The sequence below is a fragment of the Nocardia sp. BMG51109 genome (assembly GCF_000526215.1).
Classification (GTDB): Bacteria; Actinomycetota; Actinomycetes; order Mycobacteriales; family Mycobacteriaceae; genus Nocardia.
The window spans coordinates 7747543-7862885 of record NZ_JAFQ01000004.1 but is presented as its reverse complement, the minus strand read 5'-3'; the positions used below and the strand labels follow the sequence as shown (position 1 = coordinate 7862885).

The window sequence follows — 115343 nt, the reverse complement described above, 5'->3', positions numbered from 1 at the left end:
TCACCGCGTCGCCGATGGCGTCCACCGGATCCCGGTCGACGATGCGCGGGTCGTCGTCCTCGTCCGGCGCTTCGTCCCCGTTCGGTGCCTCGTCCTCGTCGGCCGCCGGAACCTCCAGTGCCAGCGGGCGATACCGGACCTCCACCGGATACGACCGCCCCGACACCTCGACGATCGGTGCGGGCGTTCCCTCCTCGTCGGCGAAGTGCCGCGCGAACAGCTCCGGATCGATCGTGGCCGAGGTGATGATCACCTTCAGGTCCGGCCGCTCGGGCAGCAGCCGCTTCAGGTATCCGAGCAGGAAGTCGATGTTGAGGCTGCGCTCGTGCGCCTCGTCGATGATGATCGTGTCGTAGCGGCGCAGCAGCCGGTCGCGCTGGATCTCGGCGAGCAGGATGCCGTCGGTCATCAGCTTGACCAGGGTGCGCTCGGACGCCTGATCGGTGAACCGCACCGTGTAGCCGACCACATCGCCCAGCTCGGTGCCCAGCTCTTCGGCGATGCGCTCGGCGACCGTGCGCGCCGCCAGGCGGCGGGGCTGGGTGTGCCCGATCGTGCCGCGGATGCCGCGGCCCAGTTCGAGACAGATCTTCGGGATCTGGGTGGTCTTACCGGAGCCGGTCTCACCGGCCACCACCACGACCTGGTGTGCGGCGATGGCCGCGGCGATATCGTCGCGTCGGGCCGACACCGGCAGTTGTTCGGGGAATCCGATCGCGGGGACGGCGGCCCGCCGGGCCGCGATGCGCTGCTCGGCGGTGCTGATCTCGGCCTCGAGGGTGCCGAGGTCGCCGCCGCGGGCCTTGTCGAGCCGCCGGCGCAACCGGTGTTCGTCGCGGATCGAGAGATCGGCCAGGCGGGTGCGGAGCTCGCGGGGAAGGGCGGCTGTCCTGGACATTGCACCGTCCAGCCTAGCGAAGCCGCCGCCGTGACCTGGTACGGAGGGTCCACACGGTGATCACTGATCGGTTGCTATCGGGCCGGATCGGTTCCGTGTGTACTGATCGGTATGTCAATATCGGGGCATGGCCACTCGCTCCGGAACGCCCCCGTGGGTCCGCGCGCTGCGCATGCTCTCCGTGTTGGCCGGGATCGTGGCATTAGTCCGTTCTCGGGTTCGTGCGCTGGTTGCCGCCGTATTCTCCGCGGCCCGCCGCGGGGCCGGCCGGATACGCGACGGCGGTCACCGAGAACCGCTCGCGGGTTCGCCCTGAGTCCGGGCCGACCGTCGCGGGATCGGCCGACAATGTTAGCCACGGATATGCCGCAATTCGTAGATATCGCCCGTGGCCGTGCGAAGATCGGATCATGGTCGCCGCAGGTGCGCCGCCGTGGGTCCGGGCCCTGCGGATCGGGTTCGGGGTGCTGGGAGTCGTTGCGCTGGTCTGGATTCCGGTGCGCGACCTCGGTGCGAGCACATTCTCACTGGGTAACTACCTGAGCTATTTCACGATCGAGTCGAATATTCTCGGTGTCGTGGTGCTGCTGGTCGGCGGCCTGTGCGATCCCCGGAACCTGGGCTGGCAGCTGGTCCGTGGCGCGGGCGCGCTGTACTTGTTGATCACGGGCCTGGTGTACGCCGTCCTGCTGTCCGGCGCCGATGTCATGCTGCGCGACCGATGGATCGACGACATCCTGCACCGGGTGCTGCCGATCGTGCTGGTGGCCGACTGGCTGCTGATACCGGCCCGGTTGGCCGTGCGCGCCGGGCTCGTCGCCGGCTGGCTGGGCTATCCGGCGGCGTACGGGGTGTACAGCCTTGTCCGCGGTGAGCTCGTCGACTGGTACCCCTACCCGTTCCTGGATCCGCGTGTGCAGGGGTACCCCTCGGTGCTGATCGGGTTCATCGTGCTGGCGGCGGTGTTCACGCTGCTGGCGGTGGCCTTGGCCGGGGCGGGCATGTTGTTTGCCGGGCGGGGACCGGCGGGGCCGGCCGGGACGTCCGCCCGCACCGATGGGTACGGCCGTCCAGGTCACCGGTAGTCTGGCGGCGCGGCACCCGCGTCGAACGACGACCGGAACGGCTGGTCGGTGACCTGCCGGCAACGGTGGGGTGCGTCACGGTTCCCGGGTGTCGCCGACGGATTGCGGCGGACGTGGCCCGCATCCGGTGAGGCGCGAGGAGAGGAGCCCGAGATGGGCGCGTTGTGGCACGGTTTCGCCGACATGGGGGCCGTCGAGCGCGACGGTGCGTTCGTGGTGGCCCGCGGTGAGGGCGCCTACATCTGGGACCAGGCCGGCACCCGGTACCTGGACGCCACCGCCGGCCTGTGGTTCACCAATGTCGGCCACGGCCGCCGCGAGATCGCCGACGCGGTCGCGGCGCAGCTGTCCGACCTCGCGCACTATTCCAACTTCGGCGACATCACGGCACCGGTCACGCAGCGGCTGGCCGAGCGCCTGGCGGACCTGGCGCCGGTGCCGGGCAGCCGGATCCTGTTCACCTCCGGCGGCTCCGACTCCGTCGACACCGCCGCCAAGCTGGCCCGGCGGTACTGGCACGAGCAGGGCAAGCCGGAGAAGACGCTGATCGTCGGCCGCCGGCTGGCCTATCACGGCATGCACGTCGCGGGCACCGCGCTCGGCGGTATCGGCGTGAACCGGGAGGGCTACGGCGAGTTGATGCCCGACGCCCGGACCGTGGAGTGGGACGAGCCGCGGGCGCTGCGGGCGCTGATCGGCGAGGTGGGCGCCGAGCGCATCGCGGCGTTCTTCTGCGAGCCGATCATCGGGGCCGGCGGCGTGTACCTGCCGCCCGAGGGTTACCTGGCCGAGGTGCGCCGGCTGTGCCGCGAGCACGACATCCTGTTCGTCGCCGACGAGGTCGTCACCGGATTCGGCCGGATCGGCGGATCCTGGTTCGCCTCTTCGCGATTCGGCCTGGAGCCCGATCTGATGACCACAGCCAAGGGCCTCACCTCGGGCTACCTGCCGATGGGCGCGGTGTTCGTCGCGCCGCGGGTGGCCGAGCCGTTCTTCTCCGGCGGGGTGTGGTTCCGGCACGGCTACACCTACGGCGGGCACGCGGGTTCGGCGGCGGCCGCGATGGCCAACCTGGACATCCTCGAGCGCGAGGATCTGCTGGGCGCCAGCAAGAATCTGGAGTCGCTGCTGGAGGAACACCTCTCGCCGCTGGCCGCCCATCCGCGGGTCGCGGAGGTGCGCAGCGGTCTGGGCGCGGTCGCGGCCGTCCAGATGGCCGATCCGGCCGAGGGCCCGGCAATGGTGAAGGCGCTACGCGCGCAGGGTGTTTCGGGACGAGCCGCGGGGCAGGGCGCGTTGCAGATCTCGCCGTCCTTCGTGATCTCCGAGGAGCAGGTCGCGGAGCTGGCGGCGGCGTTCGGGCGCGCGCTCGGCTGATCCCGCCGGCGGCGGAATCGCCCGGTGCCGAGCGTCTTCGGGCGGTGCCGAGCGTACCGGGATTCGGCGTCACAGTGGCAACGTCATGAAAACGCTGTTCGGGTCGTCGGTGTAGTCGGCGAACGGGGCGCAGCGCCGGAATCCGTGCCGCTCGTAGAGCCGGTGTGCGGGCGAGAAGTAGTGCTGCGCACCGGTTTCCAGGCTCAGCCGCGTGTAGCCGCGGTTCCGGGCGGTGTCGAGGAGATGGCGCAGCAGCAGCGCGCCGACGCCGCGCCCCCGGTGGTCGCGGGCGGTGCGCATCGACTTGATCTCACCGTGGGCCGGATCGAGCTCCTGCAGCGCCGCGCACCCGGCGAGTCGCTCGCCGTCCCACGCCGACCAGAACGACACCTCGGGCTTGCGCAGTCCGTCGAGGTCCAGTGCGTGCATGCTGTCCTCGGGGGAGGTCGCCCGCATATCGCGGAGATGCTCCTCGAGCAGCCCGATCACCTCGGCCCCGGTCAGGTCGTCCGGCACGATCCGCATGGCGGCACGGTATCCGGCGCCCTGCCGCACGTCGACGGGACCTGCCGGTGGCGAGCCGGTCAACGGAGACCAAGGGCAGTGAGGCGGCAGTCCGGGGGCAGCGTTGCCGACGGCGAAGGGCCTACCTGGACCTATGGCCGGTGCGACCATGGTGGGACCGGCTCGGCGGCGAGAGGTGGTGGGTGTGGGCGCTGTGGTGCAGAGCGAGATGCTGCGCTGGGGTGTGGCCGCCGCGTTCGTGGTGACGGCCGTGCTCGTGGGGACACGGTTCGTGACCGCGGTCCCGGACTGTGCGGAGGGGAGAGCGGGTGCCCCGCCGGCGGTGGCCGATCGCGAATCGGAGGCGGCGCACCTGCTCATGTGCCTGGTGATGCTCGCGATGCTGGTGCTGCCGAGCACGGTGTCCGCTGCCGTGCACGGTGTGCTCACCGCGATGGTCGTCGTGTACTCGGTGCTGCTGGTGGGCCGGATCGCGCAGCGCCGTGCTGCCGTACCGCCGGTATCCGGCGGCCGAGTGGGCGCGCTGGCCTACCACGTGGTCGCCGCGGCGGCCATGCTGTGGGCGATGTCGGGGCATACCCACGGGGGCAGGCACGACGCACCGGCGCTTCCGGTGTCGCTACTGGCGGCCCTGTTCGCCGCCGATGCCCTGCTCATGCTGACGCCGGGGGCGAAAAACCTGCTGCGCCATGCTCTTCCGCATGCGCCCGGCCGAGCCGCCATGGCCCCGCACATCGTCATGGACCTCGGCACGGCCTACATGCTCGTCGCCGCGGTCGTCGGCTGACCCCTCGCACCCCGAGCACCGGCGATGTCACGAACACCTCTTCGACCTCCCCGGCCCGAGGGTGTCGTAGCCCTGTGCCCGGCGGGGATCGATATCGTTACGCGACGGGCCGGTCAGACGACGACGGCTCGATCGGCGACCGTGCGGCCGCCCAGGCGCACCCACCCGTCGGAATTCCATTCGGTGAACAGCTGGGAGCCTTCGCCCTGGGTGATGATCAACCCGCGGCGCAACCGTGCGGTGAGGGCGATGGCGGCGGCGCCGGTGGCCTCGTCCTCGGCAACACCCATGGCGGGGGCGAACATTCGGGTGCGCACCGCGCCGCGGGCCTCGTCGGTCCAGGCCCAGACGTAGTGCTGGCCGTCGGGGAAGTCGGCCGGGTCCAGCGTCGCGATGAGCCCGGCCTCGTCGAACTCGTGAAAGGCGAACACCGGGGCCCATTCCGCGCGGGCCTCGACCCAGGTCATGCCGTTCACCGGCGCCACCGCGACCGGGCCGGCCGGCACCCGGAGCACCTCGACCGGCGTGCCCTGTTCGGACAGCCACCACGCGGTGCCGACGGTCGGATGACCGGCGAAGGGCAGCTCGACGGCCGGGGTGTAGATCCGCATTCGTGCCGTGCCCTCGTCGGGTTGTTCGACGACGACGGTCTCGCTGTATCCGGCCCGTGCCGCCAGCGCCTGATGGTCGACATCGACGACGTCGCCCGCGCGGGCGATGCCCAGCGGATTGCCGAACCGGCCCGTCGCATCGGTGAAGACCCGAACCACCTCGATCTGCGTGCCGTCGCTCTCGAGTCCGCCCATGGTGGTTCAGCCTACGCGCGGCGGAACGCACGATCCGCCACGCGGGTGCGCAACCGCCGCACGGCCGAGTGTGATCGCGGCACGGATGTTCGCCGCACACGAAAGTGCCCCGCCCCGAACGTTTGTCGGGGCGGGGCACCGGTATACCGAATCAGACGGCGGCCGTGGCCAGCGCCTCGGTGGACTGCACCGCCTGGCCGACACCGGCGACGATGGCGGCCACCCGCAGCGCCTCGAAGATCGCCTCGCGCGACACGCCCGCCTCGCGCAGCGTGTGCTCGTGCGCCTCCAGGCAGTGCTGGCAGCCGTTGATCGACGACACCGCGAACGACCACAGTTCGAAGTCGGCCTTGTCGACACCCGGATTGCCGATGATCTGCATGCGCAGCCCGGCCCGCAGATCGTCGTAGCGGCCCTCCAGGAATGCCCGGCCCCGGTAGAACACGTTGTTCATGCCCATGATCGAGGCAGCGCCGAGGGCGGCGTTGTACGCCTCCGCCGACAGCGTGTCGGCGGCCTCGTCCGCGATCTCGCGCAGCGTGGTGGCCGAGCGGGTGGCGGCGGCGGTAGCCAGCAGGGTTCCCCACAGCTGCTGCTCGTTCAGCACGGTGGACCGCGCGATGGACGAGAGGTTGAGCTTGAGGTCCTTGGCGTACTCGGGAAGGGAGTTCTTCAGATTCTCGACGGTCACAGCCGGGACGTTCCTTTCGGCTCTCAGACGCTCGCGGCCAGCAGCTCGCCGGCGTCGATGGTCGGGTCACCCTTCTTCCAGTTGCAGGCGCACAACTCGTCGGACTGCAGCGCGTCCAGCACGCGCAGCACCTCGTCGACGTTGCGGCCCACGGAACCGGCGGTGACCGACACGAACTGGATCTCGTTGTTCGGGTCGACGATGAAGGTGGCGCGGTCGGCGACGCCGTCGGCGTTCAGCACGCCGGTGGCGGCGACCAGCTCGCGCTTGAGGTCCGACAGCATCGGGAACGGCAGGGTCTTCAGGTCCTCGTGCTGGGCCCGCCACTGGAAGTGCACGAACTCGTTGTCGACCGAGGCGCCGAGCACCTGGGCGTCGCGGTCGGCGAACTCGTCGTTCAGCTTGCCGAACGCGGCGATCTCGGTCGGGCACACGAAGGTGAAGTCCTTCGGCCAGAAGAACACGATGCGCCACTTGCCCGCGTAATCGTCGCTGGAGACCTGGGTGAAGTAATCGTCGGGCTGCTGAGCGTTCACCTTGGACAGATCGCCACCGATCACCGCGGTCAGGTTGTAGGCGGGGAACTGGTCGCCGATGGTCAGCAGGGCCATGCTTTCTCCTTCTTCGTTTGTCTTCGGATTGCCGTGCGAAGTGTTCACTGTCGATCTTGCCCGGACGCCGGTAAAAGGTAAAGGTGATCAGTTGCACTACACTGATAGGCGTGACTGATCAGACTTATCAGCCCACCCTGTCACAGCTGCGTGCGTTCGTGGCGATCGCGGAGTATCGCCATTTCGGCACCGCGGCCGCCCGGCTGTCTGTGAGCCAACCCACGTTATCGCAGGCGTTGGCATCACTGGAAAACGGCCTGAGACTGCAGCTGATCGAGCGCAGCACGCGCCGGGTCCTGGTGACCTCGGCGGGGAAAAAGCTACTGCCGCAAGCGATGGCGACGCTCGAGGCGGCCGACCGGTTCGTGGCGTCGGCCTCCGGCGGCGGGCTCGGCGGCACGCTGCGGCTCGGCCTGATCCCCACGGTCGCCCCGTATGTGCTGCCCACCCTGCTGCCGGAACTGCGCCGGCGGTTGCCCACGCTGGTGCCGCACGTGATCGAGGATCAGACCGCCCGCCTGCTGGACGGGCTGCGCACCGGCATGCTGGACGTCGCGCTGATGGCGCTGCCCAGCGAGGCCGCCGGGCTCGTCGAGATACCGCTCTACACCGAGGAATTCGTGCTGGTCACACCGCACGGACACGAACTGTCGGGGCGGCGCGACGTGGCCCCGTCGGCGCTGGAGGATCTGCCCCTGCTGCTGCTCGACGAGGGGCACTGCCTGCGCGACCAGACCCTGGAGCTGTGCCGGTCGCAGGACGTGCGGCCGAGCCCGGTCGGCGACACCCGTGCGGCCTCGCTGTCCACCGTGGTGCAGTGCGTGGCCGGTGGGCTGGGCGTGAGCCTCATCCCCGAGATGGCGGTGGCGGCCGAAACCGCGCGCGGGACATTGGATATCGCGCGCTTCGCCCAGCCGGCGCCGGGGCGCGCGCTGGGGCTGGTGTTCCGCGCGTCGACCGCGCGCAGCGAGGACTACGAGCAACTGGCGGAGATCATTCGCAGCCGCCGCCCGTTGTGAATCCGCACCCTTGCCGGGCCGGCGCCGCCACCCCGATTGACCAGCCGGTGACCGTCTGCGAATCTCTTGACGTGCGGATTCATCATCTCAACTGCGGCAGCATGGGAATGGGTACGGTCGATCACTGCCTGCTCATCGAGACCAGGACCGGTTTGGTGCTGGTGGACACCGGGTTCGGGCTCGACAGCGTCCGCGACCCGGGGCGTCTGGTGGGTCCGGTCCGGCACCTGCTGGGCGCGAAGTTCGCCGAGCACGAGACCGCGGTCCGGCAGATCCAGGGGCTCGGTTACAACCCGGCCGACGTGCGGCACATCGTGCTCACCCACCTGGACCTCGACCACGCCGGCGGGCTGGCCGACTTCCCGGAGGCGACGGTGCATGTGCACGGGCCGGAGTTCCGCGCCGCGACCGCGGGCCGCACGACGGTGGAGCGGATGCGGTACCGGGCGGCGCAGTGGGCGCACGGCCCGCGGTGGATGGTGAACGAATTGGACGGCGGCGAGGAATGGTTCGGGTTCCGCGCGGTGCGCGATCTGCCGGGTCTGCCGCCGGAGATCGTGGTGGTCCCGCTCGCCGGGCACACCCGCGGGCACGTCGGGGTCGCGGTGGATACCGGCAGCGGCTGGCTGCTGCACGCTGGCGATGCCTTCTACCTCGACAGCGAGATCTTTCCGGCCCGGCCGCACACCCCGCTGTTCTGGCAGCTGTACGAGCTGAACGCGGTCGTGCAGGGGGCTTATCGCGAGAATCGGCGCAGGCTGGTGGAACTCAACCGCGCGCACGGACAGGAGATCACCATCTTCTGCGCGCACGATCCGAATGCGTTCGAGCGGCTGTCGGCGTCGACGGTGCGGCCGGCGGGGTGAGCCGGTCCGGCGAGGTGCCGACGCTCTCGAATCGGCCGGGTGATCCGGGTAGCGGCTCGTGCGGCCGGTACGGGTGACAGGCTACTGTCGTTGTGGCGGGTTCCGCTGTCGCACAACGATTTCGGTATGGAACCGGCGTTTCCCGGCTCCGGCGTGGTAATTGTTCTGCGGTCTTGACGTCGGCACCGGGACCGGCAGAGGGATTCGAGAGAAACGACGCGGAGGCCGTCAGCAATCGGTCAGCGCTCTCGTTCCGGTGCCGGCGGCGGGAGTGTGGGCGCAGTGCCCGGTTCGCCCCGGTTTCCGCCCGGCGCCACTTCTCCGCGACGTCTCTGGAACGGGTCCTATAAGGCATCGCATGCCGAGGTGAGCGAGTTCACGCCCCGGAGTGCCTTGGCGGTACAGGCTGATTCGGCACAGTGGATACATGTATCGCGTGTGCGGGACGAGGAGTTCGTCGAGGGACGTGGCAATAACGCAGCGAACAGATGTTCCGGTGTGGAGGGCGGCGTGAGCGCCGGGCCGGTTCCGGCGGCGGGGCGGTTCGAGCGCCTCGAGAGCGTCGGCGAGCGCCTGTTCGTGTACGGCACTCTGCAATTCGCGCCGGTTCTGGAGGAATTGCTCGGCCGCACACCGGATTCCGACTTCGCCGTGGCCCGCGGCCGGCGGGTGGCGGCACTGCCGGGGCGGCTGTATCCGGGGCTGGTGGCGCAGCCCGGCCGGATGGCCGCCGGCCTGATCCTGAACGGGCTGACCCGGGCCGAGTGGGAAGTGATCGACGCCTTCGAGGACGACGAATACGAACTGCACCGGATCCCGCTGATCGGCCGGGACGAACCGGTCCCCGCCTATGTCTGGACCGCCGAGGTCGCCCGGAACGACTGGAACGCAGAGGTGTTCGCCACCGATCACCTGGACCGCTATGTGGCGCGATTCGCCCGCCGGCCGGGCGATCGGGGCGCCGACCGATGAGCCGCGCCGCACGCTCCGCCGTCTCGCACCGGGCGGGCCGCCTCACCCCGGGAGCGCACACCAGCCGAACGGGTCAGCCGGGCGGGTCTCGCCGCGCCGAGACTTTCACCGTCGCATAACCTGGCGGCCATATCGGCCGTGCATGCTTGCGCCTTCTCCCAACCCGGAAGGCGAGCAGCACATGGAGCTCTTGGAAGTGGTCGCGACGATTTTCAGCACGGCCATGGCCGCCCTCAGCGGCAGCGCGGGCTGAGCGTTCGCGGCATGTGGTCGGTCCGCCCCGGCGGGCGGACCGACGCATACATCGACGAACTGCTCGAACGTGTACGCCCGCAGGCGGTGTGCTCGGCGACGACATGAGCGGCGCGAAATCTCGCGTGCCCCGGACGACGGGACCGGTTCGTAGGCGGGACCGCGGCGCGCAGGGATATCCGGCTCAGCGGCGGGTCAACCAGACCGCCGCGAGTGGGTAGGGAGCGATGATCGGCGTTCCGGCGACATTCAGCGTGCCCGACCACAGGCCCTGCCGCGGGTCGATGTCGTGCAGATCCAGCCCGATCGGGACGAAATCGAACGTCACATAGGTTTCGTCGGGGCCCACCGGGGTCTGGTGCCCGGACCGCGCGGACGTTCCGCAGACCAGCATGGTGGTCGTCCCGTCGACGAAGACCTGCAGGTCGCAGTTCTCGAGGGGGGAGGGGAGGACGTTCGAGGGACCGCGGCCGATGTGGTAGGTCCCGGGCGGGATGACGCCGTTGCGCGGGAATTCCGGGTCGTCCGCCGCGGCGGTGGCGGGGATCGCGCCGACGACGGCGGCCGCGAGCGCGGCCGCAGCGGCGAGGTGGCGAATATTCACGGAACGAGTGTCGTCGATTCCCTCCGGCTCGTTTCGCCACCACGCCGGTATCGGGTATTTCGGGTACTCGGGCCAGGGCCGGCCGGCGAGGGCGTATTGGCGGTGGCTCTGCCGTGTGTGCCGGTGCGGGACGGCGAAACGCCCGCCCGGAGAAGCCCTCCGGGCGGGCGCGGCGCGTGATCGGTGCTGCTGTATTCGGCGGGGCCGCGGAGTCAACCGGCGCCGAGCCGCAGCGCATGCGGCTCGATGGCGCCGCGGACCAGGGCCCGCTCGTCGATCGTCTCGGCCCGGTAGGGCAGTCGCGACAGCCGGTCGGTCATCACCGCGACCGGATCGGCGATCGGCTGCGCGACACCGAACAGGAACGTCCACTCGTGTTCGTCGGAGCCGTAAGGCACGACGGTGTCGAACAGATCGTGGAAGCGCTGCCACGACCGCTTCAGGGTTTCGTTGCGCCACATGGTCGCACAGCCCGCCTGCGCCGCCAGCACGCCGCCGTCGGACAGCAGCGCCCGGCATCGGGTGAGGAACTCCTCCTCGTACAGGCGGTTGTGCTGGGCGTCGTCGACGCGCTCGTCGGGCAGGTCGATGACGATGACGTCGTAGCGCACGCCCTCGCTCTCGGCCTTGCCCAGGAAGTCCCAGCCGTCGGCGTAGTGCAGCCGGATCGGCCCGGCGCCGGCCACGGCCTCGGCCAGTTCGGCCTCGGTGTAGCCGTAGGGCAGATGCTTCGCGCACAGCTCCACCTCGAGCTGGTCGATGTCGACGTGATCGACCCGGGATGCCCCCGCCGCCACCGACATCCGGCTGGCGACACCCTCGCCGGAGCCGATGATCAGGACGTTGTCCAGCCGGGCCGCCAGCGCGTACGCCGGAACCAGCATCGCCTCGTGATAGGTCAGCTGGGAGAACTCCGTCGATTGGCGATCGTCGTCGGAGAACAACGAGACACCCTGATCGGTGCGCGCGATCACCATGTGCTGGAACGGAGTTCGGGTGTCGACCAGAACGTCCGACAGATCCCAGACGCGGGTGAGCCCCGCGCCCACCGGTTCGTGGATACGCCGCGCGGAGTGCCCGCGCTGGATCACCTCGGTATGAATCGTCTCGGGGGACAACGCTTCTGCCAGCAGATCGACTGCCCGGGTGGCGCCCGCACCGATACTGCCGCAGGTGAACACGTCGACGAAGATGTCACCCGACTCCGGGTAGGTGTGGATCGACGCGTGCGACTCCGACAGCAGTGCCAGCACGGTGACACCCATCGGCTCGAACTTCTTGTGCACCACATCGCAGATCGTCACGCCGGCGGCGACCAACGATTTTCGAAGCGCTGCTTCGAGTTGTTCGCGATCGTCGCACAGTCCTGCGTCGACACCACCGAACTCGGCCAGCACGTGCCAGCCGGTGAATTCTGCCGTCATGGGCCAAACTCACTCTCGCTCAGCGCCGATGACATGAACAGTCAAAGGCGGAAAACCGTTGAAGGACACCGACGAATAGCTCGCCGTATAAGCACCGGTATCGAGGATCCGAACGGGATCACCGGCACGCAACGTGGTCGGAAGGAGGACCCGTGTGCGTTCGTAGAGTACATCGTCTCCGTCGCAGGTCGGACCGGCGATCACCGCCTCGTCGGACGGGTCGCCGTCGCGCGAGGTCTCGATCCGGTAGGCGATGTACTCGTTCTCGGTCTCGGCCATGCCGTTGTAGCGGCCGATATCGAGGTATACCCAGCGCCGCCCGTCCGGCGCGATGCGCACGTTGACGACCTCGGCGTGCACGACCCCGGCGCTGCCCACCAGGGCGCGGCCGGGCTCCACCACCAGGTCGGTGTGCGCCGGGAGATGGCGCGCCGTCGCCTCGGCGATCACCGCGCCCAGTTCGGACAGCTCCGGTGCCGGATCGGCGTACGAAATCGGCAGTCCGCCACCGATATTCACCGATCGCACCGGAATGTCCTTGACCGCCAGCGCTTCCGCGATGGCGCCCGCCTGCTCGATGCCGATCTGCCACGCCGCCGGATCCAGCTGTTGCGAGCCGACATGGAAATACGGCCCCACCGGCAGCAGCCCGAGATCGCGGGCGCGCACCAGCAGCCGCACCGCCTCGCCGGGCGCGCAGCCGAACTTGCTGCCGAACGGCGTGCGCGACTGCGGCGCCGAGGCCAGGAAGCGGCATTCCACCTCCGACCCGGGGGCGTGTTCGGCGATGCGGTCCAGGTCGTCCTCGGTGTCGAAGGCGAACCGGCGCACTCCCGCGCTGTGCGCGGCGGCGATATGGCTCGCCTTCTTGATGGGATTGCCGTAGCACAGCACGGCCGGGTCGACGCCCAGGCTCAGGCACTGCTCGATCTCGCCGATGCTGGCGACGTCGAACTCGGCGCCCTCCGAGGCCAGTAGCCGGATGATCTCCGGCATCGGAGATGCCTTGACCGCGAACCGAATTCGGGTGGGGAGGCCGCCGTCCGGTCCGCCCAGCGCCGATCGGAGGGTGTGATGGTTCTCGCGCACCCGGGTGAGGTCGATGACGAGACGAGGTGATTCGGGCGCGTGTGATTCGAACAATCTAAGGGGACTCACTTTCTTCCGGGCAGCCTCCCGCTGCGGGCAGCGAGCGAGAGAGTATCAGCGGGATGCCGCGGAAAACGAACCGGATTTACGTCGTATTGATCACTGGTCAACGGGTCGTGGAGCCTACCGGCCGGACCGTCACCGTCCCGGCCTACGCCGGGACCCGGGCGGGTCTTCGGAACAGCGGCCGCGACCGGTTCGCGGCACGCCCGGCGGGGCCGATCATCCCGCCGTCACCGTGACCTCGTCGAACACCACCTCGCCGGCGGCATCGGATTCGGCCAGATCCACGATCGCGTCGACGGACCAGCCGTGGTCCCCGGCCGGGTCGTCGAGTACCTGGCGCACATGCCAGAAGCCGCGGCGCTGGTCGAGCTGGAACAGTCGCGGTCCGCGTGCGTTCGGCCCGGTGCCGATCTCGCCGTATTCGGCGAAGTACGGCGCGAGATCGTGTTCCCAGTCCGGGCCGTCGCCCAGATCGTCGAGCGCTTGCCAGCGCCGCAGCGCCGCCATCTCGACGCGGCGGAACAGGGCATTGCGCACCATGACCCGGAAGGCCCGCTCGTTGGCCGAGATCGGCCGCACGGTCTCCGCGCCGAACGCCAGCTGTTCGGCGTCGGTCTCCGCGCCCGGATCGGTCAGTTGCTCCCACTCGTCGAGCAGGCTCGAATCCACCTGCCGCACCAGCTCGCCCAGCCACTCGGTGAGATCGTCGAGCTCCTCGGTGCGCGCGGACTCCGGGACGGTGCGGCGCAGCGCGCGATAGCCGTCGGCGAGGTAGCGCAGCACCGTGCCCTCCGAGCGGGCCAGCTCGTACTCGCTGATCAACTCGGCGAAAGTCATTGAGCGCTCGATCATTTCGCGCACCACCGACTTCGGTGCCGGGCTGAACTCCGATACCCAGGGATGGCCCGCGCGGTAGGTCTCGAAGGCCGGTTCGATCAGCTCGGCGAGCGGTTTCGGCCAGGTGATGTCCTCGATGAGCTCCATGCGCTCGTCGTAGTCGATGCCGTCGGCCTTCATCTCGCCGATGGCCGCGCCGCGCGCCTTGTGCTGCTGGGCGAGCAGCAACTGGCGCGGGTCCTCCAGCGTGGACTCGATGATGGACACCACATCCAGTGTGTAAGTCGGCGCCTCGGTGTCAAGTAGTTCCAGCGCGGCCAGGGCGAACGGGGACAGCGGCTGGTCGAGGGCGAAGTCGCGCTGCAGATTGATGGTCAGTCGCGCGCGGCGGCCGAACTCGTCCGGCTCGTCGAGCTGCTGGACCACGCCGGCGTCGCGCAGCGCGCGATACAGCCGGATCGCCTTCAGGATGTGTTTGCGCTGCGCGGGCCGCGGCTCGTGATTGTCCTCGAGCAGATGCCGGGTCGCGTCGAAGCAATTGCCCGGGCGGGCAATGATATTGAGCAGCAGCGCGTTGGTGACCCGGAACCGCGACACCATGGGTTCGGGCGCCGCGGAGATCAGCCGGTCGAAGGTGTCCTCGGACCAGGACACGAACCCCTCGGGCGGCTTGCGGCGCTGCACCCTGCGCTGCTTCTTCGGATCGTCGCCGGCCTTGGCGAGCATCCGGGCGTTCTCGATCTCGTGCTCGGGCGCCTGCACCACGACGGTGCCGGTGGTGTCGTATCCGGCGCGCCCGGCCCGGCCGGCGATCTGGTGGAACTCGCGGGCCTTGAGCCGCCGGGTGCGCACGCCGTCGTACTTGGTGAGCCCGGTGAGCAGCACGGTGCGGATCGGCACGTTGATGCCGACGCCGAGGGTGTCGGTGCCGCACACGACCTTCAGCAGCCCCTCCTGGGCGAGGCGTTCCACCAGGCGGCGGTACTTGGGCAGCATGCCGGCGTGATGGACCCCGATACCGTGCCTGATCAGCCGCGACAGCGTCTTGCCGAAGCCGCTGGAGAACCGGAACGCGCCGATCGCGTCGGCGATCGCGGACTTCTCGTCCTTGCTCGCGAAGTTGACGCTGGTCAGCGCCTGCGCCCGTTCCAGCGCGGCGGCCTGGGTGAAATGCACGACGTAGACGGGGGACTGGTGGGTGGTGACCAGTTCCTCGAGGGTTTCGGTGATCGGCGTGCGCCGGTACGAGAACGTCAGCGGCACAGGACGTTCCGAGCCCGCGACGATCGCGGTCGCACGGCCGGTGCGGCGCTCGAGGTCGCGAGCGAAGAAATCGACCTCGCCCAGCGTCGCCGACATCAGCAGGAACTGCGCCTTCGGCAACTCCAGCAGCGGCACCTGCCAGGCCCAACCGCGGTCCGGGTCGGCGTAGAAGTGGAACTCGTCCATCACGACCTGGCCGACGTCGGCGGCCGCGCCCTCGCGCAGCGCCAGGTTGGCCAGGATCTCCGCCGTGGCGCAGATGATCGGCGCGGTCGGGTTCACGGCGGCGTCGCCGGTCACCATGCCCACCCGGTCGGCGCCGAACACCTCGCACAGCGCGAAGAATTTCTCGCTGACCAGCGCCTTGATGGGCGCCGTGTAGTAGCTGCGCTGCCCGCGCTGGAGGGCGGCGAAGTGCGCGCCCAGCGCCACCATCGACTTCCCGGATCCGGTGGGCGTCGCGAGGATGACGTTGGCGCCCGTCATCAGCTCGAGCAGCGCCTCCTCCTGCGCCGGATACAGCGTCAGCCCCTGATCGACGGTCCATTCGGCGAAGGTTTCGTACAGCCAGTCCGCGTCGACGTCGGGCACGACACGGTCGGGGATGAGGTCGGACAGCTGCACGTGCCCCAACGTTACCGGGCCGGGCCGGGCCTTCCGCAAATTGAGACCGTACGGCCGCGCTACTTCAGGTCGCCACCCTCGGGCCCGTCGGCGTCGCCGAAGCCGGACTGCTCGGCGAGAAAGCGCTCGAACTCGGCGCCCAGCTCGTCGCCGGTCGGCAGGTCGGCGTCGCGGGCGAGCAGGCTGGACTGCCGCTCCTGCGCGGTGACGAAGCTGTCGTACTGCCGCTCCAGGGCGTTCACCACCGTCTCCACCTCGGTGTTTCCGGCGATATGGTCGTTGACCTGTTCGCGGACCCGGGCCGCGGATTCGACCAGCGCGGCCAGCGGCAGCTCCAGGTCGGCGTTCTCCGCGACGTTCTCCAGTAGGGTCTGCGCCGCCTCCGGATAGGAGGTCTGGGCCAGGTAGTGCGGCACGTGCACCGAGAATCCGAGCGATTCGTGGCCGTGCTGCGCCATTCGGTACTCCAGCAGCGACGACGCGCTGCCCGGCACCTGCAACTCGCCCGGCCAGCGCTGGTGCTCGCCGATCAGGTCCCGGTCGCTGGCGTGCGCGGTGACCCCGAGCGGGCGGGTGTGCGGGATCGCCATCGGGATCGCGGACAGCCCGATGGTGCGCCGCACGCCCAGCTGTTCGGCCAGTAAACGGGTGGCCGTCACGAACTTCTCCCATCGGAGGTCCGGTTCGATCCCGGCCAGCAGCAGGAACGGGGTGCCCGCGGTGTCGCGCAGGGCCCACAGGTTCAGTTCCGGATCGCTGTACTCGGAGAAATGGTCGGTCTTGAACGTCATCAGCGGGCGCCGCGACCGGTAGTCGACCAACTCGTCCACGTCGAACGAGGCGACCAGCTCCGATTCGAGGCTCTCGCGCAGATGCGTGGTGGCCAGGCGCACCGCGTGGCCGGCGTCGGTGAAGCCTTCCAACCCGTGCACCAGCACCGGACCAGCGCCGTCGGCGGACGACAGCTGTGGAGCGGGGAACTCCAGCTCGTACATTCGCGACTCGTAGTCCATCGCGTACTCCTTCCTGCGTGGCCCGCCCATATCCGCTCTGCCGGGTCCGTGATACCCGGCGGTCCCCGACGGAAAACCGTCGTCGCGGGGGTGTCGTCCGGGCTCGTCGGCACGGCCGGCGGCGGATGTGATGTCGCGAACCACCTTCATTGTCTCTCATATTCTTCGGAGGCCGCGCCGGGTGGGTACACACCGCTGTCCGGAACAACCGATCGGAGGTGGCACGCATTCCCGTTTTCACATTCGGCGTGGCAGTCCCGGCGAACCACCGGCATTCGGCATAGTGACAAGCGTGATCGTGCCGGACTCGCCGGGCCCGCGGCCGCATTCCGACCGTCGTGCGGCCGTGCGCGCGCTCGGTGCGCTGCTGGTGGCGGGGCTGCTGGCGGGGTGCGGATCGACCGTGGCGGGGCATCCGACGGCGGCGCGGCAGACCGCGATCACCCGCCGGATCGGTGTGCCGCTGGCGGATCTGCTGCCCGGTCCGGATCGGTTTCCGGCGCGGTACGCGGCCGTGGTGCTGTCGCCCGAGCAGGCCCGCCGGGCCGCGGCCGACCTGGCGGGCGTGCCACCCGGTGCGCAGGCCGATCCCGCGGAATGCGTTCCGCCGCAACGGGGTTTCGACACCGACCGGACGGCCGTCGTGGTGGGCACCGACGACGGCGCCCGTGCCACCCTCACCGTCGAGCTGAGCCGCGCCGAGGAGCCGCTGGCCCGGCTGCGGGAGCAGCTGCGCGGCTGCGAACTGGTCCGGGTGCAGCACGGCCCGGTGGCCAATGCGGTTGTCACCCAGCTGGATCCGCCGCCGTCGGTGGATGCCGACGACGCGCTGGCGCTGCACCGCACGGTATCCGGTCCGGTGAGCGGCCCGGGGCTCACCCAGTCGATGCACACCGAGCTGGCACAGATCGGCGACGTGCGGATCAACGCGACCTACCTGAGCTTCGACGGCCGCGCCCCCGACGGTGCCGCGCTGGCGGGCGTGTTCGGCGCCGCGGTCGACAATGTGCGGAAGAGCTGACCGGGCACGGAAGAGCCGAAAGGCCCACGGGCGCGGTCGTTCTCCCCGATTCCGGTGCTCGCCTCGCGCGGCCCCGGCGAGCGTGGGGGGTAGGTTCGGGATCATGGCGAAACTTGGTACCACGGCCCTGGACGTGTTTCCCCTGTGCCTCGGCGGCAACGTCTTCGGCTGGACCGCGGACCGGCCGGAATCCTTCGCGGTGCTGGACGCCTACGCCGCGGCCGGTGGGAACTTCATCGACACCGCCGACGTGTATTCCGCGTGGGTGCCGGGCAACGGCGGCGGCGAGTCGGAGACCATCCTCGGCGAGTGGATGGCCGCGCGCGGCAACCGCGAGAGCGTCGTGATCGCGACGAAGGGCAGCCAGCTCGCCCCCTTCGACGGCCTGTCCGCCAAGGCGATTCGCGGCGCGGCCGAGGCGTCGCTGCGGCGGCTGGGCACCGACCACATCGATCTCTACTACGCGCATCGCGACCACGGGCGAACACCGGTGGCCGAGACCGTCGCCGCCTACGACGAGCTGGTGCGCGCGGGCAAGGTGCGGTACGTGGCCGTCTCGAACATGCCCGCCGACCGGATCCGCGAATCGCTGGCGCTGTCCGAACGGGAGGGCCTGGCCCGGTACGCGGCCGTTCAGCCGCTCTACAACCTGATGGAACGCACCGGTTTCGAGCGTGACGTCCTGCCGCTGGCGGAGGCGGAGGGGCTGGCGACCGTGCCCTATTACGCGCTGGCCAAGGGTTTCCTGACCGGCAAGTACCGGCCGGGTGTCGAGGTGGACAGCGCGCGGGCGCCGGGCGCGGCCGCCTACCTCGACGAGCGGGGGGTGCGGGTGCTGGCCGCATTGGACCGCGTCGCCGCCGCACACGGCGTTCCGGTCGCCGCGGTGGCCCTGGCCTGGCTCGCCGCGCGGCCCACCGTCGCCGCCCCGATCGCCAGCGCCCGGACCCCGGAACAACTCGCCGACCTGCTGCCGGTGGGGGAACTGCGGCTGTCGGACGAGGACGTGTCGGCGCTGACGGCCGCCTCGGACTGAGCGGAACGCACCGGCTGTGTCGCGGGGGCGTTGCCGGTATCACGCAGGGGCACGCACGGCCCGCCCGGACGATAACAGGCCGGTGTGACGCTCGTCGTGTGCCGACGGGCCGCATCCGCGGCGGTTTCCACAGCGCGAAAGTTGTCCCCAGGGCACGGGCCGGGCGGTAAAAGCCCAGGTCGGTGGTCGGGGGCCGGCGGTGGGGCGGAGCAGGCTGTGCGGCATGACGATTCCCGCAGAACCCGCACCTGCCGCCGACGATCCTCGGCACGGAGATCAGCGACGAGAGGCCCCGTGGCCGGGCGGCGACGACCCGGGGCCGCGTGCGCACAGTCGGCCCGCCGGTCCCGAACACGAGCCCGCGGACGGCCGTGCCGCTCCGGACTGCCCTGCCTCGGACGAGCCGCCCTGGATCGGCCAGGGACTGCGTATCGATGCGCCCGCCGAGTTCATCGCGGCGGTGCCCGCGCTGCTGGGATTCGTGCCGCATCGCTCGCTGGTCGCCTGCCTGCTGCGAGAGGTGCCCGACCGCCCCGGTTCGGTATTTCTCGGCGCGCTGGCGCGACACGACCTGGACGCGCACGGATGCGGAGTCTGGGTGCGCTCGGCCGGGCATCTGGCCGCGCTCTGCGCACACGAGGACGCGGTCGGTGTTCTCGTGCTGATCGTGGACGATCGAGCCGGCGCACCGCGTGCCGGGCGGCCCGGTGCGCGGGCGGCCCGGCACCGCGACCTCGTCGGCGTTCTCGGCGGTGCCCTGCGTGCCGAGGGCGTGGAACTCGCCGATGCCTGGGCGGTGCGCGAGATCGCCGCCGAGGCGCCGTGGTGGGATCTGCTCGAGCCCGGCTCCGTCGGTCGGCAGCGCGATCCGTCGGCCTCGCCGATCGCCCTGGCGCAGGTGCTCGACGGCCGTCCGATCCGGGCCAGCCGGGCCGAGATGACCGTGCTGCTCGAGGTCGACCCGGATTCCCGCGAGGCCGTGGCGGCGGTGCTGGACGAGGTCTGTGCGGCCGCGCGGGAGCGTTACCGGCAGGCGGTGTGCCGCTGCGATCCGACCTCCTACAGCCGTGCGGCCCTGGACCTGGTGCTGCGGCGAGTCGCGGAGGTCGGCTCCGACGACGGTATCGAGCCGGTCGATCTCGCGGAAGTCGCCGTCGCGCTGCGCGATTCGACGGTGCGCGACGCGATGTTCGCGCTCGCCCTGGGCGACCGCGCCGCCCCGGCCGAGGTGCTGTGGTCGTTGCTGTGCCGATCGCTGACCGGATCCGACCGTGCCGAGGCCGCCACCCTGCTCGGCTACAGCGCCTATGTCAATGGCGACGGCCCGTTCGCCGGCGTGGCTCTCGAGGCCGCTCTGGAGGCCGACCCGCGGCACGGCATCGCCGAACTGCTGGACACCGCGCTGCGCACCGGAATGCCACCGAGCGAGGTGCGCAAACTGGGGCTGAGCGGGCGCACCCGGGCGGCCGGGCTGGGCGTGGAGATCGCGATCGGTCCGGCGCGGTGAGCGATGCGCACCGATGCGGCTCCGCTCCGGCGCGCTGTGCGGCTACCGCGCGCTGTGTGCCCGATCGCCGAGCGATTGCAGGAACTGCCAGGCGTCGGAGACGATCTCGTCCAGATCGTTGTGCCGCGGCCTCCAGCCGAGTTCGGCGACGGCGCGCTCGCTGGAGGCGATGAGCACGGCCGGATCGCCCGCCCGGCGCGGCGCGTCCACCGACGGAATCGGGCGCTGGGTGACCCGTTCGCACGCCGAGATCACCTCGCGCACCGAGAAACCGGTGCCGCTGCCCAGATTGACGATGCGGTGCTCGCCCGGCCGCGAATCGGCCAGCGCCAGCAGGTGCGCCTGCGCCAGGTCGAGGATGTGGATGTAGTCGCGGACCGCGGTGCCGTCGGGCGTCGGGTAATCGGTGCCGAAGACCGAGATCGACTCCCGGTGCCCGAGAGCGGTCTGCAGTATCAGGGGGATGAGATGCGTTTCCACCACACGGTTCTCGCCGAATCCGCCGTAGGCGCCGGCGACGTTGAAATAGCGCAGGCTGGTCGCGGCCAGGCCGTGCGCCACCGCATAGGAGGTGATGGCGTGGTCGATGGCCAGCTTCGACGCGCCGTACGGGTTGGTCGGCCCGGTGGGGGCATCCTCGGTGATCGGGACCTGTTCCGGCTGGCCGTATACCGCCGCCGTCGAGGAGAACACCAGCCGCGGAGTTCCGGCGCGGCGGATGGCCTCCAACAGGGCCAGCGTCTTCACGACATTGCCGTGCCAGTACTTCTCCGGTTGCTGCACCGACTCGCCGACCAGCGACTGCGCGGCGAAATGCAGGACGCCGTCGAAGTTCTCGGCCTCGATCAGCTCGACCCCGACGGTGGCGATATCGCCGTCGACGAACTTCCCGCCGCTGGGGACCCCGTCGGCATTGCCGGTGGACAGATCGTCGACCACGACCACGTCGTGGCCGTCCTCGAGCAGCACCTGCGCGCACACCCCGCCGACGTAGCCGGCGCCACCCGTCACCAGAAGTTTCATTCCTCAGACCAGCTTCACCTGGACGGCGTGGGCCATCTCGTCGGACAGTTCGAAGGCCTCGTGACCGGGCACCGAGATCATCACCAGGCCCGGCCTCGTCTCCACCGTCACGCGCGCGTCGGGCACCACGCCCGCCTCGCGGAGCTGGCCGATGACGTCGGGATCGGTCTGGATATGTTCCGACAGCCGCCGGACCACCACGGCCGACACCTGGCCGGCCGGCAGCTCCGACAGCCGGACCAGCTTCTCGTCGTCGGACGTCAGCGGTATCACGCCCAGTTCGTCCAGGCCAGGGATCGGGTTGCCGTAGGGGGAGGTGGTGGGGTTGTTGAGCACCTCGACCAGGCGGCGTTCCACGTCCTCGCTCATCACGTGTTCCCAGCGGCAGGCCTCGGCGTGCACGTTCTGCCAGTCCAGCCCGATCACGTCGACCAGCAGCCGCTCGGCCAGGCGGTGCTTGCGCATCACCGCGACGGCCATGGCACGGCCCTTCTCGGTCAGCTCGAGGTGGCGGTCGCCGGCGACTGCCAGCAGCCCGTCGCGCTCCATCCGGGCGACCGTCTGGCTCACCGTCGGGCCGCTCTGCTCGAGACGTTCGGCGATCCGGGCGCGCAGGGGCGTGACGCCTTCCTCCTCGAGGTCGTAGATGGTACGGAGATACATCTCCGTAGTGTCGACCAGATCCTTCACTGTTACCCCTTCGTCGGCACGATTCTACCCACGCGCGGCTGCGATACCGTGCGCCAGCATATTGGGCTCGTCCCGCGGAAACTCGGAGGACACCGGGCGTGCCCTCGGTGTGTGCCCTGGTTGCGCGCCGACAGTGGCGCGCCCGCACTATCAAGCATTTCTATCGCATGGGAACGCGAAAATGTGGTCGTTCCTTCCCCACCTCCGGTTTCTCGTCCGCGGCGGGGTTCGGTGGGGCCGAGGTGCATTAGCGTGGCAGCCATGGCACGCGACGCCGCCGTGGTGTGGACCGACCGTTTCCTGGACTACAGCTGGACCCCGGAGCACCCGATGAAGCCGGCCCGGCTGCGCTTCACCATGGCACTGGCCCGCGCCCTGGGGCTGCTGGAGGGGGTCGAGACGCTGGCACCGGACCCGGCCGGCGAGGCCGACCTGCTGCGCATCCACACCCCCGCCTATCTCGAGGCGGTCCGGCACGCCGAACCGCCGGCGCCGGGTGCGGCCCCGCCCGTGGCGCCGCCGTTCGGCCTGGGATCGACCGACAACCCGGTGTTTCCGCGTATGCACGAGGCGGCGTCGGTGGTCGTCGGCGGCACCCTGGCCGCGGCCGGTGAGATCGCCGCCGGCCGCACCCTGCGGGCGGTGAGCATCGGCGGTGGCATGCATCACGCGATGCCCGCCGCGGCGGCCGGGTTCTGCGTGTACAACGATGTGGCCGTGGCCATCTCGTGGCTGCTCGACCACGGGTTCGACCGCATCGCCTACGTCGACGTCGACGTCCATCACGGCGACGGGGTGCAGCGCGCCTTCTACGCCGACCCGCGCGTGCTGACCGTCTCGATCCACCAGCATCCGGCCACGCTGTGGCCGAACACCGGCTGGCCGGAGGAGACCGGTTCCGGCGCGGCCGAGGGCACCGCGCTCAACCTGGCGATGCTGCCGGGCACCCGGGACTCCCAGTGGCTGCGCGGTTTTCACGCCGTGGTCCCGGGCGCACTGGCCGCCTTCCGGCCGCAGGTGCTGATCAGCCAGTGCGGCGTCGACACCCACCGTGAGGACCCGCTGGCCGACCTGGACCTGACCGTCGACGGTCAGCGCGCCGCGTTCGCGGCTGTGCGTGATCTCGCCGACCGGTACGCCGAGGGCCGCTGGCTGGCCGTCGGCGGGGGCGGCTACGGACTGGTGCGGGTGGTGCCGCGGGCCTGGACACATCTGCTGTCGACCGTCCTGGACCGCGACATCGATCCGGCCACGGAGATACCGGCCGACTGGTCGGAGCAGGTACGGGCGTACGCGCCCGCGGTGCGGCCGCCGTCGACGATGGGCGACGGGGGCGACACCGCGTTCGCCCCCTGGGACGGTCCGGGCGGCACCCGCGAGACCGGGGACGAGCGTGTCGATCGGGCGCAGCGCGCGGTCGACACGTCCGTGCTGGCCACGCGCCGAGCGAGTTTCGGGTTGCTGGGACTGGATCCGGAGGACCCACGTGACTGAATCCGATCGACCCGCCGAACCCGGGAGGCCGACCCCGCCCTCGCCCGGCGGCGGGTCGCCGTCCGATCCGGACACCTCTCGCCGGGATTCGGATTCGCGGGAGAACACGAACTCCGAACCGGGCGGAGCCTCGACCGGCCCCGGCGGCCCGTCCTCGCCGACGCCGGGGAACGGCGCGCAGTGGGGCCCCGACACGCCGCAGCACCCGCCGCCGCCACCGCAGCACTGGTTCGCCGACGTGCTGGCGTCGGACGGCGGGGTGGTGCGGCTGCGGCCGATCACCCCCGACGATGCCGGGGCCCTGGAGCGATTCCACGGCCGGCTGTCCGATCGCACCCGGTACCTGCGCTACTTTGGCCCGTATCCGCGCATGACGTCGAAGGACCTGTACCGCACCACGCACGTGGACTATCGCGATCGGGTCGGGCTGGTGATCGCGCTCGGCGAGGTGATCCTGGCGGTCGGCCGCTACGAGCTGCTGTCGGACCGATCCGGTCCGCGCGCGGCCGAGGTGGCATTCGTGGTCGCCGACGAACATCAGGGTCGCGGGCTGGGCTCGATCCTGCTGGAGCACTTGGCCGGTGCGGCCGCCGAGAACGCCATCGAGACCTTCGTCGCGGAGGTGCTGGCGGAGAATCACGCCATGGTGACGGTGTTCCGCGACGCCGGTTACCAGGTGCAGCGCAGCCGCGACGGATCGGTCCTGCATCTCGAGTTCGCCATCGACCCCACCGAGGCCCTGCTGTCGGTGCGCGACTCCCGCGAGCGCGCTTCCGAGGCCCGCAGCGTCGGGAACCTGCTGAGCCCGGGGTCGGTGGCGGTCATCGGCGCCACCCCGTCCGCGGGCCGGGTCGGCGGCGCGGTGCTGGCCAATCTGCTGTCGGGGGTGTTCCAGGGGCCGGTGTTCCCGGTCAACCCGAATCGCGATTCGGTGCGAGGGGTGCGCGCCTACGCCACGGTGCGCGACATCCCCGACGAGGTGGACCTGGCGGTGGTGGCGGTGCCGGCCACCGAGATCCAGTCCGTCCTCGACGACTGTATGGCCAAGGGCGTCAAGGGCCTGGTGGTGCTGACCTCCGGATTCTCCGAGACCGGTCCGGCCGGATACGCCGCCGAGCGGGATCTGGTCGACGCGGTGCGCGGGCACGGCATGCGCGTGGTCGGCCCGAGCGCGCTCGGCGTCGCCAACACCGATCCGGCGGTGTCGCTGAACGCCACCCTGGCGTCGGTGCTGCCCGGCCGCGGGCGGGTCGGCTTCTTCTGCCAGTCCGGGCCGCTCGGCGCGGCGATCCTGGGCGAGGCCGCCGCGCGCAAGCTCGGCCTGTCCACCTTCGTATCCGCGGGCAACCGGGCCGACGTGTCGGGCAACGACCTGCTGCAGTACTGGGACACCGATCCGGACACCGATGTGGTGCTGTTGTACCTGGAGACCTTCGGCAACCCGCGCAAGTTCTCCCGCATCGCGCGGCGGATGGCGCGCACGAAACCGATCGTCGTGGTGAGCAGCGGCCGCAACGCGACGCGCACCGTGCCGGTGAGCGCGCTGGAGCGCTCGGTGGAACGAGACCTGTTCGCGCAGGCGGGAATCGTGCAGGTCGACACCATTTCGGAGCTGTTCGACTGCGCGATGCTGCTGGCCTATCAGCCGTTGCCGGCCGGTCCGCGGCTGGCGGTGATCGGCAACAGCGCCGCACTGGGCTGGCTGGCGGTCGACGCGGCTCGCGGCGAGGGACTGACCGTGGCCGAGCCGATCGATCTGGGCCCGCAGGCCGATCCCGCCGACTTCCTGGCCGCCCTCGCCGGCGCCATGGATTCGCCCGAGGCCGACGCGGTGATCGTGATCTTCGCGCCGCCGGTCCCGGTGTCGGTGGCGGCGTTCGCGGAGGCGATCCGCAGCGGTGCGGAGGCGGCGACGAAACCGGTGCTGACGACGTTCGTGGCCGATCTCGGCATGCCCAATCTGCTGACCGTGCGCGGCCCCGGCGGCGTCGTCGGGCGGGGGTCGATCCCGTCGTATCCCGATCCCGAGCGGGCGGCCCGGGCGCTGGCGCGGGTGCGCCGCTATGCCGCCTGGCGCACCCGGCCGGCCTCGTCGACGGTGCGGCCCGCCGAGCCGGACACCGAGCGGGCGCGAAACCTGGTGGGGGAGTGGATGTCCCGAACGCCCGACGGCGCGTGGCTGGGCGATCTCGAGGCGGCGGACCTGCTGGCCTGCTACGGCATCCGGGTGGTGGAGTTCCGCGAGGTGCGCGACGCGGACGCGGCCGAGCGGGCGGCCGGGGAACTCGGCTATCCGGTGGCGGCGAAGGCGACCGGTGAGCTGTGGCGCAACCGGCCCGACCTGACCGGGGTGCGGCTGGATCTGTGGCGGCCCTCGGCGGTGCGCCGCGGCTATGCCGACCTGGCCGAGGTGTCGGGCAACGAGGTGGTGCACATCCAGCGCATGGCGACCAAGGGCGTGGGCTGCGTGCTGCGCGTGCAGGACGACCCGTCGTTCGGCTCGGTGATCAGTTTCGGCCTCTCCGGCACCATCATCGACCTGCTCGGCGACCGCGTGTACCGCGCGCTGCCGCTGACCGAGGCGGAATCGGTGGCTCTGCTCGAGGCCCCCCGCGCCGCCCCGCTGCTGGACGGCGAGACCGGCGTCCCCGGCAAGAGGATCGGCGAGCCGGTGAACAAGCCCGCCCTCGCCGAACTGGCACAACGCATCTCGGCCCTGTGCGACGACCTCCCCGAGATCCGCGAGCTGTCGGTCGAGCCGGTCCTGGCCTCCCCCCAGGGCGCCGCCATCCTCTACGCCAGGGTCCGTATCGGCCCGGAGCCCAGCCGCTTCGACATGGGCCCCCGCCGCATGGCTTGACCGTTGCCCGGCGGCGCGCCGCCACGACCGGTTCCGCGGGAACGAGGAGGTCTCGTGTCGGCCCTACCGGTGGGCTCCAGCGTGGGCGCGCTGGAATGACGGGGCAGTGGTCGACTGCGTGGGCGTTCGGTCGGGCCGGCCACAGGCGCGGAAACCGGGGCGGCCGTAGGGCGTGAGAAGCGCGGGCGGTCCCTCCCGCCGAGCGGGTGTGGCGGTTCACACGCCGTTCGGAGCGGCTGGGCGCTCGACGTGGCGGGCCGATGGCCGATACTGGCCTCATGCGCGAAGATCAGATCGAGGCCGCCACCGCGCCCCTGCGAGACGACATTCGCTTCCTGGGGGCGATCCTGGGTGAGACGATCCGCGACCACGAGGGCCCGGAGGTGTTCGACCTCATCGAGCGGGTGCGGGTCGAGGCGTTCCGGGTGCGCCGCTCCGAGGTCGAGCGCAGCGCCGTGGCGGATATGCTGCGCGACACCGACATTCACGTCGCCGTTCCGCTGATCCGGGCGTTCAGCCACTTCCTGCTGCTGGCCAATCTCGCCGAGGATCTGCAGCGCGATCGGCGGCGGGCCGTGCACGTGGCGGCGGGCGAGCCGCCGCAGGGTTCGAGCCTCGCGGCCACCTACCGCGCGCTGGACGCGGCCCGCCTGCGCGGTCGCGGCCCGGAGGAGGCAGCCCGCGTCACCACGCGGGGCGCCCGCTCGGGCGCCGCCGGATCCGGGCCCGGCGGCGCGGCGGTCGCCGACCTGCTCGGCGACGCGCTGGTGTCGCCCGTGATCACCGCGCATCCGACCGAGACGCGCCGGCGCACCGTCTTCGACGTGCAGGCCCGGATCACCGAGTTGATGCGCCGCCGCCAGCGCTACACGGAGTCCGAGCCGGAGTACGCCGACATCGACGTCCAGCTGCGCCGCCAGGTGCTCACGCTGTGGCGCACGGCGCTGATCAGGTTGGCGCGCTTGCGGATTCAGGACGAGATCGAGGTCGGCCTGCGCTACTACGATCTGACCCTGCTCGAGGTCATCCCGCGGATCAACGCCGAGGTGCGCGCCGCCCTGCGCGCCCGCTGGCCCGGCCACGACCTGCTGCGGCGGCCGATCCTGCGCCCCGGTTCGTGGATCGGCGGCGACCGCGACGGCAATCCGAACGTCACCGGCGAGGTGGTGCACCGCGCCACCCACCGCGCGGGCACGGTCGCGCTGGGACACTATCTGAAAGAGCTTGTCGGCCTGGAGAAGTCGCTGTCCCAGTCGGCGCGGCTGGTGCCGGTCACGCCGGAGCTGGCACGGCTGGCCGATGCCGGCTTCGACGAGTCGCCCCAGCGCGCCGACGAACCGTATCGCCGCGCGATCCGCGGCATCCGGGCGCGCCTGACGGCGACCGCGCTCAGGGCATTGGGCGAGGTTCCGGGGGAGGGCGTGGGCGCAGCCGCACCCGACGGTGCGGCCGATACGCAGCCCGGGCCCGACGGCTACCGCGGACCCGTCGCCCAGCCGTACGGATCCCCACGCGAGCTGCTCGACGATCTGGATATCGTCGACGCCGCCATGCGCGCCTCGGGCGACGGCCTGCTGGCCGACGACCGCCTGGCCGCCCTGCGCGGCGCGGTGGAGACGTTCGGTTTCCACCTGCAGGGCCTGGACATGCGCCAGAACTCGGAAATGCACGAACAGGTGGTCGCGGAGCTGTTCGCCTGGGCCGGTGTGCATTCCGACTACCCGAGCCTGTCCGAACCGCAGCGGATCGAGCTGCTGGCCGCGGAACTGTCCACCCGCCGCCCCCTGCTCGGGCCGGCCGCCCGGCTGAGCGAGTCGGCCACCAAGGAACTCGGCGTGCTGCGCGCCGCCAAGGCCGCGCTCGACGATCTCGGCCCCGACACCGTGCCCAACTACATCATCAGCATGTGCACCTCGGTCAGCGACATGCTGGAGGCGGCGCTGCTGCTGAAGGAGTCCGGCATCCTCGATCCCGGTGACGCCGACACCCCGCCGAGCAGTCCGGCGGGGGTGGTGCCGCTGTTCGAGACCATCGACGATCTGCGGCACGGCGCCCAGACCCTGGTCGCGGCGCTGGAGGTGCCCGTCTACCACCGGCTGGTCGCCGCGCGCGGCATGCAGCAGGAGGTCATGCTCGGCTATTCCGACTCCAACAAGGACGGCGGCTACCTGGCCGCCAACTGGGCGCTGTATCGCGCCGAGCTGGATCTGGTGGAGGCCGCGCGCAAGACCGGAATCCGGTTGCGGCTGTTCCACGGTCGCGGCGGCACCGTCGGCCGCGGCGGGGGCCGCAGCTACGACGCCATCCTCGCCCAGCCCGCCGGCGCGGTGCGCGGCGCGCTGCGCCTGACCGAACAGGGCGAGGTGATCTCCACCAAGTACGCCGACCCGGGTACCGCCCACCGCAACCTGGAGGCACTGGTCGCCGGCACCCTGGAATCGACGCTGCTGGACGTGGAGGGGCTGGGCGCCGACGCCGATCCCGCCTACGCCCTGTTCGACGAGCTGGCCGAGCTGGCGCGGCAGCAGTATGCGCGGTTGGTGCACGAGACGCCCGGATTCGTCGACTACTTCCGCGCCTCCACCCCGATCGCCGAGGTCGCCGACCTCAACCTGGGCAGCCGCCCCGCCTCGCGCAAGCCGACGAATTCGGTGAGCGACCTGCGCGCCATTCCATGGGTGATGGCGTGGAGCCAGTCGCGGGTCATGCTGCCCGGCTGGTACGGCACGGGTGCGGCCATCGAGCAGTGGGTGGGCGACGATCCGGGGCGCCTGGCCACGCTGTCCGGCCTGTACCGGCGCTGGCCGTTCTTCCGCACCGTGCTGTCGAATCTGGCGCAGGTCATGGCCAAGGCCGATATGGACATCGCCGCGCGCTACGCCGAGCTGGTCGGCGATACGACGTTGCGCGACACCATCTTCGGCATGATCCGCGACGAATACGACCGCACGGTCCGCATGCACGCCGCGATCACCGGCAGCGATCAGCTCCTCGCCGACAACCCGGCGCTGGCCGAATCCATCCGCAACCGCTTCCCCTACCTGGAACCGCTCAACCAGCTGCAGGTCGAACTGCTGCGCCGCCGCCGCGCGGGCGACGACTCCGAACTCGTCGAACGCGGCATCCTGCTCACCATGAACGGCCTGGCGACGGCACTGCGCAACTCCGGCTAGACCCGGCACCTCCGGTCGGTGCGCTCGGCAGCCGTGAAATCGGCTGTGCCGCCCGGCGACTGCTGTATTCGGCACTCACCCGACCGGAACGGCATACGAGGCGGGCGCGCATCATCCGGTGGCCGAAGGTCCGTTGTGAATCATGCGCGGCACGCGCGTTCGGTCCGTTCGGAGCCGGGGCGCAGTGACGGCCGTCGGCTGAGTCGACGAGCCCCGTGATAGGTAGGGAACTGCCTACGCTTGACGGGTAGGAATTTTCCTACGTATAGTGAGCCGCATGGCCCGCCGACCGCAGTCCACCGTCACCGACCAGGTGTTCGCGGCTCTCGCCAACCCGACGCGGCGGGAGATTCTCGATCTGCTGCTGGCGGGGGAGCAGACGGTGCAGGCCATCGCCGAGCGGTTCGATATGGCCCGCCCGAGCGTGTCCGAGCATCTGAAGGTGCTGCGCGACTGCGGCCTGGTGGGTGAGGACAAGCGCGGGCGCTACCGCTACTACCGGGTCGAGCCGGATCCGCTGCACGACCTGCAGTCCTGGCTGAGCCCGTACGAACGGTTCTGGCGCGCCCGGCTGCGCGACCTGGGCGGTGTCCTGGCTGCCATGCCCGACGAGACCGACGAGACCGACGAAAAATCCTCCGCGAGAACGGAACCCGAGCCATGACCGAAGACCTCACCAGCGAGGATCTCACCGGTATCGAACTGGATCACTTCTACCCGCACCCGCCGCAGAAGGTGTGGCGCGCGCTGACCACCCCGGGCCTGATGGCGCAGTGGATGATGGAACCCACCGGCTTCGAACCGGTGGTGGGCACCGTCTTCCGGATGCGGGGAACGCCGATGCCGAGCGTGGGCTTCTCCGGCGACATCCGCTGCGAGGTGCTCGAGGCGACGAGTCCCGAACGGCTGAGCATCAGCTGGAACGACGCCAACGCCGATCGAGAGACCGGCTGGGTGGTCACCTGGCAGCTGCGGCCCGAGGGCACCGGCACCCGGATGCTGCTGTCGCACACCGGATTCGATCCGGACGATGCGACGCAGCAGCTGTCCCGCAAGATCATGCGCGGTGGCTGGCCCGGCATGTTCGAGCGCCTGGCGCGCACCCTCGACTGAATTCGGCCCAGCGCCGTTCAGCCCAGCGCCAGCGGCAGGCAGGACGACCCGAGATCGGCGGCGCTGACAACCCGCACGTTCAGCGTCGTCACCTGGTCCTCCGGCGCGATGTAGGATCCGACGGCCCGCGCGATGATGGTGTGATCGCCGGTGTCGGCGGGCGTCCAGTCGATCCTCGCCTGCATCTTCCCCTGCTGATTGGTGACCTGGACCCGGCCGAGATAGGTCTCGTTGTCGTAGAACTCCATATCCATGGGGTTGCTGGTCGACGTCGTCGCCGTGATGCTCGTCCGGCACCCCTGCGCGGCCCGGCCGTCGACGCCGAGCGTGGTGGTCGCCGCGGCGGCCGCGGACCCGCCCAGGACTATCGCCGCACTGCCCAGCGCCAGCCCGGCGATCCGAGTCGCGTTGGTCGACATGGTGTTCCTCCCGATCCGGCACCGTGACAGAGGTCTCCGCCGCTGGCCAGTATCCACCAGTCGGCCGCCGACGTCGACACGGACGCCGCCCGTGCCGGATACGGGGCCGGATTCGGGACATCCGAAGACAAATCAGCGCCGACCGGTTCGCGCTGTGCCCGGAGGGGGCGGGCCGCGCGGCCGCCGGCCGGCGCTCGTGGTGATCACCAACCCACGTGATCACCGCGGGGGTGCTGGGCCGGATTCCGGACGACCCAGCGTCTGTGGGGGCCTCATGTCTGTGGGCCTCATGTTGTGGGGGCTCCGGCCCGGACGCCTCGGACGAGAGCCCTCGAGTTCTCGTCAGCTAGCGTATGCCCGCAGGCGGTCCGCCCGCTCGCCCTTGCGCAGCTTCGCCATGACTTCGCGCTCTATCTGCCGCACCCGCTCCCGCGACAGGCCGAACAGTTTGCCGATCTGGTCGAGCGTGCGCGGCTGGCCGTCGTCCAGGCCGAAGCGCAGCCGGATGACCTGCTGCTCGCGCTCGTCCAGCGTGGCCAGGACGCTGCGCACGTCGTGGTGCATCAGCCCGGCGATGACGGCGCTCTCCGCGGAGGTGGCCTCGGAATCCTCGATGAAGTCGCCGAGCGGGGCCTCCTCGTCGCTGCCGACCGGCATGTCCAGGCTCACCGGGTCGCGGCTGTGGTCGAGCAGATCGGCGATCTTCTCCTCCGGGATGCCCGATTCGGCGGCCAGTTCGGCGTCGGTGGCCTCGCGGCCCAGCTGCTGGTGCAGTTCGCGCTTTATCCGGGCCAGCTTGTTGACCTGCTCGACCAGATGAACGGGCAGCCGGATGGTCCGGCTCTGGTCGGCCATGCCGCGCGTGATGGCCTGGCGGATCCACCAGGTGGCATAAGTGGAGAACTTGAAGCCCTTGGTGTAGTCGAACTTCTCCATCGCGCGGATCAGACCCAGGTTGCCCTCCTGGATCAGGTCCAGCAGCGGCATGCCGCGGCCGGTGTAGCGCTTGGCGAGCGATACGACGAGGCGCAGGTTGGCCTCGAGGAGATGCTGGCGGGCGGCCTGGCCGTCGCGGACGAGGATCGCCAGATCCCGCTTGCGCGTGGCCGACAGGCGCTTACCGGTCTCCAACAGGTTCTGGGCATAGAGGCCCGCCTCGATGCGCTTGGCCAGCTCGACCTCGTCGGCGGCCGTGAGCAGCGCCGTCTTGCCGATACCGTTCAGGTACACACGTACCAGGTCGGCGGCGGGGCTCTGGGCGTCGAGGTCCTGTTCGCTGGCGCGCACTCCAGTGGTGGCGGGGCTTGTCATGACTTGCCTCCTGTCGGTGGTGTCTCACTACGAACAACGGACCCGACACTGGAAAAGTTCCCCGCCACTGTCCCGGTAAACCGCAGCTGAGCTGCGAGTTTCGCCTCCTCCGTCTGAGAAGTTCCTAAGAAGCGAACCGACCGGGAACGTCGGCGCGCCCACTTGTTGCCGGATGTCTACTCCGACGGGCCCGAACCGGGGTTCACGCGGGGCGGATCAGGCCGTGTCGCACCAGTCCGACCGTGACTGCCAGGGCCGCGGCGCGGAACTCGGGTGTGGCGGTGGTGCCGGTGTGGCCGATTGCCAGCAATTCGACCAGCTCTTCCAACGGCAGGCCGTCCGCGCGCATTCCCGCCAGCAGGGCGGCGGCGACGTCGTCGATCTCGTGCTGCCAGCGGGGGCCGTCGCCGCGGTGCAGCCGGAGCACGCGTTCGTCCCAGCCGTCCGGTCCGGGCAGCGCGACGCGCTCCAGCGCGGTGGCCGGATCGACATCGAATCGTGCTGTCCAGGCACGGTTTTCGTCCGCGGCGACCGCCCGTAGCCAGGCCGCGCGTTCGAAGTACGCGGTGGCCTCCGGGCCGAGCGGATCGTCGAAACCGTGCGTCAGATCCTCGGCGAGCACCTCGGTGGGCCCGTCCACGGCGCGCAGGTAGACGAAGCCGAAGCCGATGCCCTCCACCTGCGCGGCCGCGAACGCGTCCAGCCAGCGCTCGGCCCGCCGCTGCGCCTGCGGGTCGCGCGGATCCAGTCCGGCGTCGCGCAGCCAGGTGCCGACGTACAGGGCCGGATCGGCGACGTCGCGCTGCACGATCCAGGCCTCGATGCCGTGCTCGGGCAGCCAGGACGACACCCGGCCGCGCCAGTCCTCGCCGGCCACGTGTGCCCAGGACGCCAGCATGGCCGCGGTGCCGCCGGGCCGCAGGCGTTCGGGCGCGCCGGAGACCACCAGCGCGCTGGCGCCGTCGAGGGCCAGGCCGGAGTCGCGGTAGGTGTGCTCGACGCGGGCCGGGCCGACCACGAACGGGGGATTGGCCACGACCTGGTCGAATCGCCGCCCGGCGACCGGTTCGAACCAGGAGCCCTCCAGCAGTTCGATGTCCAGCCCGTTGAGTGCGGCCGTGGCGTCGGCCAGCCACAGGGCCCGCCGGTTGACGTCGGTGCCGGTGACCGTGCGCGCGTAGGCGGCGGCGTGCACGGCCTGCACCCCGCATCCGACGCCCAGATCCAGCACCGAGCCGACCGGTGCGGCCGGGGTGGCGCGCAGCAGCGACAGCGAGGCCTGGCCGACGCCGAGCACATGGTCGGGGGCCAGCGTGCGCCGGCGCATGCCGTCGTCGAGGTCCGACAGCACCCAGCGGGGGCCGTCGCCGAGATCGAGCGGCCGCAGGTCCAGGGCGGCGCGGACGTCGTCTCCGTCGCGGTCGAGCAGGCCCGCGGCGTACGCGCGGTCCAGGCCGACGGGCGCGAGCGCGGCGGCCACCGCGCGCTCCGGGAGCGGGTCGCCGAGCAGGAACAGGCGGACCAGAGTGCCCGCCTCCCCGGCGTCGAGCGCGGCCCGGCGCACCGGCACCGGCTCCGAGCGGCCGAGTGCGGCGTGCACGTCGTCGCCGAGGATCTCCAGCAGCGTCTCGGCGTCGTAGCGGACGCGGGTCAGCGCCGCGCGCAGATCCGGGGCGAGCGCGGCGAGCGCGGACCCTGTGCCCGGCGCCGCGCGGTTCCTGTCGGCGTCTCCCCGGACCGCGGCTGGTGTCGGATTCGTCGGCATGGACGAGAACTCTGCCACCGCCACCGCGCATCGCCCGCCGCGGCCCACGGTCGAAGGCGTCCGGTCCGGCCGGTGCGGGCTCGAGGTGCTGGATTCCATACCGGGGCACCGTTGTTCGGGCGGTCCGGGCGGCCGGATGTGCCGAGGGGAGCGGTGCTCTCAGCTGCGTGTCGATCGCGGTCTCGACCGAAAGGTCTTGCGGTAGGACAGTGGCGGGACGCCGAGCTCTGTGCGCATGTGGTGGCGCAGGGAGGCGGCCGTGCCCAGGCCCGAGGCGCGGGCGACCTCGTCGATCGGCAGGTCGGTGGCCTCCAGGAGGTGCCGCGCGTGGCGGAGGCGCTGCTGTAGCAGCCAGGCGCCCGGCGCGAGGCCGGTCTCGGCCTTGAAACGGCGCGTGAAGGTGCGCACGCTCATGCGGGCGTGCGCCGACAGGGTGGCAAGGCCCAGTGCGTGGTCGAGATGCCGCAGGGCCCAGGCGCGGGTGGGGGCGGTGCCGTCGGATCCTTCGTCGGGAACGTTGCGATCGATGAACTGTGACTGGCCGCCCTCGCGCCACGGCGGGACGACGCAGTATCGCGCCGCGTCGTTGGCTATCTCGCTGCCGTGGTCGCTGCGCAGCAGGTGCAGGCACAGGTCCAGGCCGGCGGCCAGACCCGCTGAGGTGTAGAGGTTTCCGTCCTCGACGAACAGCAGGTTCTCGTCCAGCAGCACGTGCGGGAACAGTCCGCGGAAATCGTCGGCGAACGACCAGTGCGTGGTGGCGCGCCGACCGTCGAGCAACCCCGCCGCGGCGAGGACGAAGGCGCCCGTGCAGATGGACACGATCCGGGCGCCGGGACGGATCGAGGCCAGGAGGCCGGCGATCTCCGGCGTCAGCTCCCCGCGCCGGCGGGGACCGGGCATCTGGGTGCCGGGCACGATCACCGTGTCGGCGGCGGTGAACCATTCCGGCCCGGCCTGCGGGACGATGGCGTACCCCATCGTCGTCGGCACCGGTGACAGGTCCGGCCCGCAGATGCGCACGTCGTACAGCTTCGTCCCGTCGGCCGCGGCGGCGTTGCCCAGCACGGTCGGCGGGATGGTCATGTCGAACCCGACGACCGGCGCGAGCGCGAGCACGGCCACCCGGTGCGGGACGGTCGCCGCGGTCACCATGACCACCGCCGTGACCGTGGTATCGGACGGTGAAACGCCGCGTCCTGTTCTGCCGTGCCGGGCTGTCGCCCGGCGCGGTCGGTGCCGGCCGCGATGCGATCGGTACGAGCTGCGATGGCGGCGGAGAGACGGGTATCGCGCCGGGTCCCCACCACCGATAGTGTCCCCGGCCCCGGCCCCGGCCCCGGCCCCGGCCCCGGCCCCGGCCCCGGCGAGCGGAGAGCCGGGCGTGAGGCGGTTCGGTCACCCACGGTGATCGGAGGAACGACGGAGTATCCGGCCGTGGTGGTGGCCCGGCAACCCGCGGTGGCCCAAGGGAATTCGGCCTCGGGCACAGTGCCGGTGCCGGTGCCGGTGCCGGTGTGGAGCGTGCTCGACGGCAACGGGTCGTCGGCCGGGAATGCCGCCCTCCGGCGCCGGATGCGCACCACGACCGGATGCGCTGTGACAGCGGGACTTCCGGTCGGCGCGGCGGTGGCCCGGCACACTGGGTGGTGTGATCACGACGGCATCCGCCCGGTGTGCGGGTCGCGGCCGGTGAGGCAGTAGACGCCGCCGGTCGGGTCGTGCATCACCAGCCAGTGTGCGCCCCGGGAGATGCGGCGGGCTCCGAGTGATTCGTGCCAGGCCGCGGTGGCTTCGATATCGGCGCAGGCGGCGTCGGGGTGGGCCGCGGCCGGTTCGTCGGTGTCCTTGCGCTGCAGCAGGATCCGGATGGGCAGCTGGTCGGGTACCCCGAGGCGGTCGAATTCGGGCCGGGCGCTGGGCCGCACCTCCCAGTCGGTGAGTGCCGCCCAGAACTCGACTTCGCGGTCGTAACCGGCGGCGCCGATGTCCAGGCAGACCTGGTCGACGCGGCCGAGCGTGCCGTCGGGGGCGGGCACCGGGGGTGGCGCGTGCTCGCCGTCTCCGGTGGTCAGGCAGAACGCCGTACCGGCCGGGGAGCGCAGTGCCGAGAAGTGGCCGCGGTCGGCGAGGACCACGGCACCGAGATCGAGCGCGCGGCGGCGGGCCGCGGCCAGATCGTCGACATCGAGATCCAGGTGGGCGCCGCCGGGACCCCCGACGCGCTGGCCGTGCAGGCAGGGGTCGCCGTGCGGTGGCAGCAGGGTGATGAATTCGCCCTGTTCACCGTGTGGTTCGGAGAGCCGGGTTCCGGTCACGGCGGTCCAGAAGGCCATGGCCGCCTCGAAGACATCGGCCGGCCGATCGATGTAGATGCGGTTCCAGCGGATCATCAGGTCCCTTCCGCGGTGTGGCCAGATCTTGATGGATTGTGGCATTCGGGCCACTCGTCTGGCAACCGGACGTGCTGCACGATCGTGTCGTGACCGAACTGCGAGAACCCACCGGAACTCCGGACAACCTGCGGGCCAAGACCTTTCGTCGATGGCATCCGGCCTGGCCGGTGGCTGCCGCGGGTTTCGTGGCGTTGATCGGTGCGGCCGGATTCCGGTCGGTGCCCAGCGTGCTGATGGATCCCCTGCACGAGGAGTTCGGCTGGTCGCACGGCACCATCGGTTCGGCGGTATCGCTGAATGTGCTGCTGTACGGGCTGATTTCGCCGTTCGCGGCGGCGCTGATGGACCGCTTCGGCATCCGCCGGGTGGTCGCCGGCGCGCTGCTGCTGGTGGCGGCCGGCAGCGGCCTGACGGTGTTCATGACCGCGTCCTGGCAGCTGCTGGCGACCTGGGGCCTGCTGGTGGGCATCGGGGTGGGCGCGATGTCGATGCCGTTCGTCGCCACCCTCACCGGGCGCTGGTTCGTGCGGCACCGCGGGCTCGTGACCGGCGTGCTCACCGCGGCCGGGGCGACCGGCCAGCTGGTGTTCCTGCCGCTGGTCTCGGCGCTGGCACAGGCGCACGGCTGGCGGCTGCCCTCGCTGGTGGTGGCGGGGACGGCGCTGGCGGTGGTGCCGCTGGTGCTGCTGTTCATCCGGGACTTCCCGAGCGACGTCGGGGCGCGGGCCTACGGTGCCGAACCGGGCAGTTCGGCCGGGGTGCGGACCAGGGCGACCGGCGGCGCGGCCCGCGCGGTGACGGTACTGTTCCGGGCCGCGCGCACGCCGCAGTTCTGGTTGCTGGCAGGGGGATTCGCGGTCTGCGGGGCCACCACCAACGGGCTCGTCGGCACCTACTTCGTCAGCGCCGCACACGATCACGGCATGCCCCCGACCACCGCCGCCGGGCTGCTGGCGGTCGTCGGGGTCTTCGACGTGGCCGGCACCATCGCCTCCGGGTGGCTGACCGACCGCGTCGACTCGCGCTACCTGCTGGTCGGCTACTACTCGTTGCGCGGTCTGTCGCTGCTGATCCTGCCCGCCCTGTTCGCGCCCGACACCCGGCCGAGCATGTGGGTGTTCATCATCTTCTACGGCCTGGACTGGATCGCCACCGTGCCGCCGACGGTTGCGCTGTGCCGCAAGCACTTCGGCGACGACGGCCCGATCGCCTTCGGCTGGGTCTTCGCCTCGCACCAGGTCGGGGCCGCGCTGGCCGCCACGGGTGCGGGCGTCATCCGCGACCTACAGGGCAGCTACGACCTGGCCTGGTATCTCGCGGGCGCCCTGTGCGGCGGCGCGGCGGTGATGTCGGCCTTCGTTCGCCGCGACTCAGCCGTCGATCGGGCGGTGGTCGCCTGATTCGAGGGCCTTGGCCGCGCGGCGGGCGTCCCAGCGGCTGGGCTCGTCCTTGCGGCGCGGCGGGCGGTCGTTGGCGATCAGCACCGCGATCCACGGCAGCGGAATCGAGACGCCGATGATGGCCAGCGAAATCCAGGGATTGGCCCACAGCCCGTACGCCAGCGCGGCCAGCACCAGGCACGGGATACGGAACGCCATGATGACCGTGTAGCGGCGCACCCGGTCTCGATGCTGCTGCTCGAGTGACGGGGCGGCCTCGGTGATCAGGGCGGGGTGCCGATCCTCGCCGGGAAAGTAGCCCTCGGAGCGTCGCGACGGACGCGGGATCGAACCGGGCGGACGCATCTCGAACTCGGGGCGAACCTCATCGTCGCGATCTTCGGCATCGGGGGATTCGCCGTCACGCTGCATACCTCGAGTGTTCCACTCCGCACAACCGATTGCACACGGGGCGGCGGGCGCAGGCGGCGGGGTGACCGGGGCTCGCGGCGACCGGACCGGCGATCCGGGACTGCGGCGCGACCGGATCCGGCGATGCTGGCATCATGGACCCGTGAGTACCGACACTCTAGTGCGTCCGGATACGACCACCGACGAGTCGACCGACAGCGATATCCCGAAGTACTTCCACTACGTGAAGAAGGACAAGATCGCCGAGAGCGCGGTCATGGGCACCCACGTAGTGGCACTGTGCGGCGAGGTGTTCCCCGTCACGCGTTCGGCCAAGCCCGGCTCCCCGGTCTGCCCGGAGTGCAAACGCATCTTCGAACAGTTGAAGAAGGACTAGCCTTTTCGCTGGTCGCAGGCCCCTGGTCGGTCGACCGGGGGCTCGAAGTGTAATTTTTGCCTGGGTGGCGACAGAATTCGGTGCCGTTGCCTCCTGGCATCTGACTGCGTCTGCTGTGCTCTGTGCCAATGAGATTGCGACTGGCGGCTGATTCGGAAGCTGCCGCGTAGCTTTCGCGTACGTGGATGTCGGTGTAGCTTCCTATGCAGCGGGTCGCAGGTTTGTGCCGCCGGCGGGGCACTGTGAACATGGGAACGGCGGCGACCTGCGGTTTTCGGGTGGTCAGCTGGTGATCGAAGCCGATTTCGCGTTGTGACCATGGGTTTCGTACCGTGCCGTGCGGCGGCGGTTAGGTTATGCCGCGTTGAAGGAGCGGGCGTAGCCGCCGATGTTCCATACCACCCACCGGAATTCGATGGGCGAGAACGGGTACCGGGCCGACACCCCGGGGACCGGAGAGACGGGCCAGAAGCAGACGTGGCAGCGGTGACAGTAGCACCCACGGTCCCACGCCGCCTCTGCGGCACCGCGCGGCGCGGGCGATCGCGGAAGCACTGAGCTCACCCCCGCCTGTGCGTGCGGTGTCGAGTGCTTTGATCACGCGCGTTGGTGGCGCCGGGCCGAATCAGCCTGGCGGCCTCGGATCATCGGGTTGGGCATAAGGCTATGCGTTCCTGTCAGGGCGGAGGTTGAGCAACGGTTGACGGACCCGCGGCAGTCCGAGACCGACGACGCTGTTGCGGCCGCGGCGGACGACGCTGACGGCGTCCTCGATGCGGGCGCGGTCCTCTGCGGAGAGGTCGTCGATGTCGGTGTTGATGCGCGAGATCGGTCGGTGAATGCGGGTGATCTCCTCGTCCGAGGGCATTGCTTCGGCGCGGGCCCAGTCGTTGGCGGCGGTGAAAACACCGCGCAGCCGTTCGCGGCTGCGCAGCAGATCCGCCAGATATGCCTCCAGGTCTGGCAGGTAGGAGACGTCGGTGGAGAAGTGCGCGCAGCCGACGCAGCGGAGCCGGACCGGGCAGTCCTCGCTGCCCGCGGAGACGTTGGTGGGTTCGCTGCAGCGGTCGCGTCGAACTCGCCTACCACGTGTTCACGACCCTCGCGACGAGCAGCAAGGCGGTGGTACACACCTGCGTCCTGCTCATCGCCCTCGGTGCCGCGCTCTCCCTGGCCCTCGGCGCGGCGCCGGGGAGCAACGCGCCGTCCTCGCCGGCGGCGCAGCGGCAGGCAGCGCGGCAGCGGCCATGGTCAGCCGGGTAGTCCAGTGGCTCATTCAGCGCCGTGACCGCGAGGAAGGACCACGGTTCTGTCGCTCCGCGAGAAGGGTTGTGGTTACGCTTGTTTCGGTCGGAAGCCGATATAGCGCAGGGGCGGGTATGGACAGTTTGGAAGACAGATTCCTCGAGGCGATCGACGCCGCGACACGCGTGGACTCCGTCGAGGCCGCTATCGAACTCGGCAAGCAGGTCAAACAACTCGCCCACGAGCTGCACGTCGGTGACTTCACCAATGCACAGCGATACGACCTGACCAAACTGCGCAACGAGGCGGTGACGAAGGCCCAGCATGCGTTGCACCGCACCAAGATTGCCCGCAACGTGGCCGAGGCCGACGCCGAGCGGCGGCAGCGCGAGGCGGAACGCGCAGAGCTGTTAGCGGACCTCGAGCGCGGCGTCGAGCAGCCGACGAACGCTCTCGCCGAGGCGATGCTGCGACGCGAACGCGGGTACGACCGCGAGCGATGACCTCGTTCGCCGCTACCCGGGGGCGAGCGGCAGATTGCATTCCGCCGTTTCTTCGTCGGCCGGTGGGCCCGGCGGCAGCGAGTTCTCCGGGGTGCGCCTCGGCTGCCAGAACCGCGCGGGCTGTCCCGGTCGGCGATCTCGTACACGCTCTTGGAGTCCTGGCGGCGTTTCTCGTCCGGGTGGATATTCGCGTCTCTGGCGGGAGGGTAACCTCTTCGGGCCCGGCTGGGCGGCAGGCCGAAGATCCTGCCGCCAAGTCGGCACCCGCGGAATCCCGTGGTTTCAGCGAATTTTCTCGGGGATCGTATCGAGTACGTGCACCGCGAGTGCGGTCGCGGCGTTGTCGTCCAGTTCCGAGTACTTCAGCATGGCATCGCGGACGCTAGTCACCCGACGCTCGTAGGGTGTTTTCGTTGCCATTCTTCTGTCCTTACTCGGTCCAGCGCGCGTTGTCGTCGACCAGTTGTCCTCTCGGCATAGGCCGCCGACACACGGCGCGGCTACGTTGTAGACAAACGTAGTTGACAGCCCGTGTGGTTCCGGCCGGAGCCTTCTCGGCCAGCCCCGATCGTCACCGGACCGGATACCGCGGAGGGAACTCCTTCCGTGGTTCGCACCGTCGTTCTACAGCGTTGACATCGGGGACTGATCGGCATGTACTTGAGGGGCATAGTGATCCGAGGGATCGTCAGCATCGAGCTCGTCACCCTGGTCGCCGCGGAACTCGTCGGTTTCGCGCGTGTGACAACAGTGCCCCGACCACCTGTGCGGGCGCTGGACTCATCGCAGTCACCATCGTCGTGGGACCGCTCAACTACCTCGGAATGAACCCGGCAGTCGACGACCGCCCCTTCACCGTGCCAGAACCGGCCGGTGTCCGGTCCCACGACCGGCACGATCGTTCCCGGCCGAGACAGGAGCGTCCACGATGACATCACCGAGCACCGCCGTCGCGGCACGGCACAAGACCTTCGCCGACAGCCCTCGGCTTCGAGTCGCGCCCGAATCCCGCCACACCGGGCACGTCGACGGCGCCTGGTGGCCGCGCGGCAATGACCTCGTCGGCGAGCTTCCCGATCTGCTCGCGATGCTCACCGCCCGGCTCGGGCCAATCCATCGCGTGATCTACCACCTCGACACCTGGGCACCGGCACCCGGCAAAGCCGCGATCGGAGGCCGGCAGGTGCGCCTCGACGGATACCGGTACCGACCGGCCGACACCATCGATGTCCTCGCGCTCGATGGCGCGGCCCTCGCACTGCTGGTCATCCCGCCACGTACCGATCCCGACTCGGCCCACGCCGCCATGACGGCAGCGGCCGACCTCGACAACACCTCGGCCGCCGAGTCTTTGCTCGCCCTCGCCGCAGCGCACCGTGACGACGTCGGCGTGGAAATCAGTTGCGCAGAACAGCGATGGGAGTCCGAAGGCGGCGCCAGGGCCCCGATGAACCCGGCCGCGCGCGCCTGACGAGCGGCGCGGACTGGCCTCCGGCGGTTCGCCGGCGGGGAACGCCACCGCGAATATCGTCCGCAACGTCTGGGCCTTCTCGGTCATTTTCTGCGGCCACTTCCCGTCCGGCGTGCAGGCGTTCACCGAGGAACAGGCTGCGGACGAGTCCCGCGGCGAGTGGTACGTGCGCCGGATACTCGGCTCGGCCGACATCACCGGCGGCAGGTTGTTCCACATCATGCCGGGCAATCTGTCGCATCAGATCGAACACCACCTGTTCCCGGATCTGCCGTCCAACCGGTATTCGGAGATCGCGCCCGAGGTGCGCGCACTGTGTGAGAAATACGGTCTGCCTTACAACACCGGCCCGCTGAGCAGGCAGATCGGATCGGTGTGGCTGAAGATCCTCCGGCTGGCCTTGCCGCCCGTGCTCACCGGGAGGCCCCCGCAGCCCGGCGTCGTCGTACTCCGCGAGCGGCACCCCGCTACCTCGTGACCCGGGGTCGCATCCGGTTGCGGCACAGCGGAACAGGAGGCTCCAGGCCGGCCCCTGCGCGTGGGCGTGGGTTAGGCTCGCGACGTGATGACCGGTCCGTCCTCGTCGGAGCGTTACGACGTGGTCGCGGTCGCTTCCTCGGCCGGTGGTATCCCGGCACTGGGGACGCTGCTGGCGGCGTTCGGCCCGGATCTTCCGGTGCCGGTACTCGTTGTCCAGCATCTTGATCGGCACCGCCGCACCAGCCTCGCCCGAATTCTTGCCCGCCGAACAACCCTGGCCGTCCGTCTCGCCAGCGACCAGGAACAGATCGAACCCGGTGTCGTCTACGTGGCTCCGCCCGACCACCACCTACTCGTGGAACCGGGAGGTGTGCTGGCGCTGACGACCAGCGAGCTGGTCCACTTCGTGCGACCGTCGGCCGATCTGCTCTTCGAATCGGTTGCCGGCACCTACGGGTGGCGGGCGATCGCTTGTGTGCTCACCGGCACAGGCAGCGACGGCGCCCTCGGCGTGCAGGCACTGAAATCGCGCGGCGGCACCGTCGTCATCGAGGACCCGCACACCGCAGCATTCGACGGCATGCCGAACGCGGCAGTCGCGACCGGAACAGCCGACTACATCGTCCCCCTCGCCGAGATCGGCGCAGTGATCTGCGGACTTCTCGCAACCAGCGACGACAAGCGCCGATCGACCGGCGGGCGCTGAACCCCGCCCACGCACGTTCTACGGGCCGTCGTGCTGTGTTTCGGCCTCGGCGGCAGTCGAGGGTGCCCCAGCACTGGCAGCGGGCCGCTATCGGCGCTGCGCAAGGGGCCGACTGTGCGGTATGATCAATATATCGGCGACATATCGCATGATCTCACTTCGAGAGTGCATCGTTGTCCGATTCGAGAAAAATCGGCCGATTCACGGCCGAGACAGGAGCATCGGATATGACGCGTCAGCACATCCACGCCGACACCGTGGCCCACAGCCCGCCCGCCGAACCCACACCGCGACTGCGACTGAAAACCAACCCGGCCAAAACAGGCTACGTCGACGGAGCGTGGTGGCCCTACAGCGACGACCTCGCCGCTGAGCTGCCACTGATGTTGGCCGCCTTGACAATCCAGCTCGGACCCGTCCATCGAGTGACCTACAATCTCGCCGAATGGGACACGGCGCCCGGCGATCTCGTCATCGACGGCCAGACCACGCAACTCGACGGACACCCCCACCACACCGTGCACACGATCGAGGTGCTCGATACCTTCGACCGGCGACTGGTCCTGCTGGTGATTCCGCCCAACACCGATGCGGACCACGCATTCACGGTAATGGTGTCCGCGTCTGCCACCGACAACACCGCCACCGTAGACCACCTGCTGGCGATCCGGCCATCAGCACGCAGTGCCCGCACGAAAAGCGCCGCCGCACAACAGCGATGGAACGCCGCGTGCACAACATCTACCCGGACAACGTCATCGGTGTGACCGCGGCAGCCAACCGAGTGGACGGCCGTCGCGATGGATATCGAATTCTCTGGCGATGGGCCTCATCGCCCTGGCGAACGTAGACGCGTTGGCCGCGCCGCTGCTTCGGCGATCCGTTTCGCGGGGGGAACGCCGAGCGCCCGGATCGCCCCCCTTCCGGGGGTATGCTGCCATTCGGTCAGGTCGTTGACCTGCGGTGCTAGCTATCAGCAACCCCCGAGGATTCGAACCTGCGACGCGTGACCGGGGGTTTCTTGCGCACGCAAATCCTTCACACTTCAAGTACCGTGTTTGACCTGCACGAATGCAGTTCCCTCCAGTGCTCCCGGCGGGGCACTGTAAAGATGGGACCGCCGCTGAACAGCGGTTTTCATGGGGAACGTTGACAGTCGAAACGGGATTCGGTCATCTAAAGTCAAATTGAATGCGGCGGCGAACTGCAATTTGGGATGGGCTGAATCTGTGCCACCGTCTACGACGCAACCCAAACTGTGTTTCGTCCCGCCGAGGGTCCGGCGCCGTCACCGCATCATTCGTTCGTCGCGCGGCTGGTACCTGGGCTCGCCCGTCGAGCCCCGAGAGTGCTGGCCAGCCGAGCGATCTCGTCGGTATTGATGGCGGCGAAGCCGGATCTGGCGAAGGCGGTGACGGACGCGCGCATCACTTGTTCACTACGCGCGGTCGCGGTCGTCCGGATTCGGGCCGAACTCGGCATTGGCCGCATACGATCCCCTTACCCCCTTGGCGTAGGTCAGCTGGCTTTCTTCAATATCTGCGCAACGCTTTTGGTGCCTTTTCTGGCGTAGTCGTCGACGTACTCCAGACCGGTCATGGTGGTGAGTTGCTTCATGATCTTGTCCGTGGCTGCCCGGATGCCTTGCGAGCTGCCGTCGACCACGTAGATCGGCGAGCCGTAGATGAGCCGAACCGGACGCAACGATGTCATGGTCAGCCGAAACATCTTGCGGGGCGCGACGATCTCCGCACCGCGGATGGCGACTGGGATGACCGGTACGCCGGTGTCGTGTGCGACGCGCGCGGCACCGGTCCGCCCCTTGTACAGCCTGCCGTCCGGAGATCGGGTGCCCTCCGGGAAGATGCCCCACACCTTGCCCTGAGCCACGATGCCCTTGGCCGCTGCGAGCGCCGCCTCGGCCGGATCGCCGCCGCGCCGATCCACCGGCACCTGACCGGTCGCCGTGCAGACGAACTTCGACAACCAGCCCTTCACACCACGGCCGGCGAAGTACTCTTCCTTGGCCAGATAGTGGATCTGCCGCTGGGTCATTAGGGACAGGTAGAGCCAGTCACCGATCGAACTGTGGTTGGCCGCCAGGATGACTGGTCCCTGTACCGGAACGACGCTGCGATTGACTGCTTTCGGCCTGCCGATCACCCTGAGCAAGGGGCCCACCAATATCCATTTGATGACCCAGTACGAAAACATGAGGCTCTGTTCCCCTCGGTTGTCCTGCGAAACTGTTGAATTCATAATGCTCGACCGGCCACCCGTTCGGCGGTCGTCCCCGCGACCGGCGCAACCAACCCAGACACACCCGCCGGACCACGGCCAGACTAGCCCACACCCGCGGGCACGCAAACACCTCGTCGCCCCGGGCCCGATGTCGCATACCGGAGCCCGGTCGATCAGCCCGCCACGACGTCCACCGCGTCGGCACGCTCGGTGGCATGCGCCGCGGCCGCCTGCTCCCGCCCGTGTAATGCGATGGCCAGCACCGTCGCCACGATGAACGCGCCGGCGGGCAGCAGCAGGGCATGGCTCATCACCTCGGCGAGTTCGGAGCGCAGCGGCGGCGTCAACGGTTCGGCGCCGCGACGTTCCGCGGTACCGATCCGAGCGGCCAGCTCCGCGGAAACCCCCATCTGGATCGACGCTGCGATAGCCGCGCTTCCGAGTACTCCACCCAGCTGCCGCACCGTGTTGTACATACTCGACGCCGCGCCCGCCGCGACGGACGGCAAATGTCTTGTCGCCGTTGCGCTCAGCGGTCCGAAGATGCACGAACTCGCCATACCCGCCAGCACCGATACCACGAGCAACTGCCAGACCGGAGTCCCCGGCTTCGCGATCGCGGCGAACAGCAGGATCGCCGTGGCGAAAAGGAAGAACCCGGTGCCGAGTACGTACCGTGGATGCACCTTGTCGACCACGCGCCCGACAACCGGCGAAAGCCCAACGGCCAGCACGGCCATCGGCGTCGAGACGAGCGCTGCCTGGATGGGTGTCATGCCGCCGACGAGCTGCAGATAGAACATCTGCGGGGTCAGCATCGCCACCGTCGCGAAGCCGAGGCACAGCGCGGCGATCGTGCACACGGTGAAGTTGCGATCACGGAACAGCGACAGTGGAATCAACGGATCCGCAAGCGAGCGTTGACGAATCGCCAGATATGCGATCATGACGACGCCGAAACCCATGAGCAGCCAGATCCACACCGGCCAATGACGTTGATTGCCGGTGTGTACCGCGAAGACGAACGACGCGACACCGACGGTGGAGAGCACCACGCTGACCGAGTCGAACCGGTGCCGACGCCGGGGCAGATCCGGCACGAACCGCCAGGCCATCAGCAGCGCCACGGCACCGAGCGGCAGGTTGAGATAGAAGATCCAGCGCCAGCCGAGCAGGCCGGTGATCAGCCCGCCGAGCAGCGGCCCAGCCAGCGTGCCGAGCCCGAGCGTCGCACCCCACAATCCCATTGCCGCGCCGCGCTTTTCCTGCGGGAACACCCGGTTGATCAACGTCATCGTCTGCGGTGTCAGCAATGCCGCGCCGACACCTTGCACAATGCGCGCGACGATCAGCATTTCGATCGACAGCGCCAATGCACACAGCAGACTGGCCACGGTGAAAATCAACAGACCGAGCTGATAGATCTGCTTCGGACCGTAACTGTCGCCGAGGCGACCGGAAATCAGCAGCGGGCAGACATAGGCGAGCAGATAGGCACTGGAAACCCAGACGACACCGTTCAGGTCGGCGCCGAGACTCTGCTGAATGTTCGGCTGAGCGACCGCGACGATCGTCGCGTCGACCAGAATGAGAAAGAATCCGACACAGAGCGAGCTGAGCATCGCCCACGGATTGAGCTCTCGTTCCGCCGCCACTCTCTTCCGAATGTCCATCTACTCCGCCCCTTTGGACCAAGGTGACCGAACCCCGCCTGACCGCCGCTATGCTACAGGAGGCCGCCAGCCCGGCCTGCCGAATACGTACATGAGTGCTTCCCGCCGGTTCTTGGCGGATCGCACGTCCGCGATCATGTTCTTGAACTCGTACGTCTGCAGTTCCCAGAGGTTGAACGTGCCCACCTGCTTCGTCAGACCATAGACCGGCTGCTCACCCTCCGGAACGAATGTCCCGAACAGCCGGTCCCACAGGATCAGGATGCTGCCGAAGTTCTTGTCGATGTACTGCTGCTGCGTGCCGTGATGTACCCGATGATGCGACGGGGTCACCAGCACGGCCTCCACCGGCTTGGGCAGTGTGCCGATCTTCTCGCTGTGCGCGAAAGCGCCGTACACCAGATGAAACGCGTGCACGAAATAGATCACCGCGGGATGAAAACCGGCCAGCGGCAACGGCAACCAGATGATCTTGTCGAACCACAACGCCCATTTCCGGCGAAACGCCGTGGAGATGTTCAGGTACTCGCTCGAGTGGTGCACCTGATGCCCGGCCCAGAGCACGCGCACCGCATGCGACGACCGGTGAAAAACGTATACGCCGAGATCGACGGCGACGAACAACACCAGCCATTCACCGAACTTGTTCATCTTCCTTTTCTTCGGTGCCACATGCTCATACAGATACATGTACGGCACCGTCGCCAGCGCCTTCATCGCGGTCGACGGCGCCAGGGCCGTGCCGCCGGTGAGGACCGACGCGCCGACATCCTTCAGATATTCCTGCCGATCCTTCTTCTCCCCGATGGATATGACCATCTCGGTCGCCAATGCCAGCAGGATGAGTGGCAGGGTCGTCTTGATGGGATCCTTGAATTTCATCCCCGTACCTCAATTTTCGATATCTGTTGTGCTCAATACCAAGTCGCGACGACGGCCCCGGCCGTCATGCCCCCGCCGATGCCGGCGAGTAGATAATGCTCGCCACGGGCGAACGCGGTGTCGTCCCGATCGGCGACCATGGTCAACGGGATCGATGCCGCCGCGGTGTTGCCGAATCGGTCGGCGGTGATCGGCACCCGGTCGCGCGACAGCTTCAGCACATCCGCGCACGCCTCCACCAGCCGGACATTGCCCTGGTGCAGGAAGGCGCGGTGCACGTCGCCGACCTCGAGACCGCTCAGCGCCAAGGCCGAGTCGACCACTTCCGGCAGCGCGTCCAGCGCGTACTCCTTCACCGGCCGACCCTGCATCCGGAACCGGTCGGCGCCCGCCGCCAGTTCGTCTCCGGTGGTCGGGCGCGCAGAACCGCCCGCGGCCACGCCGACCAGGTCCCGATGGCTGCCGTGTGCGGTGAGCGTGTGCCCGCGAATGCCGAAACCGTCCGGCACCTGCCCGAGCAGCACCGCCCCCGCCCCGTCGCCGAACAACGCACAGGTGCGCCAGTCTGTCCGATCGACGATGCCCGAGTATCGATCGGCGCCGACCATCAGGACCATGCCGTCGTCGTCGCCCGCGTCGAGCAGTCGGCTACCGATGACCAGTGCGTAGAGGAATCCGGTGCAGACGGCGTTCACGTCGAAAGCCGGGACCCCTTCCAGGCCCAGCTTTCCCTGCACGATCGCGGCGGTGGATGGCTGCGGCTGATCCGGCGTCGAGGTGGCGACGATAAGGTAGCGGATGGTCGCCGGGTCGAAGTCCGGCAAGCCGCGCACGGCCCGCACGGCGAGATCCGAGGTGGCCTGGCCCGGCGCGGCATAACGCCGAAGACCGACGCCGGTGCGCTCGATGATGCGCTGCGCGTCTGCACCGGTCCATTCCGCGATGTCCGTGGCGGCGATTTCCCGCGACGGGACGTACCCGGACATCGCCACGATTCCGACAGCCATCTACTTCTCCCTCGCATATGCGCCGCGATCCGCATTCCATGACGAAAGAACCTGCGCAGCAATGCATTCCGTACCCGGGCCGATCGCGTCGGCCGGTTGGCCCGCGAACCGGACCGGCCGGCTGGGCCTGCTGTGACCGCCGCTCTTGTAGAACAGGTGCGGCGTATCGCGCACGGCCTCCTCGAAGGTGCGGCACACGGTCACGCAGGCCTCGACGCCGTCGAATCGCTCGCGCCACCGGGTACTGCTCAGCTCTGCGATCCGAGCCGCGATCCTGGCACCGGTGACCGGCCAGCGCTGCCGATCCAGCTGCAGCTCGGCCAGGTGCGGCAAACCAATGCCGTCGAGGAAGTTCACCCAGAATTTCGGTTCGATCGCGCCGACCGCGAGCCATCGCTCGTCCTGGCAGCGGTAGGCGCGATAGAACGGCGCACCACCGTCGAGCAGGTTGCCGCCGCGGGCACCGATGGCGTCGTCCGCCAGCTGTCCACAGAGCATGGCCGCCAAATAACCGGCGCCCTCCAGCAACGAACTCTCCAGGACGCCACCGCCGGTGCGCGACACGGTGTAGAGCCTGGCGAGGATTCCGGTGACCAGAGCCATGCCTGCGCCGCCGAAATCGGCGACCAGGTTCAGCGGCGGAATCGGTTGTCCCGCAGTGCCGATCATATCCAGTATGCCCAGGTCGGCCAGGAAGTTGATGTCGTGGCCGGGTAGCTCGGCACCGGGCGTCCCACTGGGCCAACCGGTGACCCGCGCATACACCAGCGATGGATTGCGGGTGAGGCAGTCGTCAGGGCCGAGACCGAGCCGCTCGAGCACGCCGGGCCGATAGCCTTCGATCAGCACATCGGCCCGCGCGATCAGCTCGGTCGCGGTAATCCGATCGGACACGTCCTTCAGATCGAGACGGACAATACGCTTCTCGTCGACGAACGGATCCAGCTCCGGGGATCCGACCACGTCGAATCGGCCCGGCCGCTCGATCCGAACCACATCGGCGCCGAGGTCGGCGAGGAGCATCGCCGCGAACGGCGCGGGGCCGAGCCCGGCGAATTCCACCACTCGCACCCCGTCCAGGGGGCGTTGGATACTGACGTTCACAGCCGCACACCGCCATCGACGCCGAGCACCGCACCGGTGACGTAGGTCGACATCGGCGAGAGCAAGAATTGCACCGCCGAACTCAGCTCATCGGCGGAACCGAAGCGGCGCATCGGGATTCGGGAGGAGTAGCGCTCGAACATCCGCGTGTCGTCCATCACCGCCCGGCCCATGCCGGTGTCGAAGAAGCCGGGCGCGACCGCGTTGACGCGGACCCCGAACCGGGCCAGCTCAGCGGCAGCGGTGCGAGTGATCGCCTCGATCGCAGCCTTGGTGCCCGAATACACGCCGGCACCGGGCATACCACCGCCGGCCATCACCGACGAGACCGCGACCACCGAACCGCCGTCGGCCGAACGCAGGTGCGGCACCGCATATTTGAGGGTGCGCACATAACCGCCGACATTGACGAGCAGGCTGCTCTCGACATCTCTCATATCGGCAGCCGCGAGCAGCGAGTTGTAGCTGACTCCCGCGTTGGCCACCACGGCATCGATACCGCCGAGCCGTTCGGCCGCCTCGGCGAAGCCGCGTTCGACCGCATCGTCCACGCCGAGATCCATGCGTACCCAGTGCACTTCGCTCGGGCCTGCGGGCGGCTCGACGCGGTAGGTGCCGACCACCTGCGCACCCGCCTTCCGTGCGTCGGCCACCAGCGCCGCACCGAGCCCACGGTTGGCCCCAGTGACGACGATGCGCAGACCGTCGAGCAATCCGCCGTTCATCGCTTTCCTCCCGTCACGCGAGCCAGGACGAACGCTCCGGCCTCGCGCTGTCCGACGTGTTCTTCGGTGCGCCGCCGATACTTCGGCGGCGGCACCACCCGCAGTGGCCGGCCCGCAACGCGGCTCGGATTGTCGGCCTGCGGGTGCTTTCCGACCTGGATGTCGCCGGTGATCATCCGGTGCACGACCTCGGCCTGCAGCTCCGCACAGCCCGCTGCGCCGCCCTTGCAGCGGGTCTGGTTCAGTAGATAGAGGCCGGGCGCTTCGGCATCGGCCACATCCAGGAACAGCCGGTCGTGCTCGATGGTCTGCCGCACACTGTCCGGCAGGTGTGAGGTGTCGGCCCGGTAGCCGGTGGCGGCGAGCACCACGTCGTACCGACGCCGGGTGCCGTCGTCGAATTCCACCTCGGTGTCGTGCAGCGCGGTGACGCCCGGTCGGCGCGTCAGCCTGCGGTGGCTCAGCATCGGCACGAGATAGTCACTGGGCGTGGGGACTTGGTCGAACAGATCGTGATCCGGTTCGTCGAGACCGAGCCAATCGTAGCGGCCGACCATCATCCGCACCGCGGTGCGCGCGACCATCGTGCGCAGCCGTGCCGGGATGAGCTTCAGGATCACGCCGCCGTCGGACGGATCGACGGGCTTGCCGAAGAAGCTCTTCGGCGCGATCCACTTGCCGCGCCGGATGCTGATGTCGACCTCGGACGCGTAAGGCACCAGATCGCAGGCGATGTCGACCGCGGACGGTCCCGCGCCGACCACCAGCACCGAACGGTCGAGGTAGTCCCGGCCGTTGCGGTAGTCGGCCGAATGCAGCACCTCGTACCGCGGCTCGCCCGTCACCGGGATCTCGCAGCGCGGCACCCGGTAGTGCCCGCAGGCGGAGACTACCTGGTCGAACTCGGCGGCGAAATCATTACCGGCCGTGCGTGTTCCCTCGACCCGCCATCGGTGGCCGTGCGGCACCACCGCGGTGACCCGCACGCCCCACACCCGTTCGGCGTCGGTGCACAGGTCCGCGCACTTCGCCAGGTAACTACGGTATTCCAGGTGATGCAGGTAGCGGTCCCGCTCGCCCGGCTCGATCGGGTGGGCCGAGAAGCCGGATCGGTTCCGCGAGGTGATCATGTAGAGCGCGCTGTAGACCCGCCCCGCCCGCGAGCTCTCCCACCACAGCCCGCCGGCCTCGGTGTCCTCGGATATCCAGCTGACCTGTAAGTCCTTGTCCTCTTGAAGTTTCAGGACGGCCGCGATGCCGAACAGGCCGCTGCCGATCACGCAGACCCTCACCGCTGTTCACCCCCGACGACGGAAAAGTCCTTCGAGTAGCGGTCCACGTACTCCTGACCGCTGAACGCGGCCAGCGACCGCATGGTGGCGTCGGTGAACGAGCGCAGCCAGTCGTAGTCGGCACCGTCGGCCGGCGCGGGGACCGGGTCGATCGGTGTGCCGAAACTGATCGTCACTTCGGTCGGCAGGAAGAACTTGGGGCTGGTCAGGTCGATGGTGTCGGTGCCGGTGATCGATACGGGCAGCACCGGCACCCCGGTGACAGCAGCCACCCGGGCAATCCCGGTGTGTCCTTTGTACATTCGACCGTCCGGAGTGCGGGTTCCCTCCGGGAACACCGCCCACAGGCAGCCGCTGCGAATCACCTCCGCGGCGGTGTCGATCGCGGTTCGCCCGGCGTCACCGCCGCTGCGGTCGGTGGCGATCTGATTCTGATTGTCGAAGAACCACTTCTTCACCCGCCCCACGAGCCCCCTGCCGCCCCAGTATTCGGACTTGGCGAAGAAGTACACCGGACGCGGCGAAGCGAGCGAGATGTAGAGCGGATCGATCGGCGATCGATGGTTGCTCGCCAGGATCATGCCGCCGCTGTGCGGGATGTTCTCCACGCCGTACACCTGGAGGTGACCGATGGCGCGCAGCGCCGGGCCCATCGCGATGTACTTGAAGAAGCGGTGAGTCCGGCTGGGTACGTCACTGAATCGGCGTTCCCCACTGGCTTTTTCGGGCGCGACGAGGTGTTGCTGTTCGGATGTCATGGCGTTCCTGATCGTTGTTCGGAAGGTGGCTGCGGGCCGGATCACGATGTCGCGCTTGCGGAAAGCAGTTGGGCACCGCGCAATCGGATGTCGGCGGCCGCGGTGTTCTCGTGCAGCACGGGTAGCGCTCCGGTGAGCCACTTCGTCCTGGCCTCGGCGCGGCGGACCTTGCCACTCGTGGTGCGCGGCAGCGCGCCGAACTCGGCGAATACCACGCCGAGCGCGCCGAGTTGGTGCTGGCCGTTCACGTGAGCCGATACCTCGGCGGCCAGATCGGTCAAGCCGACCGGGCCGGTGCCCGCGTTGAACAGTTCGACCGTGAGCACGGCCTGCTCCGCGCGGTCGTCGCCGGTGAAGGCGAACGCGGCCGCGCCGGTCGCCCACGGCACGCATTCCAGCGCCGCGCCTTCGATGTCGATCGCGTCCACGTTGCGCCCGTTGATCACCAGGATGTCCTTGAGCCTTCCCGTGACGTACAGCTCGCCCGCCAGCGCGAAGCCGAGATCGCCGGTCCGCAGGAACGGGCCGCGTCCGTCGGCGGTGTAGGCGTGGAAGGTGGTCGCGGTCAGCTCGTCGTCACCGCGATATCCCCTGGCGACGCTGGCATTTCGAGCCCAGATCTCGCCCACCACGCCCTCTGGCGCGGGGGTGTGGTCCGCGACGCGCGCGATGATCACCTCGTGCTCGTCGATCGGCCCGACCGAGACCAGAATCCTGGCCGGCTCGGTGGCCCGCACCGGGCAGGCGATGCCCTCGGTGGCCAGCCGGTCGAGGTCGAAAGACCGCACGGTGGGCATGGTCTCGCTCGGGCATCCGGTGATCAGCAGCGTCGCCTCGGCCATTCCGTAGCACGGCACCCAGGCGATGGGATCGAAGCCGACCGGCGCGAAGCGCTCGCGCATCAACTCCATCGTGCCCGCGCGCACCGGCTCGGCACCGTTCAATGCGGCACGCAACGTCGACAGATCGAGCCCGCCGGTGCTGCCCACCCGCTTGGCCGCCAGCTCGTAGCCGAAGTTCGGCGATACCGTCAGGGTGGCACGGTGTTCGGTCATCAGCTCCAGCCAGCGCCGCGGCACTCGGACGAAGTCCTTGGCCGACATGTAGGCCGTGGAGAAGCCGGTGCCCAGCGGGTGCAGCAGCAGACCGATCAGGCCCATGTCGTGGAAGTGCGGAATCCAGCTGACACCGAAATCGGCAGGGCTGGACGTGATCACCCCCCGGATCTTGGCCACGTTGTCGGCGATATTGCGCTGGGTCACCATCACTCCTTTCGGGGCGGAGGTCGATCCGGACGTATATTGCAGTACCGCAACGTCATCCGGGGTGGAGAGCGGTTCCCCCGTGTACGTCTTCGCCGCGGCGAAGACGTCGGACGCAACTACCTCGAGCGCCGCACCGCCCGGCCCGACGATCGAGCGCCAGGTGGCCAGCGAATCGCTGGTGGCCTCGTCGGTCAGCACGAATCGGGCCTCGGTGTCGTCGACGATCCGGACCACTCGGGCGAAGGCCCGTGGATCGAGATCCGGTGTCGGCACCGGCACGGCGACCAGCCGAAGGTACATGCAGGCCAGCAGCGCCTCGATGAATTCGAGCCCCTGCGGGTATGCCAGTATCACCGTCTCGCCCGGTTCGGCCAGCTCGCGCAGGTGCCCGGCGACATGTCGTGCGCCCCGATCAAACTCGGCGAAAGTTCTTGTCCGAGAGACTCTTCCGTCTCGCAGATAGCGGTAGAAGGTCACCGTCTCGGTGCGTTTATCGCCTAGCTCGGCATACCAGTCGGCGATGAATGATCGGTCGTGCATCACGCCCCCTTTGTTTCTATTTCAGTACCGTGAACGAGCCGAGGTCGCGGCCCGCCGCAGCGGTCATCTCGGCCCACAGCACGGTGGTCAGCGAGCCCGGATACTCGTGGTCGACCCGCAGGCGATCGGCCACCCGGTTCAGCGCCAGCGCCAGCATCGCCTGCCGCGTCGGGTCTTCCGCGGTACCCGGGGCCGCCCAGATGCCGAGGATCGAGCAGGCGGCGTAGAACAGCGCATGGCGGGCGGCCGCGGCAAACCCTGCTGTCGAGTCGGCCGCGACGTGGCGAGCTTCCTTGTCATAGAACAGCTTTCGCGCTCGGTCGATCGCTTGCACCGCAGTCAGCAGCCCGGCCTGTGCGGCCGGGTCGAGGCCGGCCCGGTCTGCTGTCGCATCGCGGACCAGCGCGGGCCACTGTGCGGTGATGATGTCGGTGCCCTCGTTGGTCAGCGTGAGGTCGGCGCCGCGCGGCGCCCACACCGGCACCGCCCGGTCGAGATCGAACAGGTACTCGGCCATGTCCGCGTCGGTGTTCTCGGGCCGATAGAGCGGCAGCTGGCTCGCGATATTGTGCAGGTTGACGTGGGTAGTGCCCTCGAAGATGCTCGCGATGTCGTGGTCACGCCGCAGCTTCGGCAGGATGCCGTCGGCGAATCCGTCCGTCAGATAGCTGCGCGCCGCGAGCACCCGGTGCATCGAGCCGATGACCTCCTCGCCGAGCACCGGCACCAGATACTTCACCACCGACGACCACATACTGAGCTGACCTGGGCACACGCTCAGTGCCCGCGCCACCGGCAGCGCCGTGCACTCGGCGATCACCAGGTCGAGGTGTGCCGTCACCAAATGCTCACGGACAGCCGCGATCTCGCTGATCGGTGCACCGTAGAGCACCCGCTCGGCTGCGTATCGCATGCCGATCCGTAGGACGGCGTCCATGGTGCCGAGCGACAGCCCGCCGATCGCGGTGCGGGTGATCTGCAAGGCTTTGAGCACCTGCACCAACCCGAGCCCCGGTGCGCCGAGGTAAGCGTCGCGCGGCAGGATCGTCTCGGTGAAGGTGATGCCGCTCAGATCGTGGCCGCGCAGGCCGACGGTTGTTACAACCGGCAGATTGCTGATCGTCGACTGGTCGATGCGGTGCTTGTCCACGAGGACCAGGGAGTATGCGTTGCGATCCGAACGGGCGAAGGCGGTCATGAACCGGCCCGCCGTGGCGTTGCCGATCGGCCACTTCTCGCCGGTCAGCACGAGGCCGTCGGGCGTCGGTGTCACCGCGGTCTCGGTGGCGCGCAGGTCGCTGCCGTGCGCACGCTCCGAAACGCCGAAGGCGGCCAGGTCGCCGTTCAGCAGTCCTTGTGCCAGGAGCTGCTTTTGCGCCGCCGACCCCCACAGCCAGACCGGGTTCGCCCCGAGAAACGAGGATCCGTATTTGACCGCGAGGGTGAGGTTCCTGGCGGCGAGTACCCGGGTCAGCCGGATCACCGTTTCCAGATTGTCCAGCGAGCCGCCGGCCTGCAACGGCACCATCCAGCGCGGGAAACCCGCGTCCTCGACCAGCTCGACGGCACCGGGCGGCAGGCTGTCGGCCCGTTCGCCGGCGACGATGGCGCGGTAGCTCAGCGGGCCGTCCGGTTCGAAGGGATCACCGACGGCCTCGGCGAAGGCGGCGGCCACCTCGGTGGCCCGTGGCAATACAGTCACGTCCGACTCTCCAGTTCGAGCATCTTGGCGCCGACCACCCGCGCCAACGTCATCGCGGCGGGCAACGGCCGCACCAGCACGGTCAATTCGGTGATCGCGCCTGCCGCGTCAAAAGTCAGCAGGTCGATTCCGGTCAACGCCTTACCACCGACCCGCGCCTCGAAGACGAGGATTTCCGCCTCGGGCGCAACGTTTTCGGTGTCCGACGCCGCCCGGAACTTCGCGGTGTAGCGGAACTCCGCCAGCGATTCGGTCAGTGCGTCCACCAGCTGGCCGACTTGGTCGGCGCCGTGGTACGGCTTCTCCATCACCGGGCTGCGGAAGACGACGTGCTCGTCGAGTGCGCGCAGTAATGCTGTTCTGTCACCGTTGCTTACGGCGTCCTCGAACGCCGCAGATCTGAGTTCCATCCCATGGTCATTTCTCTCGCAGGAATCTCACGAGCTCACTCGTGAGCCGGTCGTAGCCCGGTTCGGACAGATGCAGTCCGTCGGCGCACCACAGGGCCGGGTCCTCGGCGTCGCCCAGCCGCGCCGGGTCGAAGAACGACGCGGCGGCGTCCGCGCACAGCGCCGGATACAGCTCGTTCAACGTCGTCAGACGGGCACCGAGGTTGCGCCTGCGGATCCGGGACAGCCGGGCGGTTGGCGCGATCGGCGGGACACCGATCACCACCACTTGGCCGTGCGGCGCGAACCGGGCCAGGAATGTCGCCATCCACTCCGCGACGATCACCGGTTCGGTGCCCGCGTACGCGTCGTTGACGCCCGCGCTGACCAGCATCACACCAAACGCTCCGACGTCGCCGGTGAGCTCGAGCAGCCGGTTGGCGGTCGCGCCGCGCTCGGCACGCACACCGTGCGCCACCTGACCTATCCGTAGTTTGGCCGCCACCCGGCTGACCAGTGGCGAGCCGGTGCCGCCCGCGGCCGATGGCACCTCGGCACCGAGCATGAGGCTGTCACCGACCCCGAGCAGCCAGGTCATCGCTCGACCAACCCCAACACCACTTCGGCGAGCTGCAGCAGGGTGCGCGCGCCGGCCACTGCGCCGAGGCTGATCTCCTGTTCGAACCGGTCCTCCAGGTCGCTGACCAGGCTCATCGCATAGACCGAGTCGACGCCGTAGTCGGCGAGGCTGCGCCGGACATTGATGCTGCCGGCCGGCTTGTCGAGATAGAACTCCGCGCGTTCCCGCAGCCATTCGGCCAGGGTCTCGATCGATTCCACGGATCCGACTGACGTCATATCCGATCCCTTCTCTCACTTGCCTTGACCGCTGACTCCGTCGAAGCACGCTGCCGACGGGCGGTTTCGAAACAATTTCTTGGCGTAGTCGTAGGCAGGCACCTCGACCAGCTTGTAAATGGGCACGGAGACCGCGACGACGACCACGAAGTAGAAAAGCATCACCGGAATTCGGATGATGGGCTCGTAGGTATCGGCGAGCGGGATCTCCAACCAGCGCGACACTGCCTTCAGCAGGAAGGGACAGGTCGGCATGAATATGAGCAACTGCACCGCGTACATGCCGTAGGAGAGTTTCCCCAGCCACACCATGATTCGCGAGCGCAGAAACGAGGGCTTGGCGCCGAGATCGGCTTGCGCCAGCGCGATCACCAGCAAGGTGAGCGGCACCAGGCCGGCGGCGGCGCGCTGCAGCGGCCCTGGCGCGAGAGTGCCGAGCGCGTAGCAGGCGACCACGATTGTCCAGGCCGCCGCGGACCGGATGCGCGGCATCCGGCCGCGCAGAATCAGCACGGCGGCGCAAATGCCGAGCAGGAATTCCAGGAACCGGTACGGCGGAAACGCCATGGTGAACCAGAAGGTCGCCTCGCCGCCGATGTGACCGGTACTGAAAAACCTGATATGCGCGTCGGCACCCGCCACGTCGATAAAGGCCCGCACGTAAAACGGTGTCAGAAAGGCCAGTGCGACGGTCACGCCGGAGACGAGCCAGATCACCCCGGTGCTCGCGCGACGCAAGGCCAGCAACGCGATCGGGAACAGCAGATAGAAGAACAGCTCGGTACTCAGCGACCAGGTGACGGGGTTGAGCCCCATATAGATCTCTTGCCACGGCACCCACGACTGCGTCAGGGTCAAGTGCGTCAACACATTCCAGCCCGAGAGCGGCATGCCGAGCAACACGATCGCCGCACCTGCCGCCAGGCTCGTCACCAGATAGACCGGATACAGCTTGCCGATGCGTTTGGCGTAGAAGTTCGCCAGCGAGGTGTCCGGTCTGGTCGACCAGGTCAACACGAATCCGCTGAGAATGAAGAAGCTCGACACCGCGAAGTTCCCGCTCATATCCAGAAAGCGCGGCCGGTCGATGGTCGCGAACGCGAGCTTGCCCGCCCCGTCGAAGGCCAGCTGGAAGGTGGTGAAATGGAAGACGAATACCAACAGGGCGGAAAGTCCCCGCAGGCCGGTGAGTGAATCGAGATTCGCAGCCTGGACGACTTCCGCTGTGCCGGACTTCTCCGGGCGTGCCTTCGTCGTCGTCTCGAACACTGTGCTCCCCCCTGATACTTCCGCTGTGTCCGCGGTTGGCTCACTCGTGCGTCGGCGTGCGCGCGGCAGGACGCGAATACTCATGCGATGGCCGACAATCCCTCGAGCCCGAGGTCGGTGACCTGGGCATATCCAGTAATTCGGCGGCTGAAACCCTGTGACCAGGACCGCACTTCGCGAGCGACCTGGTGTCCGGTGCCGGGGCGCAACGCCGACGCTTGCAGCAGTGCGCCGTCGTCGACGTAGGCGCCGACCGCGAACAGGTTGCGCCGCAAGCCATCACCGGCGACGACCCGCATGGCGGCATCCACCGCGATCCGGTCCTCGCGCCGCTGCCCGGCGCCGAGCCGGATGCCGGTGGACACGTAGCCGCGCTCGGCCAGCCGACCGAGCAACGTGCCGGTATCGGCAAGATAAGCACGCGGAATGTACGCCTCGAGCACGGTGTGCGAATCCGATTGTTCCGCAGTGGAATCAGCGCCGAACTCGAGCCGCCCGGCCCGAGCCAGCGTCAGCATCTTGGCGTAGACGCGCGGCGACGGTCCATTGACGAAGCTGTTGATCGAGGGCAGGACCCGCTCGGTCACGGCCACCCGGTGCTGCGGCGGCAACGATTGCACCAGTGCTGACAACTGGTCACGGCGTTCCCGCAGCACGAATTCCACCGCGGTGACCACCGGATCGCGCGGCACGCCTTGCACTGCGGCGGCCAGCACCTGCGGTGAGGCGAAGAGTGTGGGTGCCGGGTCGATACCCCACGGCGCCAAGGCACCGAGCACGGTTCTGGCCCGCTGCGTCGCCTGGGAGTCCAGGATGTCATCGAGCGAGCCGCAGACCTGTACCGCGCGTCTGACGAGGGCGGTCGTGTTGTGTTCGACGATCGGCCGCGCCGCGTACGGCAGTGCGCAGACTTCCGCGATAACGTCGGCCACGGAGGCCGCCAGCCAGGCCGAAATACGTTCTGCAGCCTCGGCCGGTGCGTCGCGGAGTACGTCGACCCGTGGCGCGGGTAAGCCGGTCAGGCCCGCGAACGGGTGCTCCGCGCGGTGGTACGGCCGCGGCCAATCCAAGTGAGTCCTACCGCCGCACAATCGGATCGATCGTGGCTCCCGGCCCGACGGTCGGTACGTTCGCGCGAAACAATCGGTGTCGTCGAAGATTCCGCCGCGGCCCTCGGTGAGCACCAGCACCGCGTCCAGCGCAGTCAGTCCTTGACCACGGACCACGACGGTCCCGGCGGACTCCGCGTCCGCCCACGCCGCGGTGTAGGAACGACCGTCGACGAGACCGTGACCGACCGAGAGCAGCACTTCGTCAGCGACGAATTCCTGCCCGGCCGCACAGACTATTGGGTGCGAGCCATCGGCGTCGATCGTCTCGACCGAGTGCCGGTGTAAGGCGAGTTCGACCCCCCGGTTCCGCAGTAGTGCCGCAACGGATTCGAAGGTCTCGCGCAGTGCGAGCCCATGCAGGCGACGCGGCGGAAAGAACGCGCCGAGCCGCTGCGATGTCATCCGCTCCACCCAGTCGTGGAAGACGGACGGCACCCCGGTGGCATCGCCATTCTGCGGTGCGAGACTGCGCAGCTGCGGATACAGCGCGATCTGATCCGAGAGTCGATTCATCTCCAGATATGGCGGCAGGGCGGCGCTGTAGACCCGTCCGGCGCCGAATTCGCCCATCGCCTCGAATACCTCGATGGTGAGCGCGTCGGCGGGCAGGCCACAATCGATCAACGCCAGAAGGTCGGACAGGGCGTAGGTCGTGCGTGGTCCGCCGCCGACGATGGCCAGTCGATACCTCATGCCGTACCGCCCGTGACGAATTCGGTTAGCGCGTCGAGCAGCCGGGCCACGTGCGCCGGCGTCAGCTGCCCCATCGAGGACAGCCGCAGATGCGTTGTGGTGGTGGGCCCTTGGCCGTGATAGACCTGCACCTTCCGATCGGCGCACCACTGGTTCAGTTCCTCGAAAGAGCGCCCCTCGGGCAGCCGGTAGGCGGCCAGCGACGAGCCCGACTGTCCCGGTGGGACCAATCTCGGCATGTGCAGGCCGGCCAAGTGCTCGGTGATCTCGTCAAGGATCTGCTGATAGCGTGCGCCGCGTGCCGCGACGGTTTCCTTGTGCAGCAGCGTCAGCGCGTGCTCCAGCGCCGCAACGATATTGGTCGGCGGTGTGAACAGTACCGATCCGGCGCGTTGGGCGTCGAAGTGCTTCGCCAGGTTCAGCGTCAGCGGCATCGAGTCTCGCCGCAATCGAGCCAGTGCCGACGCGCCCGCCAGCACGAAACCCAATCCGGGCAGCCCCTCGATACATTTGTTCGCGGTGCCGACGATGAATGCGTCCGGCCCCGAGACCGGGATCTTCTCGGCGCCGATGCTGCTCACCGCGTCGATGATCATGGTGGCACCTGCCTGGTCGGCCGCCTCGGCTATTGTGCCGACGTCGTTCAGCATCCCGGTGCTCGTCTCGTGATGCACGACGCTCACCACGTCGGGCTGCCACCGGGCGATGAGTTGCTCGATTTCCGGAAGGTCGAGTTGTCCACCGAATCCGGCGATGAATGCATGGGATTCGGCACCGTACGCTTGGGCGAGTTCGTGAAGCCGCTCGCCGTAGACGCCGTTGACGATCGTGAGGAAGCGGGACGGGCGAGGGGGCGACTGTGCCGCCGTGGCGAACACCGATTCCAGTGCGCAGGTTGCCGATCCGGGAAGCAGCACGGCTTCGGCGGTGGGAATCTCACACAGCGCGGCTAGGCTCGCTCGTACCTGCCCGAGCAGCGCGGTGAATTGCGCACTGCGATGGCAGATATCGAGTCTTACCGCGGCCTCGCGCGTCCCGGGGTCGGTGAGCACCGGGCCGGGGTTGAACAAGCCGAACTGCACGTCAGCTATCGACATCGGGGCACAGTTCCTTTCTGAGTTTCGCCCACTCCTGCGCGGGTCCCATGGCCGGTCGCGGCGGCACCGCCGTGCTTTCCGCGATGCGTACCTCCACCAGGTGCGGACCGTCCGCATGCAAGGCGGCGGTGAGTGCGGTTCGCAATGTGTCTGTGGTCGTGACGCTTTCGGCATGGCGGTAGCGGCAGGCGAGCGCGATCGCGGGGATGTCGACGTCGAGGCCGTAGCTGCCTTGCGCACCGGTGGACGCGTGACAGCCGTTGTTCAGCACGATGTGCACGAGATTCGCCGGTCGGCGTGCACCGATCGTCGCCATCGCCTCCAGGCGCATCAGCAGTGCACCGTCGCCGTCGAGCACGACCACCTTGCGGTCGGTCGCGATCGCCGCGATGCCGAGGCTGAGGCTCGACGCACAGCCCATCGAGCCGACCATCGAAAAGCTCGGCCGGAGCCCGGCCACGGCATCGGACAGACTTCGCCCGATATAACCCGTGGAACCGATGATGACGTCATTGTCACCGCAGGTCGCGCAGACTGTAGCGATCGCCTCGTCGCGGTCGAGATGTGCTGCGGCATAACGTGTTTGCTCGGCGAGTATGGGTTCCAGCGCACCACCGCCGACCAATACCGCAGTGATCCCGGCGCCGGCGAACGTGACAAGTGCCAGGTCGGACTCGGTGACCTCGCAATCGAGCACGATCGACTCGATGCCCATGGCCGCGAGCATGGGGACGGTCGCACTGCCCATCAGTCGATGCTGTGGTTCGTCGACCGTACCCGGCTTGCCGCGATAGCCGATCACCAGGATGAGCGGTGCGTCGACGAGAGTCGCCAGTGAGGTCAGCGGGTTGACGGTGTTGCCCAACCCGGAGTTCTGCAACATCACGCAGACCCGCGCGCCGGACAGCGTCAGCCCGGTCGCGATGGCAACGGCCTCACCCTCGTTGTTGGCCAAGGTCGTTTGCACCGATGGATGCCGTTCGGCCTGATTGATCAGTGGCGCGAGAGTGCTGCACGGCACGTAGACCACCTGGATGCAGCCCGCGTCGGTCAGCGTGCGCAGTAGCTCGCCGGGATGAACGGTCACCTCAACTCCCGGACCTTGCGCTTCGCACGCTCTTCCAACCGGTGTAGTTCGTCCAGCTCCTGCAGGTCGAAGATGTCCTCGATGCCGGCGATGTCCGGCTCGACCGCATGGGTGCCGCCGTCCCGGATGATCCGGCCGAAGACCGACTCGACCGCCCGGATCGCCGCGCGCAGACCATGATTCGCATAGATCACCCGCGCGTACCCGTAGGACCGCAGCTGGGACGCCGTGGTCGAGTAGTAGGTCGTCGGCACCGCGATCAACGGGGTGTCGTATGCCCAGCGCTGCGCGAAATCACGGATGCTCTCGTCCGACTTCGACCGATCGTGCACGAGGATCGCGTCGGCGCCTGCCTTACGGTAGATCTCGGCGCGGGTGAGCGCGGACTCGACCGATTCACCGACCACCAGTGCCTCGGTCCTGGCCACCACCTGAAATGCCGGCTCGTCGACCGCATCGCGAGCCGCCGATATCTTGGCCGCGAAATCGCGCGGATCGAGTATCGACTGACGTCTATTGACGAAGCTGTTCATCTTCGGAAACGGCTTGTCCTCTATACATACGCCGGCCGCGCCCGCCTCATAGTGATATCGGGCCGCCAACCTGGCATTGGTCGAATTTCCATAGCCTGCGTCACAATCCACCAGAATGGGTAGACTGGTCGCCCGAATTACCGGACGCAGAATTTCGAGCTGCTGGGTCAGTGTGATCAAATCCGCATCCGGCACGCACTGGCTTGCCGAGATTTCCAACCCACTGAGCCAGATCCCCTCGAAACCCGCTCGCTCGGCTATCTTAGCGCCGAGCGCGTTATGAACTCCCACATATCGCTCAATTGTCGACATGCCATATCCCCCTGGATATCTTTTCCTTATTGGTCTTCGATACGACGCCCGGCATCGACGCTGAACTTCGGCACCGCTGCTCCACAGCTGGTCAGGTCATTGACGCGACCGTACCCAGCCGGTGTCGTACGACCGGCGCTGTGTTCTCAGCTGGTGCTGCGCGAATGCAGCTTGCTGATTCTTGATGAGACGGCAGTGCGCGAACTCCCCGATGCGGCCGCGCACCACCGGTGTTCAGTTACGCCATGCGGCTGTCCGGATGGGCGCCGCCCTATTACGGCAGGAAATTCCATGATGGTCGATGCGAGTGAACATCTATCAGCTCCTCGATATGCAGGATAGAAAATAGAACTCGTCGGCCCGAAGGGCCGTATTGTGCAGGCCGAGCATTGTTATATCGACCACCGAAATCGGCTCATGACAATGCAAGCACGCGACATTGCGCGCAAAATTAGGTCACGGCAGCTGGACTGAGATCAACAAAGCCAACTCAGTGACTATCCAAGAACTCCCCCGTAGAGTTCCCCCATGTCAGCCAACTTATCATCGACTGAATCAAGATAATACGCGACATACAGGTCACTGACAAGTATCTCGTACCTTCTCTATCGAGCCGGGCAGTGCGGCGTTACAACCGGCGCGAGTCCGGGCGGATCACCGGGCCTGCCGCCGCGTCGGTGCCGCCGCCGATCCCCAACATCCTTGCGCCGCAACCACTCCTGCGTGGGTCGCGGAGCGCGCGCCCCACACCTCGCGAAACAGACCAGTCCGACGGTGTTGAACGCGTCCGGCAGGCCCTTCAGTCCGTCACATACGGCTATGCACACATCGGCGACACCGCGGTTGCACAGCGCGGTTGCGGGAATAACGATCACTTGATCGGCAGGAATTGCCCTGGTCGTATTCGGTGGACGAGAAAGGCCGGACAAGACAAGGGGCCGGACGCCGCCGGCCTGTCTGCTCGGATTCGTCTGACACGGTCACGGCGCGAACGGCCACCTTCACGCCGACCCTGGGTCGGCACAGCCGTACAGACCATGCGGCGGCCGCCTGCTGAAGTCGAGTGACGGCGGGATCGGCGCATGGGAGACGCCACCGCCGGCTCGGCTTGGGCGACCTCTTCAGCGGAGCTGAACACGTTATCGCCGCCGGGCACGGCCGCAACACCCTCGCCGAGTTCGTCGACCACGCCCGCCGCCTCGTGCACCAGGATCTGCAGGAGCTCCCTGCTCATCAGACCCTCGCGCTTCTTCCCAGCTCGAGCCAAGGATCGCGAGCCGTGAAGGATGCCACAGCAACGTACGTGACTCCTGCAGTATGAACGTACGTGACTCCTGCAGTATGCCGACCGCCGCTGCTCATGCGAACAGGGCTGTCTCACAGCGCCCCGACATGACCGAGGCTGTGGCCGACCACAGCGGTGCGGTCGTCGGGCTCGCCAATGCCGTTCGCCGCCAGGTTAATCCAAGTCCGGGCTCGGGAGCCGGGAGTGTTGAACGGTGTAGGTTGCGTTAGGAGTATTCGGCTCGCGCCGAGCCGGACCATCTCAGCTCGTTGACCTGCGGTGTTAGCTGTCAGCACCCCCCGAGGGCGTGAACCTGCGACGCATAACCTGCGGGTTTCTGAACCCCGACGGCGCCGGTCTGTTGCAGATCCGCTTTGACCTGCGCAAACGCGACGTGGACTGGTGCCCCCGGCGGGGCACTGTGAACATGGGAACGGCCGCGAACTGCGGTTTTCGGGTGGTCAGCTGGTGATCGAAGCCGATTTCGCGTTGTGACCATGAGTTTCATACCCTGCCGCGCGGCGGCTGGGCTATGCCGCGTTGAAGGAGCGGGCGTAGCCGCCGATGTTCCATACCACCCACCGGAATTCGATGGGCGAGAACGGGTACCGGGCCGACACTCCGGGGACCGGAGAGATGGGCCAGAAGCAGACGTGGCAGCGGTGGCAGTAGCACCCACGGTCCCACGCCGCCTCTGCGGCACCGCGGCCCCGCTGCACTTCGCGGTTGCGGCGGGTACGGCTCGCGGCTTCCACGAAGGCAATCGCCGATGGCACTGCCCCGATCGCGGCGAACACCAGCGCGACGAGGGTGGTTCCGATGATGGAGCCGATCGAGGAGTCATCGGCGTTGACCTTCCCGACCACTACGGCACCCATTGCCGTCAGCCACAGCAGCGTCGGCATCGACAGGCAGGCCCCGAGTACTATCGGCCCTCCGGTTGACACCTGCGATGGTGCAGGCATCGTCGCGTGCGCCAAAGTCGTAATGGTTGTCCGATTGACCACCGAGGTGCCCACGACCGGTATCGGGCCCGTGGGAGAAACCCCGCCCCCGGAATATCGGTCGGTACCGGAAACGGTGGACACCCCAGTCGCGTGCAGCGCCGGAATGCTTTGTACCCAGTCCGCCCGGTCACAGCTCGGGCATGACATGTCGACCATCCGCGCGTCCCTTCGTCCGGAGCGTTCCCCCCGACGCCCAGTCCGAGCCGTGAGCGGGCCGCCGGTGTGGTCTTACAGGTTCAGGCGATAGACCTTCTATATAAGACTCGGCATCCTGGCACAAGTGTTTCGTCGTGCCCGGCCGGGCGTTGAGTTCTCGGAGCCTTCTGGGCGGTCATGGTCAGCAACATCGGCAAGTAGTCGATCAGCTGGTCGAAGCTGCTGAATACCGTTCGGTCACTGCAACGGGTGGCGAGCCAATGCGTTATGTCGGCGTGTGCCGGATTTACGGTGGGCCGCATGGCGGAGAAGAACGGTCTTGCTGGACCTGGTCGACTTCAACCTGACCGGCGCTGGTTGTCGGTATGGCAGCCGGGTGGCCGATACGGCAGCTGGGGAGGCAAGTGGATGTTGTTTCCTGAACCAGCTGTGCTGGCCTACTCCTGGCAGATAATCGGCGACGCCACTCTCGCCGGCCAACTCGGACCGGAGTCGGATGCCCGTACCAGCGGCAACCTGATCTGTGTCTACACGACCGACCATCGCGACGTGGACGACGTCACTCGCGTGCTGAACTCCCTGCGTACCTTGGGTTTTCATCAGCGGCTCATCTACAAAGAAGATTTTGCGAATATGCTCGGCACACGTGAGGCTCTCTATGTCTCGGAATCCAAGCGTCGGGAGGTTCGCCAACTGCGGGTGTCTGAAGCAGTCCGCATCTGGGGGCCAGCAGGGCAACCAGAGTGACTGGCCGCGCGGCGTCTGCCTCCGGTTTTCTACGCTCGACCTTTGGTACTGCCGGTGGATCGCACGGCAGCGGGTGAGGACCTCCCCATCAGGCCATCGGGGTGCTCGCGTGACGCACGGCAGGGTCCGTGGGTTCAGCCTTTGCGTGCGACTCCGGCGTAGAAGCCGACTTGTGTGTCCAGGTCTGTGGCATCGACGGGATGGCTGGGTTCAGGGGGGCGTTTGTTCGGCAGCGGTACCTCGATGTCGGCGTGCCAGCGGTGTGGCGTTGTGATTCCGGGTTCGACGAGTTGCAGGCCGGTGAAGAGGCGCTCGATCTCTTCGCGGGTGCGGAATTGGGCGTCCATGCCGCCTGCTTGATAGATCTCGGTGATTTTCGCGAAGGTTTCGGCGTCGAAGTCGGGTGTGGCGTGGCTGGTGACGAGGTAGCTTCCGGCGGGACAGGCGTCCATCAGGGTGGTGACGATGTCGTAGGGGTGTTTGCTGTCGGGGATGAAGTGCAGCAGAGCCACCAGGCTCACCGCGACGGGTGTGCTCAGGTCGAGGGTGTTGAGCAGTGCGGGGGCGGTGAGGATGTCGTCGGGGGTGGTGACGTCGGCTTCGACGTAGGAGGTGCGGCCTTCGGGCGTGGAGTTCATGAGAGCGCGGGCGTGGGTGAGGACCAGGGGGTCGTTGTCGACGTAGACCACGCGGGAGTCCGGGGCGAGGGCCTGGGCGATTTGGTGCAGGTTCCATTCGGTGGGGATGCCGGTGCCGATGTCGAGGAACTGGCGGATCCCGGCGCGGGCGAGGAATGTGGTGGCGCGGTGCATGAACTCGCGGTTGATCCAGGCGGCGAGCTTGACGGTCGGAAATGCCTGTTCGACCTTGGCGGCCTGGATCCGGTCGGCCTCGTAGTGATCTTTGCCGTTGAGGTACCAGTCGTACATGCGTGCCGGGTGCGGCCTGTCGATTCTCAGATCGATCGGCAGGCCATTGTCGGCGACGGACACGGATCTACTCCCCGTTATTCGTTCGGATCGGCTGCACTGGCCCCGGCGAAATCCCCTTCGTGCACTGATCACTCTATCGTGGTTCATGGATCGTCGTTGCTTGCGGTCCTCTCGTCTGAGACGTTGCCACTGGCAGCGCGGCACGCGACCTGTTCGGCCCGGAGCGGGGATTGTCGCACCGGCACGATCGGCTCGGGATCGGTCACCATGCGGATATACCGACCTGGCTCGGCAGACACACCCAGTGATCGAGGCGAGGTACCCGGTCGTGGTAGGCCCGGAAACCGGGCGTCCTCGCCACGTGTTGGTCTGTTAGCGTCCACTGAACGTCATGGGCCATGAATCTCGTTCGGCCCGTGCGAGCAACGCCGTAAACTGGCGGCGGAAGTGTTTCGAGGCAGGGCCTCAGAGGAGGCCGAGCTGTGGTCCGGGTTGCCGGGCCTGCGGCAGCGGCAAGTTCCCCGATCAATGCTCGCGGCATTCGCAGCCCGTACGGTTGAGAGTCGTTACTGGTTGCCTCGCTGCTCGAGCTCACGCTGCACGCGGGCCAATCGTTCGTGCCACCACGACGCTCTGTCTGGGTCGGTGAGCTGGAATTTGTCCAGCAGAGCCGGGTCCGGGGTGGGTGGTGTGCGCGGGACGGGGAGGTATCCGTCGACCGGGCGGAACGAGGCGTCGGCGGGCACGGTGTCGCCGTCGAGGAGGCTCAATGTGCCCAGGCCGCAGGCGAAGTCGAGTTCGGGTAGCGCACCGGCGAGGGCGAGTTGGGCGGCGAGACCGACGCTGGTCTCCAGCGCTGAGGACACCACACACGGCAGTCCGGCCGCCTCGGCGACCTGGAGTGCGCGGCGGACACCGCCGAGCGGGGTGCATTTGATGACCGCGATGTCGGCGGCTCCGGCGACGGCGACCTTCATCGGGTCCTCGGCTCGGCGGATGGATTCGTCGGCGGCGATCCGGACGTCGACCTGGCGGCGTACGGCGGCGAGTTCGTCGATGCTGCGACACGGTTGTTCGACGTATTCGAGTCCGTCGGCGGCCTTGTCGAGCTGCCGGATCGCGGTGACTGCGGTATCGGTGTCCCATATGCCGTTGGCGTCGACGCGGATGTGTCCGCTCGCGCCGAGTGCCGCGCGGACTGCTTCGACGCGGGCGAGGTCTTCTGACAGCGACTCGGGGTGGTCGGCGACTTTTACTTTCGCGGTGCGACAGCCCGAGGCTGTGACGATGTCGTGTGCGCGTTGCGGGCCGACGGCGGGAACCGTGGCGTTGATCGGGACACGGTCGCGGACCGGTTCGGGCCAGCCGATACTGGTTTGCTCCACGGTTGTGGCCAGCCACGACGCGGCTTCGTGGTCGTCGTATTCGGCGAACGGGCAGAACTCGCCCCAGCCGAGGGAACCGGGGACGAGCATGCCTTCACGGATGGTGATGCCGCGGAAGCGGGCGCGCATCGGGATGGCGTATACGCGGGCGGCGGCCCAGTCGATGGCGGGGTCGATGGCGGTGGTCATCGAGATACGGTGTCCTCGTTTCGGGATGCGGTGGGCAGCAGGCGGGTGATGCGCTGGTCGAGGTCGGCGAGTTCGGGTGATCCGCCTGTGTGGGGGCCGAGGTTTCGTCGCAGGGTGGCCAGCTTGTCGTGGCTGCGTTGGCTGCTGACGTGGGTGGCGGTGCGCACGGCGTCGCGGCCGTAGGCGGCGGCCTGCTCATGGTCGCGACCGACCAGGTGCGCGGCCGACAGGTCGATCTGCACGAAGCAGCGGCTACGGGTGCGCCACGGCTCGTACTGGGCGAGAGCGTGGCCGATATGGTGAATGGCCTGCTCGGACTCGCCGAGCGCGCTCAGGCAACGACCGACATCGGCGGCCAGTTCGGCTTCGGTGTAGAAGCTGAGCCAGGTGGGCTCGGTCTCGGGTCGGACGCGATCATAGGACTGCTCGGCGGCCCGGATTGCCCGCCGGATCGCGGTGGCTTCACCGTCGCCGAGCAGTACCAGCCCGCGGGCTTCGACGGCCGACATCAACGCGGTCAGCGCCGGAGTGGCGGCCCGGCCGGCGAGTTGCTGGCCGGTGCGGGCCAACGCGACCGCTTGGCGTGCGTGGCCGACTCGGTGCCGGTCTTTCGCTGTGGCGTGCCCGATCTGCACGGCCATCCTGCTCATGTGCGACAACACGTTCGCGGCGTAGAGGCGGTCCCCGGCGCTCATGGCCAGGTTGAGGGTTTGGATGTAGTAACGCTGCGCCAGCGCGTGGCGCCCGACGTCGGCCGACGTAGCCCCGGCCAGCCATGCCGCCTGGGCGACAGCACCGAGCAGTGCCTTGCCGGTCTTGTCGGAATAGCTGCCGTGCAACACCGTGCCTGCCTCGCGGTTGAGCAGCGCGATGATCTGCTGGCGGACGCGTCCGGAGCCGTACCGGTGGTCGAGGCGGCGCAGGTGAGCGACGGTTTCGGTGATGATTTCCACGTCCGGCATCCCGATTCGCGGTCCTGTTGATCGGGCCGCCGACGGGCTGGGCGGGATGGTGAGCGCGAACAGGGCCGGTTCGGCGAAGGCTGCGGAGGTGAATGCCGAGCCCAGCAGGAACCTGCGTCGATTCATGTCCCGTCCTGACATTTCCACTACGGTGCGCACTGTCTGCTCCAGTGTGCCCGAGCAGTGCAAGCCGTCGTGCGGGTCCTCCTCGGCCGGGGTCTGATCGGCGAACCCGCAGTCGGTGACGCTCACCTCGCGGTGTAGCTGCTGTGACAGCGCTCGGGCGACCAGTCGCGGCACCGGCCAGTGTGGCTGTGCCCCGGCCAGCATCCGCGTCACCGACGTGGTGTTGGTGCCCACGTGGTGGCCCTGTTCGGCGCCTGCGGCTACGACAGCACGCGCGAGTGCGCCCTTGCTCAGGTCGGCCTCGTCCAACAGCTTTCGCAGCAGCGGGTTGGCCCCGCTACCGGGCTGGGTTGTGTCCATGTCCGTCCCATCGGCACATGTTCGATACCCACGATCGTCGCTCACCGGCGACCGGATGTGAAGGGTCTCACTCGATTGTGAGACCCCAGTGAGACCCCCGTCCGGCGACCGGTCGCACCGGGACACCTTTGCTACTGACGAAACCGGCTGGATGCCAGTGGAATTGAAAGGAGGAAGTGCACATGAACACGACATCCAACACGATGGGCTGGGCGGCGCGGCCGGTTTCATCGGATCGCGACGGGGGTTGAGATGAGCGAAAAACATGACCGTGCAGAAGGTTTCAGAATACCAACGGTCGTCGAGTCGGGCCGGGATCGTCTAGTGCGGGCCGTCGAGGATGTCACCGGCTCACCTGCCGGAGGAGCGTCCGGATTGTGGCGGGTATCGCCGGCGCGGCCGGATGCCGTACGTGGCGTTGTCCACGAGCAGGTAGGGGCAGACCGTGCGGTCGTCGTGGCAGGCACGTTGGAGCGGCGGCTGCTGCTGATCGAACGTGAAGACCGCTCGTGGACGGTCGCGGATCTGTCCGGGCAGCCGCATCGCTCCCGGGTCTGGCCGGAATGGACGCACGGGCATCTGGTGATCACGGACCCGGACGTGTGGCTGACGACGGCGACGGTGACCGACTACGGCCGCCACCGGCTCACACGGCCGCGGCTGCTGTTGGCGGCGCTCTATCATCCGGAATACTTCCCGCTGCCGAGGTTTTCGCTCGCGATCTCCGATCTGGCCCGCGCTGCTCGCGCATCGTTGCTGGGCGAGGTCGAGCTGATGGACATGCAGCTCGGCGCCACCGTCGAGGACATCCTCGACCGCATCCGGGCGGGGGTGGACGTGCTGGGGGTGTCGATGACGTTCGGGCAGCACGACCTGGCGACACGCGTCTTGGACGAGGTGACGGCGATGGCCTCGCCGCCGATGGTCCTCGCGGGCGGATCACTGGCAGTGCGTAACGAACGGCTGCTGCTGGACCGCTATCCGGATCTCCTGGTCGCCCGTGGTGCCGGGGAGGCCACGATCGCGGATGTGATGGCGTGCTGGCACGGTGATCTCGACATCGACCAGGTCCGCGGGATCGGGTATCGGGGCGCGGCCCGCGGGGAGGGCACGCTGATGATCGGGAGCCGGCCTCGGCACACCGCCACGGTCGGTAATCGGACGCAGACCGACATGTGGCCCGAACTCGACCTGCTGGGTCCGACGTTCGAGCGCAAGGGTGTGGCACAACTCGAGTCGTCTCGCGGCTGCACGTCGTCGTGCTCGTTCTGCCCGCGCGGCCATAAGGGGCACTGGGCGGGTGCGGCCCCGCAAGCACTGCCCTGGATTCTGCGGGAGATGGGGGCGGTGTTCGATCGGCACCCGGAGGTGACCCGGACGGTGTATCTGGTGGATGAGGAATTCGTCGGCCGGGACGCGGACGCGGTATCTCGCGCGTTGGCTGTCGCGGATACCCTAGCCCAGCAAGGGTTTCGGTGGGAGACCTCGTGCCGGGTGGATCAGGCGGTCCGGCTCGACTGCGATCGTGGCTGGCATATCGACCGTGGCCACATGTGGAGGGGCCTGGTCGAGCGAGGGCTTCGCCGGTGCCTGTTCGGTGTGGAATCGGGTGTCGACAGCGTGCTGGAGCGTTTCCACAAGGACACGACCGGAAGGCAGAACGCGTTGGCGATCCGGACATTGACGGCGCTGGGGGTGCCACCGCGGTTCACCTACATCACCTTCGACCATCTGATGGACGAGGACGAACTACGGGCCACCGTCGCGTTCCAGGGCCGCACGGATCTGCTGCTGCACGCGCAGCCGCAGTTGAGCGTCGCCGAGATCATCGACGGCGTCCGCAATGAGGAGTGGGTCGCCACACACGCCACGGGTGAGCCGTTCCACACCGCGATCAGTTACATGCTCGTGGGGATGGAGTGCCTGATCGGCGCGGCCTACACCCGCAAAGTCCACGCTGCGGGGCTGACCGGTGATCCGGATCCGTCGATGGGCCGAGTAGCTGCCCGATACGCCGACTGGCGTATCGGTGTCCTCGCGCGCTGGGGCCAGTTGTGGATCGACCGCAATTTCGCCTTGGACTACCTGGCGAAATCGCTGGAGAAGATCCTCGACCGCGACACCCGCCCCTACCATCTGGTGCGGCGGATACGGCGAGTCCTCAAACACGCCGCCTACCAGCTGCTGGGCTCGATGATCGACCTGCTCGAGAGGATCGGCATCAACGACGAGCCCCGCGCGCTGGAGCTGGAATGCGCCGAGATCGCCGACACCCTGATCGCCGGCCTGCGTGAGGAGATGGCACGGGGGCTGGCCGACGTTCTGCCGGCACTGTCGGCGGAGCATCGCGAGCTGCTGGACCGCGAACACCGCCGGTGGGCGAACACGAGCACGTGGACGCTGATCAACTCCGCAGACCCGTGCGGCACCTGAACACCGAAGGAGGACGACGATGCCGGGACTTGCCACGCGGCGGCTGGCCGGGCTCGACACCGAGGTATCCGCGATCGGCGCCGGATGCTGGACGATCGGCGGACCGGCGTCCAACGACGGCGTCCCGATCGGCTGGGACGACGTGGACCCCACCGCCGCGTACGCGGGTCTGGTGGCCGCCCACGAACAAGGCGTCACACTGTTCGACACCGCCGACGTGTACGGGCTGGGCCACAGCGAACGCCTCCTCGGCACCTTGCTGCGCACGATCGACAGATCGCGGGTCGTCGTGTCGAGCAAGGTCGGCTACTACTCCGGAAACGGCACGCACCCGTACGCGGCGGCACAGATCATGCGTCGATTCGCGTCCACGCTGGACAACCTGGGCACCGACTACCTCGACCTGTACGCCGTGCACAGCAGTGACTTCGGCGCCGACGACCACTACCTGCCGGAGGCGGTCACCGTGCTGGCCGATCTGCGCGCCCGCGGCCTCATCCGCGCGGTCGGCATGCGCGCCCCACACGTGTTCGCCGAAGAATGGGCCCACGGGAACAGCCCGCACGCAGCGGCGACTGCCCGGTTCTTGCAGCTGTTCGACGCTATTCGTCCCGACGTACTCACCGCCCGCTACAACCTGCTCAGCCCGATCTATCGCCCAGGCGAAACCGACATCTTCACCTTTGGGCAGCGCCACGGTGTCGGTATTTGCGTCAAACAGGCCCTCGGGCAAGGCTTGCTGGTCACAGCTCGTCTCGACCCGGATCGGCAGTTCAGCAGCGGTGATCATCGCTCGCGTGATCCGGGCTTCCGCCCCGTCGCGGTGCGTGAACTGCGACAGCGCCTGGCACCTCTGCGCGGCCTTCGGGTGCACTCGCACGGACCTGGCTCGTGTTGCCGTGGGCTACGTCGTTCACCATGCCCCGGATTCACCGATACTGGTCGGGTTCCGCGACCCCGGCCAGATCCGCACGACCATATCCAGCCTCGACCGTCCACTGTCGCAACAAGAGTTCGATGACATCCGCACACTGCTGCACCCCGGTGCAGCCGAAACGACTGAAGGGTGACAACCATTGCAGTACATAGAAATCGAGAGGAAGTACGCCCTGCCCGATCCCGGTCCGCTGCGGGCGAAACTCGCAGAACTCGGTGCCAAACCCGCGGGTCCGAGCAGACGGCAGATCGACGCCTACTACAACGCGCCGCATCGTGACTTCCTTGCCCCCGAGGCGGTTTCGGAGTGGTTGCGGTTGAGGACCGCCGACGACGGTGCCTCGCTGAACTACAAACGCTGGCACCCGGTCGACGTTCGGGTCAAAACTCATGCCGACGAGTACGAGACACCGGTCGGTGACGCCGAAGCCGTGCGACGTCTGCTCATCGCACTGGACTTCACACCGATGGTCACCGTGGACAAGACACGCGAAACCTGGCGGCTTCCCGAGGTCGAGATCGTCATCGACCACGTCGCCGCAGCAGGTGACTTCGTCGAGTTCGAGTTCAAAGGTGACGCGGAAGACGTCACCGACGCCACGGCGACACTCGACCGATTCATCACCGACCTGGGAATCGACCTCGGCGACACGATCAATCGCGGCTACCCGCACATGCTCCTCGACCGCGACCACTGACCTGCACGACCGCTCAGCGGAGCACGCCGGCAGCGGGGAGATCCACATGCGTAGCGAGCTTGCCGAGGAAGCGGCACATGGCCGGATCGAAGCGGTCCGGGTGAGCCCATTCATCGGGGTCGTCGACAGCGAACCAGCGCAACTCCCGCGCCTCGCGGGGATCGCGTACCAGGGGCATGTGCTCGCGGCCGTCCAACAGGATCCATAGCGTCACATCGGTGTGGATGTGTCGCCCCCAGGTCTGGGTGACGGTCAGGAATACGGGTGCACCATCAGGGTGTCTCGGGTGGAATGCCGGGTCGATGCCCAGCTCCTCGCGAGCCTCGCGCAAGACGGCGTCACGGGGATCTTCCTGGTCTTCGACGTGCCCTCCGGCTGGTAGCCAGCGTTCGGCGTTGACGTGATCGGTGAGCAGCAGCTTTCCCGCGCCGGAATCCAGCATGACGGCATTGACGCACAGATGCGGGTCCGGGATGGCCGGGCGCTGTGTGCGGAACAACGGCGCTCCGGAACCGATCCAGTCCATCGCGAAGTCCTTGGCCTGCTGCTCGATCGCGTCACCGGCGTGAATACCGGACACAAGGTCGCGAACGATCCGGCGACTCGGGTCATCGGTCAGCGGCACAAACCCTCCACGGCTACTCGACGGCACACGACAGGAGCGTGGGCCGCACAGTAGCAGGGAAGCGGCAGGGTCAGCAGGGTGCGGCAGCGTCAGTTCGCCGAAACAACATGCGGCATCGACCGCGACAAGCTGTCAGAACGGGGCTCGCCGGTGGTATCGGTGCTATTTGATGTCGAACTCGCCGTCCGCTATGCCCTTGGTGGACGCGTCCCATTCGTCGGCGGTGTACACCAACGTTGCGCCCTGTCCGGTCACGGTGGCTCCGCCGTCGTCGTGGACGGTGGTGGTGACGGCTTCGGCCGACTCGCCGGAGATTGTGCTCCGGGCAAGTTCGAGGAAGGTGGCCCATTCTGCCGACGACACGGAGACGATCGGCTGGTCCCTGGCGGGGCCGGTGTATTTGCTGTCGCGTATGTGCACGGTCTCTTCGTCAAATCGGATCTCGACGCATGATTGGGTTTCATTCGATCGAGAGGACTTGAACCAAGGTCGCTTCCCGGCCGAGTGCCTGCGACATCGCTCGATCTGCCCACCAACATCTTTCGGGACAAATGCAATGCGATCGTGTGGCAAACTCCTGCTCCGCGCACTGGGCCCCGTTGAAGCTGCTTACTTCTTGAGGCTTTGTATGACCCGTTCGGGTGGGGCCGCCCAATCGTCCTTGTAGCCGACCAGGGCCTCGTATAGCTGTTCGGAGGCGATAGCAAGCTCCGATGGCAAGTTCGAGCACTTGAGCGTCGTTGAGACCTCGTGCATTTCGGTGTTCCACCGCCAAGCTCGCGCGGCGGCTCCGGAGAGACCGTCGCGGTCGGCGAGTACGTCGGCTCCGATCCTCGTCGCTTCGGCCACGAGTGCGTGCGTGACGCCGTGGGCATCGGCGAGTCCGTGGGCTACTGCGGCCAGCAGCCTGGCTGTTCGCTGGAAGGAGATGAGCGCCATCTTCAATGCGCTTGCTGCACCGATGGTTTCGCTGACCGGGTCAGCATCCAGTCCGGCGTCCTCGAGTAACTGACCGACTACACCAACGGCGTGGTCGGGCCCGGCGAGGAACAGCTTCGCGGAAGGGGTGTCGCGAGGAGGTGGCCCGGAGATTGCGGCATCGACGACGCGTGCTGATCCCATCGTGGCGGTGATTTCGAGCATCTGTTGCGGGCTGATGGCATTGGCGTCGACGTACAGTCCCGAGTACTGGTGCTGCGCAACCGTTTCGGCTACTGCGGGTGCGGCGGCCGCGGGGCAGATCGAGAACACGACTTCGGCCTGACCGAGAAGTTCGCCGATGTCGTGGGTGGCGGTGAGATGGGCGGCGTTAGCTCGCTGGAGCGTTGTTGCGCTTCGATTCTCATCGTTCCATAGGACGGTGTGTCCGGCCTTGACCAGTCGCGCGCCGATTGCAGCGCCCATGTTTCCCGGGTGCAGGAGGGCGATGATCATGACGATGCTCCGGGCTGGAGCGCGCGGAGACTGGTGACCGGGGAGTCTTTGATCCGATCGCGCAGCCCGAGCGCCAGTGTGGATGTTTGGAAGTAGGGCCGCTCGAGCTGAGTACTGATCTGGTTGAGTCGACGTCCGACGCTTTCGATTCGGCGTTGTCCACCGGTTTCGAGTACTTCCTCGATCTGGATGGCGGCGCCATCGAGATCTCGCTTGTTCAGCCGGGCAACCGCGAGATCGAGTCGGGCGAGGGACATTTCGCCTATTCGCCGTTGTTCCAGTTGGTCGGCTTCGTAGAGCTGAAGGGATTGCTCGGCAAGGTGTTCGGCTTCGGAGAGGTTGGCGCTGCCACCGAGCCAGAGCCGGGCGTTGGCGGCGGAATACAACTCCTTGGCGACCGGGAACTCCATCATTCCGCCAGGTTCGTCGGGGCCACGCATGGTTTCGCGCGCCACCGCTGCGCGGGAGAGCGCCGTCTCAGTGGCTTTCGGGTCGCGCATCCGGGCGCGGGCTCGCGCTTCGATGGAGGCGAGCCGGACTCGTGCGGTTCCTGTTTCCGGCGCGAACGCCCATCCCTGGTCCGCGAGGTCGGCGGCTGTTCGGTACTGGTCGTCCCAGTAGGCCATGAGAGCTTGAAGTCCGCGTACCCATGCCCGTAAAGCGTTGTGCTGGGCAACCTCTCCACAGAGGAACGCGGTGCGGGCCTGCGTTTGGGCGGCTGGAAGGTTTCCGAGGTCGAAGGACGCATTAGCGAGGACGGCACAGAGAGTTCCGGCGATCACATAGAGATCCTTGGAAAGCTCCGGCGGCTGGCGTCCCTCTAGGAGTCGGAAGGCTCGATCGCGCAGCATCCGCAACTCCAGGAACAACGGGCCGATGGGTCGGCTGGGGTATGCGCGGACAATGCGACGTAGATCGGCATGGAACTGCTCAAGTGTGTGTGGTCCGACATTGGATTGCTCTGCGAACTCTCCGAACGCGGCGGACTCTGCTGCCGCCATGGCGGTCATCTCCTCGATCTGTACTCCGAAACCTGTGTTGCCATCCCATCCTCCGACACTTCGCGGATGAGTACTGGGGAGGGGCACGCATACTTCGGGGACAGACGCTGGTTGTTCCGGAACGGGCTTGCCGAACAAGTCCTCGACTCGCACGCCCTCGTCCTTGAACATCTCCTCCAGCACGCGACACGACATTGGGCGAGGAAGGTTGACCAGCGAACCCGTGATCCAGCGCCGTGCCTGCGGCCACGAGATTTCCAGCTTGTCATTTGGTGCGATCGTGGCAGCGGTCGCGTTGTAGGCGGCGACAAAATCCCGGGTCGTGAGTCGCTTCTTTTTGACCAACTGCTCCAGACGGTTACGAGCTGCCTGATCGTCCACCGCGAACACGTCCTCTCTCGACGTTAGGGATCGCATGGTTCGTGTCGTTGTGTCACCCAGGCTACGGATTCGATGGTGTTCACGGTGCGTGCGATAACCAAGCGATGACCGAATGATCACCGAACGATCAGCCCATGAGCGGGATCTCTGACTGAAGATTTAGACCCACCAGAGCAGGCACATATGCATGGGCCCACCTTTCGGGGTGACCACAGTCTGGAAGTAGGTCGAGATGTCGGTACACGTAGTTGGCGGGTCGTTGATGACCAGCGATCAGACCGAGCATCAAGCGAAGAGTGTGGGTGACGGCGGCTGGGTGGTCTCCTACCTGCCGGGCCGGACTTTGACGATCAACCAGGCGGCGGCGGCGATGCGGGCGGCCGAAGCGGTTGCGGCGGTTGAGGCCCTGGCCGGTCAGGTCGGCCTCACTGCGATGGAGACGGCTGGACTGGCGATCCGGGAGGCTCCGTGGGAGCCCCAGCAGAGGCAGTCAGAGCGAACGAATGTCTGGATCTTCCGGACCTCACGAAGGCGGGAGGTGCGGTGATGTTCGAAGGCTGTGAGTCTTGGCCCCGGCTGCCGGGCCTACCGCACCACACCATCGACCCGGGGGCCGGAACGATGACCGACGATCGAGCAGCACAACAACGCAGGCAGACGGCAATTGACGCCCGGCCGGCATCGATCGGCCTGTTGCGTCCCGACGTGTCGGGCCTGGACGGGCCGCGTCACGCGGTCGCGCTACGCCGCCACGCTGAGGCGGTGCTGGGGTACCGGTACATCTACACCATGCGGCCTCCCGTCGACGTGGCCGATCCGGTCGGGTTCGCCCTGAACTTCGTGATCGGCATGAACCTGACGCTGGCGGCTCTGGTCGTGTTCGACCTGACCACGGTGGATCATTCGCCCGCGCGGGTGTGCGAGGTGTGCGACCTCGAAACCGTGTGCCCGCCCGAAACGTGGGCACGGGCCAGGCTGCGTGACCCGGACGCGCACGGGTTCCCCGATCACCCGCTGTCGGTCGACGAGGCAGCGCGGGACATGCAGTTGCACATCGACTGTTCGGTCCTGCGCTGTCAGCGTAAGTCCACCGCCTACGGCCGGTTGGTGGCCGCCGGGCGGCTGGTACCGCAAGTCACCACGGCCGAGGAACGTGCCCGCGAGCGCGGCATCCCGGTGCCCGACGACGCCGTGCCTGCCGGTGGTGTCGCGTTGCTGGCCGAGACCACGTAACCGGTTGTGCGGCCAGGGATTCCGGTATGGGCGACGGCGAGCACTGGACAGAGGTCGACGGATTGCAGGCGTTGTGGCGTTCCACGCACGACACCAGCAGGGAGATCGAGGTGATGACTGTGCACGACACTCGCGAGAACCCGGTGATCGATGTGACCTTCCCGCCGGGTACCGATCTGGCCGATGCCCGTGAGCGGCAACCGAAGTGGGAGCGGTTGTGGAATGCGATCCGCGCCGAGTTCTGGGACGAGCACACCCCGGCTCCCCGCCGTCCGCGTGCGATCGAGAGGTGGGGCCATTGAGTACCGACGACTACATGCAGTGGGCGGTGGTGACCGTCAGTGGTTCCTGCGACCGGCATTCCGGTCCGTGCCCGACCGGTGTGTGGGGGCCGTACTCCACGCTGATCGACGCCGAATCGGCTGCCGCGTGGACCACTCCAGCGCTTGTTCCGCATGTCGTGCCGTACTGGCCTCGCGACCATTCTCGGCGGCTACCGCCATCCACCAACTGATATCTATCCCATCGACTGGAAGGTGTTCTTCCGCACCATGTTTGGTCACTCGTTGCCCCGGCGGGTGTGTGGCTTCACGTATCCACAGATCCGGGTGCTGCGTGAACTCCACCGCGCCAGCAAGCCGCTGACCGTCGACGCGCTCGCATCAGCGCTGTCGCGCCGTCCTGCGGCCGTCCAGTGGTCCCTGGATGTGCTCGGACAGAAGGCGCTGATTCAGCAGAGAAAGCTACCCGGCAGTCCCCGGCCGCCCCGTCCACCGGTCGCGGCGTGGGAACTCACCACTGCCGGACGCACTCAGCTACGGCGCATCGAAGACAGCCTCCGTGCCCGCAAGGCCCGGACAGCCACACCGGGCACCGACGGACCGTGACCGGCGGTCGTGACCGTGGCGGCAGTAGTAACCGATGCTGTGCGCTGGCCGCACCGGCTGTGACCGAACAAGCACGCGCACAGGATGATTCGAGAACGGGAGTGGTGACGACACGACGTGGGGAGGAGGGGAATTCTGGTGGGATCGGTAACCGATGGGGCCGGTCACGGCCGCCGCTTCCATTGGTGGGAATTACGGCCTCCGGACGTAGTGGACGAACTGTTGCGTATCCACCGCAATTGCTGGCCCGGCCACGGCGATACCGAGACGTCGTGTACGGCGAAACGCTCACTGATGGAGATCCGCCGAATGATGGGGCGCCGCCACCACGCAATGCCGCTATCGGATTCCGGCCGGGTGCGCGATTGCGAATACGAGGACACAGCCGACTCTGGGAACCAAGGTTCCGGCACCGCATGTCGCGGTGTCGTGCCTTTTCCCGGGAGCGAAAGGAACGACAAGGATGTCGAACACCGGGGTTCGCCCAGCGCCGACGAGTCTCGATTCGTCGATGCCGACCTCGGCGCGCATGGGCAACTATCTGGCCGGGGGAAAAGACCACTATGAGGTCGATCGTGTCACCGCCGAACCGATACTGACCGCCGCGCCGGACACCCGCACCGCGGCCCGTCACAGCCGGCAGTTCCTCACCGACGCGGCGCGCCGCGCCGCCGAGGCCGGGATACGGCAGTTCGTGGATCTCGGTGTGGGTTTCCCCCTCGCGCCGACCGTGCACCGGGCTGTTCACCAGGTGGACCGGTCCGCGCGTGTGGCGGTGGTCGACTTCGATCCCGTGGTGATCACCCACGTGACCGCGCTGTGGGACCACGAACCCCACGTGACGGTGATCCGGGCCGATATCCGCGATCCCGGCGAGGTCATCGGCCGACTGCGCGCCACACCCTGGTTCGACCGCAAACAGCCGATCGCGCTGCTGGCCGTCGACGTCCTGCACTTCCTCACCGACACCGAGGACCCGGCCGGAATCCTCGCCCGATTCCGGCAGGCGATGGCCCCGGGCAGCTGGCTGGCGCTCACGCATGCCTCCACCGATACCGACGACGAGTTGAAACAGCAGATCACCGACGCCACCTGCGGCACCCCTGCCGAATGGGTCTTCCGGAACGCTCACGAGGTGGAGGAATTCTGCGACGGCTTCCACCTCCACGCTCCCGGCGTCGCGCCGATCCAGCGGTGGCTCGGCGGCGACCTTTCCGATACCCGGCTGGTCCTGTCCGGCGCGGTGTGCACGAAACGCGAGACAACCAACCGAGTGTGAGCAGGACACACCGGTATCCAGCGAGCGATCGTCACCACCATCACGCGCGAGCTGGCCAAGCACGAGTTCGCCGCCGAGGCCCGGCGCGCGCCGGGGGAAGGGAAAGGGGCGGTCTCAATGACCGATGAACGTCAGGGAGGAACCGAGGTGAGTTTCGAACCGGGCCGAGGCCCGTGGCCGCCGCTGCGGCGCGCGGTTCTCGATGCCATGAAGGATGGTGAACCTCATTGGGCCGACGAGCTGTACCACCAGCTCGGCCAGCCGCGCCGCAATGGTGTTGTCGCCACCCTGAACTGGCTGGTGCGACATGGGTTCGCCGTCCACAGCGGCTACGTCACGGTCGAGGACGGCCGCAGCGAGAGCAGACGCACGCTGACAGCGCAAGGGCTCGAGCACGCCAGGAATCTCGAGGCCGGATACGGCCCGTCCGACTACCGGGAGCCACCGATGCCGCTTGCCGACGCGACACGCACGGACGACGCGGTCGGTGCGGCGGTCATCGGTTCATCACCGAATACACGGCACCACAAGATAATTGGAGCACTCCCGAATGATCCGATGGCGTAGAGCCGATACCCGCAGTTTTGCTCGGTACGGCGCCGAGGCATGCGGCCTGACGGGCGGTGGTGTCTACCTGACCGGCACCGCTGCGGACACCTACGGGCCGTGCCAGCAGTGCCCTCACGAGACCGAGGCCGCCTCGCAGACGGTAACCGTCTTCCGGGTGCAGGCTGTCCCGTGGTGGCTGACGGTCGAAATACACTGCTGCACAGGCAATCACAATCTGTTGATCGCCCGAGGCACCAACGCGCTGATCCGACCGGCGCGTCGGCCGCGGAGTGCCGCGCCCGTGCCCGAGTCGCCGCTGGATCGCGGCGGATTCCCGCATCCGTTCGAGGTGATCGGCCTCATGGGCAGGATCGGTAGGCGGCGAACGGTGATCGTCGCCGCGGAAACCGAACCTTATCTCGACTGCGTCGTCTGCTCGCGTCCCTACAGTGTCACGGCCTACGACGTGACCGACGGCATCCCGTCGTGGATGCGGCGGGTCGAACTCCAGTGGTGCACCGGCTGCGGAAACGGCCGGTTCTCGCCGACCGTCACGCAATGCTCGGTCATGACCGTGCCGGAGCGGCGCGGTGTCGTGCGACAGATCACCGACCGGGTCGGCCGGACCCTCGAATCATGGAGAGGGTGACTGGAATGCCGGAGAATCCGATGGGCCTCAACCGGTTCCGTAGCGAGATCGTCGAGGGATTGGAGCAGTCGACCGTCCGGGCGGAGAGCGGTGGACGTCATGGCTGAGCGTGGTTTCGACCGGGAGGTATTGCGGATCCTGTGCTCGGCCGATGGAGCCCGCAGTGCCGAGGACATCGCGAAGGTAGTGGGTCGGCCCACAGCGGCCGTGCGTGCGGCAGCGGTGCGCCTGACCTCGCGCGGCATGCTCCGGGAAACGGTCGCCTTCGCGCTCACTGCCGACGGTCACAAGCTCATCGGCGCACCCGAACGTCGGCGGGAGCGCACTCGCCCGCAGGTGCGGCACATGTCGGATCTGCGGCACGGCGCGCGGACGATCGTCGAACTGGTCGGCGGTCGCGAGCGTGGTGCCACGACCGGCGCGCAGCGATGTCTCGGGACGCTCGAGGGCCTCGGGTACGTGTGCCGTGTGACGGCATGGCAACCCACGATGGCCGGGCGCTGGGAGGTCATCAACACATGATCGCCGGACTCGTGCTCGAGTACGCCGGGCAGGTCCCGGTCGTCTATTTCGGATACGGGGCACTCGGCGCGCTGGTCGAAGGCGGCTTCTATCGGTGGCCGTTACGTCTTCGGCTCTCGTATGTCTGCGGCTGGCCGTACTACAAGCTCGGCCAGCGTGTCCTGGATTACCGGTGTCGGGCGTGCAACGGCCGGGGGGACCGGCTTGGACGGTCGGCACGTGTGCCGGACGTGCCGAGGCAGCGGGGTGGACGGGCGCGACCGGTGATCAGCGATCTGTCCTGCTGGCGGCCGGACGAGTGGATGACGTTGCGCGCGTTGGCGAATGTGCGCGCGGCGTCGGTGCCGGACCTGACCGGCGGACGGTTGCACGTCTCGGTCGCCCGGACACTGATGGTCCTGCACATGCTCGGATTCGCCGAGACCGGTACCGCCCACCGCGACGGTCGTGTGAGGCCGGTGTGGTGGCTGACCGGCGACGGATATGCCCTCTATCGGCAGCTCGCTACGAAAAACCATGCAACAGAAAGGAATACAACGTAACCCCCGATCCGCCGTCCCTCGAACCGCCTGTTCCGCCGTACGGATCACGACCCTCGACGGCCATCGCGACCGACAACGAACACACGGTGTCGATAGAGGAGTAATTCCCTTGTCCTGCAAAACAATCGCGGCTCAGCCGAAACAGGCCGCGACCGACATCATGGAGTACATATCCCGATGACGAATTCCTTGCCGACCGTGATTCAGCTGACCACAGCGATGCGTGGTGACAATCCTGATGATCCGATCTCGACCGCGATGCGCGCGATGTACCCATGCCAGCAACAGCGATACACGTCGCTGGCGACACTCATGGATCCCAATCCGGGTGACGCCGCCGCACGGGCCGCCGCAGCCGAACGGCTGGCCGCCGCGATGGCAGAGACGGCACGATGCATTCACGCCATCGACCGCCACATCTCCACTGTGCCATTGAACCCGGCCCGGGAGGCCCAGACCTCCCCGTACACGATCGGAGAATGGGCTGCCGCGAGGGCGTATGTCGCCATGCTCTCGCATGCCGAAAGCAGCACAGGAAGCAATTACGGCAACGCCGCCCGGCTCGGGAAGCTGTACGAAGCCTACGACGTGGCCCGTAGTTCCCTGCTCGTCGGCACTGCCCGGCTGCCGGAGCGCGCGTCCACTCCCGGGACGATACTTCCCGATGTCGCCCGCACCAGCTGCCCGCCGATCGTGCGCCCCGCGCCGACTACGAACCTGAACAGGAGTGATCGGGCTTGGACGACAAGGTGACATTCGAGACGCGTGAGCAGATCGCCGCCGCACCCACAGGGACAGTGCTGCGAGCCGCGGCCGACGGGTAGGGGCGGCGCGTACCGAAGGAAACCGGCCGCTGGGCACGACCACCAAGTCTGTTTCCGGAAACTCGCGGCAACACCCGATAACGGCCATAGACTTCGGTACATGTCATCCGAACGGGCGGGCGAGGTGATCCGGCTGCTGATAGCCGAGGATCACCCGATGGTCGCCGTGGCCCTGGAGTCCGCCTTCGAACTCGTCGACGACGTCGAGATCGTCGGGGGCACGGGATCTGTCGCCGATACCGTCGACGCGGTGGACCGGGTGCGCCCGCACGTGATCCTGCTGGATCGCCGGCTGCGCGACGGTGACGGCGTGGAGGCGATACCGGCCCTGCTCGCGGCCTCCCCGGGCGTGCGGGTCCTGGTGTTCACCGGCTACGCCGACCGCGCCATGGCCGATCGGGTGGCCGAGGTCGGTGGCGCCGGCCTGATGCTCAAGAGGGGGCTGTTCGACGATCTGCTGGTCGTGATCCGCCGCGTGGCCGCGGGACAGGACTGCTTCGATGTCGACCTCAGGCAGTGACCGGAACTCGGGACGAAGGCGGGAACCGATGGTCCAAGGCGTGGCGGTCACAGGGCGGGCGGGTGGCGACGACGAGCGGCGGGTGGGCGGTAACGACGAGCGCCTGCAACCACTGCTGGACGGTCTGAAGGCCGTCCGCGACGGCGACTTCGGTCGTTCCCTGCCGCAGGTGGGCGATCCGGTGCTGGACGAGATCGCCATCGTGTTCAACGGCATGGTCGATCAGCTGGCGCTGTTCACGACCGAGGTCATCCGGGTGGCGCGGGAGGTCGGCACCGACGGCAAGCTGGGCGGCCAGGCGTCGGTCCCCGGTTTGTCGGGCACCTGGAAGGACCTCACCGACTCGGTGAACGCGATGGCCGACAACCTCACCGCCCAGGTGCGCGATATCGCCGGCGTCGCCACCGCGGTCGCGGAAGGCGATCTGTCGCAGAAGATCACGGTCGACGTCAAGGGCGAGCTGCTGGAGCTGAAGAACACCATCAACACGATGGTGGACCAGCTGTCGGCGTTCGGCGACGAGGTCACCCGCATGGCCCGCGAGGTGGGCAGCGAGGGACGGCTGGGCGGTCAGGCGCAGGTGCCCGGCGTCTCGGGCACCTGGCGCGATCTCACCGAATCGGTGAACATCATGGCGGGCAACCTCACCGCGCAGGTCCGCTCCATCGCGGAGGTCACGACCGCCGTCGCGAAAGGCGATCTGTCGCAGAAGATCACGGTCGACGCGCGGGGCGAGATCCTCGAGCTCAAGAACACCATCAACACGATGGTGGACCAGCTGTCCGCATTCGCCGACGAGGTCACCAGGGTGGCCCGCGAGGTGGGCACGGAGGGCCGGCTCGGCGGCCAGGGGCAGGTGCTGGGCGTCTCGGGGACCTGGAAGAGCCTGACCGAGTCGGTGAACTTCATGGCCGCCAACCTCACCGACCAGGTCCGCTCCATCGCGCAGGTGGCCACCGCCGTCGCGAAAGGTGATCTGTCGCAGAAGATCACCGTCGAGGCGAAGGGCGAGATCCTCGAGCTGAAGAACACCATCAACACGATGGTGGACACGCTGTCCTCGTTCGCCGACGAGGTGACGCGCGTCGCGCGGGAGGTCGGCACCGACGGCCGGCTGGGCGGCCAGGCCGATGTGAAGGGGGTGTCGGGGACGTGGAAGGGCCTGACGGAGTCGGTGAATGTCATGGCCGACAACCTGACCGATCAGGTCCGCTCCATCGCCCAGGTGACCACCGCCGTCGCGCGCGGCGACCTGTCGCAGAAGATCCGGGTGGACGCCCGCGGCGAGATCCTCGAGCTGAAGGAAACCATCAACACGATGGTGGACACGCTGTCGTCGTTCGCCGACGAGGTCACGCGGGTGGCGCGGGAGGTCGGCACCCAGGGGCGGCTGGGTGGCCAGGCGGACGTGAAGGGGGTGTCGGGGACGTGGAAGGGCCTGACGGAGTCGGTGAATGTCATGGCCGACAACCTGACCGATCAGGTCCGCTCCATCGCGCAGGTGGCCACCGCCGTCGCGAAAGGCGATCTGTCGCAGAAGATCACCGTCGAGGCCAAGGGCGAGGTCGCCGCGCTCGCGCAGACCATCAACACGATGGTGGACACGCTGTCGGCGTTCGCCGACGAGGTCACGCGCGTCGCGCGGGAGGTCGGCACCGAGGGCATGCTCGGCGGGCAGGCCCGCGTGCCGAACGTCGCCGGCACCTGGAAGAGCCTGACCGACAACGTCAATTCGATGGCGGGCAACCTGACCAGCCAGGTGCGGTCCATCGCGCAGGTGACCACCGCCGTCGCGCGCGGTGACCTGTCGCAGAAGATCGACGTCGACGCCCGCGGCGAGATCCTCGAGCTGAAGACCACGATCAACACGATGGTGGACACGCTGTCGTCGTTCGCGGCCGAGGTGACCAGGGTGGCGCGGGAGGTCGGCAAGGAGGGCCAGCTCGGTGGCCAGGCCGAGGTGGAGGGCGTGTCGGGGACCTGGAAACGGTTGACGGAGAACGTCAACGAGCTGGCCGGGAACCTCACCCGTCAGGTGCGTGCCATCGCCGAGGTGACCAGCGCCGTCGCCACCGGCGATCTCACCCGGTCCATCTCGGTGGAGGCCAAGGGCGAAGTGGCCGAACTGAAGAACAACATCAACGCGATGGTGCAGTCGCTGCGCGAGACCACCCGCACCAACGAGCAGCAGGCGTGGCTCAACACCAACCTGGCGCGGATCTCCGGGCGGCTGCAGGGCCACCGCGATCTCAGCGCCGTCGCCCAGCTGATCATGAACCAGGTCACCCCGCTGGTCGGCGCGCAGTACGGTGCGTTCTTCTTCATCGAGGCCGACGGCCGGCACGAGCGGTTGCGGCTGATCGCCGGGTACGGGCGCAACGAGGACGGCACGATCTTCGACCTCGGGCAGTCGCTGGTCGGGCAGGTGGCACAGACCAAGACGGCGATCGTGGTCGAGCAGACGCCGCTGGACTACGTGCGGATCTCCTCGGGTCTGGGCGCCGGCCGCCCGGCCAGCCTGATCGTGCTGCCGATCGTGTTCGAGGACCAGGTGCTCGGCGTGATCGAGCTGGCCTCCTTCGGCACGTTCACCGCGGTGCAGCGCGACTTCCTGGAGCAGCTGATGGAGAGCATCGGCGTCAACGCCAACACGATCATGGCCAACGCGCGCACCGATTCGCTGCTCGAGGAGTCGCAGCGGCTGGCCGGGGAGTTGCAGCAGTCCAACGCCGAGCTCGAGGAGAAGGCCGAGCTGCTGGTCCGGCAGAACCGCGACATCGAGATGAAGAATTTCGAGATCGAGCAGGCGCGCCAGGAGATCGAGGAGCGCGCCCAGCAGCTGGCGCTGGCGTCGAAGTACAAGTCGGAGTTTCTCGCCAATATGTCGCACGAGTTGCGCACTCCGCTGACCAGCCTGCTCATCTTGGCCGGGGTGCTGGCGCAGAACGCCACCCGGAACCTGACCGCCAAGCAGGTCGAGTTCGCGCGCGTGATCCAGTCCGCCGGAAAGGATCTGCAGCAGCTGATCGACGACATCCTCGATCTGTCGAAGGTCGAGGCCGGCAAGATGGACATCCGCACCGAGCCCGTCCCACTGCGGCAGCTGCTGGGCTACGTGGAGACCACCTTCCAGCCGCTGACCATTCAGAAGGGTCTCGCCTTCGAGGTCGACGTGGCCGGCGACGTGCCCACCCACCTCGATACCGACGAGCAGCGGCTGCGTCAGGTGTTGCGCAATCTGCTGTCCAATGCCGTGAAGTTCACCGAGCAGGGCCGGGTCCGGCTGGAGGTGCGACGGCGGGGAGACCGGATCGCATTCTCGGTGTGCGACACCGGGATCGGCATCGCCGAACAGAATCTGGAGACCATCTTCGCGGCGTTCCAGCAGGCGGACGGCACCACCAGCCGGCGGTACGGCGGCACCGGGCTCGGCCTGTCGATCAGCAGGCAGGTGGCCAATCTGCTCGGCGGCGACATCCGCGCCGAGAGCAGCCTCGATGTCGGCAGTACGTTCACGCTGTACCTGCCGATCCAGCCGCAGCTGGAGGCGCCCGCCGAAGCGCGCACCCAGCCCGAGTCGGTGGCCCGGTCGGCGCTGGTGGTCGAGGACCCCGGCGAGCGGCCGCTGACCCGGCTGGTGGATGCGGTGGTGGCCGAGCTCGCCGATACCGCCGGGCCCGTGCGGATCGAGTCGGTGGGGACGGCCCGCGAAGCGCTCGAGGCGGTGGCGTCGTGCCAGTGCGTGCTGGTGGATGCCAGCCTGGAGGTCTGCACACCGCAGTTCCTGGACACGTTGCGGGCCGCGGCGGGACAGGGCGTTCCGATGCTGGCGCATCCGGTGCGGGGGCTCGATGCCGAACGGTCGCGGCGGATCGAGGAGACCGCCCGCGCCCACGGGGTGGAGTTGCTGGCGTCGCCGGAGGAGTTCCGCGAGCGGTTCATCCTGCTGTCGGCCCAGCCGCCACAGGCCGAGGCCGTCGTGCCCGCCCGCCGCACCGGGTATCCGCGCCTGCAGGGGCGGCGGGTCCTGCTGGTCGACGACGACGCGCGCAACGTCCTGGCCATCGCGGGCATTCTCGAACTCAACGGCATGGCGGTGGACCACTCCGCCAACGGCCGCAAGGGGATCGAGGCCCTGCAGCAGGACCCGGACGTGGACGTGATCCTGATGGACGTGATGATGCCGGAGATGGACGGCTACGCCACCACCGCCGCCATCCGCAGGATGCCCCGCTTCGACCGGCTGCCCATCATCATGGTCACCGCCAAGGCCATGTCCGGCGACCGCGAGAAGAGCCTCGCCTCCGGCGCCAGCGACTACATCACCAAGCCGGTCGACCCCGACGAGCTGCTCGGCTGCATCGACCGCTGGTTGTCCCGCACCCCGAAGGGTGCCGACCCCGACGCCGTGGACACCCTCGACGCGGTGTTGCCGCCGCAGGGCACCTGAAGGTTCCGCTGCCCCTCGACTGTCCCCTGTCGACGGCGGACACCCCTCTCGACTCGTGGGCTGTCGCCCCGGATGTCTGCCGCATGCGGTGCTGCTGTGACCGGTCGTCATCGGGCTCGGGTCGAATGTGGCTCTGCGGCAACCGGTGTCCCTCGACTGTCCCTTGCCGACGGCGGACGAGTCGCTCGGCCCGTGGGCTGTCGCCCCCGGATGTCTGCCGCATGCGGTGCTGCTGTGATCGGTCGTCATCGGGATCGGGTCGAATGTGGCTCTGCGGCAACCGGGTTCAGGAACGGAGTGACTGCCGTACCCGGGCCGCCTCGCGGGCGAGGTGGTCGCGCTCGGGGACGGTGGTGGCGGCGCGGGAAGCCTCGGCGTACAGGTCGGCGGCCTGTTCGAGTTCGCCGGCGCGTTCGAGGAGGTAGGCGCGGACCGCGGTGCGGCGGGGCAGCCCCGGGGACGGTGAGCCTGCGTAGCCGGCGGGGTGGGTGAGTTCCGCGTCCAGTTCGGCCAGGGCGGCCAGTCCGGCTCGGGGGCCGTCGGCCTCGCCGACCGCCACCGCGCGGTTCAGCCGCACTACCGGGCTGTCGGTGCGGAGCAGCAGTTCGTCGTACCACTCCACGATCTGCACCCAGTCCGTCTCGGAGGTGCTCGGGGCGTCGGCGTGCAGGGCGGCGATCGCGGCCTGGGCCTGATATTCGCCCAGCCGGTCGCGGGCCAGCGCGGCCTGCAGAATCGTCACCCCCTCGGCGATGAGTCCGGTGTCCCAACGGGATCGGTCCTGTTCCGCGAGCGGCACCAGGCACCCGCCCGGGCCGGTGCGCGACGCCCGGCGAGCGTGATGCAGCAGCATGAGGGCGAGCAGGCCCGAGACCTCGGGCTCGTCGGTAGCGGCGGCGAGCTGGCGGGTGAGGCGGATGGCTTCGGCCGCCAGGTCGACATCCCCGTTGTAGCCCTCGTTGAAGACGAGGTAGAGCACGCGCAGCACCGTCGCGAGGTCGCCGGGCCGGTCGAGCGGCAGCCCCGTGATTCGCCGCTTGGCCCGGCTGATCCGTTGCGCCATGGTCGCTTCGGGGATGAGGTAGGCCGCGGCGATCTGCCGGGTCGTCAGGCCGCCGACCGCGCGCAAGGTCAATGCGACGGCCGCCCCGGGCGACAGGGTGGGGTGCGCGCACAGGAAATACAGCCACAACGTGTCGTCCGTGCCGGGCACCGGACCGGACGGCGGCTCGACCTCCACGGCGAGTTCCCTTCCCCGCCGGGATGTTTCGGCGCGGGCGGCATCGAGGAACTTGTGCCAGGCCGCCGCGACGAGCCACCCCTTGGCATCGCGCGGCGGGTCGTCCGGCCATGTCTCCAGTGCCCGGATCATCGCCTCCTGCACGGCATCCTCGGCCGCGGCGAAGTCCGCTCCGCGGCGGACGAGGACGCCGATCACCGCGGGCACGAGTTCGCGCAGCAGTGCTTCGTGCAGCGGAGCGGCCATCAGCGCCTCACTCGGTCACCGTGTGGCACTCGGTGAAGAACGGTCGTACCTCGAGCCATTCCTGGATCGGCTTCCCTCCCGCGCCCGGCGCCGCGGACAGCTCGGCGGCCAGTTCGAGCGCTCGCTCATAGGTCTCGACGTCGATGATCGTCCACCCGGCGATCAGGTCCTTGGTCTCCGCGAACGGGCCGTCGGTGACGGGCGGGCGGCCGGCGCCGTCGGAGCGGACGAACGTGCCCTGCGGGGACAGAGCCTGACCGTCGACGTACTCGCCGGTCGCCTCGAGTCGCTCGGCGAAGTCCTCCATGTACTGCACGTGGGCCGTCACCTCCTCCGGTGCCCACCGGTCCATCGGCACGTCGTTCACCGGCGCCGGCGCGCCCCGGTAGTGCTTGAGCAGCAGGTATTTGGCCATGATGTTCTCCTCGGTTCGTCAGGCCCATTCTTGCCGGGTCGATCGGTTCAGGGACGGTAAGAGGCGAGCTTGCGGAGCCGTGGGGTGGGTAGGTTCAGGGGACGGTGAGCGGCGGAGCTTGCGGAGCCGCGGGGTGGGTAAGTTCAGGCGCGCTGACGCTCGGCTCGCCGCCGGATCAGCTCCTCGACCGCGGTGGGCAGGGTGGTGTCGAAGTCGATCAGCTTCACCCAGGTCGGAGTGATCACGATCCGGACCATGCCGTCGTAGAGCGAGCGGACCTCGGCCTCCCATTCGACGCGCTGCTCGGGGGTCATCTCGTAGCTGCCGTTCATCTGCAGGTACTCCTCCGGGATGCCGTCCACCACGTCCAGCTCCGCCCGGCCGCGGATGAGCAGGATCTTGGGCGGATGCACCTCGGTGTCGATCGTCAGCGCGACCTCGGGGTCGTGCCGCAGGGCGGGCAGCTTCGGGGCGTTCGTCGAGGTGCAGACGACGATCTCGGAACCGTTCCAGGCGAAGCCGACCGGGATGTTGCGGGGTGTGCCGTCCTTGGCGACGTAGGCCATCCGGAGCAGGTCGCGGGCCAGGAGTTCCTGGCTGATCGGGAGGTTCAGGATCGCGGTGATCTCGTTCGGCTGCATGGTGGTCGCTCCTTCGGTGTGAGGCCCGTTCGGCCGCTCGTACCCCTGGGACGGAGCCGCCCGTGCGTTCTCGACATCCATGCCGCGGGATTTCCGGATTTTTTCGCGGCGGGGCGGAACGGCCGGTACTCGGGTCGCGCGGTGGCCTCTGGAATGGGGGAGCCGTGGCCGCTGTTGTCCCCGGAGTTCGGAGTCGAGTTGTTGAATCGGAAGGAATGTGCTCGATGACACAGGGATCGGCCGGAGCGCCCTCGGCCTACCTCGATGACTTGTTCGCCGAGTTCCGGGCGGGACCGCTCCGGCTGCGGAACCGGTTCGCGATGGCTCCGATGACGAGAGGGAAGTCGCCGGGCGGTGTGCCGAATGCGGAGAACATCGACTACTACCGCGACCATGCCGCCGGCGGCGCGGGCCTGATCATCACCGAAGGGACCTACGTCCGGGGCCCGGCGGCCGGGCCGGTCGAGGCGGTGCCCCGGTTCTACGGCGAGGACAGCGCCGCCGGCTGGCGGGCGGTGGCCGAGGCGGTGCACGCGGAAGGGGCCGCCATCGTCCCGCAGCTGTGGCACACCGGTGTCGAGCGCGGGGACGACCCCGGCTTCGAACCGGAGATCTCCTCGGTGAGCCCGTCCGGTGTGAACCACACCGGGCAGCGGGTGGGGCGGGCGTTGACGTCGGACGATCTGGACACGGTGGTCGAATCGTTCGTGGAGTCCGCGCGCCTGGCCGTGATGTGCGGCTTCGACGGCCTCGAGCTGCACGGTGCGCACGGGTATCTGCTCGACCAGTTCTTCTGGGCCGCAACCAATCACCGCCGCGATGAATACGGCGGAACGCTGCGGCAGCGCGCCGCGTTCCCCGCCCGCGTGGTGGCCGCCGTCCGGGAGGCGGTCGGTCCCGATTTCCCGATCATCTACCGCTATTCGCAGTGGAAGGGCACCGACTACACCGCCAGGATCGCCGACACACCCGGCGAACTCGAGGAACTGCTGACCCCGCTCGTCGAGGCCGGCGTCGATATCTTCCACACCTCACTGCGGCGGCACTGGATCGCCGAGTTCACCGATCACGCCGACGATCTGAGCCTGGCCGGCTGGACCAAGAAGATCACCGGACTGCCGGTGATCACCGTGGGTTCCGTCGGCGTGGACAGCGTCTTTCGCGGCGATCGGATCGATGAGGCCCAGGCCGACCGCTTTCGTGTGCTGCAACAGCAATTCGGCCGCGGCGAGTTCGACATCGTCGCGGTCGGGCGGGCATTGCTGGCCGACCCGGAATGGGTGAACAAGATGCGGGACGGCCGACTCGCGGAGATCACGCCCTTCCGCTAGGTCGCGGGCAGCGCCGCTCAGCGGGTCTGCACCGGCAGTGCGGTCGGCGGGTCTGCACCGGCAGTGCGGTCGGCGGGTCTGCACCGGCAGTGCGGTCGGCGGGTCTGCACCGGCAGTGCGGTCGGCGGGTCTGCACCGGCAGTGCGGTCGGCGGGTCTGCACCGGCAGTGCGGTCGGCGGGTCTGCACCGGCAGTGCGGTCGGCGGGTCTGCACCGGCAGTGCGGTCGGCGGGTCTGCACCGGCAGTGCGGTCGGCGGGTCTGCACCGGCAGTGCGGTCGGCGGGTCTGCACCGGCAGTGCGGTCGGCGGGTCTGCACCGGCAGTGCGGTCGGCGGGTCTGCACCGGCAGTGCGGTCGGCGGGTCTGCACCGGCAGTGCCGTCGGCGGGTCTGCACCGGCGGCGCCGTCAGTGCGTCCACACCGGCAGCGTGATGCGGGAAGCGTGCGGGCCCGCGTGGGAGATCTCCTGTCGCGCAACGACGGTGGCCGAGGCGGTGAGCGCGGGTTCGCCGGTTCCCGGGTTGCGGGCGTAGCGGGGGTGCGCCCCGGAACTCACCTGGACGCCGAGGCGGTGGCCGGCGGCGAAGCGGTGGAACGTGGGCCACAGCGGGATCTCGACCACCCGGAAACCCTCGGCGTCGGGTTCCGGATCGGTTCCGGCGGTGCCGATCGAGCCGATGCGGCGGATGCCGTCGCAGACGGTGATCGAACGGCCGTCGGGGTGGACGTCGGTGAGGCGGACGAAGACGTCGTGGCTCGGCGCCGACGAGCGGATCCGGATGGCGGCCACCGGTTCTCCGGCGATATCGAGGTGCTCGCCGAGCGGATCCGACCGGAACACCGCGACATCCGGGCGGCGTTCGTGCTCGGCATTGTCCGACGGCGCGTTGTCCGGCGCCAGGCTCGGCCCGCCCACCGCGGGCGTCGGGCGGTCCGGATCGTAGGTGTAGCGCGTGCTGCCGTCCGGTCCGGCGGCGGTGGCCAGCCCACCGCCGGTGTGCAGCAGCCAGTTTCGGCCGGCCGTGCCCGCGGGCGGCCAGACCTCGAGGTCGTGCCAGGTCTGCGCGCCCGTCTGGTAGGCCCGCACCGGCGTCGCGCGCCCGGACGGCTCGCCCGCGAACACCTCCTTCAGGAAGGCGACCGAATCCCGGTGCGCCGGACCGGCTTTGCCTCGGGACAGATGTCCCCACGGCCCGACGGTCAGCCGCGGCGGGTTGCCCGCCTCGACGAGTTGCCGGTACGTGCGCAGCTGCCAGGGCGTGAAGATGTCGTACCAGCCCGTCACCATCAGCACCGGCGCGGTGACATCGGGCACCGACGCGGTATGCGACTGGCTCGTCCAGTACTCGTCGGTGAGCCGCTCGTGCCGGACCCAGTCCTGGTACCAGTGGATCGGGTGCCCGACCGCGGCGCTGTCGCCCGCGCCGAGGGGGAGTGCGTCGAATGCCTTGTCCAGCTTGCGGTTCGCGAACGGGATGGTGAGCAGCGCGAGCCCGCCGCGGCCCATCCGGTCCATCAGGTTGCTCCAGCCGAGCGCGTTGCGCAGCGAGAACGCGCCGTTGTCCCAGGTGATCGCGCCGAAGTCCGGCATCGTGATCTGCAGGACCAGGGCCTCGGGTGCATTGCCGGGGTCCTCGCGGCACATCCTTCCGGCGACGGCCCACTGGGTGTAGCCCATATAGCTCTCGCCGAAGGTCACCAGCCGGCCGGTGAACCAGGGTTGGCGGCGCACCCAGCGGTGCGTGGCGATGCCGTCGCGCTGCTCGTCGACCTGCGGTGTGAATCGCCCCTGCGAACCCCATGTGCCGCGCGAACTCTGGAAGAACACCGTGAATCCTTCGTAGGCCAGCCCGCGGGCCGTGCCGCCGAGGACGCCGCGCCGGCCGTACGGGCCGCGGATGACGACGGTCGGCAACGTCTCGTCGGCGCCGACGGGACGGTAGAGATCGCCGAGCAACTGCACCCCGTCGTCCATGGGCGTGCGCAGGTTTCGTTCGACGACGACGTCGTGGGGTCCGAGCTCGACGTCACCACGGGTGCGCGCGTCGAGAGTGCGGGTGAGTCGCTGTCGCAGCGTGGTCATTCCGCCTCCTTGCGGGATCGGGACAGGTGCGGCGCCGGATCACCGCGCCGTCGCGCTGCCGGATCACCGCGCCGTTGCGCTGCCGGATCACCGCGCCGTTGCGCTGCCGGATCACCGCGCCGTTGCGCTGCCGGATCACCGCGCCGTTGCGCTGCCGGATCACCGCGCCGTTGCGCTGCCGGATCACCGCGCCGTTGCGCTGCCGGATCACCGCGCCGTTGCGCTGCCGGATCACCGCGCCGTTGCGCTGCCGGATCACCGACGCCGTCGTGCCGGCGGGCGTCGAGGATGTCGCGCAGGCGTTCCAGCGCCGGTAGCGCGTCGGCGAGCCGGGCGCGTTCGGCGGGGCCGAGATCCGCGGCGGCCGCGGCCATCAGCGCCGCGCTCGTGGCGTCGAACCGTTCGAACAGCGCGAGGGCCCGCGCGGTCGCGGCGACCTCGACGCGGCGCAGGTCGTGGGCGTTCGGCCGCCGCGTCACCAGGCCACGGTCCGTCATGACGGTGAGCAGGTTGCTGACGGTGGACCGGCCGAGGCCGAGCCGTTCGGCGAGTTCGCCGGGCGAGCGGACGACGCCGCGCGGCAGCGCGCGCACGATCTCGATCTGTGCGTCCGGTATGTCGGGCAGGTTCGCGCTCGCCCGGGTGCTCGCCAGCAGCGTCCGGCGCAGCGGCGAGAGGACGGCGGCGAGCCGCGCCGGGTCGAAATCGGTCATCGCGGCGGTTCTCCCTCCGGCACTCCGTCCGTGACGCCAACTAGTTTTGACACAAACATATCTGGGGTCAAGTGCCGCGGAAGTGTTGTTGCAGAGGTCGACGTCACCCGAGCCGAGGACGACGCCGCCTGATCGTCGTCCACGCCGTCGAGCCGCGTCCCGCAAGACCCCGGTCCTGTGGGTCGCGGCCTGGTGGGGGCACTACATGGTGATGACGATGTTGCCTCGGGCGTGGTGGGTGAGCATGTGGGCGACCGCTTCGGGGGCCTGGGCGAGGGGGTAGGTCTTTTCGGTGATCACCTCGAGGTCGCCGGAGGTCAGGAGTGCGGCCAGGGCGTCGAGGTTGGCTCGGGTTACGGCGCAGGTGACGGTGCGGACGTCGGTCGAGCCCCAGCGCATCGTCATTGCTCGTGCGACTCGCGGCAGGCTGCCGAACAGCCCGCGGCCGGGTCCGACGCTGTTGGGGATGAGGATCCCCTCGGGGGACAGCGCCCTGGCCGTCCTGGCGGGCGGATGGTTCAGGACGTTGTCGAGGATCACGTCGAAACGTCGTGTGCCGCGGGTGAAGTCGTCACGGGTGTAGTCGATGATGTCGTCGGCGCCGAGGGCCTGGACGAATTCGGCGTTGCGGGTGCTGCAGACGCCGGTGACGTGGGCGCCGAGCGTCTTGGCGATCTGCACGGCGAGCGTGCCGATGCCGCCCGACGCGCCGTTGATCAGAACCCGCCTCCCCGGTCCGGCCGCGCCCACCTCGCGCATCGCGAGCAGTGCCGTGAGGCCCGACATGCCCGCTACCGCAGCGCTTTCGAACGACAGGGCGGCGGGCTTGCGGGCCAGCTGGGATATCGGGGCCACCGCGTATTCGGCGAACGTGCCGCCCGACGACCTCGCGTTGTCGCTCCACAGCGAGCCGAAAACCTCGTCGCCCGGCCGGAATTCGGTCACGTTCGCGCCGACGGCCGCCACGACGCCCGCGACGTCGCTGCCCCGCACCGGCGTGGCCGGCCGGGTGAGCCCGAATTGCAGCCGGAGAATGTACGGGACGCCGGTCACCGCGAGCCAGTCCGGGGTGTTCACGCTGGTGGCCCGCATTCGGACCAGGACCTCGTCGTCGCCGGGTGCGGGCCGGTCGATCTCGTCGAGAGTGAGGACCCGTTGCGGAAGGCCGTATCCCCGTTGGACGATCGCCGTCATCGTCGTCTTCCGGTCGTCGTCGGGTGTTGTCGCGTTCGTCGATGTCGACATGGGTTTCTCCTGAGGGGCTGTCGCGCCGGGCGGATATGACCAATCGTCGCGCTCCGGGCCCGGCGGCACATCGGCCCGGCGGCTCGGACCGAGCCGGCCGATAGTCCGGTGGCGCGGTAGCACTTTCGGCCGGGGCGTGCCGTCGGTCAACGCTCGATGCGGTTGGTTTCGTACGCCCAGATGACGATCTCCACGCGATTGCGCGCGCCGAGCTTGGCCATCAGGCCGGCGATGTGGGTCTTCACGGTGCTGAGGCTGATGTGCAGTTCCGCCGCGATCTCGCCGTTGGTCCGCCCGCGCGCCACGACGGCCAGGATCTGCTCCTCGCGTTCGGTGAGCGCGGTGGCCGGCTGGGCGGGCGACGCGGCGGCGCCCGCGAAGGCGGTGAGCAGGCGCGCGGTGATGCTGGGGGAGATGAGCGCGTCACCGCGGGCGGCGGCGTGCACGGCCTGGGCCAGCATCGCCGGCCCGGCCTCTTTCAGGAGGAAGCCGCGGGCACCGGCGCGGAGCGCGGCATAGACGTATTCGTCGAGGTCGAAGGTGGTGATGACGACGACGGCGAGCGGATCGCCGACGGCCGGGCCGGCGAGCCGGCGGGTGGCCTCGATACCGTCGATGCCCGGCATGCGGATGTCGAACAGGCACACGTCGGGCCGGAGGTCGCGGGCGAGCCGGACGGCCTGTTCGCCGTCCGCCGCCGCGCCGACGACCTCGATGCCCGGCTGGGCGTCGAGGATCATCACCAGTCCGGTGCGGACGATCTCCTGGTCGTCGGCGACGAGCACGCGCAGGCTCCCCGGCCCGGTGGCGCTCACGTCGCCGCTCGCTCGCGGGGGAGCACCGCCGTCACGGTCCATCCGCGCTCGGGGTTCGGGCCCGCCCGGCAGGTGCCGCCGAGCAGGCCGGCCCGCTCGACCATGCCGGCCAGGCCGTATCCCGCTCCGGCGGAGCGGGCGGGACCGCCGTCCCCGTCGTCCCGCACGAGCAACCGCACGGACGCGTCGTCGGTCGTGACGTGGACCTCGATGCGGGTGGCGTTGCGGGCGTGCCGGACGGCGTTGGTGACCGACTCCTGCGCCAGGCGGTAGATCGCGGTGCCGAGAGCCGGTGGTAGATCGGCGATTTCGCCGTCGACCTCGACCTCGACCGAGGGCCCGGCCCCGGCCTGCGCGGCGAGACTCGCCAGATCGGCGATGCCGGGGGTGTGGTCACCGTCGTCGACCGGCCGGTTGCGCCGGAGCACGCGCACGATGGTGCGCATCTCGGCGAGCGTGCTCGCGGCCTCCGCCTCGATCAGGCGCAGCGCGTCGACGGCCGCGCCGGGTGTGGTCTCGGCGGTCGCCAGGCCCGCCTGGGCGCGAATCGCCATGGCGGACACGTGATGTGCGACGGTGTCGTGCAGGTCGCGGGCCAGTCGCTCCCGTTCGATCAGCTTGATTCGTTCCCGCTCCCGGACCTTCGCCCGCGCACGGTACCGGAACGCCAGGCCCAGCGCGACGGCCGCGGACAGCACGAGGAATCCGGCGATCGCGTCGCCCACCCGCACATCACCGGCGAGCATCGCGATACCCGCCGTCGTGAAGGCGACCGCCGATCCCATGACGATGTCGCGTCCGGAACCCCACCGGTACAACGCATACGGCAGCAACAGCATCGCGCCCATGGCGCCGATTCCGGACTGTTCGCCGCCCAGCAGGACCGTCGCCGCGGCCGATCCGGTGAAGGCAACAGTAACCATCGGCAGCGGTCTGCTCCGGCGCCACAGCAGCGCGGGCAGGATCGCGACCGCGACCGGCACCCAGACGATCCGATGTGGAAGATCCTGCCGCACTATGCCTTCGATGATCGCCAATCCTACGAATGCGCCCACGAGCGCCCAGTCCCGCCAGGACCGCCGCGGCGGGTCCGGCGCCTGGGGCTCGTTCCACACCGAGCGGAGAAGGTCGCGCACGCTTCTATGATCGCGCTCGGCGGCGGCGAGGGGAAACGGTAGCGGACACGCCGTGCCCGAACCTGCCGTTCCGGGCCGCCCCGGTGCCACAACGTCATTCGTCGCCGCTTCCGTCATCCGGCGTGCTCTCGGAGCAGCAGGGCGATGACGGTGTGCGCGGTGGCCGGGTCGGGGTTGAGGGTGGGGTCGCCGCCGTTGTGCAGGTAGCGCTCGCCGAGGGCGACGATGCCGTCGGCGAGGGTGGCAGGCGGCGCGGGCGGGTGGTATCCGCCGTGGGTGACCTCGTGGTCGATGGTGTCGGCCAGGAGCTGGACCAGGCGGGGGCGGACCGGGCCGTTGGGCGCGGTGAGCAGCCGCACGGCCCGGTCGCCCTCGTTGGCCAGAAGGGCTTGCAGCGGTGGCGCTTTCGCGGCGGCGTCGAGGAACCAGTTGATGCCCTGCTGCAGACGGGGGAGTCCGGCGCCGGGCGCCGCGGTGGTGGCCTTCTCCACGAGCCCGCGCAGTTCGAGCCAGACGACATCGGCGAGCAGCCGGTCGCGGTCGCCGGTCCAGCGGTACAGCGTGGTGCGGGAGACGCCGAGTTCGGCGGCGAGATCGACCATGTCGAGGCGCTCGCCGTGCAGGAAGCGCCGGCGCGCGGCGGCGAACGCCTCGGCCGGCGTCGCGCGGGCCGCCGGCCGTTGTTCGCCGGTGGCGTGCAGATAGGCCGGCGTCGGGGGATCACCGGTCACGGACGCCATGGGGAACATCGTAGTCACTCGGGCCCCCTATGGAACATTTGACGGATATGACACACAGAGTTACATTTCGACAGAATGTAACATCGGTCTGAATTCGGGAGCCAGCGTTGGGCATTCGGTACATCCTGGTCGCGGCGGTGGTAATCCTCGGCGCCCTGGTGACGCCCGCGGGTGCGAAGCCCGCGGCGGCGGATCCCGGTGGCGCGCCGCCGCCGGTGGCGGGGTTGTCGGTCGACGAGTTCCGGGACGCGTTCGTCCAGCGCGACGGGTCGGCGCTGACCGTGGCCGGCCGGCCGTTCCGGTTCTCCGGCGCGAACGTCGAGTGGCTGGGGCTGATGAACTACGGCCCCGATCCGTCCGCGGCGGTCCCGGCGGGCAGTCAGCGCTACCCGACCGAGTACGAACTCGACGATGTCTTCGCCACGGCTCGTGAGATGGGCGCCACGGTGCTCCGTTCACAGACGCTGGGCGATACGGTCGGCTGCCCGCTGTGCGTGGAACCCGCACCGGGACAGTTCAATCCGGACGCCTTCGCGCACCTGGACCTGGTGGTCGCCAAGGCCCGCGAGTACGGCCTCAAGCTGATCGGCGAATTCTCCGGCGACGCCAACGGCGCCCCCGCGCCGGACCAGACCTCGCCGAGCGCCGACAGTCACGACTGGTACTGCACCTGGCGGCACCGGCCCGACTGCGGGCAGGCATTCTTCACCGACCCGGCCATCATCGGCGACTACCAGCGTCACATGAGTGCGGTGCTCGAGCACGTCAATCCGCGCACCGGTCTCGCCTACAAGGACGATCCGACGTTCGCCGGCTGGGTCGACGGCAACAATCTCAACCTGCTCGACGGCGCACCCGTTCCGGCGGTGGAGAACTGGCTGCGCACCGTCTCCGACTTCTTCCGCTCCGTCGCACCGCGGCAGCTGTTCGTCAACATCAGCCTCGGCGGCGGCGACGGGTTCGTCACCGACAGCGTGCTGCGGCTGCCCAACGTCGACGTCTACGCCACCGAGTACTACCCGCACTGGATGCCGCTGATCTCCGGCGGCAACCGCATCGACGGCAACGCCCCGAAGCTGCATGCCACGGCCGCCCAGGTCGCCGCCGCGGGCAAGGCGTTCTCGGCGATCGAATTCGGCTGGGACCGAACCGATTTCAGCACGCCCGCGGCGCTGCGTGACTTCCTCACCGGTGTGGCGTCCGATCCGGCCGTGGCGGGGGACAATTTCTGGGCGTTGCAGGCACACGCCCCCGGCCACGGCTGGCAGCCGATCCCGGCCGACACCGGCTGCTCGCCGACGTGCGAGTGGGGCGAGGACGGCAACTGGTGGGCGCTGTACTACACCGGCCTCGCCACCGCCTCCCACGACGCCGCCGACATGGCCACGCGCGCACAGCTTTTGCGCGATCACTCCTACGCCATGGCCGGCTATCCGACCCCTCCGGCGCACTCGCCGGTCGCCGCGCCGGCCGTCACCTCCGTCGCCGACGGCACGGTTCTCTTCGAAGGCGCCGCCGGTTCGCCGACCTATTCCGTGCAGCGGCGCGACCCCGGCGGCTGGGCGACGGTCTGCGACCACTGCACCACCGATGCCGCGGGCGGCTGGCACGATCCCGCGCCGACGACGTCCGGTTGCTACCGGGTCCTCGGCTACAACCTCGACGGCGTGGCGGGTCCGCTGTCCCGCCCGGCCGGTACGTGCGAACTCTCGGAGGGAACCTGAGCGCTGCCCGGCCGGGTGACTCCACCTTGGGCAGCCTGTACACCGTTGTCCGGCAATCGAATCCGCAATGCGCCAGGGTGGTCGTGCCGGCGCTGATCGGGGTGATGGCTCCGGCTGCCCGGTCCGCGTTCCCGAGACCACCTTTGCTCACCAGCAGCTGTCAATTCTCGGTGCGCAGATCCGGAAGGTGGTTCCGCTGGTCACGCCGGCTCGGCCGAGCGTCGTGACGAGTTGGTCGCTGAGGAACAGGGCACCCTGGGGATCGATGACGTGCCGGAACGCCGCGAGGGTGCGGATGTCGTGTGGGTTCTTCGGACTCAGGTAGAGGTGGATGCCCTCGCTGGTGTCGCTGAGATGTTCGGCCTCGTCGCCCCAGTCGATCAGGCCGAAGGCGTGGAAGACCGCGAGATCCGTCCGGCCGGTCGACGTCCGCGCGGGCAGCAACTCACCGTAGGGTTCGAGAATCGGTGCGGCTGCCGCGACAGTATCCGTACCGCACAGCAGCAGAGTGCCGATGTCGAGGTAGGGCATGTCGGCCGGCAGCAACGGGTCGCCGTCGTCGTCGGTGTCGATCAGATCGATGGTGATCGGCACCCAGTCGTCGGCGCACGGTGTGGTGCCCCAGTTGGCTATTGCCTGTCCGTCGTCGTAGGAACGCAGGCGTGCCCACTGATAGTGGGCGCAGTTGGCGTCGCGGACAGGACGGTAGGCGTAGATCGGTTCGGATCGGCCCTCCGAAGTCGATTCCATCAGGGTGTCTCTGCGACGGCGATGAATGTGAGTCCGGCGAACAGGTCGTTGTCGCTGCGCATGGAGTCGACTGCCTTCTCGGAGAAGAACATTCCGTACGTCGGGTGCGTGCTGACGGTGAGAATGTCGAGTTCTTCTGCCTCGGGCCGGAATACGACGGTGGTGGTCGGCAAGATCTTGGCCGGTTTCGAGGTGTTCGATCGATCGAGATCGAACACGTCTGCGTAGGTTGTGCAGTGGAACAGCAGCATGGACTGGCCGGACATTGTCGCGGCGAGGATTTCGCCCCAGTTCGAGAGGTAGGGTTCGACCCGGCTGCGATCCTGTGGCCGGAACGTCAGGCTCGGTCGGCTCGGGGTCATCACCGTGGCCGGGCGTAGCGGCCTGCCTCGCTCATCGAACGGGTCCGGAACCAGCTCCGGCGGGACCCAGTCGGTGGCCGACTGCGGTTGGGGCCCCAGGTCGCGGATTCGATCCGTGTCACTGCGGTCGGCGAACTGGACATCCTCGTATCCCTGGGCGCAGGTTACTTGGAAGAAGCGCATACGTTTCCTCTCGGTCGGCTACGGGATGAGGTTTCCACCGGATTTGTACACCTCGGCGACCTGTCTGAGAACATCGATCACCCCTTCGCGCGTGGTTTCGGCCCTCAGCAGGTCGGTCAGGACCTGGAGATTGGCTTTGCTGTGCACATCGCCGCCGTGGTGAGGTATGCGGATGTCGTCGGGGCCCATGACGCCGCGGTGGTCGGGCAGCCACACGCCATTGGCTGGATCGTTGATCTTGATCTCGAATTGCTTCAAGATCGCGCGGGCGTCTGGTGCGCCGCCGTATCGGATGGCGCCCGGGACGATGTGGTGCGCTTGGTCGTGGTCGCTCTCCGGATGCTGTGGATTGTCTTTGTCGGCGCGCATTCTTCTGCCGAGTTTTTCCGAATCGGGCAGTTCGCCGTCGTGGTATTCGCACGGACCAGGGACAAGGCCCAGGGGATCGTTCCAGACCAGCGGGTTGTGCGGGTAGGCGGCTGGGTTGGGTGCGGGGGCGAGGCCGAGCGGGTCCTGGGTGAGGAACCGGCCGACGGCCGGGTCGTAGACACGGTGGAGGTTGTAGTGCAGGCCGGTCTCGGGGTCATGGAATTGGCCGGGGAAACGTAGCGGTGTGACGGTGCTACCGGTCCAGGTGGTTCTGCCCCAGAGGTCGTTCGACGCGGTCGCGACGGTACGGGCTGCATCAGGGTCTACGAGTTCGGTTGGGGCGCCGATGAGATCGGTGACGATGGCGTAGAACTCGCTGTCGATGGCGGCCTGGTCGATGGTTTGGGTCAGCGGGGTGTATGAACCCGGCTGGTAGTGCCAGCGGGTGGTGGTGTCGGCAGTGACCTGCTCGACGAGATTCGTTCCGTCCCAGACGTAGTCGATGCGTTCCAGGAGGGTGCTGTCGTTGGCGAGGTGTTGTTTGGTGGTGCGGCGGCCGAGGGCGTCGTAGGTGTAGTGCCACCACTGGTGGTCGGGGGTGTAGACGTCCGTCAGCTGGTCGAAACTGTTGTAGCGGTAGTGCCAGATATCGGGTTTGCGGGAGAGGCGGGTGGTGGTCTTGCGGATCAGGCGGCCCGCGGCGTCGTAGTGGTAGCGGGTGCGGCCGTCTCGGATCAGGAGGTTGTTGCGGTACTCGCGGTTCGGGGACTCCGAACGGTGCTGTGCGGCAGTCGAAGTCGATTGTTCCGTGACGGCGCTGGTGATATTGCTCAGCGGGTCGTAGGTGTAGTTCTCGGTGTGGCGGTCGTTGTGGGCGACGGTGGTGACGCGGCCGATCGGGTCGAGGGTGTAGGCGCGCCGCAGGGGTGTGGTTTCGGGGCGGGTGGTGGTGTGGGTGGTGAGGTAGCCGTCCGGGCGGAAGGTGAACTCGTCGTGGCGGATTCGGCGTGGGCCGGGTCTGCCGGATGGGCCGAGATCGAGCGACAAGGCGCGGGTGGGGAACGCTGTCACCTCTTGGCGGGTGACGCGGCCGATGTTGTCCAGTTCGCGAGCGACGGCGATTTCACCGGTGCGCCAGCTGGTCAGTTGGCCGAGCGGGTCGTAGTCGAAGGTGACGTCGTGGCCGTCGGCGGTGAGACGGTCGACGCGGCCGGTGATGTCGCGGTGCCAGCCGGTGTCGGCGCCGCTGGGGGTGATGCGGCGGATGCGGCGGCCGTGCGGGTCGTATTCGTAGTGCGTCGGCGGGCGGGTGTCGACCTGTTCGGTCTCGATCGACCCCGTCGTAGTGTAGGTGAAGGCGAGCGCGTGTGTCGGGTCGGCACCGGTTCCGTTGTCCGCGGTGAGGATTCGGTCCGCGGGGTCGTAGGTGTAGCGAATCCACTCGCCCGCGTCCGTGGTGATCTCGGTGAGGCGGCCGAGGACGTCGTGACGGTGATGCCGGGTGGTTCCGGTGGTGGAGGTGACGGTGGCCGTCCGCCCGGCACGGTCGTGGGTGTAGTGGGTGGTCGCCCCGGTGTAGTCGGTTTCGGCGATCAGGCGGCCCGCGGTGTCGTATTCGTAGGTCCAGCTCTGGCCGAGAGGGTTGTGGACCGCGGCGAGGCGGCGTTCGGTGTCCCAGGCGTAGCGGGTGACCGATCCGTCGGCGTCGGTTCGTGAGTCGACGAGATCGAAAGCGCCGTAGGCGAATCCGGTGACGCCGCCCGCGCGGTCGGTGTGGGTGAGGGTGTTGCCCTCGCCGTCGTAGCTCCACGATTCGGCGTAGCCGTCGGGATCCGTTCTGCGGACCAGCTTTCCGGCCGGTGACCAGTCGTATCGGGTCACCGATCCGGCGGCGTCGATGATGCGGATCGGGCGGCCGGCGGCGTCGCGTTCGATCCGGGTCTCGGATCCGAGCGGGTCGACGAGGCGGACCGGCAGGCCGGCCTCGTCGACGTGCACCACCGTGCGGGCGCCGGTGGATTCGGTGATCGTGGCGAGTGCGCCGTTGGGGTGGTAGGTGAGTTCGGTGCGGGCCCCGGAGGCATCGATGGTCGCCGCGAGGTCGCCGTCCTCGGACCATTCGCGGCGCTCCACCGAACCGTCCGGTGCAGTGATCGCGGTGGGGCGGTTGCGCCAGAGGTAGTCGATCGCGATCGAATTTCCGTCGGGGCGCGTTATTTTCGCGGGATCGCCGGCCTCGTTGTACAGGTAGGTGGTGGTGGTTCCGTCCGGAGCGACCACGGCCAGCGGTCTACGGTCGGTGTTGTAGTCGATGTGGGTGCGGCCGCCGTCGGGTGTGACGAGGTCGCGCAGCTGGAGTTCGCGGTCGAAGCCGTGCGTGGTGGTCGCGCCGTGGGAGTCGGTGACGGTGGTGAGGCGGCCGGTGCCGTCGGGGAACTCCAGATAGTCGAAGTCGGAGTTCAGGATTCCGGCGGTGCCGCGCTGGTGGATCACCCGGCCGGACTCGTCGTAGGTGTTGAGCATCCGGTTGCCGTTGGAGTCGGTCCACGAGGTCATGCGGTGCTCGGCGTCGTAGGTGTAGCGGGTCGTCGCGCCGTCCGCGTTGGTGACCGAGACGAGATCGCCTGCGTTGTAACCGAACTCGTACAGCGGCTGGGCGAACTCGCCGAGTTCGGGGTGGTGGGTGAGCAGCGACAGGCCGGTGACGCGCCCACGCGCGGATTCGATCCGCACCCGGTATCCGCCGGAGTGCGTAACCTCCACGGGCACACCGTCGGAGTCGTAACGGAAGCGGACGCGGTTGTGGTGCCGGTCGGTGATCGCCGAGATCGCGAAGTTGCCGAGCCTGGCCTCGATACCGTCGAGGCCCAATTCGGGCGCGAAATGCCAGATGATCTCGCGGCGTTGGTCCCGGACGCGGTATCCGCCGGAATCGGTGCGGGTCAGCGTCCAGCGCTGTCCCTCGGTGAGCGGCCGTACCGGCACATCGACCTCGGAGTGCGGGTAGGCCAGCATGACGCCGTCCTCGCCGAGGAAGGTGACGCCCTCGTCCTCGACGACGATGCGGACGTCCAGCGTGGCGGACCAGGACGGGCCGAACCACCGGCCGAACCGGAAGTTCGAGTGGTGCGCCCGTCGCAGCTCCAGGGGTAGGACGCCGGGCAGCGCGAGATCCGTTTCGGGGAGCAGGAATTCGCCCGTGCTGATGTCGACCGGGTCCTCGGAGCAGGTCTTCTGCCCGGGCGTGCGGTCGACTTCCGGGCCGTCGCTCTGTGCCTGCTCATGGGCGTGCGCGTCGGAGCGCGCCCGGTCCTCCGGCGTGGAGTCCTCGGGATCGCGCGGTGGTTTGTCGTCGTCCGGGCCGGTATCTCGATCGGTGCGGGTGTCGTCGGGATCGGGTGCGCGGTCCCTGGGAGCTTCCGGATCGCGGTCCGGGCGAGGGTCGTGTCGTGCGGGATTGTCGGTGTCGCGGTGGGGGTTATGGGTGCGGTCTCTGGGTGCTTCCGGATCGCGGTCGGGCCGAGGATCTCGACGTTCGGGATGTTCGGTGTCGCGTGTGCGATCGTTCGGCGTGTCGGTGTCGCGGTCGGGCCGAGGGGCGTGGCGGTCGGGATCGTGCGTGCGGTCCCCGGGCGCGTTCGGGTTGCGGTCGGAGTGTGGTGGTTTGCGGTCCGGCGGTTCGTGATCGCGGCTCGGGGAGCGGCCCTCTCCGCGATCCGGTATTTCGTCCGAATCATGGCGCGGTGGACGCGAATTCGGTCCGTCGTCGGGACCGTGGCCGGGCCGGGAATCCGGACGGGTGCGGGTCGGCGACTCGGAACGCGGATGTGATGACGCGGGCTCGGGATCCGGCCGGGTGGTCGGCGAGTCCGAGTGCGGCCGGGACGACGAACCGGAATGGGGATCGGTGCGCATCGGCGAGGATCGGGTGCCGGGGTACGCCGACGGTGACGAGTCCGGGTTCGGGCGAAAGGGGGATGACGGAGTCGCTTGTCCGCGTGGTGAAACCGGATCCGCCCGAGTAGGCGACGCCGGTGTCCGGTCGGAGATCCGGGACGAGGGAGCGCCGTCGGAGTGCGGGCGCTGCGGGGGCGCCTCCGAAGGCGAGCGCGGCTGCGGCGCACGGCCGTCCGGGTGTGCTCCGGGAGTCTGCTGCCAGACCGGCGCGGGGTCGGAGCCGGTGCGCGAAGGACCGGGATCGTGGGTGGTCGGCGCGTGGTCCGGACCCGGACGAGTGGAAAAGGCCGGGTCCTGGCTCGTGTTCGCCGGATCGGTGTCACTGTCCGGTCCGGATGCTCGGTCGGGGTCGGTCCGGCTCGTCGGCGTATCGGCGTGTGCAGGCGAATCCGGCCGGGAGTGCGGTGCCGAATCCGGATCCGTCCGTGTGGGTGTCGTCTCGGAGTCGACGTGCGGCGTGGGCGTGGTATCGGAGTCCGGCCGGGACGCCGGCGCCCGGTCGGGATCCGAGCGTGGCGTCGACGAGTGGTCCGGTCGTGGCGCGCCGTCGTGGTCGACGTGTGGCGTACGCGGAGGATCCGGTTCGGTTCGCCGTTCCGGTATCGAATCCTGCTCGGGCTGTCGGTGTGTCGGGCCGGTGTCGTGGCGATCGCCCGGTGTCGGATCCTGGTCCGGGCGGTGCTCCGGTCTGGGGTCCGGGTTCTGGTCCGGCCGGTGTTCCGGTCTCGGATCGGGATCCGGGTCGGGTCGGTGGTCCGGTGTCGGATCCGGGTCCGGCCGCTGCTGAGGTGCCGGATCGGGATCGGGCCTGTCGCTCGGCGACGGGTCGGGGTCCGGCCCGTGCTCCGGGCCGGGGTCGCGGTGCGGCGGGGTATCCGAATCCGGTGTGTGGCTCGGTGTTTCCGGTTCGGGTGACGGTGAATCGTCGGAATGACCGTGCGAGGCAGGCGGATCGGAGTGCCGCGGATGGTCGGGAGTCGACGAGTGCCCGCCGCCGTCCTCGGCCCTCGGCGCCGGGGAGTCGGGCTGACGGCCGGCCTCCAGGGGGTGGGTGTTGCTGGGCGTGTGGGTGGGATCGGTGTGTGCGGGACCGGCGCTCGGGCCCTCGGGTGTAGTGCCGGTGTTGTGCGGGCCGCCCATCTCGCGCGTGGGGATCGGGCTGTGCGTGCCGTTGGTGGGCAGGTGCCGGCCGACCCGCCCCGCGTCGTCCAGGGTGCGGCCGGCGTCCTTGATCCGCTTGAGCGCGTTGATGGCCGTCTTGGCGCCGCCGCCCCCGCCGGTGGCCGCGGTGAGCAGCAGGTCGCCGGTCAGGGCCCCGGTGAATTCGAACGGGTTGCGCCGCGCGTCGGACAGGATCGCCGACACCGTCGCTCCCGGATCCGCCACCGCGACAACGAGTCCGGTGCCGAGATCGGCCAGGCCGGTCATGTACTCGGCCGGATGGGTCATGTTGTAGATGTCGGTCGGGTTGACCTGCCGCACGAACTGGACCAACCCGGTGAAGCTGGTCAGCAGCCCGGAGTAGAAGTTCAGCATCCCGTGCTCGAGAACCCCACCGAGATCGCTGAGGTTGGCCATCCAGCGGTCGGTGAACGGCGGCTCCTTCGGTGCCTTCTCGGTGGCGGCCGAGAAGGCGCCGACGGCGATCGAGGCGCCGTTGTCGCGCTGAGTTCTGGCGCGGCGCAGGAGTTCTCGCGCGGTGGTGCGCATCGAGGACCAGGTGTCGACGAGGGTGGTCTGGGACTGCTGCTCCGCGGTCAGCGAGTTCCACCAGGTCTTCTGCCTGCGCTCCTCGGCATCGGCCGCCTTCCACCACTCGATCGCGTCGGTGGCCTTGTCCTGCGCGGCCTTCACCTCGTTGTGCCAGGCGGTCATCGCGTGCGACGCGGCGTTCATGGCGTCGGCGCCGTCGAACCACAGCTTCGGCTGCTTGTCGTAGACCGCGTTGAACGCGTCGGCGCCCGCACCGGTCCATGCGGACGAGTCGATCTTCTTGAGCGCTTGACCGGTCGCATCGATGGAGCTCGCGAACTTCTGCAGAGTGTCGGCGGTGGAACCGATTTCGGCGGGCTCGCCGCGGATCAACTCCTTGGGATCCTCGGTCTCGCCGAGTTCCTCCTCGCCGACATCACCGCCGGTGCCCGAGGCGATGTTGTCGCCGAGGTCGTCGAGGGCCTCGGCGGCGCCGTCCAGCCCGATCGCATCGGCTCCCTCGCTGACGAGATCCAGGCCCGCGTCGGCGGCTCGACCCAGGCCCTCGACGGCGTTCTCCACGCCGTCTTCGATCGAATCACCGAGATCGTCGACGAAATCGCTGAACCCCACCCGGTCAGCTCCCCTCCTGCTCCTGTATGATCTCGGCCGCGCGCTGGGCCGCACCGGTGTTCCATCCGGGGTCCGCACCGGTGACGTAGCCGGCGGCCGGGATGCCGGCGGGGCCGACGAGCGGCATCCCCTGCACGACAGCCAGATTCGACAGAGCCTGCGGACCGACCTCTTGGACGACCTTCCAGTCGGTCTGTATCTTCCGACTGGCCTGCTGGAACGACTCGGTGCTGTAGTCGGCGTTGCGAATGTGGTTGGCCGGGTTGTCGGCGAAGGTCTCTCCCCAGGACCGCTGGGTGATCTCCTCGTCGGACAGATGCGGATTCCCGGCCAGGTGGGTCCACATCTTCTTCAGCGTGCCCTCGGCGATGGAATCCATTTCGTGGTAGCGGCCGGCCGCCAGGCCCAGGGTGCGGGCGATCGAATTGCCGGCCTGCACGAGTGCCCGGATACCCCAGGACCACCGTTCGGTGAACTCCTCGAAGGTCTTCTGCACCGAATGCTTGCCCGCCTCCAGCGTCGACAGGGTCAGCAGCGAGAATCCCCGGCCCATATTGCCCGTCTCGCCGATACCCAGCTCCGACAGCTGGCCGATGGTGTCGTCGATGCCCTTCGCGGCCTGCTGTAGCACCGCGGGATCGACCTGCACCTTGGTCATCGTCGAACCTCCGATCGACCTGCTACTCCGGAACTTTCGGTGGGAATGCCATCGGTGCGGTTCCCACGATGTCGACCGCGACTCCGGTGGGCTCGTCCCGGGACTCGGCGTAGGCCCTCAGCCGCCACCCGAACAGCCAGTGGTACCGGTACCGCTGCTCGGTGTCGACGCCACCGGCGGTGAGATATTCGCGGGCGGTCATGAACCGGGCGTATTCCTCGATGCTGGTGAAAGCGCACAACCAGTCGACCCCGCCGAACCGGGAAATCTGGACATTGTCGTCGTCTGTCACCGGAACCAGCAGAGCGGCCTGGAGAAACGTGTCCTGCAAGGCCACGGGTTGACCGAAACCCGCGTAAAAGGCCGCGATCTCACCACGGAGCGCGTCGAGACCGTTGTCAGACATGGCACGGTACCCTCCCCGAGCGGTACGTTCCCTCCCCGGAATATTTCGATCCAGTATACGCGGGCGGCCACCGTACCGGGTGCCCATATTTGTCGGGTCCGGACCGAATGTGTCTGGGCTGCAACGTCTGCCAGTGTGAATGAACGGAGAGTTAACGGACGTCGGACAGTATCGGCACAGTTACGTTCGGCACAGGAAACGATCTTCGTCCGAATTCCGTCGGCAGCGGCTCAGCCGGTATTGCCGACGGCAATGGTCAGGCCCGATGTATTTGTTCTGGTGCCACCCGCTGTCCACCGAGGGACTCGGCATGGACATGCCGGAACCCACACCCACCCGGCTGCGTGCTGTCGGCACGTCCATGCGGGAGCGCCCGATGTGGCAGGCCGATCTGCCGCTCGCGGCGCCGGCGGCCGCGCGCGCCGGCCGAAGCTCGTCATCTCCGGCACCTGGGAGGACGCGCCGGAACTCTACCGCCGGTATGCCGGTGAACCCCTGATGGCCTGCGCGGCGGCCGTGGCCGAACGGATCTGCGCGTACCCGGTTACCATCCGCACACCCAGCCTCCGGCGGAGGTCGACGCCGCACTGCGGGAGTTGTGGTCCTGATGCCCGGGCTCGGTACGCGCCGGACGCCTCAGTACGTGTAGAAGCCGCGGCCGGCCTTGCGGCCGAGGTAGCCGGCCTCGACCATGCGGCGCAGCAGGACCGGCGGAGCGTACTGCGGTTCGCCGAATTCGGCGTACAGGGATTCGGCGACGGCCAGGGTGATGTCGAGGCCGACGGTGTCGGTCAGGCGCAGCGGGCCCATCGGGTGGGCGCAGCCGGAGACCATGCCCTCGTCGATGTCCTCGGCGCTGGCGAAACCGGTCTCGAACATCCGGATCGCGGCGCACAGGTACGGGATGAGCAGGGCGTTGACGATGAAGCCGGCCTGATCCTTGGATTCGATGGTGCGCTTGCCGAGCACGTCTCGGGCGTAGCCGGCGACGGTGTCGACCACGGCCCGGTCGGTCTTCAGGGTCACCACGATCTCGACCAGCGGCAGCACCGGCACCGGGTTGAAGAAGTGCACGCCGACCACGCGGCCGGGGTTGGCGGTGGCGTTCGCGAGCCGGATCACCGGGATCGAGGACGTGTTGGTGGCCAGGATGGTCTCGGGGGAGACGATGGCGTCGAGCTTGGTGAAGAATTCGGTCTTCAGCGATTCGATCTCCGGGGCCGCCTCGATCACCAGCTGCCGGTCGGCGAAGTCGTCGATGGCGACCGTCAGCGCGACGCGGTCGCGGGCCGCGTCGGCATCGGCCTGCTCGAGCCGCCCGGACTTCACCGCCCGGGCCAGCGACTTCTCGATGCGGGTCACGGCGGCGTCGGCCGCCTCGCGATCCCGCTCCAGGACCAGCACCGCGCCACCGGCGCGCGCGGCCACCTCGGCAATTCCGGCACCCATGGTTCCGCCACCGATCACGCCAATGCGTTCCACCCGAGTTCTCCTTCATCTGTCGGCGCCGGATCGGCGCACCGGGGGTGCCGGTCACACCGGTCGGTGGCGCGGCACGGGTCCTTCAAGAGGGTCGCATACGACATCGGCTGCTCGGCAGCCGGATTCGCGGGGCGGGGCCGGCGACCGCGTCGCGAGTATCGAGGTCCGGTCAATAGAGATGGATTCCCAGCAGCGCCACCCAGACGACGCCCAGCCAGGCATCCGTCGCGATGCGCAGCCACCGCGGGGCGAAACGAATCTCCATGAAGTACCGGATGATCAAGCGGCACTTGATCATTCCGAGAACGACGATGCCGACCACCAGTCCGTCGCTCACCGCCGGCCCGGCATGCCCGGGCGTGAGCCGCCAGGCGAGGACCGTCATGGCAGTCAGCATCGCCCAGGCGACCAGGACACTGCGCTTGTCCTTGGCGGCGGTCGTTTTCTCACCGGAAACGGATTGTGTCGTCATGGCTCATCTCATGAGGTAGAGGATCGCGAAAATGATCACCCAGAGCAGGTCGACCATGTGCCAGTAGATCGCGCCCTGCTCGACGAATCCCACCCGTCGCTTACCGGGATCGCGCAATTCTCGGACCACGATTCCCAGAATCAGCACTCCGAGCGCGACGTGCGCCAGATGAATGCCGGTGAGGGCATAGTAGAAACTGAAGAACTCGTTGCCGACAGTGAATCCCCGGGAGATCTCCCGGTACCATTCGTACGCCTTGAAGGCGGCGAACAGCACCCCGCACGCGCCCGCCGCCAGCATCAGCCGTTCCGCCGTCCGCACGGCTCCCTGCCGGACGGCGATCACACCCAGAGCCACGAACAGGGAACTCGTCAGCAGGACGACGGTATTGATCACGCCGATCCCGATGTTCAAGTGCCGCTGGGCATCCGAGAACGCCTCCGGCGACAGGGCCCGGAACACCATGTAGGTGACGAAATAGCAGCCGAAGAAGAACAGGTCGCCGAGGACCATCACCCACATATCGATATCGCCGGGCAGGTGCGTCGCCCGGCGGCCGCCGGCCGGGGCCGGTGTTTCCCGATCGGTTGCCGTCATCGGATCTCCTCGGCCGAGTACAGGGGCGGCGTCGAGGGAGTTTCCGCCCGGGTGGCGTTGCGCATGATCGGGAACAGGCAGACGATCCACGCGGCGAAGATGACGATGGCGATGTAGAAGGTGATCATCCCGTTCCACGCCAGCGCGCCCGAATGGTAGACCCACATCTGGGTGGCCACGACCTCCGTGACGATCTGCCAGATCGATATGTAGGCGAACCACTTGGGGAAGACGCGGTTGCGGTCGTAGAAGATCGCGATCGCCAGCACCGCGTAGGCCGCCGTGAAGCATCCGAGCGACCCGTTGTAGGACAGCATGCCCAGGTCGTAGAGCAGGTGCAGGAGGCGGGCGTCGCGGTCCGGCCGGAAGGTCGCGGTCAGCCAGCAGATCAGCAGCAGGTGGAATCCGGGGACGGCGCCGACTCCCATACCGGCGATATAGGCGTAGGCCAGCACCGATCCCGACGACATTCGCTTCATGAAGTAGCCGATGATGCCGTTGGATACCGCCGCCCCGCCGGCGACGACCAGGAGCAGCACGAAGCCGACCTGAATTCCCGTGTGGTGCTTGTCGAACCACTGCTCGACCTGAATATCGGTGACATCGGGGCGCGGCGGGGGAGTGGCCCGGCCCAGCAGGCATACGCCCACCGACATCACGGTGTAGAAACCGGCGAACAGCCAGTAGGTGATCCAGACGTCGAGGTTCGCTTTCTTTCCCGGATCGGCGTCGGTGGAGCCACCGACCGGCTCGGGCGCGGCCACGGTGGTCATGCCACGCCCTCCTCGCGAGCCTGCCGCCCGAGTGCGGAGCGCAGAAGGAAGAACATGACCACGAAGAAGAGCGCGAAGGCGCCGTTGCGCAGCCAGAACGAGATCGCGCCGTCCCACGCCAGCGGGCCGTCACGGAATACCGCGGCGCCGGCCGACGGGGCCATGGCGACCGCGGTCAGCAGGGAATAATGGCCCAGCCATGTCGGGAAGATCGGATCCCGGTCGTCGTCGAAATAGACGGCCAGGGCCAGCAGCACGAACTGCGCGACCACCATGCCGATCGGCGCGATGAAGACGATCCACGCCAGATCGTTGAGCACCTGTACGAGTTCGTCGCCGCGGCCGGGGCGGAACGCGGCGGTGGCGAAGAAGATATTCGACAGCGCGAACAGGGTGGTGCCCGCGACGATCGCGGTGAGATAGGAGAAGGCGAAGATCCGGCTCTGCCCCTTCATGCGCATCATCTGGGCCATGATCAGCACGAAGAACGGCACGATCAGCACGCCGCAGAGATTGAACCCCACCATGCTGAACCGGATCATCGGCGTGTTGTCGGCGTAGAACCGCGCGACCTCCGCGGCCGACGCGTTCGGGGACATCGGGGGAAAGAATCCGGGGAACGCGACGAACAGGATGAGCAGGACGGCCGCGACCACCGGCGACGACCAGAGGATGACCTGCTGTGCCCGCAGCCTGGAGTACGCCGATTGCTCCTCGGATTCCGTGCGGACCTGCATGCCTGCCTCTTCCATGAGTCGCGGCCGCGGCAGCCGGACCGGTGTCGGCCGCCGGGCATCCACGTCGGAGCATGGCAGCTTT

The 115343-nt window shown here is 68.5% G+C and carries 103 protein-coding genes and 3 pseudogenes (1 of these 106 running past the window's edge); 39 read left to right on the top strand and 67 right to left on the bottom strand.

The genetic code is table 11. The annotated features are described in order from the left end of the window. A protein-coding gene (gene hrpA, locus D892_RS0136995; protein ID WP_024806081.1) for an ATP-dependent RNA helicase HrpA crosses the window boundary here: on the bottom strand, positions 1 to 898 show its 5' portion. It extends 3428 nt beyond the left edge of the window; the window shows 898 of its 4326 coding nt (coding positions 1-898); its start codon is at positions 896 to 898; its stop codon lies beyond the left edge, outside the window. Between the two features lie 410 nt (positions 899 to 1308). On the opposite strand from hrpA, the gene D892_RS0136985 reads away from it, so the two are divergent. Both D892_RS0136985 and D892_RS0136980 read left to right on the top strand, forming a co-directional pair. Next, complete coding sequence (locus D892_RS0136985; protein ID WP_024806080.1) at positions 1309 to 1983, top strand: Pr6Pr family membrane protein; 675 nt, start codon at positions 1309 to 1311, stop codon at positions 1981 to 1983. A gap of 153 nt (positions 1984 to 2136) precedes the next feature. Continuing rightward, positions 2137 to 3360 (top strand): aspartate aminotransferase family protein, encoded by a 1224-nt coding sequence (locus D892_RS0136980; protein ID WP_024806079.1) that lies wholly within the window; start codon positions 2137 to 2139, stop codon positions 3358 to 3360. A 69-nt stretch (positions 3361 to 3429) separates the two neighbouring features. On the opposite strand, the gene D892_RS0136975 is transcribed toward D892_RS0136980, so the two are convergent. After that, positions 3430 to 3885, bottom strand: coding sequence for a GNAT family N-acetyltransferase (locus D892_RS0136975; RefSeq protein WP_024806078.1), 456 nt, complete (start codon positions 3883 to 3885; stop codon positions 3430 to 3432). 184 nt (positions 3886 to 4069) lie between these two features. Here D892_RS0136975 and D892_RS0136970 point away from each other — a divergent pair, with 184 nt between their 5' ends. Continuing rightward, positions 4070 to 4672: a DUF5134 domain-containing protein gene (locus D892_RS0136970; protein WP_198037085.1), complete on the top strand. Its 603-nt coding sequence runs from the start codon at positions 4070 to 4072 to the stop codon at positions 4670 to 4672. Positions 4673 to 4785: 113 nt separating this feature from the next. Here D892_RS0136970 and D892_RS0136965 read toward each other — a convergent pair whose 3' ends face one another. The 3 genes from D892_RS0136965 to D892_RS0136955 all read right to left on the bottom strand — a co-directional run bounded on the left by D892_RS0136965 (position 4786) and on the right by D892_RS0136955 (position 6780). Further along, positions 4786 to 5478: a PhzF family phenazine biosynthesis protein gene (locus tag D892_RS0136965; protein ID WP_024806076.1), complete on the bottom strand. Its 693-nt coding sequence runs from the start codon at positions 5476 to 5478 to the stop codon at positions 4786 to 4788. Positions 5479 to 5629: 151 nt separating this feature from the next. After that, the gene (locus tag D892_RS0136960) at positions 5630 to 6169 is read right to left on the bottom strand and encodes a carboxymuconolactone decarboxylase family protein (RefSeq protein ID WP_024806075.1); all 540 of its coding nucleotides are present in this window, start codon (positions 6167 to 6169) and stop codon (positions 5630 to 5632) included. Positions 6170 to 6192: 23 nt separating this feature from the next. Then, entirely contained in the window at positions 6193 to 6780 is a 588-nt protein-coding gene (locus D892_RS0136955; RefSeq protein WP_024806074.1) for a peroxiredoxin, read from the bottom strand. 110 nt (positions 6781 to 6890) lie between these two features. Here D892_RS0136955 and D892_RS0136950 point away from each other — a divergent pair, with 110 nt between their 5' ends. The 3 genes from D892_RS0136950 to D892_RS43070 all read left to right on the top strand — a co-directional run bounded on the left by D892_RS0136950 (position 6891) and on the right by D892_RS43070 (position 9637). Continuing rightward, on the top strand, positions 6891 to 7799 hold the full coding sequence (locus D892_RS0136950; protein ID WP_024806073.1) for a hydrogen peroxide-inducible genes activator: 909 nt from the start codon (positions 6891 to 6893) through the stop codon (positions 7797 to 7799). A 71-nt stretch (positions 7800 to 7870) separates the two neighbouring features. Continuing rightward, a complete protein-coding gene (locus tag D892_RS0136945; RefSeq protein WP_024806072.1) occupies positions 7871 to 8665 on the top strand; it encodes an MBL fold metallo-hydrolase in 795 nt (264 codons plus the stop codon). Positions 8666 to 9175: 510 nt separating this feature from the next. Continuing rightward, positions 9176 to 9637 carry a gamma-glutamylcyclotransferase family protein gene (locus D892_RS43070; protein ID WP_156959860.1) on the top strand — a complete coding sequence of 154 codons (462 nt, stop codon included), beginning with the start codon at positions 9176 to 9178 and terminating at the stop codon, positions 9635 to 9637. A 436-nt stretch (positions 9638 to 10073) separates the two neighbouring features. On the opposite strand, the gene D892_RS0136930 is transcribed toward D892_RS43070, so the two are convergent. The 5 genes from D892_RS0136930 to D892_RS0136910 all read right to left on the bottom strand — a co-directional run bounded on the left by D892_RS0136930 (position 10074) and on the right by D892_RS0136910 (position 16809). Then, complete coding sequence (locus D892_RS0136930) at positions 10074 to 10493, bottom strand: hypothetical protein (protein ID WP_024806070.1); 420 nt, start codon at positions 10491 to 10493, stop codon at positions 10074 to 10076. A gap of 212 nt (positions 10494 to 10705) precedes the next feature. Then, the gene (speD, locus tag D892_RS0136925) at positions 10706 to 11917 is read right to left on the bottom strand and encodes an adenosylmethionine decarboxylase (protein WP_024806069.1); all 1212 of its coding nucleotides are present in this window, start codon (positions 11915 to 11917) and stop codon (positions 10706 to 10708) included. A gap of 9 nt (positions 11918 to 11926) precedes the next feature. After that, a complete protein-coding gene (locus D892_RS0136920; protein WP_156959859.1) occupies positions 11927 to 13060 on the bottom strand; it encodes a type III PLP-dependent enzyme in 1134 nt (377 codons plus the stop codon). 228 nt (positions 13061 to 13288) lie between these two features. Next, on the bottom strand, positions 13289 to 15796 hold the full coding sequence (locus tag D892_RS0136915; RefSeq protein WP_024806067.1) for an RNA helicase: 2508 nt from the start codon (positions 15794 to 15796) through the stop codon (positions 13289 to 13291). 59 nt (positions 15797 to 15855) lie between these two features. Continuing rightward, positions 15856 to 16809 carry a PAC2 family protein gene (locus D892_RS0136910; RefSeq protein ID WP_024806066.1) on the bottom strand — a complete coding sequence of 318 codons (954 nt, stop codon included), beginning with the start codon at positions 16807 to 16809 and terminating at the stop codon, positions 15856 to 15858. Positions 16810 to 17101: 292 nt separating this feature from the next. On the opposite strand from D892_RS0136910, the gene D892_RS0136905 reads away from it, so the two are divergent. The 3 genes from D892_RS0136905 (at position 17102) to D892_RS0136895 (ending at position 20373) form a co-directional block, all read left to right on the top strand. Further along, positions 17102 to 17830: a DUF5642 family protein gene (locus D892_RS0136905; protein ID WP_024806065.1), complete on the top strand. Its 729-nt coding sequence runs from the start codon at positions 17102 to 17104 to the stop codon at positions 17828 to 17830. A 103-nt stretch (positions 17831 to 17933) separates the two neighbouring features. Then, entirely contained in the window at positions 17934 to 18866 is a 933-nt protein-coding gene (locus D892_RS0136900) for an aldo/keto reductase (protein WP_024806064.1), read from the top strand. 223 nt (positions 18867 to 19089) lie between these two features. Next, positions 19090 to 20373, top strand: coding sequence for a DUF4192 domain-containing protein (locus D892_RS0136895; protein ID WP_024806063.1), 1284 nt, complete (start codon positions 19090 to 19092; stop codon positions 20371 to 20373). Between the two features lie 42 nt (positions 20374 to 20415). Here the strand turns inward: D892_RS0136895 and galE are convergent, their stop codons facing one another. Together galE and D892_RS0136885 are read right to left on the bottom strand one after the other, a co-directional pair. Next, positions 20416 to 21396: a UDP-glucose 4-epimerase GalE gene (gene galE, locus D892_RS0136890; protein WP_024806062.1), complete on the bottom strand. Its 981-nt coding sequence runs from the start codon at positions 21394 to 21396 to the stop codon at positions 20416 to 20418. Between the two features lie 3 nt (positions 21397 to 21399). After that, entirely contained in the window at positions 21400 to 22086 is a 687-nt protein-coding gene (locus D892_RS0136885) for a metal-dependent transcriptional regulator (protein ID WP_024806061.1), read from the bottom strand. Positions 22087 to 22347: 261 nt separating this feature from the next. Here D892_RS0136885 and D892_RS0136880 point away from each other — a divergent pair, with 261 nt between their 5' ends. The 5 genes from D892_RS0136880 to D892_RS0136860 all read left to right on the top strand — a co-directional run bounded on the left by D892_RS0136880 (position 22348) and on the right by D892_RS0136860 (position 30726). After that, entirely contained in the window at positions 22348 to 23580 is a 1233-nt protein-coding gene (locus tag D892_RS0136880; RefSeq protein ID WP_024806060.1) for an acetoin utilization protein AcuC, read from the top strand. Between the two features lie 238 nt (positions 23581 to 23818). Continuing rightward, positions 23819 to 26440: a GNAT family N-acetyltransferase gene (locus D892_RS0136875; protein WP_084161939.1), complete on the top strand. Its 2622-nt coding sequence runs from the start codon at positions 23819 to 23821 to the stop codon at positions 26438 to 26440. A gap of 278 nt (positions 26441 to 26718) precedes the next feature. Continuing rightward, the gene (gene ppc / locus D892_RS0136870; protein WP_024806058.1) at positions 26719 to 29613 is read left to right on the top strand and encodes a phosphoenolpyruvate carboxylase; all 2895 of its coding nucleotides are present in this window, start codon (positions 26719 to 26721) and stop codon (positions 29611 to 29613) included. 277 nt (positions 29614 to 29890) lie between these two features. Then, a complete protein-coding gene (locus D892_RS0136865) occupies positions 29891 to 30277 on the top strand; it encodes a helix-turn-helix transcriptional regulator (protein WP_024806057.1) in 387 nt (128 codons plus the stop codon). Then, positions 30274 to 30726 (top strand): SRPBCC domain-containing protein, encoded by a 453-nt coding sequence (locus D892_RS0136860; RefSeq protein WP_024806056.1) that lies wholly within the window; start codon positions 30274 to 30276, stop codon positions 30724 to 30726. Before D892_RS0136865 ends, D892_RS0136860 begins: the two co-directional genes overlap by 4 nt. Positions 30727 to 30743: 17 nt before the next feature. Here D892_RS0136860 and D892_RS0136855 read toward each other — a convergent pair whose 3' ends face one another. The 5 genes from D892_RS0136855 to D892_RS0136835 all read right to left on the bottom strand — a co-directional run bounded on the left by D892_RS0136855 (position 30744) and on the right by D892_RS0136835 (position 36659). Beyond that, positions 30744 to 31145 carry a hypothetical protein gene (locus D892_RS0136855; protein ID WP_024806055.1) on the bottom strand — a complete coding sequence of 134 codons (402 nt, stop codon included), beginning with the start codon at positions 31143 to 31145 and terminating at the stop codon, positions 30744 to 30746. Positions 31146 to 31487: 342 nt separating this feature from the next. Then, the gene (locus D892_RS0136850) at positions 31488 to 32456 is read right to left on the bottom strand and encodes a sigma-70 family RNA polymerase sigma factor (protein WP_024806054.1); all 969 of its coding nucleotides are present in this window, start codon (positions 32454 to 32456) and stop codon (positions 31488 to 31490) included. 202 nt (positions 32457 to 32658) lie between these two features. Further along, positions 32659 to 34221, bottom strand: a complete 1563-nt coding sequence (locus tag D892_RS0136845; RefSeq protein ID WP_084161936.1) for a methyltransferase — start codon at positions 34219 to 34221, stop codon at positions 32659 to 32661. A gap of 159 nt (positions 34222 to 34380) precedes the next feature. After that, positions 34381 to 35376, bottom strand: coding sequence for a GlxA family transcriptional regulator (locus D892_RS0136840; RefSeq protein ID WP_024806052.1), 996 nt, complete (start codon positions 35374 to 35376; stop codon positions 34381 to 34383). Between the two features lie 500 nt (positions 35377 to 35876). After that, positions 35877 to 36659: a VOC family protein gene (locus D892_RS0136835; RefSeq protein ID WP_232236254.1), complete on the bottom strand. Its 783-nt coding sequence runs from the start codon at positions 36657 to 36659 to the stop codon at positions 35877 to 35879. A gap of 44 nt (positions 36660 to 36703) precedes the next feature. On the opposite strand from D892_RS0136835, the gene D892_RS0136830 reads away from it, so the two are divergent. Then, positions 36704 to 38017: an MFS transporter gene (locus D892_RS0136830; protein WP_024806050.1), complete on the top strand. Its 1314-nt coding sequence runs from the start codon at positions 36704 to 36706 to the stop codon at positions 38015 to 38017. On the opposite strand, the gene D892_RS0136825 is transcribed toward D892_RS0136830, so the two are convergent. After that, the gene (locus D892_RS0136825; protein ID WP_084161933.1) at positions 37988 to 38362 is read right to left on the bottom strand and encodes a DUF3099 domain-containing protein; all 375 of its coding nucleotides are present in this window, start codon (positions 38360 to 38362) and stop codon (positions 37988 to 37990) included. The genes D892_RS0136830 and D892_RS0136825 overlap by 30 nt on opposite strands. Before the next feature lie 208 nt (positions 38363 to 38570). Here D892_RS0136825 and D892_RS0136820 point away from each other — a divergent pair, with 208 nt between their 5' ends. Continuing rightward, complete coding sequence (locus D892_RS0136820) at positions 38571 to 38804, top strand: DUF3039 domain-containing protein (protein WP_024806048.1); 234 nt, start codon at positions 38571 to 38573, stop codon at positions 38802 to 38804. A gap of 664 nt (positions 38805 to 39468) precedes the next feature. Here the strand turns inward: D892_RS0136820 and D892_RS44305 are convergent. Then, positions 39469 to 39672: a hypothetical protein gene (locus D892_RS44305; protein ID WP_024806047.1), complete on the bottom strand. Its 204-nt coding sequence runs from the start codon at positions 39670 to 39672 to the stop codon at positions 39469 to 39471. 511 nt (positions 39673 to 40183) lie between these two features. On the opposite strand from D892_RS44305, the gene D892_RS0136800 reads away from it, so the two are divergent. Next, positions 40184 to 40552: a hypothetical protein gene (locus tag D892_RS0136800; RefSeq protein ID WP_024806046.1), complete on the top strand. Its 369-nt coding sequence runs from the start codon at positions 40184 to 40186 to the stop codon at positions 40550 to 40552. Positions 40553 to 40834: 282 nt separating this feature from the next. Here D892_RS0136800 and D892_RS48110 read toward each other — a convergent pair whose 3' ends face one another. Continuing rightward, positions 40835 to 40972 (bottom strand): DUF6307 family protein, encoded by a 138-nt coding sequence (locus D892_RS48110; protein WP_198037084.1) that lies wholly within the window; start codon positions 40970 to 40972, stop codon positions 40835 to 40837. A gap of 508 nt (positions 40973 to 41480) precedes the next feature. Here D892_RS48110 and D892_RS0136790 point away from each other — a divergent pair. The 4 genes and pseudogenes from D892_RS0136790 to D892_RS0136775 all read left to right on the top strand — a co-directional run bounded on the left by D892_RS0136790 (position 41481) and on the right by D892_RS0136775 (position 43976). Continuing rightward, on the top strand, positions 41481 to 42023 hold the full coding sequence (locus D892_RS0136790) for a DUF5994 family protein (protein ID WP_024806045.1): 543 nt from the start codon (positions 41481 to 41483) through the stop codon (positions 42021 to 42023). A gap of 34 nt (positions 42024 to 42057) precedes the next feature. After that, positions 42058 to 42501: pseudogene (locus tag D892_RS0136785) on the top strand (fatty acid desaturase); the annotation flags it as partial. An 87-nt stretch (positions 42502 to 42588) separates the two neighbouring features. Then, complete coding sequence (locus D892_RS0136780) at positions 42589 to 43209, top strand: chemotaxis protein CheB (RefSeq protein ID WP_024806043.1); 621 nt, start codon at positions 42589 to 42591, stop codon at positions 43207 to 43209. A 227-nt stretch (positions 43210 to 43436) separates the two neighbouring features. Continuing rightward, positions 43437 to 43976: a DUF5994 family protein gene (locus D892_RS0136775; RefSeq protein WP_024806042.1), complete on the top strand. Its 540-nt coding sequence runs from the start codon at positions 43437 to 43439 to the stop codon at positions 43974 to 43976. Between the two features lie 751 nt (positions 43977 to 44727). Here D892_RS0136775 and D892_RS0136770 read toward each other — a convergent pair. From D892_RS0136770 to D892_RS0136680, 21 genes and pseudogenes are all read right to left on the bottom strand, one after another. After that, positions 44728 to 45423, bottom strand: a complete 696-nt coding sequence (locus D892_RS0136770; protein ID WP_024806041.1) for a 1-acyl-sn-glycerol-3-phosphate acyltransferase — start codon at positions 45421 to 45423, stop codon at positions 44728 to 44730. Between the two features lie 200 nt (positions 45424 to 45623). Then, positions 45624 to 47123: a DHA2 family efflux MFS transporter permease subunit gene (locus D892_RS0136765; protein WP_024806040.1), complete on the bottom strand. Its 1500-nt coding sequence runs from the start codon at positions 47121 to 47123 to the stop codon at positions 45624 to 45626. Positions 47124 to 47171: 48 nt separating this feature from the next. Continuing rightward, positions 47172 to 48005, bottom strand: a complete 834-nt coding sequence (locus tag D892_RS43065) for a sterol desaturase family protein (protein ID WP_036567753.1) — start codon at positions 48003 to 48005, stop codon at positions 47172 to 47174. Positions 48006 to 48037: 32 nt separating this feature from the next. Further along, positions 48038 to 49012, bottom strand: a complete 975-nt coding sequence (locus D892_RS0136755) for a 3-oxoacyl-ACP synthase III family protein (RefSeq protein ID WP_024806039.1) — start codon at positions 49010 to 49012, stop codon at positions 48038 to 48040. Further along, entirely contained in the window at positions 49013 to 50116 is a 1104-nt protein-coding gene (locus tag D892_RS0136750) for a CaiB/BaiF CoA-transferase family protein (RefSeq protein ID WP_024806038.1), read from the bottom strand. Further along, on the bottom strand, positions 50113 to 50841 hold the full coding sequence (locus D892_RS0136745) for an SDR family NAD(P)-dependent oxidoreductase (protein WP_024806037.1): 729 nt from the start codon (positions 50839 to 50841) through the stop codon (positions 50113 to 50115). Before D892_RS0136745 ends, D892_RS0136750 begins: the two co-directional genes overlap by 4 nt. Then, entirely contained in the window at positions 50838 to 52133 is a 1296-nt protein-coding gene (locus D892_RS0136740; protein WP_024806036.1) for an NAD(P)/FAD-dependent oxidoreductase, read from the bottom strand. Before D892_RS0136740 ends, D892_RS0136745 begins: the two co-directional genes overlap by 4 nt. Continuing rightward, positions 52130 to 52891 carry a 1-acyl-sn-glycerol-3-phosphate acyltransferase gene (locus D892_RS45945; protein WP_024806035.1) on the bottom strand — a complete coding sequence of 254 codons (762 nt, stop codon included), beginning with the start codon at positions 52889 to 52891 and terminating at the stop codon, positions 52130 to 52132. Before D892_RS45945 ends, D892_RS0136740 begins: the two co-directional genes overlap by 4 nt. 41 nt (positions 52892 to 52932) lie before the next feature. Next, positions 52933 to 54696 (bottom strand): fatty acyl-AMP ligase, encoded by a 1764-nt coding sequence (locus D892_RS0136730; RefSeq protein ID WP_024806034.1) that lies wholly within the window; start codon positions 54694 to 54696, stop codon positions 52933 to 52935. A 16-nt stretch (positions 54697 to 54712) separates the two neighbouring features. Further along, complete coding sequence (locus tag D892_RS0136725; protein ID WP_156959857.1) at positions 54713 to 56398, bottom strand: acyl-CoA dehydrogenase family protein; 1686 nt, start codon at positions 56396 to 56398, stop codon at positions 54713 to 54715. Then, complete coding sequence (locus D892_RS0136720; protein ID WP_024806032.1) at positions 56395 to 56808, bottom strand: nuclear transport factor 2 family protein; 414 nt, start codon at positions 56806 to 56808, stop codon at positions 56395 to 56397. Before D892_RS0136720 ends, D892_RS0136725 begins: the two co-directional genes overlap by 4 nt. 7 nt (positions 56809 to 56815) lie before the next feature. Next, complete coding sequence (locus D892_RS0136715) at positions 56816 to 57385, bottom strand: SGNH/GDSL hydrolase family protein (RefSeq protein WP_024806031.1); 570 nt, start codon at positions 57383 to 57385, stop codon at positions 56816 to 56818. Further along, a complete protein-coding gene (locus tag D892_RS0136710) occupies positions 57382 to 57645 on the bottom strand; it encodes an acyl carrier protein (protein WP_024806030.1) in 264 nt (87 codons plus the stop codon). The genes D892_RS0136715 and D892_RS0136710 overlap by 4 nt, the downstream gene beginning before the upstream one ends. A gap of 15 nt (positions 57646 to 57660) precedes the next feature. Then, on the bottom strand, positions 57661 to 58914 hold the full coding sequence (locus D892_RS0136705) for an acyltransferase (protein WP_024806029.1): 1254 nt from the start codon (positions 58912 to 58914) through the stop codon (positions 57661 to 57663). An 80-nt stretch (positions 58915 to 58994) separates the two neighbouring features. Further along, entirely contained in the window at positions 58995 to 60719 is a 1725-nt protein-coding gene (locus tag D892_RS0136700) for an FAD/NAD(P)-binding protein (protein ID WP_024806028.1), read from the bottom strand. Continuing rightward, positions 60716 to 61816, bottom strand: a complete 1101-nt coding sequence (locus D892_RS0136695) for an alanine--glyoxylate aminotransferase family protein (RefSeq protein ID WP_198037082.1) — start codon at positions 61814 to 61816, stop codon at positions 60716 to 60718. Before D892_RS0136695 ends, D892_RS0136700 begins: the two co-directional genes overlap by 4 nt. Further along, the gene (aepY, locus tag D892_RS0136690) at positions 61803 to 62903 is read right to left on the bottom strand and encodes a phosphonopyruvate decarboxylase (RefSeq protein ID WP_024806026.1); all 1101 of its coding nucleotides are present in this window, start codon (positions 62901 to 62903) and stop codon (positions 61803 to 61805) included. The genes D892_RS0136695 and aepY overlap by 14 nt, the downstream gene beginning before the upstream one ends. After that, entirely contained in the window at positions 62900 to 63748 is an 849-nt protein-coding gene (locus tag D892_RS44665; protein WP_036567744.1) for an isocitrate lyase/phosphoenolpyruvate mutase family protein, read from the bottom strand. The genes aepY and D892_RS44665 overlap by 4 nt, the downstream gene beginning before the upstream one ends. A gap of 770 nt (positions 63749 to 64518) precedes the next feature. Then, positions 64519 to 64605, bottom strand: a pseudogene (locus D892_RS49010) (transposase); the annotation flags it as partial. Positions 64606 to 64800: 195 nt separating this feature from the next. Then, positions 64801 to 65000 (bottom strand): annotated as a pseudogene (locus D892_RS49895) (alcohol dehydrogenase catalytic domain-containing protein); the annotation flags it as partial. Positions 65001 to 65563: 563 nt separating this feature from the next. Continuing rightward, entirely contained in the window at positions 65564 to 66052 is a 489-nt protein-coding gene (locus D892_RS0136680) for a hypothetical protein (RefSeq protein WP_156959856.1), read from the bottom strand. Between the two features lie 444 nt (positions 66053 to 66496). On the opposite strand from D892_RS0136680, the gene D892_RS44295 reads away from it, so the two are divergent. Beyond that, positions 66497 to 66943 (top strand): putative phosphothreonine lyase domain-containg protein, encoded by a 447-nt coding sequence (locus D892_RS44295; protein WP_198037080.1) that lies wholly within the window; start codon positions 66497 to 66499, stop codon positions 66941 to 66943. 134 nt (positions 66944 to 67077) lie between these two features. Here D892_RS44295 and D892_RS0136670 read toward each other — a convergent pair whose 3' ends face one another. The 3 genes from D892_RS0136670 to D892_RS0136660 all read right to left on the bottom strand — a co-directional run bounded on the left by D892_RS0136670 (position 67078) and on the right by D892_RS0136660 (position 70897). Next, positions 67078 to 67935: an SAM-dependent methyltransferase gene (locus D892_RS0136670; RefSeq protein WP_024806022.1), complete on the bottom strand. Its 858-nt coding sequence runs from the start codon at positions 67933 to 67935 to the stop codon at positions 67078 to 67080. A 506-nt stretch (positions 67936 to 68441) separates the two neighbouring features. Next, positions 68442 to 69449: an o-succinylbenzoate synthase gene (locus D892_RS0136665; protein WP_036567741.1), complete on the bottom strand. Its 1008-nt coding sequence runs from the start codon at positions 69447 to 69449 to the stop codon at positions 68442 to 68444. Beyond that, a complete protein-coding gene (locus tag D892_RS0136660; protein ID WP_024806020.1) occupies positions 69446 to 70897 on the bottom strand; it encodes a hypothetical protein in 1452 nt (483 codons plus the stop codon). Before D892_RS0136660 ends, D892_RS0136665 begins: the two co-directional genes overlap by 4 nt. Before the next feature lie 456 nt (positions 70898 to 71353). Between D892_RS0136660 and D892_RS0136655 the strand changes: the two genes are divergently transcribed. The 3 genes from D892_RS0136655 to cyaB are packed head-to-tail and all read left to right on the top strand — an operon-like array spanning position 71354 to position 74964. Beyond that, positions 71354 to 73330, top strand: coding sequence for a radical SAM protein (locus D892_RS0136655; RefSeq protein ID WP_198037079.1), 1977 nt, complete (start codon positions 71354 to 71356; stop codon positions 73328 to 73330). A 19-nt stretch (positions 73331 to 73349) separates the two neighbouring features. After that, positions 73350 to 74351 (top strand): aldo/keto reductase, encoded by a 1002-nt coding sequence (locus D892_RS43055; protein ID WP_051499341.1) that lies wholly within the window; start codon positions 73350 to 73352, stop codon positions 74349 to 74351. A gap of 55 nt (positions 74352 to 74406) precedes the next feature. Then, positions 74407 to 74964, top strand: coding sequence for a class IV adenylate cyclase (gene cyaB / locus D892_RS43050; RefSeq protein ID WP_024806018.1), 558 nt, complete (start codon positions 74407 to 74409; stop codon positions 74962 to 74964). Between the two features lie 13 nt (positions 74965 to 74977). Here the strand turns inward: cyaB and D892_RS43045 are convergent, their stop codons facing one another. The 4 genes from D892_RS43045 to D892_RS47335 form a co-directional block, all read right to left on the bottom strand. Further along, on the bottom strand, positions 74978 to 75589 hold the full coding sequence (locus D892_RS43045) for an NUDIX domain-containing protein (RefSeq protein WP_024806017.1): 612 nt from the start codon (positions 75587 to 75589) through the stop codon (positions 74978 to 74980). A gap of 162 nt (positions 75590 to 75751) precedes the next feature. Then, positions 75752 to 76162: a DUF397 domain-containing protein gene (locus tag D892_RS49320; RefSeq protein WP_024806016.1), complete on the bottom strand. Its 411-nt coding sequence runs from the start codon at positions 76160 to 76162 to the stop codon at positions 75752 to 75754. A gap of 36 nt (positions 76163 to 76198) precedes the next feature. Then, the gene (locus D892_RS0136630) at positions 76199 to 77023 is read right to left on the bottom strand and encodes an NAD(P)-dependent oxidoreductase (RefSeq protein WP_024806015.1); all 825 of its coding nucleotides are present in this window, start codon (positions 77021 to 77023) and stop codon (positions 76199 to 76201) included. Continuing rightward, entirely contained in the window at positions 77020 to 78405 is a 1386-nt protein-coding gene (locus D892_RS47335) for a hypothetical protein (RefSeq protein WP_156959855.1), read from the bottom strand. Before D892_RS47335 ends, D892_RS0136630 begins: the two co-directional genes overlap by 4 nt. 262 nt (positions 78406 to 78667) lie before the next feature. Between D892_RS47335 and D892_RS0136620 the strand changes: the two genes are divergently transcribed. From D892_RS0136620 to D892_RS43030, 12 genes are all read left to right on the top strand, one after another. Then, positions 78668 to 78952: a hypothetical protein gene (locus tag D892_RS0136620; protein ID WP_232236253.1), complete on the top strand. Its 285-nt coding sequence runs from the start codon at positions 78668 to 78670 to the stop codon at positions 78950 to 78952. Between the two features lie 74 nt (positions 78953 to 79026). After that, positions 79027 to 79638, top strand: coding sequence for a hypothetical protein (locus D892_RS0136615; protein WP_024806012.1), 612 nt, complete (start codon positions 79027 to 79029; stop codon positions 79636 to 79638). A 26-nt stretch (positions 79639 to 79664) separates the two neighbouring features. After that, positions 79665 to 79940, top strand: coding sequence for a hypothetical protein (locus D892_RS0136610; RefSeq protein ID WP_024806011.1), 276 nt, complete (start codon positions 79665 to 79667; stop codon positions 79938 to 79940). A gap of 144 nt (positions 79941 to 80084) precedes the next feature. Beyond that, positions 80085 to 80525 (top strand): MarR family transcriptional regulator, encoded by a 441-nt coding sequence (locus D892_RS0136600; RefSeq protein ID WP_036567739.1) that lies wholly within the window; start codon positions 80085 to 80087, stop codon positions 80523 to 80525. A gap of 463 nt (positions 80526 to 80988) precedes the next feature. Next, on the top strand, positions 80989 to 81804 hold the full coding sequence (locus D892_RS0136595; RefSeq protein WP_036567736.1) for an SAM-dependent methyltransferase: 816 nt from the start codon (positions 80989 to 80991) through the stop codon (positions 81802 to 81804). Between the two features lie 147 nt (positions 81805 to 81951). Further along, on the top strand, positions 81952 to 82371 hold the full coding sequence (locus D892_RS0136590; protein WP_024806008.1) for a hypothetical protein: 420 nt from the start codon (positions 81952 to 81954) through the stop codon (positions 82369 to 82371). 283 nt (positions 82372 to 82654) lie between these two features. Continuing rightward, positions 82655 to 83002: a hypothetical protein gene (locus tag D892_RS0136585; protein WP_156959854.1), complete on the top strand. Its 348-nt coding sequence runs from the start codon at positions 82655 to 82657 to the stop codon at positions 83000 to 83002. Positions 83003 to 83101: 99 nt separating this feature from the next. Next, entirely contained in the window at positions 83102 to 83524 is a 423-nt protein-coding gene (locus D892_RS0136580; protein WP_156959853.1) for a hypothetical protein, read from the top strand. Beyond that, on the top strand, positions 83521 to 84066 hold the full coding sequence (locus D892_RS0136575) for a hypothetical protein (RefSeq protein WP_024806005.1): 546 nt from the start codon (positions 83521 to 83523) through the stop codon (positions 84064 to 84066). Before D892_RS0136580 ends, D892_RS0136575 begins: the two co-directional genes overlap by 4 nt. Before the next feature lie 177 nt (positions 84067 to 84243). Then, a complete protein-coding gene (locus tag D892_RS0136570) occupies positions 84244 to 84819 on the top strand; it encodes a hypothetical protein (RefSeq protein WP_024806004.1) in 576 nt (191 codons plus the stop codon). A gap of 171 nt (positions 84820 to 84990) precedes the next feature. After that, entirely contained in the window at positions 84991 to 85410 is a 420-nt protein-coding gene (locus D892_RS43035) for a response regulator transcription factor (RefSeq protein ID WP_051499337.1), read from the top strand. 40 nt (positions 85411 to 85450) lie between these two features. Further along, complete coding sequence (locus tag D892_RS43030) at positions 85451 to 89860, top strand: HAMP domain-containing protein (RefSeq protein WP_232236252.1); 4410 nt, start codon at positions 85451 to 85453, stop codon at positions 89858 to 89860. Between the two features lie 286 nt (positions 89861 to 90146). Here the strand turns inward: D892_RS43030 and D892_RS0136555 are convergent, their stop codons facing one another. From D892_RS0136555 to D892_RS0136545, 3 genes are all read right to left on the bottom strand, one after another. Beyond that, on the bottom strand, positions 90147 to 91334 hold the full coding sequence (locus D892_RS0136555) for an RNA polymerase sigma factor (protein ID WP_024806003.1): 1188 nt from the start codon (positions 91332 to 91334) through the stop codon (positions 90147 to 90149). A 19-nt stretch (positions 91335 to 91353) separates the two neighbouring features. Then, positions 91354 to 91761, bottom strand: a complete 408-nt coding sequence (locus D892_RS0136550; RefSeq protein ID WP_024806002.1) for a YciI family protein — start codon at positions 91759 to 91761, stop codon at positions 91354 to 91356. Positions 91762 to 91904: 143 nt separating this feature from the next. Then, positions 91905 to 92402: a pyridoxamine 5'-phosphate oxidase family protein gene (locus D892_RS0136545; RefSeq protein WP_024806001.1), complete on the bottom strand. Its 498-nt coding sequence runs from the start codon at positions 92400 to 92402 to the stop codon at positions 91905 to 91907. A gap of 224 nt (positions 92403 to 92626) precedes the next feature. Between D892_RS0136545 and D892_RS0136540 the strand changes: the two genes are divergently transcribed. Continuing rightward, positions 92627 to 93733: an NADH:flavin oxidoreductase gene (locus tag D892_RS0136540; RefSeq protein ID WP_024806000.1), complete on the top strand. Its 1107-nt coding sequence runs from the start codon at positions 92627 to 92629 to the stop codon at positions 93731 to 93733. Between the two features lie 407 nt (positions 93734 to 94140). On the opposite strand, the gene D892_RS0136535 is transcribed toward D892_RS0136540, so the two are convergent. The 6 genes from D892_RS0136535 to D892_RS44285 form a co-directional block, all read right to left on the bottom strand. Next, positions 94141 to 95817 carry a CocE/NonD family hydrolase gene (locus D892_RS0136535; protein ID WP_024805999.1) on the bottom strand — a complete coding sequence of 559 codons (1677 nt, stop codon included), beginning with the start codon at positions 95815 to 95817 and terminating at the stop codon, positions 94141 to 94143. Further along, a complete protein-coding gene (locus D892_RS48105; protein WP_024805998.1) occupies positions 95814 to 96530 on the bottom strand; it encodes a MarR family winged helix-turn-helix transcriptional regulator in 717 nt (238 codons plus the stop codon). The genes D892_RS0136535 and D892_RS48105 overlap by 4 nt, the downstream gene beginning before the upstream one ends. 201 nt (positions 96531 to 96731) lie before the next feature. Continuing rightward, a complete protein-coding gene (locus D892_RS0136525; RefSeq protein ID WP_156959852.1) occupies positions 96732 to 97775 on the bottom strand; it encodes an NAD(P)-dependent alcohol dehydrogenase in 1044 nt (347 codons plus the stop codon). A 146-nt stretch (positions 97776 to 97921) separates the two neighbouring features. Beyond that, positions 97922 to 98590, bottom strand: a complete 669-nt coding sequence (locus tag D892_RS0136520; RefSeq protein WP_024805996.1) for a response regulator transcription factor — start codon at positions 98588 to 98590, stop codon at positions 97922 to 97924. Then, positions 98587 to 99726, bottom strand: coding sequence for a sensor histidine kinase (locus tag D892_RS0136515; RefSeq protein ID WP_024805995.1), 1140 nt, complete (start codon positions 99724 to 99726; stop codon positions 98587 to 98589). Before D892_RS0136515 ends, D892_RS0136520 begins: the two co-directional genes overlap by 4 nt. A 113-nt stretch (positions 99727 to 99839) precedes the next feature. Then, on the bottom strand, positions 99840 to 100466 hold the full coding sequence (locus tag D892_RS44285; protein WP_024805994.1) for a QsdR family transcriptional regulator: 627 nt from the start codon (positions 100464 to 100466) through the stop codon (positions 99840 to 99842). Between the two features lie 107 nt (positions 100467 to 100573). On the opposite strand from D892_RS44285, the gene D892_RS0136505 reads away from it, so the two are divergent. Continuing rightward, positions 100574 to 102190, top strand: a complete 1617-nt coding sequence (locus D892_RS0136505) for a hypothetical protein (RefSeq protein WP_024805993.1) — start codon at positions 100574 to 100576, stop codon at positions 102188 to 102190. Between the two features lie 147 nt (positions 102191 to 102337). On the opposite strand, the gene D892_RS0136500 is transcribed toward D892_RS0136505, so the two are convergent. The 10 genes from D892_RS0136500 to D892_RS0136455 all read right to left on the bottom strand — a co-directional run bounded on the left by D892_RS0136500 (position 102338) and on the right by D892_RS0136455 (position 115261). Further along, positions 102338 to 102940, bottom strand: a complete 603-nt coding sequence (locus tag D892_RS0136500; RefSeq protein WP_024805992.1) for a hypothetical protein — start codon at positions 102938 to 102940, stop codon at positions 102338 to 102340. Continuing rightward, positions 102940 to 103485 (bottom strand): hypothetical protein, encoded by a 546-nt coding sequence (locus D892_RS0136495; RefSeq protein WP_024805991.1) that lies wholly within the window; start codon positions 103483 to 103485, stop codon positions 102940 to 102942. The genes D892_RS0136500 and D892_RS0136495 overlap by 1 nt, the downstream gene beginning before the upstream one ends. An 18-nt stretch (positions 103486 to 103503) precedes the next feature. Continuing rightward, a complete protein-coding gene (locus D892_RS44280; RefSeq protein WP_024805990.1) occupies positions 103504 to 110136 on the bottom strand; it encodes a putative T7SS-secreted protein in 6633 nt (2210 codons plus the stop codon). Between the two features lie 4 nt (positions 110137 to 110140). Then, complete coding sequence (locus tag D892_RS0136485; RefSeq protein ID WP_024805989.1) at positions 110141 to 110794, bottom strand: type VII secretion target; 654 nt, start codon at positions 110792 to 110794, stop codon at positions 110141 to 110143. Positions 110795 to 110816: 22 nt separating this feature from the next. Beyond that, positions 110817 to 111200 carry a hypothetical protein gene (locus D892_RS0136480; protein ID WP_024805988.1) on the bottom strand — a complete coding sequence of 128 codons (384 nt, stop codon included), beginning with the start codon at positions 111198 to 111200 and terminating at the stop codon, positions 110817 to 110819. 636 nt (positions 111201 to 111836) lie between these two features. Then, on the bottom strand, positions 111837 to 112682 hold the full coding sequence (locus D892_RS0136475; RefSeq protein WP_024805987.1) for a 3-hydroxybutyryl-CoA dehydrogenase: 846 nt from the start codon (positions 112680 to 112682) through the stop codon (positions 111837 to 111839). Positions 112683 to 112851: 169 nt separating this feature from the next. Continuing rightward, entirely contained in the window at positions 112852 to 113154 is a 303-nt protein-coding gene (locus D892_RS0136470; protein WP_024805986.1) for a cytochrome C oxidase subunit IV family protein, read from the bottom strand. Between the two features lie 3 nt (positions 113155 to 113157). Next, positions 113158 to 113751, bottom strand: a complete 594-nt coding sequence (locus D892_RS0136465; RefSeq protein ID WP_024805985.1) for a cytochrome c oxidase subunit 3 — start codon at positions 113749 to 113751, stop codon at positions 113158 to 113160. After that, a complete protein-coding gene (locus D892_RS0136460) occupies positions 113748 to 114524 on the bottom strand; it encodes a hypothetical protein (protein WP_024805984.1) in 777 nt (258 codons plus the stop codon). The genes D892_RS0136465 and D892_RS0136460 overlap by 4 nt, the downstream gene beginning before the upstream one ends. Then, complete coding sequence (locus D892_RS0136455; RefSeq protein ID WP_024805983.1) at positions 114521 to 115261, bottom strand: hypothetical protein; 741 nt, start codon at positions 115259 to 115261, stop codon at positions 114521 to 114523. Before D892_RS0136455 ends, D892_RS0136460 begins: the two co-directional genes overlap by 4 nt. Positions 115262 to 115343 lie beyond the last annotated feature (82 nt).

Excerpts from the sequence above, each read along its gene's own strand:
- D892_RS0136985 (WP_024806080.1), top strand. The coding sequence starts at position 1,309 with ATGGTCGCCGCAGGTGCGCCGCCGTGGGTCCGGGCCCTGCGGATCGGG.
- D892_RS0136980 (WP_024806079.1), top strand. The coding sequence starts at position 2,137 with ATGGGCGCGTTGTGGCACGGTTTCGCCGACATGGGGGCCGTCGAGCGC.
- D892_RS0136975 (WP_024806078.1), bottom strand. The coding sequence starts at position 3,885 with ATGCGGATCGTGCCGGACGACCTGACCGGGGCCGAGGTGATCGGGCTG.
- D892_RS0136965 (WP_024806076.1), bottom strand. The coding sequence starts at position 5,478 with ATGGGCGGACTCGAGAGCGACGGCACGCAGATCGAGGTGGTTCGGGTC.
- D892_RS0136955 (WP_024806074.1), bottom strand. The coding sequence starts at position 6,780 with ATGGCCCTGCTGACCATCGGCGACCAGTTCCCCGCCTACAACCTGACC.
- speD (WP_024806069.1), bottom strand. The coding sequence starts at position 11,917 with ATGACGGCAGAATTCACCGGCTGGCACGTGCTGGCCGAGTTCGGTGGT.
- D892_RS0136910 (WP_024806066.1), bottom strand. The coding sequence starts at position 16,809 with ATGGACTACGAGTCGCGAATGTACGAGCTGGAGTTCCCCGCTCCACAG.
- D892_RS0136900 (WP_024806064.1), top strand. The coding sequence starts at position 17,934 with ATGGCGAAACTTGGTACCACGGCCCTGGACGTGTTTCCCCTGTGCCTC.
- D892_RS0136895 (WP_024806063.1), top strand. The coding sequence starts at position 19,090 with ATGACGATTCCCGCAGAACCCGCACCTGCCGCCGACGATCCTCGGCAC.
- galE (WP_024806062.1), bottom strand. The coding sequence starts at position 21,396 with ATGAAACTTCTGGTGACGGGTGGCGCCGGCTACGTCGGCGGGGTGTGC.
- D892_RS0136880 (WP_024806060.1), top strand. The coding sequence starts at position 22,348 with ATGGCACGCGACGCCGCCGTGGTGTGGACCGACCGTTTCCTGGACTAC.
- ppc (WP_024806058.1), top strand. The coding sequence starts at position 26,719 with ATGCGCGAAGATCAGATCGAGGCCGCCACCGCGCCCCTGCGAGACGAC.
- D892_RS0136865 (WP_024806057.1), top strand. The coding sequence starts at position 29,891 with ATGGCCCGCCGACCGCAGTCCACCGTCACCGACCAGGTGTTCGCGGCT.
- D892_RS0136860 (WP_024806056.1), top strand. The coding sequence starts at position 30,274 with ATGACCGAAGACCTCACCAGCGAGGATCTCACCGGTATCGAACTGGAT.
- D892_RS0136855 (WP_024806055.1), bottom strand. The coding sequence starts at position 31,145 with ATGTCGACCAACGCGACTCGGATCGCCGGGCTGGCGCTGGGCAGTGCG.
- D892_RS0136850 (WP_024806054.1), bottom strand. The coding sequence starts at position 32,456 with ATGACAAGCCCCGCCACCACTGGAGTGCGCGCCAGCGAACAGGACCTC.
- D892_RS0136845 (WP_084161936.1), bottom strand. The coding sequence starts at position 34,221 with ATGCCGACGAATCCGACACCAGCCGCGGTCCGGGGAGACGCCGACAGG.
- D892_RS0136840 (WP_024806052.1), bottom strand. The coding sequence starts at position 35,376 with ATGGTGACCGCGGCGACCGTCCCGCACCGGGTGGCCGTGCTCGCGCTC.
- D892_RS0136835 (WP_232236254.1), bottom strand. The coding sequence starts at position 36,659 with ATGCCACAATCCATCAAGATCTGGCCACACCGCGGAAGGGACCTGATG.
- D892_RS0136825 (WP_084161933.1), bottom strand. The coding sequence starts at position 38,362 with ATGCGTCCGCCCGGTTCGATCCCGCGTCCGTCGCGACGCTCCGAGGGC.
- D892_RS44305 (WP_024806047.1), bottom strand. The coding sequence starts at position 39,672 with ATGCCCTCGGACGAGGAGATCACCCGCATTCACCGACCGATCTCGCGC.
- D892_RS0136800 (WP_024806046.1), top strand. The coding sequence starts at position 40,184 with ATGGACAGTTTGGAAGACAGATTCCTCGAGGCGATCGACGCCGCGACA.
- D892_RS48110 (WP_198037084.1), bottom strand. The coding sequence starts at position 40,972 with ATGGCAACGAAAACACCCTACGAGCGTCGGGTGACTAGCGTCCGCGAT.
- D892_RS0136790 (WP_024806045.1), top strand. The coding sequence starts at position 41,481 with ATGACATCACCGAGCACCGCCGTCGCGGCACGGCACAAGACCTTCGCC.
- D892_RS0136780 (WP_024806043.1), top strand. The coding sequence starts at position 42,589 with ATGACCGGTCCGTCCTCGTCGGAGCGTTACGACGTGGTCGCGGTCGCT.
- D892_RS0136775 (WP_024806042.1), top strand. The coding sequence starts at position 43,437 with ATGACGCGTCAGCACATCCACGCCGACACCGTGGCCCACAGCCCGCCC.
- D892_RS0136770 (WP_024806041.1), bottom strand. The coding sequence starts at position 45,423 with ATGTTTTCGTACTGGGTCATCAAATGGATATTGGTGGGCCCCTTGCTC.
- D892_RS0136765 (WP_024806040.1), bottom strand. The coding sequence starts at position 47,123 with ATGGACATTCGGAAGAGAGTGGCGGCGGAACGAGAGCTCAATCCGTGG.
- D892_RS43065 (WP_036567753.1), bottom strand. The coding sequence starts at position 48,005 with ATGAAATTCAAGGATCCCATCAAGACGACCCTGCCACTCATCCTGCTG.
- D892_RS0136755 (WP_024806039.1), bottom strand. The coding sequence starts at position 49,012 with ATGGCTGTCGGAATCGTGGCGATGTCCGGGTACGTCCCGTCGCGGGAA.
- D892_RS0136745 (WP_024806037.1), bottom strand. The coding sequence starts at position 50,841 with ATGAACGGCGGATTGCTCGACGGTCTGCGCATCGTCGTCACTGGGGCC.
- D892_RS45945 (WP_024806035.1), bottom strand. The coding sequence starts at position 52,891 with ATGACATCCGAACAGCAACACCTCGTCGCGCCCGAAAAAGCCAGTGGG.
- D892_RS0136730 (WP_024806034.1), bottom strand. The coding sequence starts at position 54,696 with ATGCACGACCGATCATTCATCGCCGACTGGTATGCCGAGCTAGGCGAT.
- D892_RS0136720 (WP_024806032.1), bottom strand. The coding sequence starts at position 56,808 with ATGGAACTCAGATCTGCGGCGTTCGAGGACGCCGTAAGCAACGGTGAC.
- D892_RS0136715 (WP_024806031.1), bottom strand. The coding sequence starts at position 57,385 with ATGACCTGGCTGCTCGGGGTCGGTGACAGCCTCATGCTCGGTGCCGAG.
- D892_RS0136710 (WP_024806030.1), bottom strand. The coding sequence starts at position 57,645 with ATGACGTCAGTCGGATCCGTGGAATCGATCGAGACCCTGGCCGAATGG.
- D892_RS0136700 (WP_024806028.1), bottom strand. The coding sequence starts at position 60,719 with ATGAGGTATCGACTGGCCATCGTCGGCGGCGGACCACGCACGACCTAC.
- D892_RS0136695 (WP_198037082.1), bottom strand. The coding sequence starts at position 61,816 with ATGTCGATAGCTGACGTGCAGTTCGGCTTGTTCAACCCCGGCCCGGTG.
- D892_RS44665 (WP_036567744.1), bottom strand. The coding sequence starts at position 63,748 with ATGTCGACAATTGAGCGATATGTGGGAGTTCATAACGCGCTCGGCGCT.
- D892_RS44295 (WP_198037080.1), top strand. The coding sequence starts at position 66,497 with ATGGCGGAGAAGAACGGTCTTGCTGGACCTGGTCGACTTCAACCTGAC.
- D892_RS0136665 (WP_036567741.1), bottom strand. The coding sequence starts at position 69,449 with ATGACCACCGCCATCGACCCCGCCATCGACTGGGCCGCCGCCCGCGTA.
- D892_RS0136660 (WP_024806020.1), bottom strand. The coding sequence starts at position 70,897 with ATGGACACAACCCAGCCCGGTAGCGGGGCCAACCCGCTGCTGCGAAAG.
- D892_RS43055 (WP_051499341.1), top strand. The coding sequence starts at position 73,350 with ATGCCGGGACTTGCCACGCGGCGGCTGGCCGGGCTCGACACCGAGGTA.
- D892_RS0136630 (WP_024806015.1), bottom strand. The coding sequence starts at position 77,023 with ATGATCATCGCCCTCCTGCACCCGGGAAACATGGGCGCTGCAATCGGC.
- D892_RS0136620 (WP_232236253.1), top strand. The coding sequence starts at position 78,668 with ATGACCAGCGATCAGACCGAGCATCAAGCGAAGAGTGTGGGTGACGGC.
- D892_RS0136615 (WP_024806012.1), top strand. The coding sequence starts at position 79,027 with ATGACCGACGATCGAGCAGCACAACAACGCAGGCAGACGGCAATTGAC.
- D892_RS0136610 (WP_024806011.1), top strand. The coding sequence starts at position 79,665 with ATGGGCGACGGCGAGCACTGGACAGAGGTCGACGGATTGCAGGCGTTG.
- D892_RS0136595 (WP_036567736.1), top strand. The coding sequence starts at position 80,989 with ATGTCGAACACCGGGGTTCGCCCAGCGCCGACGAGTCTCGATTCGTCG.
- D892_RS0136580 (WP_156959853.1), top strand. The coding sequence starts at position 83,102 with ATGGCTGAGCGTGGTTTCGACCGGGAGGTATTGCGGATCCTGTGCTCG.
- D892_RS0136575 (WP_024806005.1), top strand. The coding sequence starts at position 83,521 with ATGATCGCCGGACTCGTGCTCGAGTACGCCGGGCAGGTCCCGGTCGTC.
- D892_RS0136570 (WP_024806004.1), top strand. The coding sequence starts at position 84,244 with ATGACGAATTCCTTGCCGACCGTGATTCAGCTGACCACAGCGATGCGT.
- D892_RS43035 (WP_051499337.1), top strand. The coding sequence starts at position 84,991 with ATGTCATCCGAACGGGCGGGCGAGGTGATCCGGCTGCTGATAGCCGAG.
- D892_RS0136550 (WP_024806002.1), bottom strand. The coding sequence starts at position 91,761 with ATGGCCAAATACCTGCTGCTCAAGCACTACCGGGGCGCGCCGGCGCCG.
- D892_RS0136545 (WP_024806001.1), bottom strand. The coding sequence starts at position 92,402 with ATGCAGCCGAACGAGATCACCGCGATCCTGAACCTCCCGATCAGCCAG.
- D892_RS0136540 (WP_024806000.1), top strand. The coding sequence starts at position 92,627 with ATGACACAGGGATCGGCCGGAGCGCCCTCGGCCTACCTCGATGACTTG.
- D892_RS0136535 (WP_024805999.1), bottom strand. The coding sequence starts at position 95,817 with ATGACCACGCTGCGACAGCGACTCACCCGCACTCTCGACGCGCGCACC.
- D892_RS48105 (WP_024805998.1), bottom strand. The coding sequence starts at position 96,530 with ATGACCGATTTCGACCCGGCGCGGCTCGCCGCCGTCCTCTCGCCGCTG.
- D892_RS0136525 (WP_156959852.1), bottom strand. The coding sequence starts at position 97,775 with ATGTCGACATCGACGAACGCGACAACACCCGACGACGACCGGAAGACG.
- D892_RS44285 (WP_024805994.1), bottom strand. The coding sequence starts at position 100,466 with ATGGCGTCCGTGACCGGTGATCCCCCGACGCCGGCCTATCTGCACGCC.
- D892_RS0136500 (WP_024805992.1), bottom strand. The coding sequence starts at position 102,940 with ATGGAATCGACTTCGGAGGGCCGATCCGAACCGATCTACGCCTACCGT.
- D892_RS0136495 (WP_024805991.1), bottom strand. The coding sequence starts at position 103,485 with ATGCGCTTCTTCCAAGTAACCTGCGCCCAGGGATACGAGGATGTCCAG.
- D892_RS0136485 (WP_024805989.1), bottom strand. The coding sequence starts at position 110,794 with ATGACCAAGGTGCAGGTCGATCCCGCGGTGCTACAGCAGGCCGCGAAG.
- D892_RS0136480 (WP_024805988.1), bottom strand. The coding sequence starts at position 111,200 with ATGTCTGACAACGGTCTCGACGCGCTCCGTGGTGAGATCGCGGCCTTT.
- D892_RS0136470 (WP_024805986.1), bottom strand. The coding sequence starts at position 113,154 with ATGACGACACAATCCGTTTCCGGTGAGAAAACGACCGCCGCCAAGGAC.
- D892_RS0136465 (WP_024805985.1), bottom strand. The coding sequence starts at position 113,751 with ATGACGGCAACCGATCGGGAAACACCGGCCCCGGCCGGCGGCCGCCGG.
- D892_RS0136460 (WP_024805984.1), bottom strand. The coding sequence starts at position 114,524 with ATGACCACCGTGGCCGCGCCCGAGCCGGTCGGTGGCTCCACCGACGCC.
- D892_RS0136455 (WP_024805983.1), bottom strand. The coding sequence starts at position 115,261 with ATGCAGGTCCGCACGGAATCCGAGGAGCAATCGGCGTACTCCAGGCTG.